Here is an 83,036-nt window from a genome sequence, read left to right on the forward strand (position 1 = left end):
CAGTCACCTGAGAAGAGGGATCAACCGCAATCACACCAACGCTTTTATCCGCGCTGCGGTATTCCGAAATCATTGCATTTGTCAGGGTGGATTTCCCAACGCCGGGAGGTCCGGTCAGCGCGATCACATGCGCGATTGGGTTTTGCAACGCCTCATCTAGCAAAGAGATCAACTGAGGATGCCCCTCATAACTCTCGATAGCACTGAGCAAACGTGCAAGAGCTGGCTTCCCGCCAGCTCTCAGGTCTTCCAGATTGACAGGAGCCGACCGAGGCCAGCTCCTCCCCTTTTTCACAAAGCCACTCACCCCTTGTTCCGCTGTGCCAGCACTGCCTGAGCAGCAGCAAGACGCGCAACAGGAACACGGAACGGAGAACAGGACACGTAGTTCAAACCAACAGTTTCGCAGAAGGCGATGGAGGCTGGATCACCCCCATGTTCTCCGCAAATACCAAGTTTGATATCAGCTTTCGTCTTACGGCCATTCGTGGCTGCAAGCTTCACCAACTGGCCAACGCCGTCCACATCCAATGAGACGAACGGATCTTTCTCCATCACCTTCCGTTCCTGGTACTTGCCCAGGAAGGACGCGGCATCATCACGAGAGATACCAAAGGTGGTTTGCGTCAGATCGTTGGTGCCAAAAGAGAAGAACTCGGCAGACGCAGCAATCTCTTCAGAAAGCAGCGCGGCCCGTGGCAACTCAATCATGGTGCCAACAGAGTACTCAGGCTTTTCGCCCAGCTCCTTGGCCACAACTGCCGCTGTACCGTCAATGCTCTCGCGAACAATATCCAGCTCGCTCTTCAAGCCAACCAGCGGCACCATAATTTCAGGTGCCACCTTGCGGCCATGACGCTTGGAAACATCCAGCGCAGCTTCAAAGATAGCCCGTGCCTGCATCTCTGCAATTTCCGGATAGGAAATCAGCAAACGGCAACCACGATTGCCGAGCATCGGATTGAACTCTTCCAGCTCTTCCGCACGCTCACGCAGCTCTTCCGGATCAATGTCCATCTGCTTGGCAACCTCAGCAATGTCCTCTTCCGTCTTAGGAAGGAATTCATGCAGTGGCGGATCAAGCAAACGAATGGTGACCGGACGATCAACCATCAGCTCAAAGATATCGATAAAGTCCTGACGCTGGATCGGAAGCAACTTCGCAAGCGCAGCTTTGCGTTCTTTCACCGTGTCAGACAAGATCATTTCACGCACCGCAAGGATACGTTCGCCTTCAAAGAACATGTGCTCGGTACGGCACAGGCCAATACCTTCAGCCCCAAAAGAAAGCGCAACTTTCACATCAGCAGGTGTTTCTGCATTGGTGCGAATGTTCATGCGGCGAATGTTATCAGCCCATTCCATCAGCTTTTTGAAATCACCGGAAAGCTCAGGCTCCTGCATTTGGACCTTGCCAGCAAGCACCTGGCCATTGCCGCCATCAATGGTGATTGTATCACCCTTGCCAAAGCTGCGACCGTCGACCGTCATGACCTCATTACGGGCGTCAACACGAATGGTTCCAGCGCCAGCAACACAAGGTTTACCCATACCGCGCGCAACAACAGCCGCGTGACTGGTCATTCCGCCACGTGTTGTCAAAATGCCTTCCGCAGCATGCATGCCGTGAATGTCTTCAGGGCTGGTCTCTGTACGAACCAGAATAACAGAGCGGCCATTGGCCTTTTCTGTTTCAGCATCGTCAGAGTTGAACACGATCGCACCGCAGGCAGCACCCGGAGAAGCTGGCAGACCAACAGTCAGCTCATCCCGTTCGCTGGCAGGATCAATGGTCGGGTGCAGCAGCTGGTCCAGAGAAGACGGTGCAATGCTCGCAACGGCTTCTTCTTTGGTAATCAGACCGCTCTCAGCCATATCAACCGCAATCTTCAGCGCAGCTTTCAGCGTCCGCTTGCCGTTACGGGTCTGAAGCATCCAAAGCTTGCCGTGCTCAACGGTAAACTCCAGATCCTGCATATCGCGGTAATGGGTCTCCAACCTGTCACAAACAGCCTGGAACTCCGCAAACACCTCAGGCATGGTCGCTTCAAGAGATGGTTTTTCGGAATGCGCCTCAATGCGGGCTTTCTCGGTGATATCCTGCGGCGTACGAATACCTGCAACAACATCTTCACCCTGCGCGTTGATGAGGAACTCACCATAAAGCGCGTTTTCACCAGTGGACGGGTTACGGGTAAAGGCAACACCAGTCGCAGAGTTTTCGCCTGTGTTACCAAACACCATCGCCTGCACGTTCACTGCAGTGCCCCAGTCCTCTGGGATTTCATGCAGGGCTCGGTAAGTTTTGGCCCGTGGGATCATCCAGCTCTTGAACACGGCGCCAACGGCACCCCAGAGCTGCTCTTCAGGATCCTCAGGGAAAGGACGACCAAGCTCTTCTTCAACCTTGTCCTTATAAGCCGCGACGATCTGTTTCCAGTCGTCGCCGGTCAGGTCAGTATCAAGGGAGTAGTCGTGCTCGTCCTTGAAATCTTCCAGAATTTCTTCGAAGTGATCGTGGTCTACGTCCAACACCACATCAGAGTACATCTGGATGAAACGACGATAGCTGTCATAAGCAAACCGGTCATCGTTTGCATCTTTGGCCAGCGCTTCAACAGTCCGGTCATTGAGACCCAGATTCAGAACCGTATCCATCATACCCGGCATGGAAACACGGGCACCGGAACGCACAGACAACAGCAGCGGTTTGGTCGTGCTGTTGAACTTACGCTCTGTCAGCTCTTCAACAGCCGCAATGGCAGCATGAACCTGCTCTTTGAGCTCGGAAGGATACTGCTGACCTTCATCATAATAGTGCGTGCAAACTTGCGTTGTAATGGTAAAGCCGGGAGGGACAGGCAATCCTAGTCTGCTCATCTCGGCAAGGTTTGCACCCTTACCGCCCAGCAGCTCCTTCATAGAAGCATCGCCCTCGGTTTTGTTTTCTCCAAAGATGTAGACCCACTTGGTCATAACACCCCCCTTTATTGAGTGAGACGACAACCAATCTCACTTGGAATTGCACCACTGCCCACTATCTGCAATGAACAGGGTCATTATAGCAAGAGACTCAGACCTCGACCTTAGTGTTATTGCGTAAATACTTCTGAATTCTTGAGAAATATCAATATACTTACTTATCCGCAGATACTTGAAAAAATGTAGGTTCAATTGAAAGAATGTTCGGATACACTTAACAACATGCGGTGAGTTATCCGGCTGCTATAAAAACGCCATTCTTCGCTACTAACAGATTGATGTAATATTGAGTCGCAATCGGCTCTCAATGAGAGACATATATGACCCTGACAAGCTATTTTGCGCTGTTCCGCTCCAATTCTGCTTCTGCTCAGAACAATGGCCGTATGACCTATCATTCTGTTAATAAAAACAGATTCTCAAAAAGGGCTTTAATGGCCTCAGCGCTGGCGCTTGTTATGGTGAGCTCGCCATTAGTTCCCGCTCAAAGCGCGAAGGCAAATTCCCAGTCCTTACCGGCTGCAAGCTCCCTGTCAGGAAGTTACCTGTCAGGCAGAAGCGCCCTTCTTGCTCAGGATCTGGCCGCCGCGTCCAACTATTTCACCTCAGCTCTGCAGGGTGATCCGGATAATTTTTATATTCTCGACCGCGCATTTGTCACATCACTGGCAAACGGTAACGTCGAAAAAGCGCTCCCTCTGGCAAACCGCATTCTGGAAGAAGACAACGAGCACTTCCTTGCACAGCTGGCCGTTGCCGCACAGCGCATTCATGAAGGTGACTTCACCACCGAACTGCCAGATGCCGTCACACAAAACGTCAACCCGCTGTCCCGTCTGAGCTTTGCTCTTGTTTCAGCCTGGGTCAAAGCAGGTCAGGGCAAAACAGATGAGGCCATCGCAGATCTGACAAGCACCACCGGCGCCAAGTGGTTTGACCTCTTCATCAATTTCAACGCGGGCCTGCTGGCTGAATACAACAACAACCCGCATCAGGCCGCCGAGTTTTATAAGGCAGCCTACGAGATTGACCGCGGCGCCCTGCGCAACGCCATTTCCTACACCCATATGCTCGCCGCCTCCGGCAGACAGCAAGAAGCGCTGGACATCGTTGCCGAATATGAGCAACTCATTCCAGAACATCCGCTTCTTGTCACACTGAGAGAGAAGATTGAGAGCGGCGAGGTTATTGAATCCGTTGCTAAATCACCAGCTGAAGGGCTGGCGGAAGCCCTGCACGGTCTCGGTATCGCAGTCAGCAAAGAGGGCGAAGAGCTCTCCGCAAATTACCTGCAGCTCGCCACCTACCTCAATCCGAAGAACGATTCAGCCCTGATTGGTCTGGCCTCTTTATTTGAGCAGCTTGGCGACAATGAACGCGCCATCGAATATCTGTCAGCGGTATCTGACGGTTCTCCAATGAAACGCGAAGCTGAAATCCAGATCGCGCTCCATTACAACATTCTGGACAATCTGGAAGAAGCCCGCGCACATCTGGAAAAGCTGGTGAAAGCAGACCCGAGTGATCTGGAAGCCATCACGTCTTTGGGCAACGTGTTGCGCGGTCATTCCCTCTTTGAAGAGGCTGAAACCTCTTACAATCAGGGCCTGGATACCCTCAGCGAAATTCAGGCAAATCACTGGACGATTCTGTATTTCCGCGGCATCACCCGCGAACGTCAGGACAAGTGGGACGCTGCTGAAGAAGACTTCCGCGAAGCTCTGACCCTCAAGCCTGAACAGCCAATGATCCTGAACTACCTCGGCTACTCCCTGGTAGATCGCGGTCTGAAGCTGGATGAAGCGCAGAAGATGATTGAGCGCGCTGTTCGCCTGCGTCCAACCGATGGATACATCGTCGACAGCCTCGGCTGGGTTTACTATCGCCTGGGCCGTTATGAAGAAGCCGCTGAAAAACTGGAACGCGCTGTCGCTCTGCGTCCGCATGATCCAATCATCAACGATCATTTGGGCGATGCGTACTGGCAAGTTGGTCGCAAACTGGAAGCCCGCTACAAGTGGAACCACGCCCGCGACCTTGAGCCGGAACCAGAAGACCTGAAACGCATTCTCGATAAGATCGAAAATGGCATGGAAGATGCCGTTCCGGTCGTCGCAAGCTCTGCAGACAACAAATAGCTCATAACACGATCATATTATGATGACTTTGGAAGATACAAAGGCAGCACGGGTTGAGGAATTAGCCCGTGCCAAGGTGAACCTTGCCCTCCACATCACGGGTCAACGGGAAGACGGCTACCACATGCTCGACAGCCTTGTGGTGTTCCCTGAAATCGGTGACCAGATCTCGGTTGAACCAGCCCCCGACCTTTCACTCCAGATCACTGGAGAGTTCTCTGCGAAGATACAGGGCGATCCTGCTGACAATCTGGTCATCAAAGCCGCAAACATGCTGGCAGAACATCTACCCTCCGCATCAGGAGTTCAGATAGAGCTCGAAAAATCGCTCCCCGTTGCAGCAGGCATCGGCGGCGGATCCGCAGATGCAGCCGCAATTCTGCGCGCGCTCACGAGGATCTGGGGCGTGTCTCCGTCTTCAACAGACCTTGCCGAACTTGCCCTGAGTCTCGGCGCTGATGTGCCTATGTGTCTGGAAGAAAAGCCTGCCCGCATTCGTGGCATAGGGGAGATCATAGAACCGCTGACAGATCTCCCATCCGGCGCGATCGTTCTGGTCAACCCATTGATTGAGGTTTCCACTCCAGCCATTTTCCACGCGCTGGAAAAGAAAAACAACGCCCCGCTGCCGGAAATGCCGGAAGAGTTCGAGAGTATGAAAGCCCTCGCCAACTGGCTCAAAACCTGCCGCAATGACCTACAAAAACCAGCTATCTCACAAGCACCAGAAATCTCTGAGGTCCTCGACCTGCTGGCCTCCCAGCCAGATACCCTCCTCGCCCGCATGTCCGGCTCCGGCGCCACCTGCTTTGCCCTTGTTGAAACCTTAGAAGCCGCCCAAGCCATAGCCTCTCACTTGCAGGAGGCACACATTGATTGGTGGGTTAAGGCGGCAAAGGTCTAAAACGCAGGTAACATCCGATGATTTTAACAACTTATGAGAGAGTTGACCTGTCTGCACAATTGCTAATGACGAAAGCCACAACTAGTCTCTCCGAAATTGTATCATGCATATTTCGGAGAATACCGTGCCACATATTGGAATTGACCTAGGCACCACTAACTCACTTATTTCCGTCTTTGAAAATGGTGAGCCACACCTCATTAAAAACAGCGTTGGTACCTACCTGACACCATCCATTGTTAGCTTAGAAAAAGACACACTCCTGACTGGTGATTTGGCCAAGGCTCGCATGGTCACACATCCTCTGGAAACAGCAGCTGTTTTCAAACGCACTATGGGAGCTGACAAAGCCTATAAACTAGGAAAAAAACAGTTTACTGCTGTTGAACTCTCAGCTGCTGTTCTGCGCAGCCTTAAGGAAGATGCACAGAACGAATTGAAGGCGGAAATCTCTGATGTTGTCATTTCCGTACCAGCCTATTTCAACGAACTTCAGAGAAAAGCTGTCCGATCTGCTGCAAAAATGGCCGGACTGAATCCAGAACGTTTGATCAATGAACCGACCGCTGCAGCCCTCGCCTACGGTTTCCAGTCCCTTGAGGAGGAAAGCTCTTTTTTGGTCTTTGACCTTGGTGGAGGGACCTTCGACGTTTCCATTATGGAAGTCTTTGAAGGGGTGATGGAAGTAAAAGCCACGTCTGGTGATGCTTACCTCGGCGGAGAGGATTTCACAGCAGCGCTTATCAGCGACCTCACCACTAAGCTCTCACCAAAACAGCAGAAGAAACCCAACCTGGAAGCACTAACCAAGCTTGCCGAGCAGGTTAAGCACGGGCTGAGCGAAAAAGACAGCGTTCACATTAATCTGGACACGCCGAACCTCACACTGGATCACCACATATCTCGGAAAGATTTCGAAGAGCTTGCAACCAAACTCACAACACGTTTGCGCAGACCTATTGATCGCGCCATGTATGACTCAGGGCTGAGCGCAGACGAGCTGGAAAAAGTCATTCTGGTGGGCGGTGCCACCAGAATGCCACTGATCCGCAGCTTAGTCGCAAAACACCTACGCCAGTTCCCTGAAAGTCACATAGATCCAGACCACGCTGTTGCATTGGGCGCTGCTGTCCAAGCAGGCCTAATCGGGAAAAATGAAGCACTCAAAGATGTCGTCATGACCGACGTCAGCGCCTTTACTCTTGGAATTGAGACCAGCAGAGAATTTGGCAACAACCATCGAGCCGGCTACTATCTACCTTTAATCGAGCGTAACAGCGTCGTTCCAGTTTCCAGAGAAGAGACAATTTACCCTGTACACCCACAGCAAACCAAGCTGGAAATCCGTGTTTTTCAGGGAGAAGCCCCGGACGTTGCCTCTAATATTTTCCTAGGCAAACTGGAAGTTGAATTGCCAAGACAAGTAGATCAGGACCTGAACCCGGCAACTGTGCGCTTCACCTATGATGTCTCCGGTTTACTAGAAGTGGATGTCACCACTCATGCAGATGATAAGAGCCATAGCCTCCTCATAAAAAACCTTGCTGGAGAAATGTCAGATAAAGAGATATCAGATCGGCTCACGCAGCTGGAAAAACTTAAAGTGCATCCGAGAGAAGATGCACACAATGTACTGCTTCGCGCCCGTATTGAGCAATGCTACGCCATGGCGCGATTGGGGGATCGTGAGCAAATTGGTGAAATGCTCCATGCTTTTGATACGATTTTGACAACGCAAAACATCTCCGAAATCTCAAAACTCTCAGAGCAAATCAGTGAGCATCTCAATATGTTTGAGGCATCCTATGTACAGTGAGGACGAGAACTGGCCCTATTCCGTCCTTGGCTTGGATCAGGCTCCTGATGACTTGAAGTCGATCAAACGTGCTTACGCGCACAAACTAAAGACCATAGACCAGTCCACTCAAGCGGAGGATTTTCAAAACCTCCGAACTGCTTTTGATGCGGCAAAACAGTTTCTGACCTACAACCTTGCCGCCAAGGCCGATGAAGCAAATGAAACAAACGGTCAACGAACTGATGCAGGAAATGTAGCCCCCTTCCTGCCACTCGACCACAAATCAGATCAACCAAGCACAACTGCTCTTGTTGAGCAGTTGCAGGATGCGCCCTCTCCATCTGCACCAACGCCTCCTCTTGAACTGAACACCCTTGAAGAACTCCCTGTTGCTGGCAACAAGTTTCTTTTAGACGATGCGAAATGCATTGCCCCCAAAACTCTTTTGGACCTTGAGGAGAAAATACTCAAACTCCCCAGAGACAAAAACGGCGTTGCCTTCCTTCTGGACCTGCTTAACTCTGCGATTATGGAAGATCCGCAAGCACGGCCAAGAGTAGAGGCTGCAATCTACGCCTACATGCAAAAGTGTTTGACCGTTGATGCAGAGGATCACCCCAAATTTCGCCTGTTCATCAATGACGAAATTCTGGAAGCCATCGAATTACAGTTCAACTGGCAGAGCGACATCCTCTCCTTGCAAAGGAAGTTCTGGGATGCCGGAGACCTCGTCGCCGCATTGGTCTACAAGTCAACACTTTATCAGGAGGAGGCAGAGGACGAGAATGAAACACAGTTTGAACTGGACCCTGTCGGCAAAGCAGTAACAAAACTCGCCCTCATTCCATTTCTGGTTATGGTCCTCAGTAAATTCACACCAACCGGCTCTGCCATAACAGATGCACTAGACAGCTTATTTGCATACAGCTCGAAAATAGTCGCAGCTATCGCAGTCCTATACCTCACTTATCGGGTGACTCTGCTGGGTTGGAATGTCGTCAAAAACATTCTCAAATACGTCATGCCATCCATGTTTCCCCAAAAGAGCTGGAGCGACATTTTCTCCTATCAAACCTTAGGCTTATTTCAGATTTATTTACTTTCAATCTACCTAGCTTTGCCCGAAGGAATGGATGCAAAAAAACATGCCTTCAGCGGCATGATTCTTCTCCTCATTTTCATGGTCGGGTTTTCCATCTTTTGGCTGATACTCAGCCTAGTCTTGAACAAAGGGAAAGCTCTTTATCACTTCGCCAGAAGTTTCTTCAAATCATGACAGTATTTAGAACCCTGCTATCCGAACTTGATCTGCATGAGTTTCCAGAAAACAAGAAGGCGCTCAAGCGGGCCTATGCTCGAAAGTTAAAGAGCATAGATCAGGCAGAGGACCCCGCTGCCTTCCAACGTATGAGAGAAGCCTACGAGAAGCTCGGATCGCATCTTCAATCTGCGAATGGGTATCAACCTGCCCCTCTACCGAATGCTCTGCCACAAGAGGAAAGAGCTTCACCGCCTCCAGCAAGTACCCTAAACGACAGCGAACTTGGATATACAACTGAGCAAATTCTAACTCTTCCTGAATCCAATAGCCTTGAGCAAGAAAGCGTAGGCTTTGACAAGCCAAACAGAGAATTTGTCGACGAGCAGCTTCAACTCATACGCAACCTTGAAGGTGAGCCGGCTGATTTAGATGAGATACAGGAAATACTAGGGCTGGAAGAAATGACGGCGCCTGTCATATGGAGGGAACTGGAACAAACCGTCTTTGACTATTTGGCACGTTCACTGATACATGGCGAAACTGGTCGGCATTATTTCAAGCCCTACATCACGGATGCATTTCTGGATCAGCTTGATCTCCTCTTCGGCTGGCAATCAGATTTCAAAACCTTGGCATTGTTGCGGGGGGATCAGGGCGCAGTCGCTCAGGCTCTTCACACCAACTCATACATTAGGCAGCTTAAACAGAAATTTTGGTGGAGGCGACCAGAGAACATACTCTCCATAACTCTTTTTGCCTTCTGCTACTCAATTCTCATACTCACATTGCCAGATCTTTGGTGGAAGAACAACGCAACACAAAGCCTGTCAAAAGCAGGTTTGTTACTGTTGGTCCCCTATACGATCTTCGTCTATATACAGACCCTTTGGCCATTGTGCCGGTGGCTTCTCAATCAGATTAAAGAGCAAACGCTCCACCACTTCAAACTGCAAGATCTGGGGCGTTTTAAGAATAGAAAAACCATCATTCGGCTTGTTCTTTTGTGCGGAATGACCATAGCAACTGTGCCCGATAACTGGCAAAGAGACCATACAATATTATGGCTCGGCACTACAGCTCTCTTGCTGCCGTTTAAATCAGCCAGGTACAAAGCGTCGCTCAAAACATTTTACGAACAGAACTGAAAGCCTGCAGTCTTTCAGCCAACAAAAAAGCGCCGGGCATTTCTGCTGCGGCGCTTTTCAATTTCTTCGAACTGCTCTCTGATCAGCTCACACGGGCAATACAGAAGTCGACGGCTTCTTTCAGCGCCTGCTTGGCAGGGCCGTCTGGCAGGCTGGCCAGAGCTTCAATTGCAGAGGCGCCGTAGTCGCGTGCACGCTGTACTGTGTCAGCCAGAGCGCCAGTGTCGTTCAGCAGCTTGATGGCATGATCCAGATCGCCGTCTTTGATGTCTCCATCTTCCAGACAACGTTTCCAGAACGCCTTGTCCTCATCGCTGCCACGCTCCATCGCGTAGATGACAGGCAGTGTGATCTTGCCTTCGTGGAAGTCGTCACCAACGTCCTTGCCAAGATCAACAGTCGCTCCGCCATAATCCAGCGCATCATCAACAAGCTGGAAGGCATAACCAAGCTCAAGGCCGAACTTGCGCGCCGCAGCACGCATCTCGTCACCTTTATCGGCAATCTCCGGGCTCACTTCGCACGCAGCTGCAAACAGAGCAGCTGTTTTAGCCTCAATCACCCGCAGGTACATCTCAAAGGTCGTGGTGGTATCCTGAGCGGCGCCCAGCTGAAGCACTTCACCTTCAGCAATGATCGCGGAGGCCTCAGACAGAATGCGCAGCGCTTCCAAAGAGTGCACATCAACCATCATCTTGAAAGCCTGACCAAGCAGATAGTCACCCACCAGCACGCTGGCCTGGTTGCCCCAAAGCTTGCGAGCAGCCAACTTACCGCGGCGCATATCGCTTTCATCGACAACATCATCATGCAGCAGAGTTGCCGTATGCATAAACTCTACAGATGCTGCAAGGATGACATGTCCCTCGCCTTCGTAGCCAAACATCTGTGCAAACGCCAGTGTCAGCATCGGGCGCAAACGCTTCCCACCTGAATCGATCAGATGGCGCGCAATTTCCGGGATCAGCTCAACATTAGAACCGGCTTTGGAGAGGATCAGCTCGTTCACCTTCTCCATGTCACCTGAAACGAGCTCTACGAGCCCCTGAATTCCAGCTGGTTTGGCTGTCTGAGATTGAAGACCAACAACGCCCACGGGATACCTCTATTTTGATTCCAACGGGACAATAGGTTGGTAGATAGTCTCGGGCAAGCTTTAGTAAGAATTTGCTGCCAATAAAGTAGTGTCGAAGGGATAATTTACCAATCACAATTAGTTTTTTTCACAATACCAACCCTAACCTGCATACTTTCTGGCAAAATAGGCAACTCTCTTCAAGAGGACATCATCGTGGAAGAACTCATCAGAACAACAGATCCCGTCCTCATCTCGCATCTTGAAGCCCTGCTGGGAGATGCCGAGATCATCTACTTTGTCGCTGACACCAACATGAGCATACTGGACGGCTCCCTTGGCTTTTTGCCGCGCCGGATCATGGTGGAAGCGGACCGTATGGATGAAGCTTGTCAACTTATGCGCGATGCCGACCTGGGGCACTACCTAAAAGACGCATGAAAACTTCTCTTTAGATAAACAATAGGGATTGCATGAAAACCGGCAGCCTGTATTAGTGCGTTATTGCGACTTTTCTTGATCCGGCGCCGCCATGACCAACCCTGAAACACCTCAATCTCAGCAGCAAACCACCAGGGACAAGTTCCTCGGCGGCAAAGTCATGGTTGAGCAACCTGCAAAAGGCCGTCATAGAGCCGGGCTTGATGCCGTCTATCTGGCCGCATCCCTTCCGCAAAGCACCACAGGCACGCTTTACGATCTGGGCACCGGCGTCGGCACTGCAGCTTTTTGCGCCGCCCACCGCCTGCCAAACATCAAAGCCGTCGGCGTGGAGGTTGACCCCGTCACCGCAGCACTGGCCCGCAAAGGCCTGTCCCTGCCGGAAAACGGAAGTTTTGCTGAACGCGTCTCCATTCTGGAATCCAACCTCACCGCAAAGGGCAGCATTCGCCACCAAAGCGGCCTTGGGTCTTCCATCGCGGATCATGTAATCATGAACCCGCCTTACTACGACAGCGCCCGCTTTCGCGTCACCCCAAAGTCAGACCGTGCGCCAGCCCACGCGCTGGATGAACGCGGCATTGAGCCTTGGATCAAAACCGCGAAAGATTTACTTAAGGACGGCGGAACGCTCTCCATCATCTTCAGAGCAGATGGTCTGCAGGACCTGCTTGACCCCATGCAACGCCGTTTCGGTGCCATCGATATCATCCCGATCCGCCCAACAGCCGACGCACCAGCCACCCGCATCATTGTCCGCGCAGTGGCCGCCAGCAAAGCCCCGCTCCAGATCCTGCCGGGCTTCACCCTGCATGAAGAAGCAGGCGGCACCTTCACCCGGCAAGCCACCACCGTCATGCGCGACGGCATGGGCCTTGGCCTCACAAACCGTTGAGCAACACGGCTAACCTGCCGATAACAATCCGCTTTCAATATACGTTTTTCTCCCTATTATGATCGCAAGGCGCAAATCAAAGCGCAGCAGATGATAGGGCGGGAGCGGACTATTTATGAGCAGCAAGGTTGATCTACCAAACTCCATTGAAGAAACCCTCACGCTCTTAAGTTCTGGCGGGTATCTGGCAGATCGCGCACTCGCAACCGTGCTGCACCTGTCCCTGCGCATGAAACGCCCCCTCTTCCTCGAAGGCGAGGCAGGCGTCGGCAAAACCGAGATCGCCAAAGTCCTCTCAACCACGCTCAACCGCCCGCTGGTCCGCTTGCAGTGTTATGAAGGGCTGGACGTGTCCTCCGCTGTCTACGAATGGAACTATGCCGCCCAGATGGTCGAAATCCGCATGGCGGAAGCCTCCGGCAGCGTGAACCGTGAGAACCTCAACACAGCGCTCTACAGCCCTCGCTTCCTGATCAAACGTCCTGTCCTACAGGCATTGGAGACCACAGAGTTTGGTGCGCCTATCTTCCTGATCGATGAACTGGACCGCACCGACGAAGCCTTTGAGGCCTTCCTGCTGGAAGTGCTGGCAGACAGTCAGGTGACGATCCCGGAGCTGGGCACCATCACCTCTGATGAACCACCGATCACCATCATCACCACCAACCGCACCCGCGAGATTCATGATGCTCTGAAGCGCCGCTGTCTCTACCACTGGGTGGATTACCCGACAGCCGAGCGCGAGCTGCAGATCGTGCAGACCAAACTGCCAACAGCTGCCGCAGCTCTCTCTGCTCAGGTCGTCGCTTTCGTGCAAAAGCTGCGAGAGGATGACGCCCTCTTCAAAAAGCCAGGCGTTGCCGAAACGCTGGACTGGGCCACCGCCCTCACAGAACTGCAAGAGGTCGCGCTTGATCCGGAAATGGTGTCAGACACACTCGGCGTCCTGCTTAAGTATCAGGAGGACATCGACCGCATCAAAGGCTCCAGAACCCGTGCGATCCTCGATGAAATCCGCATGGAAGCCAACTCACAGGCCACCATTGCTGGCAGCATGCCTGCCCCAACAGCATAGCCTTGCCTGATGCAGGACACCCTCGCCCCCGCACCATCTCCGCGCCCACCACACGGGCGCATCACCGAAAACATTGTCCACTTTGCCAGAACCCTGCGCAAAGCGGGCCTGCCTGCTGGTCCGTCTTCTGTGGTGGATGCAGTGAGCGCAGTCACCATCAACGGCATTGAGAACAAGCAGGACCTCTATTGGACCCTCCATTCCGTCTTCGTCCACAAACGCGACCAGCAACCGGTCTTCGACGAAGCCTTCCGCCTTTACTGGCAAAGCAAAGGCCTCGTAGAAAAGATGCTGGCGCTGTTGTCTCCGGTCGCGCCTGCCGGACAACGCGAGCCTGAAAAGCCACGCGCTGCACAATCCCGCGTCGCCAATGCCTTTGAGGCCAACAAGCAGCGCGAGGCCAAAGAAACCAAACCACTGGTGGAGGTAGACGCCCGCTTTACCATCTCGGAGAAGGAAGTCCTGCAAAAGAAAGACTTCGCCCAGATGACAGCTGAGGAGATCGCGGAAGCACGCAGATCCCTCGCCCGCCTCACCATGCCAGCAGATCAGGTCCGTTCCCGTCGCTTCAAACCCGTCCATTCGCACACTCTGGGCAAACAGGTGGATGCCAGAAGAACCATGCGCGCCACGCTCAAGGCGGGTGGCTCCATCATCGATCTCAAGCACAAAGCGCCCGCGCAGGTTCATCCACCAGTGGTCGCCCTCTGCGATATCTCGGGCAGTATGAGCCAGTATTCACGCATCATGCTGCACTTCCTGCATGCCCTGTCAGAAAAGCGCAAAACCCACACCTTCCTGTTTGGCACACGGCTAACCAACATCACCCGCGCCCTGCGTATGAAAGACCCTGATGAGGCCCTCGCCGCCTGTACGGATGAAGTGGAAGACTGGTCCGGCGGCACCCGCATTGCCAGCTCGCTGCAAACCTTCAACCGCACCTGGCTGAGACGTGTCTGCCACGGCGGACCAATCGTCCTACTCATCACGGATGGGCTGGAACGGGAAACTTACGATGAATTGTCCGTTGAGATGGACCGTCTCCACAGATCTTGCAGACGGCTCATCTGGCTCAATCCGCTACTGCGCTACGACAAGTTTGAGGCCAAAGCACGCGGAATTCAGGCAATACTGCCGCATACCGATGAGTTTCGGGCAATCCATTCCATGGATGCAGTCAAAGATCTTTGCCTCGCCTTGAATGACAAGCGCATAAATAGTTCATATGATGCCACCAAGAGATTCCTCTAGCGCACATTCCCGGCAAACCTTCGGCTCGCCTGCGTGAGACCACGCAGAAAGCCCAACCTTTCTGTCAGATCCGATGACATTCAAAGTACTTCTGCACATTGTAAAAACAGTATCAGCAATCTACGCCAAACGGTTCAACATCAACCGTGATGAGATCTGGTATCTTGCGAAACTTCAGGAAGAGCTCGGAGAGCTGACGGCAGCCCATTTGAAGGCCACCCGCCGCGGACGTTCCGGTTCAGCAACTCCAAAAGAACTGCATATGCAAAAGGAAGATGAAGCCGCAGACCTGCTGGCCCACCTTCTGCTTTATGCAGACCGCAATGATCTCGATCTGGAAAAAGCAATCCGCCGCAAATGGATGGCCCACCTTCCAGCCGAAATCATGGACAAGCACGTCTGATGCACCCACCTATCAGACGTCACAGAACGATGTTATCTCCTTCAATGCCTTTCAAACTCACCATGAAAGGCAATGGCTTCACGCATATTGAGCAATGCCGTTACCAACATGCCTGAGCCATTCAGGTCATGGCTGGGTTGGGCGTCGCAGCTCTTGCCTGTGAATGTTGCCAATTGGTGCTGTTGACGTTGGAGAGAAGTTCAGTCTGCCCGATTTTCCTGCATTACCAATCATGTTGCATACAAGAGTTCGAAGCGGTAAATCCGAAGAAGCGATCGCTGTACTCTCCGCAGCTTTCAGAAGCGCGGTGCCGAACTAATGCAGGATGAAAATAAGTATCATCCAGAAGCTTTAGCGAGGAAATCCAGCAAGCTCAGCGCAGAACCTGCATTCACGGCGCCTAGGTCAGCAGTTTATCTTCCAGGTTGACGTGTTCAAAATCCGTCTGGGAAAGCCGCTTTTCCCTTAAAAGGTGTTGTATGACATAGGCAACCGAGAGAGCATCATCCAAAGCGTCGTGCCCTCTTAATGGAAGATGCTCCACCTCAAAGTAATCTGCCAAGTCGTTGCTGCGCGTCCATTCAATATCCTCATAAGGCATTCCTGCAGCGAGCATGAGCTTACAGGCGTTATCGAACTGATCTGCAGGTATGGACGGATTGATACCTGCGATATAACAACTAATCGCCATCATATTCAGTTCGTCTTTCCCCCATGACCAAAGTTTAGCACCTGCAGCAAACACGCGGAGCTGTTCGTTGGCCTCCTGCAGTGAGACACCCACGCTATCAATTGTTTGCTGCTCAATACCCGTCAGCTTTGTGAAGAATGGATCGAGGGTATATCTGTTGCCAAACCGATCAACTGGATTGACGTAGACTTTGAATGTATCGACAATTTCAAAACTATCACTGAGCGAAATTTTGGCGGCACCAATCTGAGCGATAAACGGATCAGGGTCATATGGACCGCACCAAAATCTCCTCGGAGCATTTTTAACGACAAGGAACTCACAGTCAAAGACGATCGCCATTTTCATAAACGCCTCCACTACAGTAATTCTGACAGGTTTGCTGCAACAGGATAGTAACTACTTCTGATCCTAGAGACGACCTGAAAGAAGAAGAACCTAAAGCCGAAACCTCAACACCACAGCGTGCCAGCACCATAGCCGACACTCGCTCATCTACCGCGCAATAGTGATTGGTTTGCTGTTGCTTGCCAGTTGGCCTTCCCAGCGGTTCCATTCTGTCATGCGCATACTCCCTTTGGCACGGGAGAAGTTGTCAAACAAAACAAACTCCTGCCCTTTCATGCGCCAGTTAGAGACAAAACAGATCCCCATCCATGCAGTGATTGAACTTGGCAGAGTAGCCATCATCCTTAGGTTCTGTGCCGAGTGTCAGCTCACAGACACGCTCATCAGAGTTGAGATAAACAGTCCAGCCGCCAACCATGTCCTTCACCTGCACCACCGGCTTTGAACTGCGTTGCTCTTGTTTTCCAAGAACAGCTGCTGCAGCCACACCAGCCAAAAAGGCAGTCGCAGTACCCGGATCAACCGTTGCCTGAGCTGAGCTGCTTGTTGTCTTTGTAACAACAGTGCCATCTACCTTGCTGTAGGTTTTGCTCTGCGAAGCCTGATCCTGCGCAACAACACTCTGGTTGGAGGCAGCATTGGCGGGCGGTTGCGCAGCAGGCACAGGCGCGCTGTAAGGTTCAGCACCTCCACCAGCACTTTGACAGCCAGCAAGCGCCAGCAAACTTGCGATAACGACAAACCTCTTCATTTCATTCCCCCCAAAGAATACGTCCAACCTTTCCGTGTTCTGCTGTCTTGTCAGTCTCCCAAACGAACAAGATCAAGCGCAGGGTCCCCACCTTCTCGCGCTTCACGCCAATTGCCACCTTCGCTTTCATGAAAAGACGCAATCACTTTACTTCTGTGATCAAACAGAAGCAGGGCATCTTGTCTCATGTTCCACGACCATACATTTGGCTCACCAGAACACACGGAACTTGCTGCATAATTTCCACCAAACTGCGTTGTCTTCAGCTGCAGTGCGCACGGTGTTTGCCCCTCACCGCGCATGACAGACCATTTGCCCGCAAGCGCCGTAATAGCTGCCAGTTTTTCAGTTGTCTTCTGAGTGCTCGCAACAGTCAGGTTTGCATTAGATTTTTTAACCGCCAGCTCAGCCAGATCAGCAGGGTCGCCCACATAAGTCGGCACGCAGCCAGCCACTGCAAAACCTATTGAAATGATGAAGGTTTTGAACTGCATGAATACCCCTGATCATGCACAGACAAGCACTCAAACGCCCCACACCTGCTGCCTGCACCTGTTCCGTCAACTCTCCTATTATAGAAAAATTGAATTAAATTTATAATTTAACCTAGTAAATCCGAGGGTGATTTGAACAGGGTAAACTCTGAAGTATTCACTATTAAAGTGAGTTCCTCATACGCATCACAGCAGACAACACTATGAATACATAATGCATTTCAGATAATTACAAAGAGAACGAGCCACTATACTGCAAACGCGGGATCACCCTTCTTGGACAGGACGACAAAAGGAACCAGATTTCTGGATTGCCTCAAGAGGGACCAGATTCAGCATGTACTGGTCAGCTTCTACACCTGAATGACCAAGTGCAACAAATTGGTAGACACCATCCAGCCAGCAGCCATCCTCCACAAACTCAGGCAGCTCATAAAAATCCAGGGAGCGCACATCATCCTGCGGGCCATTGTCATCAACCAACCATTCAATAACCAGTGGTGTAGGCTGCCCGGTACTGTTCTTGATCTGGGTAAGCTCTTCACGCAAAGCTGAACAATACTGTTCATCCAGATTGCCCAGCTTCACTCTGAGATGCCCCATCAGACCATGATAGGCAGGCGGCGGAGCAGTAACGGTGTAAGCAAACGGCCTCGCCTCCTCGCCTGCTGGCACATCAACAGGCATTGCAGTCACCTCCCAACGCGGAACAGGTGTTTTGCCATCCCCTGCCTTGCAAAGCGGTAGATCAACCTGTTGGGCCGCCTCTACGGAGCCAACCCCAAAAACTGAAAAGACAATCACACATACCCATGATCTCATATGGTCCTAGTTCCCTAATGGTGTCGCAAATTCAGAAAGCTGTAGCGCCCAAAGCGCCGTTAAACGGTTGTAGCATTCCATGCCCAGAACCGGAGCAAGTGTTCCCTTCGGGTTCATGGCATACGGAATGTTGCAGGTGTTGTTGCGAAAGGCCTTCCAGTTCCGACCAGCTTCAACAAGCATGGTCTTCGTGGGCTTGTTCTCATTCCGCCTCAACTCCTTCTCAGAATTCAAAATCATCTTTTCCCAAAGGGCTGTTTCGCGCGAGTAGCATTCTCGCATACCCATGCTGGTCTGGTCTTGCAACTTCATGGCGCAAGTTTCAAAGACCTTTCCAATGCACTGAACTCTGTCGTTGAACACAAGCCCCCCTTTTCGCAGGCACTCATGAAACGCCTTTATTTCTTCAGGTCGCGGCGTGTTAGACCCCTGCGCGGCAGCTGCGCCGGAAGAACAAAGAAATGCAATCAACACCAAACATCGAATGATCATCGGGCACCTACAATAAAGAAGGCGCAAGTGTACGTGTGGAACCTTAAGCCCGACGTAGCCAAAACGGTATTTTGAGGATGGAACACATTCAACCTTAATAGGGCTCTTCCAACCTCCCTAAACTCCAACAAAAAAGGGTCCCGGAGCATCGCCCCGGAACCCTCACAAAACCTGAATGAACTCAGGCTTTAAATCTTAGCGGTAACCGTAGGAACCGTCTTTCCACTCGTACCAAACGTAACCTGGCAGAGACACATCGCCCTTCTCGTTGAAGGACAGCTCACCAAGAACGGTGTCGAACTTGCCAGCGTTCAGCTTCTCTACAACTGCGTCGTAGTCGGTAGAACCAGCTTCAGCCGCAGCTTTCGCCCATGTCTGGATCGCAGCATAGGTGTAAAGTGCGTAACCTTCAGTGGTTTTACCAGCAGCTTCAAGAGCAGCCACAACAGCAGCAGCTTCAGCGTTGTTACGTGGGTCCGGTGGGAAGGTCATCAAAGTGCCTGCACCAGCAGGGCCAGTGATGGACCAATACTCATCAGTCACAAGAGCATCACCGGAAACCAGAATGGTGTCCATGCCCTGATCAACCATCTGACGCTTCATCAGACCAGCTTCAGTGTGGTAACCACCAACGTAAAGAACGTCGACTTTTTCAGACTTCAGCTTTGAAACCAGCGCGGTGTAATCTTTTTCACCAGCGGTATAAGCTTCATAAAGCGCTTCCTGCTTACCAGCAGCGTTCATCACAGCCTTAGTCGCGTCAGCAAGACCTTTACCGTAAGCAGTCTTGTCGTGGATCACAGCAATGTTCTGATCGCCGAACTCAGTCGCAAGCGTAGTACCGGCAACCCTGCCCTGCTGGTCATCACGACCACACACACGGTAAGTACCAGGTCCTGGACGCTCGTCAGTGTACTTCGGGTTGGTGGATGCCGGAGTGATCTGGATGATACCCTCTTCAGCATAAACCTGAGAAGCTGGGATGGAAGAACCGGAGCAGAAGTGACCAGCCATGAAGGCTACGTTTTTACCAACCATCTGGTTAGCAACAGCAACAGCCTGCTTAGGGTCACATGCATCATCGCCAACTTCCAAAACAAGCATCTCGCCGTTCACACCGCCAGCAGCGTTGATGTCAGCAACAGCCTGTTCAGCACCAGCTTTCATCTGCGCACCAAACGATGCGTACTGACCAGTCATTGGGCCTGCAGTAGCAATAGTGATGTCAGCCATAGCCGCGCCAGACATTGCCATAGCAGCAACACCGGCAACGCTTGCCAAAAGATACTTTTTCATAAAAAACTCCCCGAGTCAGGTGCATTTTCTCAATTAAAATTGAGCGGGAAACATCACTATCTCCCACCAGAGCAGGCAAACCCCTCGCCTGCTCAATGCTTCCGACAATGAGACCTCTCCGTACTCATCATCTGGATGCCTAGCCAGTCACCAGTGTGACCCAGAACTGACCGAATGCGCAACAATTATCTAAGTAATTTTGCGAATTAGTAATTATCTTGCTGGCCCGGTTTCAGCTTCCAGCCAAATGGGCCTGTTTTGTCGTAAAGCCAGCTGTACTGCGTCACCATCTGTTTGGTGCGTGTCATGCGATAACTCGCCAGCGCAATGCCGAGGAGAATGGCGTAATCCACGAGCCAGTACTGAATGGAAAGCAAAGGCTCTTCAAACAGCGCAAACGACAAGAATCGCATAGCCAATGACAACAGGAAGATGAACCAGAACAGGATCGGCAACGGCCGCCACGTGGTCGCAATAGAGCGCCCCGTCGCAGCAGCTGCCAGACCGCCAAGAACAACAACCAGCATGATAAAGGCAGGCATCGAGCTGCCATAAAAAATACCCATCTCTTCGCCTCCTTAGTGCGCGCCGCCTTCAAGATAAGCTGCCTTCACCTCTTCACGAGACAAAAGCTCCTTACCAGTGCCGGTCATGGTGATTGTGCCGTTGACCATCACGTATCCCCGGTGAGCCAGCTTGAGTGCGTGATACGCATTCTGCTCAACAAGGAACACGGTCAGACCGTCAGCCCGGTTCAGCTCACGGATCGCATCAAAAATCTGCGACACGATGATCGGAGCCAGCCCCAGAGACGGTTCATCCAGCAGCAGAAGACGCGGACGGCTCATCAAGGCACGGGCAATCGCCAGCATCTGCTGTTCACCGCCCGACAAAGTCCCACCGCGCTGCTGCTGACGTTCTTTCAAACGCGGAAACAGCTCAAACGCACGGCGCAGGTCTTCCTCAAAATGCTCATTCCCGGCAACCATACCGCCCATCATCAGGTTCTCTAAAACCGTCATGCGTGGGAAGATACGGCGACCTTCTGGTGACTGAGCAATACCGGTGCGCATAATCTCGTAGGTTGGCTTGTAGGTGATGTCCTCACCGCAATACGTCACAGACCCGTTACGAGCCTGCGGCGTGCCGCAAACGGTCATCATCAGGGTAGACTTCCCTGCACCGTTCGCACCAATCAGCGTCACGATCTCACCTTCATACACATCAAGATCAACACCATGCAGTGCCTGAATCTTGCCGTAGAAGGTTTTAACTCCGCGAATGCTCAGGAGTGGTTGTTGAGCGTTCATGCTATGCCCACCTCCTCTTCAACCTGATCGACTTCATCATCCTCAACCCCCAGATACGCCGCGATCACATGCGGATCGTTTTTGACGAACTCAGGAGAGCCATCAGAAATCTTCACGCCGTAATCCAGCACCACAACGTGGTCGGAGATTTCCATAACAACAGACATGTCGTGCTCGATCAGAACAACCGAAGTGTCATGCTCTTTGCGGATGTATTGAAGCAGATTGTTCAGCTCCAGACTTTCTTTCGGGTTCAAACCAGCAGCTGGTTCGTCCAGACAAAGAAGTTCAGGGCCGGTACACATGGCACGGGCAATCTCCAACCGGCGCTGATCGCCGTAGGAAAGATCAGCCGCAGGTGCATCCGCACGATCAATCAGATCAATGCGTTCCAGCCAGTACTTGGCAGTTTCAATCGCGTCCACATTGGACTTTTTGTAACCACCAAGCCCCAGCAGACCACCAATGGTCCAGTTGGAAGCAACCATCAGCGGATTGTGCTGTGCCACCATCAGGTTTTCCAGAATAGTCATACCGCCAAACAGACGGATGTTCTGGAACGTACGGGCAACTTTCGCGTCCGCCGTAATTTTGAAGTCTGCCATCCGTTCCAAAAGATGCTTTTCACCATTGGAGCGGTTCATGACAAGACGGCCTTCAGTCGGCTTATAAAAACCGGTGATGCAGTTAAACACTGTGGTTTTACCCGCACCGTTCGGCCCGATCAGCGCAGTGATGTCACCACGCCCAATGTTGAAGCTCAGGTCGTTGATCGCCGTCAATCCGCCGAAGCGCATGGTCAGGTGCTCAACCTTCAGAACAGGGTTGTTGTCCCAGGTGCTCATCCGTGGCCCTCCTGAACGAGATCGGCAGAGATGCCCTTAGCGTTTCTGGAAAGCGCCACACTTGGCGTTCTGCTTGAGATCAATCCACGCGGTTTCCAAACCATGATAACCACCATGATCATACCGAAGACAAGCATGCGGTATTCTTCAAACTCGCGGAAGAATTCAAAGCCACCGATCATCACAATCGCTGCAATCACCACGCCAATCTGTGAGCCAAGACCACCCAAAACCACAATCGCAAGAATGATCGCGGATTCAAGGAAGGTGAAACTCTCAGGAGAGATGAAGCCCTGACGCGTTGCAAAGAAAGACCCTGCAAAGCCAGCGAACATCGCACCAAGAGCAAAGGCTGTCAGTTTGGTATTCGTTGTGTTGATACCCAGTGCCCGACAAGCAATCTCATCTTCACGCAAAGCTTCCCATGCACGACCAATCGGCATCCGGCGCAAGCGCATGGTCACGAAGTTCGTGAACAAGGCCATTGCGAAGATGAGGTAGTACAGGAAGATGATGCGGTGAATACTGCTGTAATCCAGACCAAAGAAGCTTGCAAAACCATCTTCACCACGGGTAAATTCCAACCCGAAAAAGCTTGGTCGCGGAATACCGGAAAGACCATCTGGCCCGCCTGTAAACTGATACCAGTTCAGCAGCACAACACGAATAATCTCACCAAACGCAAGCGTCACAATGGCAAGATAGTCCCCTCGAAGCCTCAGAACCGGGAAACCGAGAATGACACCCCAGAACGCTGCCAGAATACCGGCGAGCGGCAGACAGAGCCAGAAGGAGAAACCGAAGTAATGCGCGAGCAATGCATAGGAGTAAGCTCCAACCGCATAAAACGCCACATAGCCCAGATCCAGCAATCCAGCCAGACCAACCACAATGTTCAGGCCCCAGCCCAACATCACATAGGTCATCACCAGAATGGCCAGGTCAATATACTGACGCGACCCACGGGCACCAAGCCAGAACATCAACGCAAATGGAAGCGCAACAGCCAAAACGACCAGGCCATATTTAAGCACATTAGAGGACCCCCCCCCCATTCCACCCTTTGGCAATAGGCCAGAAAGGTTGAGAGACGGCGGGTCTTCCCGTTTCCAGAAGAAGATGTTCATGGCGAGACGGCCAGCGAACACAACGAGCACTGCAACTGCAACCGCTAACCAGCGGTGTTCCAGAAACAGCTCCGCACCGCGGCCAGACGCCACATCAACGCGCAAACCAACCATGACACAGGCAAGGGCGAACGTAATAACCGCAGCACCCAAACTGTCTTTTACACTTGCAACAAGCAAGCTGTCTTTTTTTCTTGCTTGCATCAGACCTTCTCCACCTCAGGTTGGCCGAGAAGTCCTTCCGGCATAAAGATCAGAACAATCGCCAGGATCGAAAACGCGGCAACATCTTTGTACTCAACGGAGAAGTAGCCAGACCAGAACGTCTCGATAAGCCCGATCAGCAATCCACCCAGCATTGCACCCGGCAGCGATCCGATTCCTCCCAGAACCGCAGCGGTAAAGGCCTTCACACCAGCCAGGAAGCCGATGTAAAAATCTACCACACCGTAATACAGCAGGAACATCAGACCTGCGACCGAAGCCAGAGACGCACCCATCACAAAGGTAAGAGAGATTGTGCGGTCAACATTCACACCCAGCAAGGACGCCATCTTCCGGTCCTGCTCACAAGCACGCTGAGAGCGGCCCAGATTGGTGTTGTTGATGAGATAAGTGAAGCCACCCATCAAAATGACCGTCGTCACAACAATCAGAATCTGGATGTAAGACAGGTTTACGATAAAGCCAGAACCATCTGCACCACCATCAGTCAGCTGAAAGCTGCCGGAAAAGAGAGGTTGCAATGGCTTGTTCTTAGCGCCTTGAGAAACCTGCACGAAGTTCTGAAGAGCAATTGATGCACCAATTGCAGTAATCAGCGGTGCAAGACGGAATGATCCGCGCAAAGGCCGATAGGCAATGCGCTCTACTGTCCACCCCCAAACAGCAGTCAAAGCCATGGCCACAACAAGAACGAGGGCCAGAGCCAAAATCAAAAGAAGCACCGGTGTAGCGGCTGTAATGCCAAGTGCAACAATTAGAATAAGGGCTACGAAAGATCCGACCATGAAGATATCGCCATGGGCGAAGTTAATCATGCCGATAATGCCATAGACCATTGTATAGCCAATGGCGATGAGACCATAAATGGACCCAAGCGTCACACCATTGATAAGTTGTTGGAGAAAGTAATCCATGTTTTATTTTGTTCCCCGCATGAGATCAGCTTTTAGTTGCTGTCCAGTCTGAATGCCTCCGAATTCAGACCCCGAATATTTTATGGTAAGCTGACCTGTAAGTATATTACCCATACTTATTAAGTCCGTATTTTGGAATTTTCCTATTCTTTATACGCGTCAGGCGCATTTTTATTTCATACAATCCAAAATCTAGACTTATTCCTACTCCCGACAATCCACTAGGACAGACTCTGAGACCAGAGCACCACAACCCATACGTGAATTTTCCTCATCCGCAGAAAGCCTCTTTATTGTTCTGTAATATATCACAGCCAATATATACTGACCATATCCAGACAAAAACTGCAAGATGGTACCCAGGATTTTTTGAAGATTTCCCATTCGCCCGCACGTGGAGACTCTGCTGAGCCTTCTATTTTTAATGAAAATTCCAGAACAGCAAAACGCACCCTTAAAACCAGAACATAGCCTCTGGTATATTAATCAGTTTTTCGCAGTAGAACTAGCTTTTCTCAGCAAATGGCTATAACTACTCTATTTCAAATACCTGTCGTTATTGTGCGACTGAAAAGTACTAATGAATATTGTACAGTGTGAAACACAGATCATACCTGTGGGAATATCTTGGAACGAACTGGATGACGACAGCTTTAACCATGGCGCCAACTGAAAATACGAATAAAAGTCTCGACTCGCATGAATTTAGAGAGGCAATGAGTCGTTTAGGCGCTTCCGTTCATTTGCTGGCCAGTGCTGGCCCTGCTGGGCGCATTGGCGCAACCGTTTCATCTGTGTGTTCCGTCTCTGACGATCCCGCCACCTTGCTTGTCTGCCTCAACCGCAGCGCAAAGGTGAATCAGGTAGTCAAAGACAACGGCGTTTTCTGTATCAACACACTCATTCATGATCATACAGACTTGTCGAACGTCTTCGCTGGCCAGGGCGACTTGCCAATGGAAGAGCGCTTCGCAAAAGGAAGCTGGGGCACCCTGGCAACAGGAAGTCCAGTTCTGGAAAGTGCACGTGTCAGTTTCGATTGTCATATCAAAGAAGTAACAGAAGTCGGCACCCATTCAGTTCTATTTGGTGAAGTGGTCGCTGCACGTCTGGGTGAATTTGCACCCGCTCTGATCTACCTCGACCGAAATTACCACTCAGTCTAAGGGTGTTCCCTATTCCAGTTTTCGCAATAGATTTATCTTGAAACAGGGACTTCGGACATATCTTTGCCCGAAAGGGCCTACAGATTTTCAAATCAAGATATGCATAAAGACAATTAGTTAGAGTGTCCCTGCGATTTTTTCATCGCTAAGGCACTTCCTGTACGTTTTGATAATAAATTAGGGAAACACCATGTCCCCAACACCGCGCAACCTGATCACCGATGTTCCGGGATTGAAGGTCGGCAATGCTCATTGCGAAAAGACCAAATCAGGTGTCACCGTTCTCATTCCCGACGAGCAAGCCGTTGCCTCCGTCGCCATCATGGGCGGCGCCCCCGGCACACGCGACGTTGCCTTGCTGGAGCCGGAGCAAACCGTCAATGCCATTGATGCGCTCGTCTTGTCAGGCGGCTCTGCATTCGGGCTGGATGCAGGCAGCGGTGCGCAGGTTCGACTGGCAGAACTCGGCAAAGGTTTCAGTGTTGGCAGTGCTGTCATTCCAATAACCCCCACAGCCATTCTATTCGACCTTCTCAATGGAGGGGATAAATCGTGGGGCAGAAATCCAGTCTATCGTGAAATGGGCATTGAGGCCGTCGACAATGCAGCCGACGAATTCGAACTCGGCACCGCAGGCGCAGGCTTCGGAGCAACCACCGCTGATCTGAAAGGCGGACTGGGCTCAGCCTCCCTCGCCCTCCCTCGCAGCGGCACCGTCGGCGCGCTGATCGCCGTCAACGCACTGGGCCGCACCACAATTGGCGACACGCCCTACTTCTGGGCAGCTCCAAGCGAACAGAACGAAGAATTCGGCGGACTGGGCTGGCCAACCGAAATGTCAGGTATGGACCGCACCGTGCAAACCAAGTTCACGCTCGGCACAATCGACTTATCCCCGAACACAAACACCACCATCGGCGTTGTCGCAACTGACCTTATATTAACCAAGTCAGAAGCCAAACGGATTGCCACAGCCGCCCACGACGGCTACGCCCGCGCCCTATGGCCAGCACACACACCAATGGACGGCGATCTGCTCTTCGTGATTTCTACCGGCAAACGAAAAATGCAGGAACCGATGGTCGAATTGCTGGAACTGGGCGCATACGCAGCTCAGACAGTCTCCCGTGCCATCGCCCGCGGAGTCTACTCAGCCTCAAAGTACCCGGGTGACACTGTACCAACTTGGAAGTGTCAACACGGATCACGATAGATTTGAATTCCCTAATCCGCGATTTCCGTTAAGGTAATGATCCACATAGCAACGCGAACCAACGCACAAAAACGCTAAATTGCGCAAAACAACGCAAATTCGCACAAAGTGCCTGATCAAGTTGTTGTGGGGAGTGCTGTAAAGGCAAAAAAGATGCGCCGCCTCTGGTGTTGGGGGCAGAGGCGACGCGGGGGAGCAAAGGACGGAGTGTGCGGTAAATATACGCCGCCCCTTGCTTTTCTCATGGGCCTTCCCGGTTTTAGGTAACCGGGAAGGCCTTTTTCTTAAGCCGGTTCCGGCTCAGCCTTCTGATCAACGGAAGGTTTTTCTTCCAGCTCTTTCAAAGACTTCTCTGCCTTACCTTTCCCTGCACCCTCACCTGGATGGATGCGGTAAAAGATGATGAACAGCAGCGGAACAGCCAGCAATGTCAGCAGCGTCGCAAACGTCAGACCACCCATAATGGTCACAGACATACTCGCAAACATCGGATCAACAATCAGCGGAGCCATACCAAGGATCGTTGTGATCGCTGCCATAGACACCGGACGCAAACGAGAAACACTGGCATTAACAACAGCTTCAAACCGGTCTCCACCATGCTCCAACTGCAGGTCGATCTCTTCCAGAAGCACGATCGCATTCTTGATCAACATACCTGACAGCGACAACACACCAAGGATCGCCATGAAGTCGAGCGGCATACCTGTCCCAAGCAAACCAATCACAACACCGTTGATAGACATCGGTACGATCAGCCAGATGATGAGTGGTTCCCGCACCTTAGAGAACAGCAGGATGGAGATAACAATCATCACGAGGAAGGTAACAGGCACCTTACTGCCCAGCGACGCATTCGCATCCTGAGAGTTCTCGTACTCACCACCCCATTCCATGGAATACCCATCAGGAAGTGGAACACTTTCAATCGCACCCCGAATTCGAGCATGAGCAACCGACGCCAACTCATCCGGAGCACTCGCCCCAAGCACACTCAACGTCTTCACACGATCCCGACGACGGATCAAAGTATCTTCAGCTTCAGTAGAGATACCGGAAGTCACCTGATCAATCGGCACATACTTGCGCTGCTGAGAGCTCCAAACCAGTGTGTTTATAAGGGCTTCAGACGCAGTCTCACCTTCGCCGCGCTTACGTTTCACGATGATCGGAATGTCTTCATCCAGATCACGATAGTCGCCAGCACGGATACCATCAGAGGTAAACTGAACCGCGGTTGAAAGGTCCTGTCTCGTGATGCCAGCAATACGCGCACGCTGCTCATCAAACTTCGGATGCATCACCAGCTCACGTTCACGCCAATCGGTACGAACATCACTCAAGCGATACTGAGGATCCTTGAAGATCTGGATCATCTCTTCAGAGATAGCACGCAGAACGTCAGCATCTGGACCAGTAATACGAGCTTGAACATCAGCACCAGACGGCGGACCGAACACCAGACGCTCGGTGTACACTTGTCCCTGAGGTAACTCAGCAACACCGAACGCACGGATCTTCAATGCGAGATCATTAATGACATCAATGTTTTCAGTCCGGACAATAACCTGACCATAGTTGGAGCTACCGTCCTGAGCTGAGTAAGTGAGCATAAAGCGGGTTGCACCCTGACCAATGAAGGAGTTGGTTGAAACGACACCTGGCAAAGACAGGATCTCGTTTTCCAATTTCTCCATATCACGCGCAGTCGCATGAATGTCGGTACCATGCGGCAACCAGTAGTTCACGTAGAACAGCGGAGTAGAAGAGTTGGGGAAGAAGGAGTTTGCAACAAACTGGAAAGACCAGAAGCAAACCACAGTCACACCGATCAGAGCTGCCAGAGACAACCAACGCAGTTTCAGCGTCAGCACCAGGATCTTACGGAACATGGTGTACATGAAGCCGCGGTAAGGATCATGCTCATCACCGGAGATGGCAGCCATCTTGAAGAAGTACTTACCAAACAGCGGCGTAACGAGGATCGCAAACAACCAGGACATCAACAGGGAGATGCCAACCACAGCAAACAGCGAGAACATGAACTCACCGGTACTGTCACTGGAAAGACCAATACCAGAGAATGCCATGATGCCGATGACAGTCGCCCCCAGAAGTGGCCACTTCGTCTGCTCAACAACGGTCGACGCAGCTTTGATAGGCCGCATACCGCGTTGCATGTTGATCATCATACCTTCGGCAACAACAATGGCGTTGTCCACCAACATACCCATGGCAATAACAAGCGCACCAAGCGAAATACGCTCAAGCTCAATACTGCCCAGCTTCATGATCAGGATCGTTGACAAAACAGTCAGCAACAGAACCGAGCCAACCACCACAGCAGCACGCCAGCCCATGAAGATGCCGAGCACTACAATCACGATGGAAACAGACATTACAAGGTTCCAAACAAAGGAACCAACGGCCTGATCAACCACTTTGTGCTGTTCGTAGATAGGGATGACTTCCATGCCAATAGGCAGGTTCGCACGCAAGTCATTCAGATGCGCTTCAACGTCTTGCCCAACGGCCACAACGTTTGTGTCTTCAACAGCAGCAACACCAAGGGTAACCGCACGCTGGCCATTATGACGAACCAGAACCTTCGGATTTTCAGGCTCTTGCACAGAAAGCGTTGCCACATCAGACAAACGAACCATCGCTGTAGAACCCGGATTACCGATCACGAGATCCTGGATACTACGGTAGCTGTCAAAGGCAGAAACTGTCGAGATACGAATGCGCAGATCACCGGATACGGTCGTACCGTTCGCCTGGATAGCGTTTTCCGCATTCAGCACATTCTGTACGTCTGCAATGGTAATTCCCAGCTGCGCCAACCGGTCCTGATCCATCGCAATGATGATCTCGTCCTCAGGCTCACCAAGAATAGAAACCTTAGCAACGTTATCGACAGTCAGCAGCTCACGGCGCAGCTCTTTCACGGTTTTACGGATATCCCGGTTGGAGTATCCATCAGCCGTCAGAGCATAGTACATGCCGAACACATCACCGAAGCTGTCATAAACAATCGGAGTGCGGACACCATTTGGCAGATTTGGCACTTCGTCGTTCACTTTACGACGCAGCTCATCCCACACCTGAGGCAGCTCAGTGCCATCATAGATGTCTTTCATTTCCACCTGAATACGGGAGAGACCCGGTTCAGAGGTACTACGAACTTCTTTCAGCTGAGGCATCTGCTGAATAGCACTTTCAAGCCGTTCAGTAACTTCTTCCTCAACTTCCGCAGCGCTGGCACCCGGATAAGAGGTGATCACCTGCGCTTCTTTAATGGTGAATGCCGGATCTTCCAGTCGTCCAATGCCGCTCAGGGCCCAAATGCCTCCAAGAAGAGCAATCAGAACAACCATCCAGACATTGACCGGCTTCTCGATCGAGTAGCGTGCAATATCCATATCAATAACTCCTAGACGCTACTCTTAAAGCTTAGGCACGATCAGCTGATTTTCGCTCAGGTGGCTCACACCAGCCGTCACGATCATCTCGCCGTCTTTCAAGCCAGAAAGCACTGGAATGAAGCTGCCAAGCACAGTTCCAAGCAGAACCTTACGACGACCAACCCGCTTTTCGCTTTCATCAACAACCCACACATAAGGGCTCTTATCTGGAGAAGACCCAACTGCAGATGTCGGCACGAAGAAGGCGGTGCTCTGAGCTTTATCAAGACCGTTGAGCTTAACTTTTACGCTCGCAGTCATGCCTGGAATGATGTTGTAACCATCGTCATTGTTCATAGCCAAAGTCACACGATAGGTCTGAGCAACCTTGTCTGCTTCCGTGCTGTGCTCACGGTATTCCAATGGAAAGACCTTACCCGGATGGGAAGGGAACTCAGCAGTCATCTTTAGAACAGAAGATTCTGTCGCCTGAGCAAACAGCGTTTCAGGCACGTTGATATCGATGCGAACTTCACTCACATCCTGCAACCGGGCAATGCTGGTACCAGCGTTGATGATTGCATAATTATCAAGCGAACGAGAGGTTACGATTGCATCGTAAGGCGCAACGATCTTTGTATAGCCAAGGTTTTGCTTGGCTTTATCAAGGGTCACTTCAGCAAGATCAAATGCAGTCTTTGCATTGTCGTACTGTCCTTCAGAGATAACCTGCTTGTCTTTCAGCGTTTCAAAGCGCTTCAGATCTTTATTCTTTTGTTCAAAGTTGACCTGAGCTTCACGAACAGTGTTTTCATAGTCAGTTGGATCAAGCGCTGCAATCAGGTCACCCTTTGCAATTCGCTGCCCTTCAATGATTGGCATTTCAACAAGCTGACCAGACACACGAAACGCCAGATCGACCGTCTGAACTGCATCGACACGACCAGTGAAGTTACGCGTAAAGAGATCATCAATCTCAGAAACGACCATGACACGAGCAGGACGAGGAGCAACCGTTTTCGGCGCTTCAACAACTTCCTGCTCCTGACAACTTGCAAGCAGCAGAGCAAGTGCCCCAACAAAAACAGGAGCACTCAGGCGTCCTATTCTACTTTTTCCGCTTATTTTCTGCATTTTACCTTAGTTTCCAGCTTCAGCGTTCAGTTCGGCGTACCGGTCATTCTGGGAGGTGATATCCAACACGCGATCAATAAGTTCATCAATTTCACCAGTGCTGTTATGTTCGATATCCAGCGCCTGGCGATAATAAAGTCCGTCTATTATGAGCAAACACATATGCCCCGTAACCGGATCACTAACCTCACCGTTGATTGCTCTTCCAAATTCAGCACTCATCTCCTGAAATTCAGCAATCAACTCAGGTTCTTGAGCAGCAAGAGCAAACAAGGCTTTCGGAGCGGTCTTCTCTCTGTATTCTTTGTAGATCTGGAAGCTTGCCCGCAAAATGGGACAGGCCACTCCCTGCTCTGTCAACTTGTCGCTCAGCGTGTAAGTTCGTTCGCGAACCTCAGAAACAACTCTGCGGATCACTCCCAGCAACAGCTCATGCTTGCTTCGGAAATTGTAAAGCACCCCGCCTTTGGACATGCCGGCCTCAGCCGCCACAGCATCAATGGTCAGCTTACGAGTTCCTTCAATGCAAACCAGACGCTCGACTGCATCCAGAATATGTTCAGCTGTTGTTTCCACGCTGGTATCCCTCTCCTCTAACCGGAGCCTGTACCGTCCAGTCGGTTTCTGTACCGTCTGGACGGTTTTAGAGGAAGACCTAAAAAAAGACAAGTTCGAATTTTGAGAAAATTGAGATAGCTGCCCTTAGGAAAACGCATATCAAGAATGAAATCACATAACTGTGATTTGAAACACAAAATGCCGACCCTTGTCAGGGTCGGCATCCTTTGTTTTCCGCCAATAACGAAAGACTATTCAGCTGCTTCTTTAAAGGTGACCGTTGTCGGGTCTTCCTCAAGTCTACCAAGCAGCTCTTCACGCCTGAGTTGTGCAAGCTTCAGATTCTCGTCCTTGATAGGACCATACCCGCGAATAGAATCGGGCAAGTTGAGAAACTCGCGAAGCAATCCATAGTTCGCCGTACCGAGTTTTCCGCCAACCAATGAGAGATCATCCCGGTACTGCTTCACCAAGTCCCGCTCCTCTTTACGCTCCCGCGCATATCCAAACGGATCGAGTGCAGTGCCACGCAAACCACGAAGAGATACAAGCATCTCAAAAGCCTTGAAAATCCAAGGACCGAAGGCCCGCTTTTGCGGACGACCCGTCTTTGGATCCGGCTTACCGGGCAGGAATGGAGGAGCCAGCATCAACTGCAACTCACCCGGGTCTGCAAATTGAGCCTCAAGATTCTTACGGAACTCTGGCTCACTATAAAGACGCGCAACTTCGTACTCGTCTTTATAAGCCATCACCTTGTAAAGCATCTCAACCGCGGTATGCGTCACCTCAAGAGAGCCCGGACCAAACTCCTCATCCCGCGCTCTGATCTCGGAAATCTTGTCGAGATACTTATTGGCGTAGGACTTATTCTGGTAAGTGGTAAGCTCTTTCGCGAAGAAAGCGATCTTCTCATCCAGCGTCATCACTTTCACAGCTTCCTGACGTGGAAGAGCTGCGAAAATCGCATCAGGGTTGGAGTAAAGAACACGCCCTGCATGGAATGCATTGATGTTCTTCTCAACCGCAGCACCATTCAATGAGATCGCATTCTCAATGGCTTGTGCTGAGATCGGCAGAGTACCAGCCTGATAAGACAATCCGATGAGCATCATGTTGGTGTAAATCGCATCACCCAACAGCTTCTCAGCAATGTTCGCCAGATCATGTGCTCTCAGATCAAGCGTCCCTTGCTCCAGCGTCTGCTTCATCTTGTGCTCGTCAAAGGAAAGCTGCTGCTTCATCACAAACTCAGAGGTCGGCGTGACGTTTGTATTCACAAAGCCATGCGTTCTGCTCTTGTGATAAAGAGAAAGCTGTTCAGCCTTACTTGCAACCAGCATATCACTTGCAATCAGCACATCCAGCTGTGCAGGCGGTACACGTGGCCCTTCAATTGTGTCACTCGCCGCAGCAAAGCGCACATGGGAGGTCACAGGTCCACCCTTTTGAGCAAGGCCAGTCATGTCAAGCGTAGAGGCTTTGATCCCGTCAATATGAGCCGCCATCGCGATAATCGCAGAAATGGTCGTAACGCCCATACCACCAATACCAGCCACCAGCAGGTTGTGAGTGTTCTCCAGTGATGGCAATTGAACGTCTGGCAGCTGCTTCACAAACTCATCAAGCGCGAAATCAGCAGGCTTTGCCTGACGCAGCTTCGAACCCTTCACATAAACAAAGGATGGGCAGAACCCCTTTACACAAGAGAAGTCCTTGTTACAGGAAGACTGATTGATACGGCGCTTTTCACCAAACACCGTCTCAACTGGCTCAACAGAAAGACAGTTGGACTGCACAGAACAATCACCACACCCTTCACAGACACGGTCATTGATGAACAAACGCAGATCCGGATCAGGGTACAACCCTCTCTTCCGGCGGCGGCGCTTCTCAGCAGCACAGGTCTGATCAAACACGATTGCAGAAACACCTTTGAACTCTTTGAGTTCGTTCTGCACCTTCATCAGATCATCACGGTGATGCACGGGCTCGGTAACAGCAAGATCCTGACGGCCAGAGTAGTCCTCTGGGTTCTCGCTAAGCAGAACAACCTTCTCAACTCCCTCAGCATGCAACTGATTGAGAAGCTGCGGCACGGTAAGAGACCCATCGATCTCCTGACCACCCGTCATCGCGACAGCGTCGTTGTAAAGGATCTTGAAAGTGATTGGCACACGTGCAGCAACGGCCTGACGGATCGACAAAATACCGGAGTGGAAATAAGTTCCATCCCCCATATTGGCAAACACATGCTCATCACGCGCAAAGTTCGCTTGTCCCACCCAGAGAGAACCTTCACCGCCCATGGCAATCTGACCATCAGTGGTTCGGCCATTAATCTCGGTCATCGCATGACAGCCGATGCCCGGCATCGAGCGTGACCCTTCAGGCACCACAGTCGATGTGTTGTGCGGGCAACCAGAGCAAAAGTAAGGGGAACGCGCTGCAAGTTCGCCATTTCCCTGAGCCCACATCTGCTGACGCATCATGGAATCAGCAACAGAACGCATCTCGTCATTGACGTATTCCTGAGGCAGGAAATTCATGATCACGCGGATCATCTCATCAATGGATAGCTCCAGAACATCAGAGAGCAAAGGCTCCCCTTGTGCGTCTTTCTTGCCAAGGATCTTCGGCTGTTGGTCACTCGGCCAGTTGTAAGCAATCTCTTTGATTTGTGGCTCGATAAACGCACGCTTGTGCTCCACCACCAAAATCTTTTCAACGCCACGCGCAAAACTTGAGAACGCTGTTGGCTCCAGCGGATAAGGCATACCAACCTTATAAACTGCCAGCCCGATCTCCTTGGCCCGCTGATCTGTAATTCCCATAAGGCGAAGCGCCTGACACAAATCACGGAATGCTTTACCCGTTGCAACCATGCCAATACGCGGCTTCTGCGCACCATAGGCAACATGGTCGAGACGATTCGCCTTTGCATACGCCAAAACCGCAGGCATGCGGATGTCACGCAATAGTCGTTCTGTCTCCAGCCTGTTGCCAAGCAACAGCACTCGGTTCAGCTCAGCATTCTTGCGAGGATCAAACGCAGCAGGGCGAGAGAATGCCATACGCCTTGGATCAACAGAAACAACACCAGATGCGTCCATCGTATCTGCAAGGCAAATCAATGCACTCCACAGACCGGTGTAACGGGACATCTCAAACCCGTGTAAGCCAAAATCCAGAACTTCCTGAATGTCAGCCGGGTTGAGAACCGGAATTTCTGCGTGCTGGAAAAAAAACTCGCTTTGAGCAGGCAAAATGGAAGATTTTGCCAGATGGTCATCGCCCGCAAGTGCTACAACTCCGCCATTTGGGTCGGTTCCAGAAGCACTTGCCTGATGCAGCACATCACCTGCTCTATCTACACCTGGTGCCTTCCCGTACCATATGCCGTAGACGCCATCAAAGGCTGAACCCTTGCCGTGCTGTCTGACTTTTTGAGATCCCCACACTGCTGTGGCGCCCAGTTCCTCATTCACTCCCGGTTGAAACTGAATATCCAGCGGATCGAGATATTGACGTGATCTTTGAAGCTCCGTGTCGTAACCAGCAATTGGAGAACCGCGGTATCCTGAAATAAAACCGCCTGTTTTCAATCCCTTAGCACGATCTAATCGACCGCGATCCAACGCCAGTCGTACCAGTGCCTGAATACCATTTAGGTAAACATTGCCTGTTTCAGCTGTGTATTTGTCATGTAAGCTGATCGGTGGCACACTTACGTTCATTCAATGAGCTCCTCTCCCATCATGGCTGTGGACGGTCCCCCCCGCCAAAACCAATTCTTTCGTCCTAGCCCATAGTGATCCTTTTTTTGCGTGCTTTCTGTGCTATCCTACCGACAAATACGTACTCAGTCGAAAAATTATTCCTAAGAGGGCACATGAGCGAAAATTCCTTATTGGACCCATCCGACATCCGAGTTCTGCGGATTCTGCAAAAAGATGCATCCCAATCCATCGCAGATATCGCCAAAGAAGCCGGTATGAGCCAAACTCCTTGCTGGAGGCGAATTAAGAAACTCAAGGAGTCTGGCGTTATCAAACAGACCGCAGCGCTGGTTGATCGCGAAGCCGTCGGTCTTGGCTTTCTCGCATATGCATTTGTTAAGCTCACTGTACCCAGCCGCGAGAACATGGAAACATTCGACAGGCTAATTGGGGTATGGCCCGAAGTTGTTACATGCGAACGCATCACCGGCGCAGTGGATTACCTCATCAAAGTGGTCGCCACAGATATAAAGTCTTATGACGATTTCCTTCGTTTGAAGCTTCTGGACAATGCTCTTGTTTCAGATGTTCAGTCACGCATTGTAGTTTCGACAATTAAGGAAACAGTTGCGTTACCTCTTAAAGAGTTTGTCAGTTAACGTTTATGTACCAGCCTAATCGCAGTTAGTTTACGCGTGGTCGCTGAAACACTGAAATGTTTGCTCAAACTCGACTGATATGGTTTAGTCGCGCGATCTCTTGCACTTAAGTTTTCGCGTGGACTAAACATTGCCTTCCCCCACATTCGTTATAAGCGGCCTCAAGCTGATCAACTCACTCCTGCGTTTTTTGGGGCGAAACGGCACCAATGCAGTCGCTATCTCAATCTTCCTTGGCCTTTTCCTACCCGGAATTGCTGAAGCCCTGCGTATCCTTCTGACGCCCGCAATCTTTATTCTGCTAACCCTGAGCTTTATTCGGGTAGACAACGCCGCCATTACCAATCAACTCAGACGCCCACTGCCAGCGTTTGCGGCAATGCTCTGGCAAATGCTCATTCTTCCTCTGCTGGCGACACTCACCTGTTTGATGATCGGGCTGGATCAGATCGACCTTGGAGTGCTCACAGCGCTATTTATGGTGTCCGCAGCACCACCCGTTATGTCCACGCCGATCTTTATCTGGATGTTTGGCCTCAATGGAGCCCTTGCCCTCACCATATCAACCCTGTCACTGATCATCGCTCCACTCAGCACCGCTTTGTTTGCGTATCTATTGCTGCCGGATACACTTCAGGTCTCCCCATTATCGCTGGCAACCAACCTGACGATGTTCCTAATCGGCTCTGCGGGGCTTGGGCGTCTCCTCTATTATCTTCTTGGTGCCAAGCGGATCACCGAGGCGACAGATCACATCAACGGACTAAACTGCATCGTTCTTTTTATCTTTGCGGTTGCAGCGATGGATGGTGTCACCGGCTTTGCACTCACTGCGCCTTTCAAAGCCGCTGCTCTGTTTGTCGGCGTCTTTGCCATTGCCGCCCTGCAGTTGCTTGTGACCTTCCTGATCTTCTCACCAGCCGGACGGCAAACAGCATTCATCGCAGCTTATGGCACTGGAAGCCGTAATCTCGGTTTAATGGTTGCGGCACTCGGGGGGACAATTCCAGAATTGGCTTGGCTCTTCTTCGCCTTTGCTCAGTTCCCGATTTATCTGCTTCCATGGATCCTTAAACCCGTTGCGATACTCATTGGTAAGGCAGAGACGGCAACAACCTAGGCATAACGGGGGAAGCTGCCCTGTTCACACCACTTGCTTCTCATGTGTGTCCATGTTAGCCGCACAGCAAATTGGGCACATCTAGGAGAATCCCTGCTATGGCACAGCCGCTCGTTATCGCCCCTTCCGTCCTTGCATCCGACTTTTCTAAGCTGGGGCAAGAAGTTCGTGATGTTGTTGAAGCTGGAGCCGACTGGATCCATCTGGATGTCATGGATGGCCACTTCGTTCCAAACATCACTTTTGGCCCGGACGTCATTGCAAAACTCCGCCCTCACACCGATAAAGTCTTCGACGCGCACCTTATGATCGAACCATGTGATCCGTACCTTGAAGCCTTCGCAAAAGCTGGCTCGGACTACATCACAGTTCACGCAGAAGCGACCACCCACCTGCACCGCTCTTTGCAGGCAATCCGCAATCTAGGCAAAAAAGCAGGCGTTTCTCTAAATCCTGGCACACACGAAAGCTGCCTTGAATACGTTCTGGACAGCGTTGACCTGATCCTGGTCATGACCGTGAACCCTGGCTTCGGTGGGCAGAAATTTATCCACTCTCAAATCGAAAAGGTTGCCCGCATCAAAAGCATGATCGGCGATCGCCCAATCCGCATCCAGATTGATGGCGGGGTCACCCCTGAGACAGCCCCATTGGTCACCAAGGCTGGCGCTGACACACTGGTCGCAGGCTCAGCAGTCTTCAAAGGCGGCACAGTTGAGAGCTATCGCGAAAACATCGCAGCAATCCGCGCTGCTACTCAGGTCTGATTTTTTGATCCTGAAATGCAAAAGGCCGCCCCTAAGGCGGCCTTTTTTTTGCAGACGTAGTGGCTTTAATCCAATGAACTTGCAGCTTCCGCAGCAGCATTGATAAACAAAGTCGAATCCGTCCCAAACGTCATAAACTGATAACCAGCAGCCTTTGAGTGCTGAAGATGCCCCTTGGAAACACAATAGATCCCTGCAATCTTCCCAGCCGCATGGGTTTTCTCCGCAATGTCTTTCTGCATCTCCAGAGAAGCGTCAGAAACAGGTTCCACGCGTTTCCCGCCAGAAACAGTCAATGACAGGTCAGCAGGCCCGACAAAAATGCCATCCAAACCATCAACAGCCAAAATGTCTTCAAGCGCTTCATAGGCCTCTGGCGTCTCAATCATGGCAATTGCGAGCGTCTTTTCATCAGCCGAAGCGAAGTAATCATCCATGGAAACACCAGTTGCCATGGTTGCGCCAACAGCACCATAGCTACGCGCGCCCAACGGCGGATACTTGCAGAACTCCACCAGCTTCTTTGCGTCGTCCACTGAGTTGATCATCGGTGCGATTATCACTTCAGCGCCCACATCCAACAACCAGCTGGCATTTTTAAAGTCGTCGACACAGATTCGTGCAACAGCATGCCCGCCACCATTAATGATCTCTTTGATAGAATCACGCGCTTCAGCGGTGGTCAGCAAACCATGTTGCAAATCCAGCGTGATTGCTTTGTAGCCGCCTCTTAAAAACAGATCAGAAAATATTGGAGAAGGCAGGCTTGCCCACGCGCTTACAATGGTTTGCCCAGCTCTCAACTTCTCTGCCAGACACTTATTCTCAGTCATTCAATGCCTCATCTGATTAAGCACAGGCACCATCAACCACGCAGCACCAGCTCTAAAACAAAACTATCATTCAAACAAAAAAGCCGTCTCCCTGAAAATAATCAAGGGAAGACGGCAAATTCTCTAGTTTAAGGGCTCTCTTGGTGAGCCTGCTTAAGGAGTGCAGCTTATGCTTCCTCAGCAACTTCCTTTTTCGCAACAGCCATCAGCTCTTCCATAGTGCGGCGAATCTGGTGTTCAGACTGCTCAACACTTGCATCTGCAAAATCTTTGGAAATACGAGCAAAAATGTCTTCGTCGCCTGGCTCTTTAAGATCCGTTTGGACGATCTTTTTGGCGTAATCTTCTGCGATGTCTCCGGCCAAACCAAGCTTCTCAGCAGCCCACTGGCCCAGCAGCTTATCGCGCCGTGCAGTAGCCTTGAAAGCAAGCTCAGAACCCATTGCGAAACTGCCTTCAAACGCATCAGCTCGTTTGTCAAACGTGCTCATCTATTCCCTCCTAGCTCAGACAATGTAAAAAGGTCCCTCCCCTCTTACAAGCCACGCTATAACTTACGTAAATCATTGTACGCAACTTCTATTTGCAGGTCAAAAGCCATTAGTTGTAGTCAGCAGTATTTCAGAGAGCGTTGACGCCATTCGAATTACCCATTTGTGCTTTATCAAAAAGTCGGTTAAGTTCCGCGCCGCATAGCGGGATCGCGATTTTCGCAATGACGAAAGATGCGAAAACCAGTGCTGGAGGGTCATTCGCAGCATTTTTGCTCGAATGTTTTGCAAGGCAAGTGGTTTAAGCCTCGACGTCACCCGTACGACTTGTTCTACAAACGCAATGGTAAGTGCCTATGAACCGCCGTCGGCGAATTTACGAAGGCAAGGCCAAGATTCTCTATGAGGGTCCTGAGCCGGGAACGCTGATTCAGCACTTCAAAGATGATGCTACAGCCTTCAACAACGAAAAGCATGAAGTCGTTGATGGAAAGGGTGTCCTGAACAATCGGATTTCTGAGTACATTTTCAACAATCTGAATAACATGGGCATTCCAACCCATTTTATTCGCCGGTTGAACATGCGCGAGCAGCTGATCCGTCAGGTCGAAATCATTCCGATCGAAGTCGTTATCCGCAACGTTGCTGCAGGTTCTCTGTGCAAACGCCTGGGATTGGAAGAAGGCACTCAGCTTCCACGCTCCATTATCGAGTTCTACTACAAGAACGACGAACTTGGAGATCCGCTGGTTTCTGAAGAACACATCACCGCTTTTGGTTGGGCCGCTCCTCAGGAGCTTGATGACATCATGGCACTCGCCATCCGCATCAACGACTTCCTGTCCGGTCTGTTCATGAGCGTCGGTATTCGCCTCGTTGACTTCAAGATCGAACTTGGACGTCAGATCGAAGGCGACATGATGCGTATCGTCCTTGCGGACGAGATCTCTCCAGACAGCTGTCGCTTGTGGGACACTTCCACAAACGACAAGATGGATAAGGACCGGTTCCGCCAGAACATGGGCGGCATGGTTGAAGCCTATCAGGAAGTAGCCCGCAGGCTTGGTATCCTGATCGACAACGACCGCCCGGGACATTCTGGACCAGTGCTAGTCAAATAATCAACGAACGGGCCCCTGCGGCCCGTTTTGCATTTTTGGGGCAAGCAAACTACCGCACGGGTATTGAACTATCTCACTACCTGCGCTCATTTTCACTTCCCCAGTATAGATTCCCGCGTTATGAACGCGCGCAAAGAACGGATTTTCGCGGCAGGCGCAATGCAAACCGCTTGAATCTCTCATTTTGGTAAGGAAGGACCAGTTAGAACCATGAAGGCACGTGTGACCGTCACTCTTAAGAACGGTGTTCTCGATCCCCAGGGCAAAGCAATCGAAGGCTCCCTTGGTTCTCTTGGTTTTGAAGGCGTTGAAGGCATCCGCCAAGGTAAAGTGTTTGACCTTGAACTGGCAGATCGCACCGATGCTCAGGCAAAAGCTGACATTGAAGCCATGTGCGAACAGCTACTGGCAAACACCGTCATCGAAAATTACTCGATCGAGCTTCTCTGAAGTAACCGATAGCAGAATCTGCGAGGGCATAAACGTGCAAGACGATACAGGCCGGATCATCCGGTTCATGGTTATCAAAGCAATCATCTTTATTGGCTTGCCCGCTGCCCTCTCTGTTCTTGCGGTGTTTTTACTTCTGTAAAATCTCGTCTGTAACAAGCGGCCCTCCATCCAAGAGGAAACATTCATGAAATCCGCAGTGATCCTATTCCCCGGTTCCAACCGGGATCGCGATATGATCAAAGCGCTGGAGCAGATCTCCGGCCAGTCTGTTGCCACGGTATGGCATACTGAAACTGAACTGCCAGAAGCAGAGCTTTATGTCCTGCCAGGCGGCTTCTCTTACGGCGATTACCTGCGCTCAGGTGCGATTGCAGCACGCTCCCACATCATGCCAGCTCTCAAAGCTGCAGCAGATCAGGGACGTCACGTTCTCGGCGTATGTAACGGTTTCCAGATGCTAACTGAGGCAGGCCTGTTGCCAGGTGCGTTGATGCGCAATGCGTCCCTCCATTTCGTGTGTAAGGAAGTTATGCTGGAAACCACCAGCACCAACAGCGCTTTCACATCGCATATGGAAAAAGGCAAAGTCTGGCGCTGTCCGGTGGCACACCATGACGGTAACTACTTTGCTGATGCAGAAACCCTGAAAGAACTCGAAGGCGAAGGCCGCGTCGCATTCCGCTATGCTGACGGGACTAACCCAAACGGTTCTCTCAACGACATTGCAGGCATCACCAGTGCCAAAGGCAACGTTCTCGGCATGATGCCTCACCCTGAAAATCTCATCGAAGATCTTCAGGGCGGTCTCGAAGGTCGTGCTTTGTTTGAAAGCGTGATGCAAAGCCTCGCTGCTTAATCAGCAAAGACAACAAGTTCTAAAACCCGGGATGCGCAGCACTCCGGGTTTTTTATTGTCTGAAGGTCTTAAATGAACGCAAAGCCGATCCCGGTCAGGCCGAGCAGCACCACAACCACCCATGGCGGCGACTTAAAGGAAACCAGCAGAACAAATCCGCAAAGCGCAGCTGCAAAGTCTTTCGCCTCTAAGATCGCGCTAGTCCAGACAGGCGCATATAAAGCCGCACCGAGAACACCAACCACAGCCGCATTCGCACCAGCCATAATACCACGCGCAGATGGCGTCTGACGCAGCACGGCCCAGTAAGGCAGACCAGCGATCAGAAGCAACGCCCCCGGCAAGAAGATGCCCAGCAACCCGATGCTCGCCCCAATCCACGCTGCATAACCTGTCTGCATTTCAGCGCCCAGATATCCGGCAAATGTAAACAAAGGCCCCGGCACGGCTTGCGTCGCGCCGTACCCGGCAAGGAAAGAGCTCTCACTCACCAGTCCTTTACCAACCACCTCAGCTTCCAGCAGTGGCAACACCACATGCCCTCCACCAAACACGAGCGAACCGGAATGGTAAAAGCTGGCAAACACACCCAGCAACGGATCAACAATAACATCACTCAGAACGGGCAGACCAAAAAGCAGCACAGCAAATAAAATGACAGAAAACAGCCCAACCCGACGTCTAGGAGCAAATAGAACCTCATGCACCACGGCTTTGGGTTCTGAGCGACAAAACAAAAAACCTCCCAGACCACCAGCCACAATCGCCGCAATTTGCCCTCCGGCACCACCGAAGGCAAAAACAAGAACTACGGCCAATACGGCAAGCCCAGCTCTGAGTTGATCCGCACAAAAGTTGCGTGCCATTCCCCAGACAGCCTGAGCAACAACAGCAACCGCCACCAATTTGAGGCCATGGATCAGCCCCATGCCGACAGGTCCTTCAAAAGCGCTCGCCCAATAGGCAAATCCAAAGAGCAGCAAGGCTGACGGAACTGTAAAGGCGAAGAAGGCAGCCAAAGCTCCCAGCGGCCCCGCCCGCATAAGTCCAAGCCCAAACCCAACCTGACTGCTGGCTGGTCCCGGTAGGAACTGACACAACGCAACCAAATCACCATAGGCTTCTTCGGAAAGCCACTTCCGGCGCTTCACGATCTCCTCGCGAAAATAACCCAGATGAGCAATCGGCCCACCAAATGAGGTTAAGCCCAGCTTCAGGAAGGCAAAAAAGACTTCCGATACATGACCTTTGACAGGTTCATCCGTCAGATTAATTGGGCGTTCTGTAAAACTCATGGACAGCTCATTTGTATTCTCAAAAGAAAGCAGAGGTGTGACATTAGGACAAACACGCAGAGTGCATGTACACTAAGCAGCCACAACTGTTTTCGTTGCAACATTGCGAGGAAGCTCATTGTAGCGCCGCTGATAGGCCCGTGACAACGCCGTCGGTGAAGCAAATCCAACCCGTGCAGCAACGCTTTTCAAAGGGCGTCCAGCTTCCAGGTCCAATTTAGCCAATGCCAGTCGCCAGTTGCTCAAATACGACCCTGGCGTCTCCCCCATGACCTCCTTGAAGTGCACAGCAAACTGCGTGCGCGACATGCCAGCAACTTCTGCAAGACTTTCCAGTCGCCACTGCTTGGAAGCGTCTTCATGGATGGCAACAAGTGCTTGCGCCAGATTAGGATGAGCCAAACCGGCAATCAAACCACTGCAAGCAACACCGGACCGCACCGCATGACGCAGCAGCCGGATCACGACCACTTCACACAAGCGATTGATCACTGCAGCACTTCCGCATCGAGGTGAAAGCACTTCTTCCACGACCAATGCAGCAAGACTCTCCAGCTCCGGTGCATCCTTGAGGTAAATCTCCACGTAATCAGGCAAAGCAGTGCTCAGCTGTGATCCCGGCCCACCAAACTCAACCCGAGCTCCGGCAAGAACAACAGTATCCTCGCAGATACGCTTAACTTCAGTAGGATTATTGGGGCTGACAGGAAGAAACACAAGCTTCCGGAAACCTTGCATACACCGAAGAATGAAAAAGTTGCCTTGAAGCACCTCATCCTCAGTATTTTTAAGAATATATGCCTCCACTTTAAAGCGTTCAATAAGCGAAGAAAGGCGATCATATCGCAGCTCTCTCGGTTTCACCTCAGCAAGTGCAGTGGCCATATCCGAACTCTCGGTCAGTTATTTCGAACAAAAAGCAATTAAACGTTCAATATCATATCAAATACAAATCGGCCACTGCTAATTGCCCTTTCAAAAAATCGAATTGAGCAAAGCTACAAAAAGAAAATTTAGCTCAGGAGAATAATAATGCTTATCCCTCGCAATCCAGTCCCAAGCTTATCTGCGAACCTCGTTGGTGGTGGTGCATTCGATCTGTCAGCCGATGCTTCTGACTTTGCCACTCTGGTCGTTTTTTATCGTGGTTTACACTGTCCCATTTGTGCGACCTACCTGAAAGAACTGGAACGCCTGACACCAGAGTTTGAGGAACGTGGTGTAAAAACCATTGCCCTCTCAACCGATACAGAGGACCGTGCCCAAACATTTTCCAATGCGATTAAAGCAGACAAACTGCGCGTTGGTTATAGCGTTACTCTGACAAAAGCACGTGAATGGGGTCTGTTCATTTCAGCAGGCCGCGGAAAAACGTCTATCGGTATCGAAGAACCAGGTCTCTTTGCTGAACCCGGCCTGTTCTTCGTAAGGCCTGACGGCACTCTTTACTTCGGGAATGTGCAGACTATGCCATTTGCACGCCCTGACTTTAAACCAATGCTCGGTGCTCTCGACTTCTGCATCAAGAATGATTATCCCGCTCGCGGTGAATACACCGAGGCTCTTTAATCAATTGTACCACAAACACTATTCTTGATGCACAGAGAGGTTGCGATTTCGCAGCCTCTCTTTTTTATTAGTCCTTCGTCTTCTGCGATGGATGCTCCCGGGCGATATGTTCGATGTTCCTAGGTTCGGCACCTTGCCACACTCTGACTGCATACAGGACTGCAATGCCTAAGACTGCGCCCAAAACAACACCGACCAAACGGTCAAGCACACCCTCAATATCATTTACTGGTCCGGACGAAGTAAGGACAGCAATAACAAAGGCATAGCCACCTTGTGTACCTGCATAGGCCCAATAGCTTTTGCTGTGATGAAGTGCACACAAAAAGAACAGTCCGCAAAAAACACCTATCACCCACCAGAAGAATGACTGCAGCCCCAGCATCACCAAAAACAATCCCAGCAGCCCACCCATCAGACAGCCAACCAACCTATTTAGAGCAACTTTTTTGACTTCCTGAACCGGACCGTAAAGAACCACAAGAGAAGTAATGGTAATCTGCACCATGGCAATCAGATCATGCTTCACATAAATGATTGGCGCAGCTATCGCGACTATGGCCCCTGTTATGCAAAGAGCCATAACCCAGCTATAGTCAACTTCTTCAAGCCTGCTAATACCAATGGGGCCGAAGCCGACCTTGATAGAACTGCCCTTGGTCAGCCAATACATAACAACGGTCGCAACTCCTACCCCAATCAAGACGGTAACACTCCGATCCACCATCTTAGAAAAAAGTGCATTTATCTCGACCACTGAGATGTATATTGCAAGCATCGCAGTGATGGTGCCAAGCAACCAGGCATAGCTGTAATCTGGGCTTGCCATCCGTTTGTAAATTGCGAGCGCAGCAAGCCCTCCAATCGCAATCACTTGGAAAATAGGAATGTTTCTGAACATGATAGCAAGCGTGTAGCCAAACACAGCACCAGCAATCGTACCGAATAATCGTTGAACTCCTTTGCGCCATACGTTAGTCCAGTCTGCATTTGCTACAGTCATCGCAGACATTGCCGCCCACCAAGGGTCATCCGCATCCGCAGCAAGCGCAACAACAGAAGCCAGCGTTACCATCAAAGCCGTACGAAAACCATTGTGATAATCCAGCTTCATCTGCCTCTCCCTAATGCACAAGAAAGATGCGAGCGTCGCCGCCATGCATCGGCTGATGATGTTCAAGATATTCGCCCATATCGATCTCAACAGGAAACCGTTGAGAAAGCCGGATCCAGGCAGTCGTCAAGGGAATGTATGGCAATACCCTCAAATCTATATCCATTCTGGACACACCGCGCCCAATAGATCTCACCGTACCTTTATGAATGCGGTAAGGATCACTAGAAACTTGAAACCACACCGTCTGTCCAGGAATGAGACGAGCCGCGTGACGTTCCACCAAATTGGCTATAATTCTCCAGTTCGTGTTCGTGATCAAAGCCAGTTGAGGAATGCCTTGCAGCACATAATTACCCGGGTTAACCGTGTATTCGCTGACCACACCATCGACAGGCGATAAAAGAGACGACTTACGAAGATTATATTGCGTGAGAGCTGTAGCTGATTGAGCCGCCTCATAAGTGGAGCGCATCACCTCAACCAGATGCGTAGCCGCTCTCAAGGCATCACGCGCAGAATCCGTTTCCGCGTTTGCCTCCTCCAACGAGAGCGTAATGTTATCGAGGCGCTGCTGTGTCACAAATCCATTATCGGTCAATTCTTCAAAGCGTTGCTGCTGCGCAGACAGATTAGCAACCTTGGCAACGGCAGCAGTCACAGAAGCTTCCGCAACCTGCACTTCCGCTTCAGACCGGCGGAGACTGGCCAGTGCCTTTGCTTCTTCTGCTCGTGCTTCCTGAACAGCTAAGGCAAAGGGTTCAGGATCAATTTGCAGGAGGAGTTCTCCAGCCCCAATTTTCGTGTTCCGGGCAACTGGCACTTCGGTAACAAACCCAGAGATTTCTGGAGCAACGCGCACAACATCTGCGGAGACATAAGCATCAGCGGTGTAGGTGAAGAAGTAATCTATGATCATATAAGCGCCGATCAAGACGCATGCGCCTATGATCACCTTGATCGGACCACTTATTTGATAAATGCCTCCAGGCACCCTTTATCTCCGCTCACCTGATACTACGCAAAACATAAGTATCGGCGAATTCTTGTTAGACAAACCGGCGTTAAGCACCGGCAAAAGGCGCCCATTTGGAGGCACGAGAAAGCATCGCAAATGAGGGTTTTAAATTCGTGAAAACCATCCCTCTAAATTCAAAGTAGGTAGTAAATACAGTAATTTAACGAAGATTTCCAAAGTGTAAATTTTAAACACACGCTCATTGCAAGCTACGAAACAGAAAGCTAACCAGCTCTCAAAGCTTCCATTGAAAACTGTTCAGTGGATGTGATTGCATCTGTCAATGAGTATGCAGTTTGCGGAAATCAACCCAACACCGAAGAAAGAAAACCAATGGCCCACTTTCGGAAGTCAGTCTCTGCATCATCAACGTTTGCAGCAGTGTTTTTCTTCTTGATAGCCTCATTGGTCTCCGCTCAAGCTGAGCAGATAGATGTTCGAGCAGCAAGTTTCGCACAGACAGGACAACTGGCGACTTTTGGACTTTATAACAACGCAATTATTACCGACCAACTCAACCTTAAACGCATCAACGCAGACTACGTTTTCATGGGGGCAAATCCTAAAGATCCGTTCGAGCTGGTTTCAGGTAGCTGCTTTGGTGGCGCACTCGTGCAGAATTCAAAAATTCAGGGCGGTGGCGTGTGCAGCCTTAAAGACAAAAATGGGGCCCCTTTTGCCATCAGCTTTGAAGTCTCCACGATTGAAGGTGGCAAATATTCCGGGACGTGGGCAATTCTGGGTGGCAGTGAAAAATGGGCCTCCGCTAAGGGCAGCGGTACCTGGAGCCGTTTCCAACTTCCCAACATGCACCTTTCCGTTACTGACTTAAAAGGCGAAGTCACTTTTTAAGGGTTACGCAACAGCACCTCTATCGTGAATAATTTTGCAGGTAGGTCAAAAATTTGGCACTTGCATACTAAAGTACCTGAAGTGTACTTCCAGACATCATTTTATCGCGGTTCTGGCGCAAAAATCGCAAAAATTCGGTGTCCTGATGTTTCCTTTTCACTATGAATCCTGTTAAGCAGCCCGTGACATTTGGCCCCGGCGCACTGCGCCCAAATTTTCTGAGTGTGATGATCCAAAATAGCGTCAAGATCACCCCCGAACTCATTGAGGCCCACGGTCTTAAGGAAGATGAATATGCTCGCATCCTGGAGCTGATTGGCAGAGAGCCAACCTTCACCGAGCTTGGAATTTTCTCCGCAATGTGGAACGAGCATTGCTCCTACAAATCCTCCAAGAAATGGTTGAAGACACTCCCGACCACCGGACCTCGTGTTATTCAGGGACCGGGCGAGAATGCAGGCGTTGTCGACATCGATGACGGGCAAGCAGTCGTCTTTAAGATGGAAAGCCACAACCACCCATCTTACATTGAGCCATATCAAGGCGCAGCAACTGGCGTTGGTGGCATTCTGCGCGACGTGTTCACCATGGGTGCACGTCCGGTCGCAGCCATGAATGCCCTTCGCTTCGGTGAACCAGATCATCCACGTACCCGTCACCTCGTGTCAGGCGTTGTGTCTGGTGTAGGTGGATACGGCAACTCCTTCGGTGTCCCGACAGTGGGCGGTGAAGTTGAGTTCCACAAATCCTACAACGGAAACTGTCTGGTCAACGCATTCGCAGCTGGCCTTGCCGATTCTGACAAGATCTTCCTGTCTGAAGCAAAAGGTGTTGGCCTCCCGGTCGTGTACCTTGGCGCAAAAACAGGACGCGACGGCGTAGGCGGCGCCACAATGGCATCCGCTGAGTTTGACGATTCCATCGACGAGAAGCGTCCAACCGTTCAGGTCGGTGACCCATTCACTGAAAAGTGCCTGATGGAAGCCTGCCTTGAACTGATGAAGACCGGCGCAGTCATCGCCATTCAGGACATGGGCGCGGCTGGCCTAACTTGCTCTGCTGTTGAAATGGGCGCAAAGGGTAACCTCGGCATCGATCTGGATCTCGACAAAGTCCCAGCCCGCGAAGAAAACATGACTGCCTATGAGATGATGCTCTCTGAAAGCCAAGAGCGCATGCTCATGGTTCTTGAGCCATCCAAGGAAAAAGAAGCCGAAGCCATCTTCACCAAGTGGGGACTGGACTTCGCAATCTGCGGTGTAACCACAGATACCCTGCGCTTTGTTGTGAAGCAGCACGGTGAAGTCATGGCTAATCTGCCAATCAAGGAACTTGGCGACGAAGCTCCTGAATATGATCGTCCTTGGACGCAGTGGCCTGAACCAGAAGAAATTGCAGCAGCTAACGTTGAAGAGCCAGCAGACTACAAAGAAGCTCTGCTGAAGCTTATCGGTGGTGCTAACGGATCCTCCCGTCGCTGGGTCTATGAGCAATATGACACCCTTATTCAGGGCAATTCTGCAGCAACTCCGGGCGGTGACGCTGGCGTAATCCGCGTGGACGGAACAGACAAGGGTCTGGCATTCTCCGTAGACGTGAACCCACGCTATTGCTACGCAAACCCATATGAAGGCGGCAAGCAGGCAGTTGCAGAAACCTACCGCAACCTGTCTGCAGTTGGGTCCCTTCCGCTGGCGATCACCGACAACCTGAACTTCGGCAATCCCGAAAAGCCTGAGATCATGGGCCAGTTCGTTGGCTGCTTGAAAGGCATCGGTGAAGCATGCGAAGTGCTGGAAACTCCGATCGTCTCCGGTAACGTGTCTTTGTACAACGAAACCTACGGCGAAGGCATTCTGCCAACACCTGCAATCGGCGGCGTTGGCCTGCTCAAAGACGTGACCAAGCGCGTTGGCAGTGCATTCGTTAGCACTGGTGAAACCATCATCGTGCTCGGTGGCAAAGGCAAACACCTCGGTTCATCTCAGTACCTGCAGGAAGTTCTGGGCAGCGATGAAGGTGCCCCTCCTTCAGTGGATCTGGAAGTTGAGAAGCTCACCGGAACGTTCGTACGTGAAGCCATCACCACGGACCGCATCACAGCAGCTCACGACATTTCATCTGGCGGCCTAGCTGTTGCTCTTGCGGAAATGGCCATCAAAGGCAAGCTCGGCGCTGCTGTAAAAATTACCGGCGAACATCCTCATGCCATTCTGTTTGGCGAAGATCAAAGTCGCTATATTGTGACTGTGGCAGAGGAAAAGCTCGCTGCCTTCTTGGAAGATGCGATCGACGCTGGTATCAGCACGGAAGAAATCGGTAAGACTGGAGGTGATACTCTTGTTCTTGGTGATAAAATCAGTGCGTCAGTTGAAGAGCTGAACAATGCTTTCGAGGGATGGTTCCCGTATTTTATGCAGGCGAGCTGATACTCGTCCACCGAACTGCTAAACTGAGTTCTAAATAAGATTCGCTTCCCTCCTCATTTGGATGAGGGAAGCAGCCAAACAGAAGTAACCCAGTCGGGCAAGGAGGCATACCCATGGCCATGGACGCAGGCGAACTACAAAACCTTATCAAAGAGGCTTTGCCAGACGCACACGTGGAAATCAGAGATCTGGCAGGTGACGGCGATCATTACGCCGCTGTCGTTATCTCAGAGAGTTTCCGCGGCAAATCCCGCGTACAGCAGCACCAGTTGGTGTATCAGGCTCTTAAGGGTAAAATGGGCGACGATTTGCACGCATTGGCGTTGCAGACCACTGCTCCGGAATAACAAAACTAAGGCAGTGCGACCTTTCTCTTGCATTATCCCTGCAAGTTCCCATATGAGTGCCGCACTACGAACAATATACAATCACGGTCACCGGGCTTTGACCCCGGTCGAGCGAAAGGAACTCGACGACATGAGCGATATCCAAAGCTGGATCAAAAACGAAGTAGAAAACAACGATGTAGTGCTCTTTATGAAAGGCACTCCAAACTTCCCACAGTGTGGCTTCTCCGGCCAGTCTGTGCAGATTTTGGATTACATCGGCGTAAAATACGTCGGTCATAACGTTCTGGAAGACGATAGCCTCCGTCAGGGCATCAAAGATTATAGCCAGTGGCCAACAATCCCACAGCTCTACGTCAAAGGCGAGTTCGTTGGTGGCTGTGATATTATCCGTGAAATGTTCCAGTCTCAGGAACTTCAGGCTTTGTTCTCAGAAAAAGGCATCGAGATCGCACCAGCTGCGTAAGTCTCTGCTGAACATAAAATTCATAAAACGGGCCTTCGCATGGAGGCCCGTTTTTTGTTGTCAGGCATTTGAAAACCATTAGGTTATTCTGCAAGCATTCCTCCAAAGCAGGCAGCATATGTTTAAGACCATTGTTTTCGATTTGGATGGCACTATTTGCCACCACAAAGCATCCTACTCCAAAATGTTCTTTGAAATTTTTGGTGAGCAGTTCAACAAGCACAGCGACACTTGGCTACGCCACATGCTGCACAATGGCGAGCACACCGGGTTGGAGGCTGTGCAGTCGTGTTTCCCAGACATGCAGGCTGACGAACAGGGGCACGCGCTGGCAACGTTCACCCAGAGGTGGGCGGAGGCACAAGCTCCTTTCTCTGGCATTTTTGAAGCAATCGCACTTTTGAAGGCAAACTTTGACTGTCAGATTGGTGTCATGACCAATGGCCCTTCAGGTTTCCAATGGGCTGTCATGAGCAAGCTTGGAGTTCGGGATCACGTCGACTTTGCGTACGCCAGTGGTGATACATTCCCGGCGGAATGCAAACCAAGCGTGTCCCTTCTTCGCAAGCTTGAGAACAAACACGACTTTATCGCGGAAACAGCTCTGTTCATTGGCGATAATCTGGAAAAAGACATCAAGCCTGCCCGCGAAGCAGGTTGGAGTGCCCTCCATGTTGCTCCCCACGATCGAAAAGCAGATGCCCTGCCCCTCAACAGCTTCACAGAAGCAATAGCGCAGGCAGAGTGCTTAGAGGTTAACTGGAGCAGTCTGACCGCTTAACCTTCCTGAACGCTGAATGAACACGCCTCTCAGAGCTCTCTCACATTCCCCTTGCTAAAACAGTCTCATCAACAGTTCATCGGGGGATGAGAGATGCAAGTTTATCTGAGAGTTTTGCTCCTAGGCGTAATCACAGGCACCACGATGGGTGCAGTCGCCGCAGCTATTACGCCAACCACGAAGGAAGAGTTGGCTCGCTACGAGTGCAACCACATAACCGTTTTCCAAAAGCCGTCTCTACTGAACGGCCCTGACGCCTGTAAGTACTATGGGGGGGTGAAGTGAGAACTCAGCTGCACTCATACTGCTGCTTCACCACGGTGATAACACCGTCTCGTAAGTTAAAGCGCTCAGTCAGCTTGCTACAGCGATCACACAGTGGAACAATCTGGGCCCGACTACCGCTCAGCCATCTCAGGTGTGATCCTTGGGTGGGTTTTTTATGACAATCTGCATTGCTGCATGTAGATGGCCAGTCACGTTTTGAATGCCTGATCCAGTGCAACTTCCAGGAACCGCACTGACAGGATTGATCAGCAGTATCTCTCTGCTTTTTCCATCCAATACCGTTCAAGCCATCAATGACCATATTCATAGTTACCTCCAATGCCTTTCGTGGAAAATTCACATCGAGAAACCAAAAAAATATCGCCACGTTAAACCGCGGCTTGATCGCTGAAATTCTGTCTTAACTCAACTTTAGTTACAGGGTCTGGATACAATCTTTATTGAATAGGTAAAATCGCGCAGTTTCTGCAATTATTTCTTGCAGTTTACGTATTTTTATTACCTAACAAGAATTTAAAATACCACAGGGAATCTCCGGCAACACTGAAAATCAAACACCATTGATACGGCGAAACTGGTTGATTTGCTCAGACATTTCTTCTGGAGATTGCTTGTAGGTGCCTGGCAGCACCCCATCAACACCCAATCCACGCACGGCTTGAGCATAGGGAAATTTTCGTTTCCCCTTCAAATCCAACACAACGCGTTTGGCTAGTTTAAACCCCATAAAGCTGAGTTGCTTTACATCCACACTCTCAATCTCATTCCAGGCCAGTCTACGCTTGATGAGAGCACGGTGATAAACAATTCCGCCTTTTCCAATCTCGGTATAATTGAGCGAAGGAAGATGAAAGATGCAAGCAGTGCCAAGTGCAATGGTAATGCCAATCAGAAAGAACGTGGTGATGCTTATGCCAAACACCTCTTCAAGCAACGGAGAGAGATCTGCAAATCCTCGCAACTGTGAGAACAACACAAACATCAGCGCAGTAAAGACGTTCTGCAAAACCAAAGCCGTGTTACGTGCCCAAAATCGAAGTGGTGTCATGTCTCTATCCAATCCAACCGATCAATCTATCGGAAAAAAGCAAAAACCGCTCCATCAAAGGATGCAGCGGTTTAGAATTACAGCAGTTAAGCCAAATGACTAAAACTCATTGCCAAACAGTTTCTCAGTCATCGCAGCAGCAGCGGAGCAAGGTTCCTGATCACTCTCTCCCTGCTCACCCGTATTAGGACGCAGGCCAACAAAATCAAACGCCTGTGCATCATGTAAATGAGATGGACGCACATGCGCCAGAGCCCGAGCCATAATGCCCAGCCGACCCGGCGTCTCCTTCTCCCACTGTTGCAACATCTTCTTCACCTGAACACGCTGCAAGCCATCCTGTGAGCCACACAGGTTACAAGGAATGATTGGGAAATCCATTGCCTTGGAGAACTTCTCGATATCCGCTTCAGAGGAGTTCATCAGCGGACGCAGCACCATCAGGTCACCTTCATCATTCACCAGCTTTGGCGGCATCGACGCCATGCGGCCACCAAAGAACATGTTCATCATAAAGGTTTCCAAAGCATCGTCCCGGTGATGCCCCAACACAATTGCCTCACAGCCCAGCTCACGCGCAGTACGATATAAAATACCGCGGCGCAGGCGAGAGCACAGGGAACAATAAGTAGACGTTTCAGGCAGCTTGTCGGTCACAATGCCGTAGGTGTTCTCGCGCACAATCTTGTTCGGGATCTGGTAGCGCTCAAAGAACTCGGGCAGGATGTGTTGCGGGAAATCCGGCTGGGACTGGTCAAGATTGCAGGCGATCAGGTCAACAGGAAGAAGACCGCGCCACTTCAGATCCATCAGAACAGCAAGCAGAGTGTAGCTGTCTTTACCGCCAGAAAGGCAGATCAGCCATTTGGTTTTCTCCGGGCTCGCCCCATCCAGAACCATCTTATAGTCAGAAATTGCCTGACGAGTTTCACGCAGCAACCGTTTACGCAGTTTTTTGAACTCAACCGAACTTGGCACCTCACGGAAAAGTGGATGACACTTTGAATCGAAACTCTTGTCCTCAGCAGCTGTATCAGTGGCGTGTTCTGCGCTTAACTGGCTCATGGCGTTATCTTATCTTCACTCGTTCTCAATCAAACAATGGCGAATGCAATATGCTGCGGGAGGAATAACACCACCAAAAGAAAAGGGCCACCCAAAGGGCAGCCCAAATCAAATTCTTCAGGATCAAACCTATTAGCGGGAATAGAATTCCACAACCAGGTTTGGTTCCATCTGAACTGGGTAAGGCACGTCGCCAAAAGCAGGAACACGAGCAAATGTCGCGGTCAGCTTGTTGGTGTCAACGTCAAGGTAGTCAGGAACGTCGCGCTCAGCGGACTGTACTGCTTCCAGTACGATTGCCAGCTGCTTGGACTTTTCACGAACTTCAATAACGTCACCAGGCTTACACATGTAAGAACCGATGTTTACGCGGCGACCATTTACGTTCACATGACCGTGGTTGATGAACTGACGAGCAGCAAACACAGTGAGAACGAATTTTGCGCGGTAAACAACTGCGTCAAGACGGCACTCGAGAAGACCGATAAGGTTTTCAGAAGTATCACCGCGCTGACGGGAAGCTTCATCATAAGTCTTACGGAACTGTTTCTCAGAGATGTTGCCGTAGTAGCCTTTCAGCTTCTGCTTAGCGCGCAGCTGCACACCAAAGTCAGAAAGCTTACCCTTACGACGCTGACCGTGCTGGCCTGGGCCATATTCACGACGGTTCGCAGGGCTTTTAGGACGACCCCAGATGTTTTCACCCATCCGACGGTCTAGTTTATACTTGGCGCTCTGGCGCTTAGACATCGCAGTTTCCTTAGCGTTTATCTGTAATTTTAAAGGAAACGCGCCCTCCTTTTCCTTCACAAACCCAAAGGCTCATAAAGATTGACAGCGGTCCTGGCAAATAGCGCATGCCGAACCACACGGGTGCGTAAAATCAAGCCGGCTCCATAGGAACCGCCATGAACAGCGCATTCCTATTGAAATTGCACGCAAGAGTCAACGGAATATGACAGCAAACAGCTGAGAAATAAGAGCACTATCAATAGCGCCTTTGCGCTTCTTCGCCGCGCTCTTTGCTCCAGATCGTAGCATCAACACCATCTGCAAGTTCAGGATGTTCGGCAATATCAAACATAGGTTCCTTCCCTTCCTTAAGCTGTTTAATGTAATCCTTGGTAATCAAGGACACTTTTGGCGCTAGAAGCACAATCGCAATCAGGTTGATTGTGGCCATCACAGCCATAGCGGCATCCGCTGCGTTGAATACAGTATCGACTGTCTGCAAAGTACCCCAAAACACCATTGCCAGCGAAAGAACACGAAGGATTGTGAGCCCCGGCTTCCAGCCATGCTCCAGATAAATCATGGCATTTTCCGCATAAGAATAGTTCGCCACAATCGAGGTGAATGCAAAGAACAAGATCGCAACAGCGATGAAGTAGACACCAAAGTCACCCACATGCGCCTCTGCCGCAGATTGTGTCAGCGATATTCCCGTCACACCAGTTGTCGGATCATAGATACCGGAGAGCAGGATAATCAATGCGGTCGCAGTACAGATCACGATCGTATCAATGAAAACACCCAGCGCCTGCACAAAGCCCTGTGAGGCAGGATGATGCGGATCAGGAACAGCTGACGCGGCAATGTTTGGCGCAGACCCCATGCCAGCTTCGTTGGAGTATAGACCACGGCGGACACCGTTCAGCAGCGCTGCCATCACACCACCAGATATCCCGCCAACCGCTTCTTCAAGGCCGAAGGCATGCGCGACGATACTCCACAGAACACCGGGCACTTCTTCGTAATTCGCAGCCAGAATACCAAACGCGATCACCACATAAGCAATCGCCATAAACGGAACGACGACCTCAGCAAAGTGAGCGATCTTCCGCAGGCCACCAAAGATGACCAGCCCAGCGGCTAAAACGAGCACAACACCAGTGACGATTTCCGGCATATCAAATGCACTGTTCATAGCATCTGCAATGGAGTTGGACTGCACGGCGGAGAACACAATGCCAAAAGCAAAAATCAAAGCAATTGCAAAGATATGGCCAAGCAATTTGCTTTTAAGACCAGCTGCCATGTAAACCGCCGGACCACCGCGAAACTGACCGTCGTCATCTTCAACCTTATAAAGCTGGGCCAACGCGCTTTCTGCATAAGCCGTCGCCATGCCAACCAAAGCAACCATCCACATCCAGAAGATTGCCCCCGGTCCGCCCAGCGTCAGCGCCACAGCAACCCCTGCGATGTTGCCAGTACCAACACGGGACGCCAGACTGGTACACAAGGCCTGAAACGGGCTAATCCCGTTGCGATCTTCATGCCTCGATTTGAGAAGAACACTGAAACACTGCCCAAAATAACGAAACTGGATAAAGCCCAATCGGAACGTGAAAAACACACCAACGGCAAGCAAGCCATAAAGCAGAACGTAATTCCAGAGGATGGTATTGGTGTAATCGACGACAGTATTGATGATATCCAAGGCTTCGACTCCAGCAAATGCGCAGGTGCCGACTGGGTATCAAAACAAATTCAAGATCCGCCTAGAACAACCAATTAAATAAGAGAGGATTTAAGCCAAGGCGGGCAACACTCCAGCAACCTATACGCTACGAGAGAGAACCTCAGCTGGTCAGGAAAAACAGATCCTCAAACCCAGTCGCTACAGATTCCGGCTCCACGACCTGAACCAGCCGTTTGGCAATCGCAGGCGCTGGATCAATCCACGTCACCGGCCAGGGAGCCACCTGCTCCATTTCTTCCTGCAAAAAAGGATAGTGCGTGCATCCAAGCACGATGCAGTCGGTACGCTGACCGATTTTCTCGACAAAGCAAGGAGCAATTTCCTGCTGCAAGCGATCAAGGTCAACAGTGCGGCCTACCAGCTTGTCTTCTGCAAGTGCAGCAAGACCCGTCGCCCCAACAAGAGCGATATGGTGCTCAGGCGCAAACTCTATGATCAAGCCCTGCGTGTAGTCACGCTTCACAGTCCCTGGCGTGGCAAGCACTGCAAAAACGCCGCTTTGTGTTTGTTCTGCAGCAGGCTTAATTGCAGGAACCGTCCCAACCACAGGAACGCTCATAATCTCTCGCAAGCTCTTGAGTACAAGCGTCGAGGCCGTATTGCAAGCCACCACTACCGCACTTGGCTGCCAAGCCTCACTGACTGATGCAACCAATGCGCAGATGTGCTCACGCAGTGCCGCCGCATCCCAGTCGCCATAGGGGAAAGCAGCACGATCCGCCAGATACAGCAATGCAGCGTCAGGAAGCATTCGCTTGATCTCACGCTGCACAGACAGCCCCCCGACACCACTATCCAACACCAACACACGACCAAACGTATCCGCCCGCATATGCATTTGCTGAAATGGAACGACAGGGGAGCCGGTCAGCATCAATCTTTGTCCTTCACGCCATATTTCTCAAAGCAGGAAATCACACCACGCATGATACGCACTTCATTTTCGGTGAGATCTGCTTTCTGAAAGATGTTGCGCAGCCTACGAATTGTTACTGGCTTCTTTTCAATAGGTCGGAAGAACCCGCGAGAATCTAGCCCTGCTTCTAGATGCTCAAACATTCGTTGAATGGACTCTTGTGTTGCCAGCTCTCCATCATAATCGTCCAAGGAGAAAGGCAGTGCACCTGCTGTAGCCACACGGCGCCATTCATAGGCACATACCAGAACAGCCTGGGCAATATTCAAGGACGCATAGGTTGGATCAACCGGAAGGGTCACAATCTTATTTGCAAGCGCCACCTCGTCATTGTTCAGGCCCCAGCGTTCTCGGCCAAACATATAACCGGACGGGATCCCGCGCACGCCCTGAGCAACACTCTCAGTCGCAGCCTCATCAGGTCCCACAACAGATTTTGGAATATCACGGCTACGTGCGGTCGTTGCAAAAACGAGTTTCAGATCGGCAACAGCTTCTTCAACGCTATCGAAAACTCGTGCTGCATCAATAACATGATGTGCCCGGCTGGAAGCTGAGCGTGCTTTTTCACTCGGCCAACCGTCGCGTGGATTGATCAGGCGCAGGTCGTGCAGACCAAAATTGGCCATAGCACGAGCAACCATACCGATGTTTTCGCCAAGTTGAGGTTCACAGAGAACGACAACAGGAGGAATGGCATTGTTTGTTTCAGGAGTGCTTTCAGACATGCGGATCCTCTAGCCGATCACACTGGAAATTACCAGAGCCGTTTTACCTTGATGCAGTCTCAGAAAACGCAAACTCCTATCAGAATAAGCCTGTCGTTTTCCCTCGGCGATAAGTCACCACCCGCACCTCAGTCACATGATATGGCGTAGGAACTCTGACCAATCACCTAAAGAGGGTAAAATTCGGCGAATTCAATCAAGAGTAAAGCTGTGTTTTGCTGTTACCTAGAGTGTTAGCCGTTTCAATGCAGCCTCTGAATGGCATGACCCTCTACGAAGGAGACCCCGATGACAATGTCTGGACAAGAACCCAACGCAGGTGGCACCCCGCCTACAAATGTCCCGGACCTCACGCAGTTAGTGCGTGACAACTGGTTGAAGTTTCTGGTGCTCGGAGTATTGATGGTGATTGGTGGTACGATTGTGTTGGTCATACCATACGCGTCCTCCATCGCAGTAGCACTGGTAATTGGATTGGTTCTGATAGTCGTCGGGGTTCTTCAACTCTGGCACGCCATGCAGGTAAAAGAATGGGGAGGCTTCCTCGGACAATCACTGATTGGAATCATAGCACTGGTTGGTGGAGTAGCAATCTATTATAACCCTGTCGCCGGAACAGGAGCACTGACACTCGTGCTCTCTGCTGTCTTCATAGCGCAAGGCATCGCGCAGGTGTTGTTCTCATTCCGTTTGCGACCTCACGCCAGTTGGGGCTGGATTCTGGCCTCTGGTATCATAGCAATGGCAGCCGGCTTGATGATCCTGCTCGACTTCCCTGCTTCAACCGCTTGGGCTCTGGGCCTTGTGGCCGGCATTTCCATCATGTTCAATGGCTGGAGTTATGTGGCCATCGCACTGGCCGCGCACAAGAAAGCATAGAGCGCTTCGGTTGAGAACTTCATTGCGAAAGTGAACTCAGAAAGACAGCGTGCCGCGCAATCTAAAAATGAGCGCGGCACAGTTTTGTAATCAGTAGGCCTGCATCTGCCATTCTTTGATGGCATCCAACGGATAAACCAGCATGATCACATTGAGTGTGAGGTTATCCCTGATGATCGCCCCAACAATCAACTCCATGGCAAGAATGAGCACAACAGACAGCCAAACTGGTAACCGTGAAGCAAGCCAAAACCCGAAAATCATCCAGATGATATCAAACACGGAGTTCAGAACACTGTCGCCAAAGTAATCAAGGGCGATAGTCGCTTCGCGGTAACGATTGATGATGTAGCTGGAGTTCTCGACAAGCTCCCAGGTCGCCTCAACAATAACCGATAGAACCAACCGAAAGCCCATAGGCCAACCTGCCCCATCCGTAAAGAGACGGCCCATCCACCAGAACAAAGCATAAAACAGCATGCCGTGGATGATGTGAGACGGTGTGTACCAATCAGAGATGTGCTGGCTACTATCAGCACTGTTGGCAGTGCCCGCCCAAAGTTTGATCACCCCACATTTGCAGATTGGTTCCCGCCCCATAGCAAGAAGGATAGCGGCAGTCGCAATTAGCAACAGAACGGTGATCAAAGCATAGTGCTTGTTGTTCAAACGGTTGAGCATCAATCAAACTTTCAAAATGAGCAGGACCTTCAAACAAGCCTGCCTATATAAGCAACGCCTAAATCAACCAACGAAAACTGCAAGAAACGTGAGTTGAATTAAGTCAGTAAAGTGCAGCTAAAAGAACAATGTGGCAAAAAGAAAAGGCTCAGAGAACCCCTGAGCCTTTTCCAAAACTATGTTGCCGCCAGCTGTCAGCACGGCTTTCCAAAGATCACGGAAGCGTTCACCCCGCCAAAACCAAAGCCATTGGACATGACGTATTTCAGGTCTTTCTCTTTGGACGCATTCGCCACCAGATCAAACTGAGAAGCCTCATCATCAGGCTCTTCCAGATTCAGTGTCGGAGGAAGCACACCTTCCCGCAGTGCCATAATAGAAGCGATTGCCTCAAGAGCACCGGCAGCTCCCAAAAGGTGCCCCGTCGCAGACTTGGTTGAAGAAACAGCCAGATCTTTCCCACGATCTCCAAACACAGCCTGAATGCCTGCAATTTCTGCAGCGTCCCCAACTGGTGTGGATGTACTGTGGGCATTGATATAATCAATATCGTCAGGATTAATCCCTGCCTGCTTCAAGGCCTTGCGCATCGCAGCTTGCCCACCTGCGCCATCCGGAGGAGAAGCTGTCACATGGTGGGCATCAGCTGACGTGCCATACCCCAGGATCTCAGCAAGCGGTGTCGCACCGCGAGCAAGGGCATGCTCAAGCGTCTCAATCACCAACATCGCAGCCCCCTCACCCATGACAAATCCATCACGGTTTTTGTCAAAGGGACGAGAAGCTTTGCTAGGCTCATCATTAAACCCGCTCGACAGAGCACGGGCTGCAGAAAAGCCAGCGAATGAGACAGCATCAATACAAGCCTCAGCACCACCAGCAAGGGCGACACTTGCCTCACCACTCCTGATCATGCGCACCGCATCACCAATGGCCTGCACACTGGCAGCACATGCGGTCACCGGCGTTCCCAACGGCCCTTTAAACCCATTAGCAATCGAAACCTGACCCGCTGCAAGGTTCGCCAGAAAGCTCGGCACAATGAACGGCGACAATCGCCGCGGACCTTTGGTCTCCACAGTGCGTGTAGCTCCGGTCATAGCTGGAAAACCACCAACCCCGGATGCAATGATCGTCGCAGTACTTTCCTTCTCTTCGTCCGTTTCAGGACGCCAGCCAGCCTGTTCAACGGCTTCCTTGGCTGCAACCAGAGCATAATGGATAAATAAGTCCATCTTCTTCTGGTCTTTAAAAGGAATAGCAACACTGGCATCAAAGCCAAATTCATCTTCGTCGATGGTTGGAACCTGTCCTGCCACCTGACAAGCATGCTCGCTTCCATCAAATCTGGTAAGAGCGCGAATACCACTTTCAGAAGCTACCAGTCTCTTCCAAAACGGGTTGATCCCAACACCTAGGGGCGAAACAACCCCCATACCGGTTACAACAATCCGCATCTTCCCTTACTCCTAAGTCAAAGAACGCAGGAACCGACTCCTGCGCGCTCTACAAAATGCTCGCGTCCCAATTATGACGCCATCAGGTTGCCAGAGTAATTGGATATGTTTTGAGAGTTAAGAACAAACTGCACAATTGCAACTCATAGTGGATAACATCTTGGGATTGCGGAGTAATCAGTTTTTGCGCCCTAAGCAGAATGATCGACAATCCACTCGAAAAGGAGAAAGGTCTGACAAGATTATGGGCAGCAACTCACACCACGCATGAGAGCAAATATAGTTGAAATTGCAGTTTGTTAGCAAACACCACTTCTGTGCAGCATACGAATTTGGTATTACAAGCCAACCGAGCTAGCATTTCCACTGGCATTAAATTGCGCACATGTGTATACACATGGCAATTCGAGCCGCTTCAGGCTCCATTTTCATGTACCTAAAAACACGAGGTCTACTAATATGGCGAAGATCAAGGTAGCAAATCCAGTCGTCGAGCTCGACGGCGATGAGATGACTCGCATCATTTGGCAGTTCATCAAGGACAAGCTGATCCATCCTTACCTGGACATCGATCTGAAGTACTACGACCTCGGCATTGAGTCCCGCGACGCAACAGACGATCAGATCACTGTTGATGCTGCAAACGCAATCAAAGAACACGGCGTTGGCGTTAAGTGTGCAACCATCACTCCAGATGAAGCACGCGTTGAAGAATTCGACCTGAAGCGCATGTACCGCTCTCCAAACGGCACCATCCGTAACATCCTGGGTGGCGTTATCTTCCGCGAGCCAATCATCATGTCCAACGTTCCACGTCTGGTTCCAGGCTGGACACAGCCAATCATCGTTGGCCGTCACGCATATGGTGATCAGTACCGCGCGACTGACTTCAAATTCCCTGGCAAAGGCAAGCTGTCTATCAAATTCGTTGGTGACGACGGCGCTGAGATTGAACACGAAGTATTCGATGCTCCTTCAGCCGGTATCGCAATGGCGATGTACAACCTGGATGATTCCATCCGCGACTTCGCCCGTGCTTCCATGAACTATGCTCTTGGCCGTAAGGTACCTTGCTACCTGTCCACCAAGAACACCATCCTCAAAGTATACGATGGTCGCTTCAAAGACATCTTCCAGGAAATCTATGACGCTGAGTTCAAAGAGAAGTACGAAGCAGAAAAAATCTGGTACGAGCACCGTCTCATCGATGACATGGTTGCTGCATCCATGAAGTGGTCCGGTGGTTACGTTTGGGCTTGTAAGAACTACGACGGCGACGTTCAGTCCGACACCGTTGCACAGGGCTTCGGTTCCCTTGGCCTGATGACTTCCGTTCTCATGTCACCAGACGGCAAAACCGTTGAAGCAGAAGCTGCACACGGCACAGTGACCCGTCACTTCCGTCAGCATGAAAAAGGTGAAGACACTTCCACAAACTCCATCGCATCTATCTTTGCATGGACCCGTGGCCTGGCTCACCGCGCAAAACTCGACAACAACGCTGAGCTGAAGAAGTTTGCTGAAACTCTTGAGCAGGTATGTATCGATACAGTTGAAAGCGGTCACATGACCAAAGATCTGGCTCTTCTCGTAGGTCCAGAACAGAAGTGGCTCACCACAACTGGCTTCCTCGACAAAGTCGACGAAAACCTTCAGAAAGCTATGGCTGCTGCATAAGTACTGCCAAAGCGCTGATTTATGAAAAGGGTGCCTCCGGGCACCCTTTTTTGTGGGCGAAACAATTGCGCAGGCCAGTCAGCCAAACCGATTGAAATTCCAGTACTCCCTTTAAATCAAGGGAGCCCCGAACAATGCATCCTTCACGAATACGGCCCTACCGTAATCAAAAAGGATCCAGACGATGAAACCACAACTCTTACTGTTCCTGCTCGGCGCGGGATTGGCAAACTTTGCACAAGCTCAGGATAATGACGCCATAACCGCCAAGAAAATTGGCCCATACTTCCAGCTGGAAATACAAACTACAGTCTCGTCTGGTGAAAAAAAGAGCTCGATCTTTGTGATGGATACAGGATCAACCGGCATCGTTGGCTCTGCAGGCTTTTTTATTCCCACAGCTGAAGAGCAGGTAAGTTCCACCTGCACCACCCTGTCCTACTCCAGCTCAGGGAACACCTATGCTGGATACATAATCAATCGCGATCTCTCGTTTGGAACGCCCGGCAAGGTCCCTACAAAACACCTCAAAAACTTTCCGGTCTTTGCCGCCGTACAGCACTGCCCAAATAGTAAGAACAAGCCCACCTGCTCAAAGTCCCCCGCACCCACTTGCAATCTCAACCCTAAGGTTTTCATGATGGGTGTTGGTTTTGACAGTCCTCATAGCATTTCCCAGGTGGATGCAGATCAAGCCACTCCCGCAAATCCATTTCTTAACCTGGTCGACGACAATGGCGTCTCTTTTGAGAACCAGAATTACGCCCTCACAAGCACGCACTCAAACAGCAGCAGTCTTGATGTCTATCTGGCATCCCCTCAAAACCCACTCCCCAATCTGGGCAAAACACTCACGCTTCCACTATCTACGTCACCAACAAATCCAACGGCTTTGGTGGCACCTGTCCTCCCCTTTGCAATCACAAGCAAGTCCAACGGCGAGGTCGTTTATCCGCCAACCGGTCCCCAACCAGCCCGCGTTCTCCCGGATACAGGTATTTCATATGGCATAGTCTCAGTAGCTGAAAACACGCCCCCGTGTTGTACTGCCAGCCCTAACAGCGGACCGATTGAAACGTCAGACTATGAGATGCAGCTTTACGTAAATGAGCAAAGCAAAGAGCCTCTGGTGACACTAAGCTACGGGAGCAATCAAGCTCTCGGCCACTCAGCCAGATGGTCCTTAGGGTACAAGGATGTTAGTGCGATGCTATTTAACAGCGGCCAGCTGTTTTTTGAGCACTGCAATTACTTCTACTGCCCCGCGGATAAGCAAGTGACCCTAAGCTGCGCTTCAGGAAAATAAGGCTAACAGGGAGCGGAACAGCAGCTCTGACGCTCCCTGACGAACAGACCAACCAGATCTCAACATGCCTCTGCCTGATTACCGCAAAGTTCCTAGGGACTTCACCGGCACCTTGATGCCGAAATCTTGAGTACGCCAAAACAACGCCTAAGTGAGAACACATTAGGCTTTCAACCTATGCGGACGGTCTCTGTTTCCAACCCGGCGCCTCTTATGTTTAAAAAGATTGTCCTGCTGCTCCTCCTCGTCTTTGCCGGGGTCTACCTCTTCAACGCCTCATGGCTTTCAAGCCAACCCTTATCCGGCAAAACTAGGTTCATTGCTCATCGCGGTGTCCACCAAACCTATCATCGCAACGAGCTGACCAGTCAGACTTGCACCGCAGAACGCATTGACACGCCTTCTCATTCCTATCTGGAAAACACAATTGCCTCTATGAAAGCTGCGTTTGAAGCTGGCGCAGATATTGTGGAGCTGGATGTACACCCGACAGCAGACAGCAAACTCGCCGTCTTTCATGATTGGACACTGGACTGCCGCACCAATGGCCTAGGCATCACCAGATCTCATTCACTTGCAAAGCTCAAAGCTCTGGACATCGGCTATGGCTACACTGCAGACGGCGGAAAAACCTATCCATTGAGAGGAACCGGCATAGGTGCCTTACCAGAACTCGAGGAGGTGTTCCGCGCCCTCCCCGGCAAGAAGTTCCTGATCAACTTCAAGGAGAAAGAACTACGCTCGGCAGAACTCCTTCAAGAGAAACTCAGCAGGCATCCGGAATGGAAGAAGCAAATCTGGGGTGTCTATGGAGCTGCCGCCCCCACCTGGAGCATTGCAGATAGCACCGAGGAAATCGTAGGCTTCGACAAACGCCAAACCAAAGCCTGCCTAAAAACATACGTCGCTCTCGGCTGGAGTGGATATGTTCCACATGATTGCAGAGGCACCGTCATTGGTGTTCCCTCAAATTACACATGGGCTGTGTGGGGCTGGCCACATAAATTCCAACAAAGGCTCAAGGAATATGGCAGCGAGGTCATCGCATCCGGCCCATTCACATTACAGGGTATCGGTGGCGGCATAGACACACCGGAACAACTTGCTGCGGTGCCTGATAATTTCTATGGATACATCTGGACCGACAAGATCGAAGTTCTTGCGCCATACATCCAAGGCCAGATTACGAAGTAAACTCCACATCCGTATGATGACTCTTCCGTTCATCAATAGCTTCATCAATGATCTTCTTCGCTATAGCCGGTTTACGGTCCATGAAGCGGCGCAGGTCTTCCATTTTGAGGACCATGAGCTGAACGGGTGTTCGCGCAACAGCGCTGGCCGTTCGCTTGCGGTGAGCAAACAACGATGCCTCGCCAAAATGCTCACCCTCACCATGTAAAATACGGTGGTCAGCAAACACTTCTTCCACTTCACCAGATGCAATTAGGTAAAGGCTGTCTCCATCCTCGCCCTTCTCACATATGGTCTGTCCAGCAGGTACACTGTGCGAATGTAAAAGCTCCGTCACTGCAGCGATCTCAATCGCAGACAGACGCTCCAACAGCGGTATGGTGGCCACCATACCCCAGGTGATCACAAAGTCTCTGCTATGGATCTCACGCGCAAACGCAGTGCCAACAATTCCAACTGGCAGCGCAAACAGGCAGTACCCCATCAACATCACCAGACTGGCGATGGTTTTACCCATCGCTGTGACAGGCACAACATCACCATAACCAACCGTAGTGAGAGTTGAAAACGCCCACCACAATGCGCTTGGAATGGTACCAAAATGCTCCGGCTGCGCGGCATGTTCAACGCTGTAAAGCAGCGTTGCAGACACGAGAGCAACGCCGAAAATCAGCACCAGACTGCCAACAATCGCCCTCTGCTCAGCAACCACTGCAGAAATAAGAGAGCGAACAGCAGGCGAGTATCGCGCGATCTTCAAGAACCGCAACAGACGCAAAATAACAAGCGATTTCCAACTGATACTGGTGAAGAACAGCGAAAGCCAGAAGGGCAGCACAGCCACAAAATCAACCAGCGAGAGCGGCTGCATCGCATAAACAGCACGTGCTTTGAGCGGACCATATTTCCTCAAAGGAGGATGCAGGTCTGAAACCCAAAGCCCCAATAAATATTCAACGGCAAAGATTGAGCCAGCAATGAAATCCAGCAAAAAGATCTGCCAGACATACACCTCTCCGATGCTCGGCTCCGTCTCAAGGACAGCAAGTCCCACATTCACAACAATAAAAATTATGAGAATCGCATCAATCTGCTTGGCAAGCCGGTTACCGGCACTGCTGCGCTCCAGCAAATTATAAACTTTCAACTTGATGGAGTGTACCACCAACGCCCCCAATAAAGTTCTCGGGCACTTGAAGAAACAGATAAAGCAATCCCAACAGCAATGAACCTCCCTTCACCATTTTACAGGCCCACGCAAACCGCAAAAAGAGGCACCCAGCGAAAGTAACTGGCAAAAAATAAAGGGGAGATTAAATCCCCCCTTTGCAACTCTTAGATCTTTGGTTCGGTATTAAAGCGTTTCAAGGTGAGCCTTAATCGCAGCAATCGCCTCATCAGCCTTGCTTGCATCCGGGCCACCAGCCTGCGCCATGTCCGGACGGCCACCGCCACCACGACCACCAAGAGCAGCAGAACCAATGCGAACAAGCTCAACCGCACTGGCTGTCTCACTCACATCCTTAGTCGAGCCAACAACGATCGCAGCTTTTCCATCTTCCGCTTTGCTGATCAGCACAACAACACCGGAACCAATCGCAGTCTTGCCTTCATCGGCAACAGACTTGAGATCCTTCGGATTGATGCCTTCAAGAACACGAGCCATAAGCTTGAACTTACCCGCTTCAGTAACACCGGCATCCCCATCGGAGCTGCCACCGCCCATCGCAAGTTTCTTCTTCGCATCCGTCAGTTCACGCTCAAGCTTCTTGCGCTCATCCAGCAAGCTTGCAATACGAGCAGGAACGTCAGCTGCAGCAACCTTAAGCAAACCAGCACTCTCACGCATCAGCGCATCCTGCTCAGCCAGATACTTACGTGCTTCATCACCAGTAAGTGCTTCAATACGGCGAACACCAGCAGCAACAGCACCTTCAGAAACAACAGTCACAAGACCGATGTCACCAGTGCGCTTCACATGCGTACCACCGCAAAGTTCCACAGAGTAAGACTTTCCGGCTTTCTCGCCAGTAGTCGCCGTACCCATGGAAACCACACGGACTTCATCGCCATACTTCTCACCGAACAGAGCCATCGCGCCAGCTTCGATCGCCTCATCAACTTCCATCAAAGAAGTCTCAACTGCACCGTTTTGCAGCACGATCTCGTTGGCCAGAGCCTCAACCCGTACCGTTTCTTCAGCGCTGACAGGCTTTGGATGCGAAAAGTCAAAACGCAGACGTTCTGGCGTAACCAAAGAGCCCTTCTGAGCAACGTGAGTACCAAGCACTTCACGCAATGCTTCGTGAACCAGGTGCGTTGCGGAGTGGTTGGAACGAATAGCACTGCGGCGAGAATGGTCAACAACCAACTCAAGCGCATCGTCCACCTTAACTTCACCGCTCTCAACACGAACAAAATGGACGAACAGACCGTCAGCTTTCTTCTGCGTGTTGGTGACAGCAAGGGAAACACCATCTGCAACCATGGTACCACAGTCGCCAACCTGACCACCGGATTCGCCATAAAACGGCGTCTGGTTAAGGATCAAAGACCCTTCTTCACCCTGCTTCAGAGAAGTAACTTCTTCACCATCCTTCACAAGGTTCAAAACAACGCCTTCTGCCTTCTCAGTCTCATAACCGAGGAACTCAGTCGCGCCTGCTTTCTCCTTAATGGAGAACCAGATCGCATCGGTTGCAGCATCGCCGGAGCCTGACCACGCCGCACGCGCTTCAGCACGCTGGCGCTCCATAGCAGTATTGAACCCATCGGTATCAACCGCAATCTCACGGCTACGCAATGCATCCTGTGTCAGATCGAGCGGGAAGCCGAAGGTGTCATAAAGCTTAAACGCTGTTTCACCATCAAGCTGATCACCAGAACCCAGAGAACTGGTTGCATCTTCCAGCAGGCCAAGACCGCGCTCAAGAGTTTTGATGAAACGCTTTTCTTCCAGCTGAACAGTCTCTTCAATAAGCTTTTCAGCACGTGGAAGCTCAGGGAACGCCTGCCCCATTTCACGCACAAGTGTCGGCAGCATCTTGAAGATAACCGGCTCTTGCGCACCCAAAAGGTTTGCATGGCGCATCGCACGGCGCATGATGCGGCGCAGAACGTAACCACGACCTTCATTGGAAGGCAGAACACCGTCAGCAATCAGGAAGGCCATGGACCGCAAGTGATCTGCAATCACTCGGTGGCTCGCCTGTGCTTTGCCAACAGCTTCAACACCGGTGAGATGCTCAGAGCTCGCAATCAGAGCCTTGAAGAGATCGATCTCGTAGTTGTTATGTACGCCCTGCATAATCGCAGCAAAACGCTCAAGACCCATGCCAGTATCGATGGATGGACGCGGCAGATCGATACGCTTTTCTGGCAGCTGCTCGTACTGCATGAACACGAGATTCCAAATCTCGATAAAGCGATCACCATCTTCCTCAGGAGATCCTGGAGGGCCACCCCAGATATGTTCGCCGTGATCGTAGAAGATCTCGGAGCATGGGCCACAAGGACCGGTATCACCCATGGCCCAGAAGTTGTCTGAAGTTGGGATGCGGATGATTTTCTCATCAGCAAAGCCAGTCAACTTCTTCCAGATCTTGAATGCTTCTTCATCCTCGGAATAAACGGTGATCAACAGCTTGTCAGCCGGCAGCCCGTATTCTTTGGTGATCAGATTCCATGCCAGCTCAATAGCGTTTTCCTTGAAGTAATCTCCAAAGGAAAAGTTGCCCAGCATTTCAAAGAAGGTGTGATGGCGCGCAGTGTAGCCAACATTGTCCAGATCGTTGTGCTTACCGCCAGCGCGGACACATTTTTGCGAAGATGTTGCACGCACGTAATCCCGTTTTTCCAAACCGGTGAATACGTTCTTGAATGGCACCATACCCGCATTTGTAAACATCAATGTCGGATCATTGCGTGGCACCAGTGGACTGGAAGGAACAACTTCGTGTCCGTTCTTTGCAAAGTAGTCGAGAAAAGCCGACCGAATTTCGTTGACGCCACTCATAGGTATTGATGTCCGTCTCGTTTTCTAGTGGGCAGCTACTTCAACAATCACAGCCGCCAAATTGCAGGGTATGCGCATCAAAAACGATGCAACAAAAAATTAGTATCTGCCGCGTTTTAGCCATATGCAGCAAATCTGTCCATAAAACCCTACAAAAAAAGAGGCTGGATAAATCCAGCCCCTCTAAACTCTATTGGTTTTCCGCAGCTTTTTCCGGATCATCAATCTTTTCAGCAATCAAACCTGCATTCTGTCGGATAGCAAGTTCAATCTCATCCGCCAGTTCAGGATTCTCTTTCAGGAAGGTTTTCGAGTTCTCTCGCCCCTGCCCCAGCCGCTGGCTGTTGTAGGAGAACCACGCACCTGACTTCTCAACAATGCCGCCTTTCACACCAAGATCCAGCAATTCCCCCATTTTGGAGATGCCTTCGCCGTAGATGATGTCAAACTCAACCTGCTTGAATGGAGGCGCCAGCTTATTCTTCACCACTTTCACGCGGGTCTGGTTACCAACAATCTCGTCACGATCTTTAATCGCACCGATACGGCGGATATCCAAACGCACAGAAGCATAGAACTTGAGCGCGTTACCACCAGTTGTCGTCTCAGGCGAACCAAACATCACACCGATCTTCATGCGAATCTGGTTGATGAAGATCACCATGGTATTGGATTTGGAAATGGAAGCGGTCAGCTTGCGCAGCGCTTGGCTCATCAAACGAGCCTGCAGGCCAGGGAGCGAATCGCCCATCTCACCTTCAAGTTCTGCTTTTGGCGTCAGCGCAGCAACGGAATCGATCACCAGCACATCAATCGCACCCGAGCGAACCAGCGTATCGGCGATCTCAAGCGCCTGTTCACCAGCATCCGGCTGAGAGATGAGCAGGTCATCAATATTCACACCAAGCTTGCGTGCATAAATCGGATCCAGCGCATGTTCAGCATCAATAAAGGCGCAAATCCCGCCTCCTTGCTGCGCACAGGCAACTGTGTGCAAAGCCAGCGTGGTTTTACCGGAGCTTTCAGGTCCATAGATCTCAACGATACGCCCTTTTGGGAGCCCGCCGATTCCAAGGCCGATATCAAGACTGAGAGAACCAGTCGAAACGCTCTGGATTTCTACGGCCTGCCCCTGGCCCATGCGCATAATGGAGCCTTTACCAAAGGCTCGTTCAATTTGGGAAAGCGCTGCATCCAGTGCTTTATTCTTGTCCATCTGATTGCCCTCAACAAGGCGAAGTGAAGTTTGTGCCATACGTTCTCATCCCTTATTCCACGATGGACGCGTAGTTTCAAAGTCAGTTATTTGTACTCATTTTGTTCCAACTCCGCAATACCTGATAACTAACTAATAAAAATGGATTAATTTCAATATGTTCTCCTATTGTTCAACATGTAGATAACTTTTCCCGACACCCGTTTGGAGGAACGCATCTGGAATCAAACAGCAAAATGCACTTTTGATACATCACCCACAGTCTGTATTTGCTCGTAGCTTGCTTTGGCCAACCACATTGCATATCAACTGTCTTTCGATGTCGGGAGGAGAATTGGTTATGTCCACTAAAAAGGTCGGAGTAATCGGAGCAATCCATCTGGACAGGATTGCGCATGCAGATCGACCATTCAAGCCGGACACCTCAACACCCGGGAAAATTATGTCCCGTGCTGGAGGTGTTGGAGCAAACATTGCACGTGCAATGGCCCGGCTAGGCATGCAACCAACAATGCATGGATGTCTGGGGGACGATGCAGATGGAGCATTCCTCGCAAAAAGTCTGACAGAATGCGGGATTGATACTTCCAGTATCACCACTGTCGCAGAAGGGAGAACCGGATCCTATCTGGCACTTCACAATCCGGACGGTACGTTATTCTCCGCTATTTCGGATAGTGAAATCACAGCGATGGTGAGTTTCTCACAAGCCTATCCAATCCCACAGGCTCTGCTGGACTGCGACATCTGGCTCTGTGAAACCAATCTGGAAGAAGCAACGCTTCTCTCACTTGCCAATGCCAAGGAGCATCGCCTTCTCGCAGCAGACACCGTCTCAATTGCGAAGGCGCCCAAACTGCGTCCCCTCCTCTCAAAAATCGACATTCTTTTTACCAACACAGATGAAGCCACAGCTCTTTTGGAGTGCGAACCAGGAGAATTCTCAGCAGAAGAACTAGCTCAAAAGCTGGCAACTGCGGGCATTCCAATTGTTCTGGTCAGCAATTCCAACAAGCCACTGGCTCTTCACTGTGCAGGCAGCACAAGCTCGCACACTCCATTTTCTGTTGTTCCCGTGGATGTCACCGGCGCAGGTGATGCCTTCATTGCAGGCTTTCTTTATGCAAGCTGCCTCAATGAAGCCCCGGTTTCAGCAGTAAAAAGCGGCCTTGCTTCTGCATCAATTACAGTGGAAGCGACTGGCGCCGCGCCAGAAACGCTTTCACCCCAATCGCTTAACGCTCGTTTATTAGAACATGCCTAAGCACCAACAACATACGAAAGACTGGGAAAACCATGGGAAGTTCAATTAAAATCCATCATTCAAAAGAAGTTGCAGATGCTCTGAGCAATGGCGCCCCTATTGTTGCGCTGGAGTCCACCATCATTACCCATGGCATGCCGTACCCACAAAACGTTGAGACTGCCCGCGAAGTAGAACAGATCATCCGTGACGGTGGCGCAGTCCCTGCGACAATCGCTGTGTTGAACGGCGAGCTGCATGTAGGTCTGGAAGACAGCACTCTGGAAGAACTGGCAAACGCTAAAGACGTCATGAAGTGCTCCCGCGCAGATCTTTCCTTCGCTATGGCGCTGGGTAAAAACGGCTCCACAACCGTAGCCGCAACCATGATGGCAGCACACGCAGCTGGCATCCGCGTGTTCGCAACCGGCGGCATCGGCGGTGTCCATAAAGGCGCAGAAACCAGCTTCGATATCTCAGCTGACCTGGATGAGTTGTCCCGCACTCCAGTCTGTGTTGTTTCCGCAGGTGCAAAAGCGCTGCTCGACATTCCAAAGACACTGGAAGTTCTGGAAACACGCGGCGTTCCGGTCATTGGGTTCAATTGTGAAAACGTACCAGCCTTCTGGTCCCGCGATTCAAAGATCAAAGCGCCTTACAGCTTGGACGACCCTTCCGACATCTCCAAACTGATCAAGTTCCGCGAAACATTTGGCGATCACGGCGGCATGCTGGTCACCAACCCGGTACCTGTAGAAGACGAAATTCCATCTGACGAAATGCAGGTGTTCATTGATGCATCCATTCAGGCCGCTGAAGAACAGAACGTCACCGGCAAGGAAGTAACACCGTTCGTACTGCAAGACATTTTCGAGCGCACCAAGGGCCGCAGCCTTGCAACCAACATTGCGCTGGTTAAAAACAACGCAAAGCTTGCAACAAAAATTGCCTGTGGTTTGACTGCATAAGCAGCTTTTAAACCAAACAGAAATACAAATCCGGACCGGTCAATCCAGCCCGGATTTTTTTATGCGCAACCTGCGTTGTTTCTTCTGCTCACCCCCGACACTTTCAATCAACTCAAATCATGCAGAGACGTTCACATCTCTTTGATCGAAAGATTCCGTTGTTTTTCGGTCCCGATTATTTTAGGTGTTCTAAAGCTATAGAACTTTACATCGCTGTGTTTCTATTGGCGCATTTGCATCTTGTGGTCATATAGTGCTCATCAAAACGCCATCAGGCGGGCATATGCGAGAAAGGCCGATCCCATTTAGTGGGTGGCTCCATTGAAATCACGCCAAACAGAATTTCGCGGTTGGCGGCAGCTGCTTCTGTTTTTGTCACCCGCAGGATTTACGCTATGAAGAAACTCATTTTTATCGGATTAACTGCAGCTCTCGCAGCTTGCCAAAGCGGCCCCTCCATTCGCAGTGGTCAGCCAACCATTCGCGCAGACTCAGATTCTCAGACCATCCAGATCAACGCGTCTCCTGAAACTGTTCGCAAAACACTGGTCGATAGCGCAAGCGCACGCGGCACCATCGTGCAGCAGAATGAACCAAACATGGTAGTGATGGAAAGCTATGTGCGCGGCGAAAACGCTGTTTTGGATAACGAGTTCGGCGCCTCTGACTCCGGTGAGCGCGCCTATCGCATTCGTGTGCGCTTCTCTGGCGCGCAGTGCCGTACAAATGTTGTTCAGGACCTTGCACTGGTCAACAACATCTACACCCCGCAAGAACAGTCTTTCCAACTTCCAGGAAATCCAGGTTCCATGCAGAGCCTTCAGCGTTTGAAGTCCAATGCGGAATCATCTGCGGGCTGCTAAGCATCCAGAATTCAAAAAAGGCCGGAAAGCTTCACAGCTCTCCGGCCTTTTGCATTAAAGAGTAAGAAATTAGGCGCGTTCTTGTGTCTTGGCTTCCAGAGTTTCTTTCACGGTTGTTGCAAGCTGCTTGAGTGTGAACGGCTTCGGCAAGAAGGTGAAACTCTCTTCAGCTGGCAAGTTCTTCTCAAACGCATCCTCAGCATAGCCAGAGATAAAGATGATCTTCAGGTCAGGACGTGTCTTGCGCAGCTCAATAAGCAGGCTTGGCCCATCCATTTCCGGCATCACCACGTCAGAAACCACAAGGTCAATCGCCCCGCCTGTTTCTTCCATCACTTCCAATGCTTCAGTGCCGGAACCTGCTTCATAAACCTCATAGCCGCGGCCACCTAATGCACGTGCGGCGAAGGCCCGTACAGCCTCTTCATCCTCAACAAGAAGAATGGTTGCAGAACCTGTCAGATCGGCTTCGGTCACTTCCTGTTCCGGCTTAACCTCAACCACCTCTTCCTTCTCAGTGGAGATGTGACGCGGCAGGAAGATGCGAAACGTGGTACCCACACCAACTTCACTGGTGCAGAACACATAACCACCAGTCTGCTTCACAATGCCATAAACAGTGGAAAGCCCAAGACCCGTTCCTTTGCCCACATCTTTGGTTGAGAAGAACGGTTCGAAGATCTTGTCCATCACATCCTGAGACATGCCGTGGCCATTATCGGCAACCTCGATCAGCACATATTCACCCAGTGGCATACCGCGCGTGTTCTCATAGGTTTTGGAAACAGCCTCTTCCACATTAAGCGTGCGGATGGAGACCTCGCCTCCACCTTCCATCGCGTCACGAGCATTCACGGCAAGGTTGACAATCACCTGCTCAAGCTGGTTCACATCCGCCATCACAGGCCACAGCTCCCGGCCATGTACCAACTTCAGTTCGATCTTCTCGCCAAGCAGACGGTCCAGAAGAATAGAAACATCAGCAAGCACATCCGCCAATGCCAACTCCTGCGGACGCAAGGTCTGACGACGCGAGAACGCAAGCAGCTGACGCACAAGACCAGCTGCCCTGTTCGCATTCTGCTTGATGTTCATGATGTCCTGGAACGCCGGATCCGTTGGACGGTGACTTGCCAGCAGCAGATCGGAAAACCCGATAATAGCAGTCAGAACGTTGTTGAAGTCATGTGCAACCCCGCCAGCCAGCTGACCAATCGCCTGCATCTTCTGGCTCTGGGCAAACTGCGCTTCAAGTGCACGCTGCTGCGTGGTTTCTAGAACATAAATCACCGCAGCATCTTCACCGGCCTGGCTGTCCTGCACTGCAGAAACGTAGAAAGTCGCGGAGCGCGGATCTCCATTGCCTTTGAGCGAGACATCAAGCGGCGCAATCTCACTCTTGCCCAGCGCAGCTTCCTCCAACGCGCTTTGCAGAGCAACGCGGTCAGTTTCAACGACGAACTCGGTAAGCTTCACATCCTTGCCAAGGCCTTCGCCTTGCTCGAACAAACGCATGAACGGGCCATTGGTACGTTCAACAAGACCGTTCTTGTCAATGGAGGCAATCGCAACAGGTGTGTTGTTGAAGAAGCGTGAGAAGCGCACTTCTGCAGCCCGCAGCGCTTCTTCATCATCATTGCCCGCAGACCGATTGATCACAAGCGTACGGCTGTCACCAGCAAGCCCATCAGCTCCAAACGGAACGCGGTGCACAAGGCGCACAGGCAGCCCGGTGCCACTGCGGGTCACCAGATCAATATCGAAGCTCTCGGTTTTAACTTCCCCCTCAGAGCCCAGCAGAGCCTCAACAAGAGCCGCCCCTTCTCCGCGCACGATGTCTTTCAAAGACAGTTCGCCGGAGATGAATTGGGTCAGATCATAGTCAAGCCAGTCAGCAAGTGTCGCATTCAGGTAAACCAGCTTACCAGTGCTGTCCGAGGAGAAGAACCCACAGGGTGCATGATCGAGGAAATTGATAACTCGCTGCAGCTCTTGGAAGGAGTTTTCCTGTTCGGTTCGGTCTCGGGTGATATCGGAGACCTGCCAGATGGTTATGCCGCTTTCAACGCCAACCGCAGCATCCTGGTCCAGTGGCCTTACACTGATGCGATACCAGCGCGCACCGCTGGCAACCTCACCAACCGCATTCGGCAGGCGCACTTCTTCTGTCGCGTAACGCCCGCTCCGCACCGCTTGCGACAGCCGGAAAATGGCATCAGCAGCATCCGGGTCTGACGAAAACACCCGCTCCACCGTGCGCACATCCGCAGGCCCACGGGCCCCCGTCAACTCAGCATAGGACTGGTTGGCGTAAATGATACGGCCATTGTGATCAGCCAGCAAAACACCATCATCAAGCGAGTTCATGAAGGATTCAGCAAGTGGATTGCGATGGGTCTTGGAGATAAACCGCAAAAGCCCGATAGCCATAGCAAAGAGAGAAAACACCCCGACAACCGCCAGAACACCCAGAAGCCCCAAAATATAGGGCTCCGCCTGTTCTTTGCGCATCAACGCAAAGGCGGCTGTCGCTGCGACAAGGCCTAATGCAAGCAGCATCAAGGCCCCAAGGCTGCCGCCCTTGTCTGTCCTGTCTATCACCGGCTCAGGTCGCCGCGCTTCGGTCTTCGTCATCTTACCCTCTCTACGGCTGCCCCGCAGACGATTTGACTCCATCGCGCCATGAGAATAGTCCGCTACAAAGCCGACACTCCGACACGCATGTGCCGTTAAGACCGCCAGCTCTTCTTTTTACGCAGCTGCATGACATAACCAATCACCTTCGCAACCGCGGCGTAGTGCTCCTCAGGCACATAATCATTCAATTCTATCGTTGCATACAACGCACGTGCCAGCGGTGGGTTCTCCACGATCGGCACATCGGATTCCTTCGCAACCTCTCGTATGCGGAGCGCCAGTTCATCCACCCCAAGCGCAACACATTGCGGTGCTCCCATGCCCTCTTCGTAACTCAGGGCAACCGCGTAGTGGGTCGGGTTTGTAATAACAACCGTCGCATCCGGCACACTTGCCATCATTCTGTTGCGTGAACGCTGAAGGCGCAACTCTCGAATTTTGGCTTTAATCTTGGGATCACCCTCAGATTGCTTGTATTCCTCTTTCACTTCCTGCTGGGTCATCTTTTGCTTTTCGAACCATTTTTTCCGTTGCCACACCAAATCGGCTCCGGCAACAACAGTCATAAGCGCAAGAATTGCTCCAATCACCATAATAGCAAGTTCGCGGACCTCCTCCAGCACAAGGCCCGTTTCTCTGAACACCACTGTATCCAGACGGTCTCTTTCCGGCCACAGCACCAGAAAGACAACCACAGCAACCGCAATGATCTTCACGAGCCCTTTCAGAAAGTTCGCAAGACTGTCTTTAGAGAACAACCTCTTCATTCCTGAAAGCGGCGAGATCTTGTTCAACTTCGGCTTCAACCGTTCAGCTGTCCAAAGTGGTTTGTGTTGAACCACATTGCCAACAACGGCGAGCACCAAAAGTGTGAGCAACGGCAGTGCCACCACACCAAGTATTTCAGGCCCAGTTATTTCTAAAAGGAAAACAAGAGCACCCGGATCAACAGCAATCGTGTCTGCATGGGCAAAAAAGCCCTTTAAGATGGTAGAAATGCCCCCAACCATCGCAGGAGCAAGGAAAGAAATCACCAAAGCGGTCCCCAACAACGAGAACCAGGCACTCACTTCCTGCGATTTCGGTATGTCCCCTTTCTCGAATGCATCATCGAGCCGTTTTTGGGTGGGGTCCTCGGTTTTCTCCGAATCGTCGGTATCGTCAGCCATTACATCCCTCGTTAATTCAGCAGGAACGGCTGAAGCGCATTTCGGAACTCCGTCAGGTAGAAACCCATCAGCGTTGAAAGCAGCAACAGGAAGATACCAAACCCGATCAGAATATTAACCGGCATGGCGATGAAGAAGATCTGCATCTGCGGCATCAGCTTGTTCAGCAGGCCCAGACTGAAGTAAAACACGATCCCGACTACGATGAACGGGGCACCCATGCGAAGGGCGACAGAAAACATGTGCGACACCGTCGCAATCGCCTGTGCTGAGAGGTCGCCAACCGGCAGCGGATTACCTGGAGGGAACAGCGTGAAACTATCTTGCATGGCAGCAATCATCACGTAATGCAGGTTGGTCACAAACACCATGCAGATGCCAAGCACATTCAGGAAGTTGCCCATCAACGCGCCCTGCTGACCAGAGTTCGTTGCATCACCGCCCATCGCAAAAGCAAGGCCGGATTGGTTGGCCATGATCGTACCAGCAGTAGAAAGGGCGTAGGAAATCAGCTTCATCGACAGACCGATAAAGAACCCCACCAAAAGCTCCCCACCCAGCAAACCCAGCAGGCGCGGCAGACTGCTCATGGCATCTGGCGGATAAAGATCAGCATTGATGGGGGCCAGCACGTAAGTCATCAAAAGCGCGATGGTCAAACGGACACGGACTGGAATGAAGGATTCGCCAAAGGCAGGCACGAGCATAAACATTGTGCCGATACGCGCAAACATCAGCAGGAAACCCATAACGATCACCGGTAGAAAATCCAGATTGACCGTCACAAATTTGCCCCCAGAATGCGCGCCGCCCTGCGCTGTATCTCGCTCAATATCCGGAGATAATCAACCCGGCAATGCGGTTTGTAAAAGAATTCATCAACTCCCCCATGAAAGGAAGTGTCACGAGCAACGCAATAAAAATACTCAGAATTTTAGGAACAAACACCAGCGTCTGCTCCTGAATTTGTGTCAGCGCCTGAAACAGCGCCACAATCACACCAACCAGAAGCCCGATAAGCATCACAGGAGACGACACCAGAATAAGCGTCCATATGCCCTCGCTGGCAATATCCAGCACTTCTGCTCCGCTCATCCTGCTTTAACCACCCTCTCGCTCATCATCTTGGCACCGACACATATAGCCGAGCTGTTAGATTGGCATCCGCATAATTTCTTCATACGCAGAAATAACGCGATCACGAACCGAAACGACGGTCTCCAGAGCAAGCTCAGTCTCGGCAACCGCTGTCACCACATCCACCACATTGGCTTTGCCCTGCAACAGGTTAAGGGACTGCACGTCAGCAACCTGACCACCCTCATTGATCTCGCTGATCGCAGACTGCACCATATTGCCAAAAGCACCGCTTTTGTCACCGCTCTCACTGGCAGCTTCAAGTGGATTGCTCAGTTTTGCTGTGTTTGCATAAGCACTTGCAGCAATAGAAGCATTAGACATGATTGTATCTCCTTCCGGTGTCAGCCAACCGGTCATCAACCTCTAAGAATATCGAGTGTTTTCTGCATCATGGAACGTGAAGACTTCACCACATTCAGGTTCGCTTCATAAGAGCGGGTCGCTTCCTGCATATCCGCCATCTCAACCAGCGTACTCACATTCGGCATCTTCACGTAGCCTTTGTCATTGGCCGCCGGATGGTCCGGCTCATATCGAAGCTTGAACTCGCTCTGGTCTTCACGCACCTTGCCAAGCTTCACCAGCTCAGCTTCCACCTTGCTGTCAAAGCTGTTTGTGAACGTGGGAACCTTGCGACGATATGGATCTTCACCCGGTGTCTGGCCGGTGGAATCAGCGTTGGCAATGTTTTCTGCGATCACCCGCATGCGACCTGTCTGAGCCTTCAGCCCGGACGCTGCGATAAACATCGACTTAATAAAATCCATGGGTTCCTCCCACATTAACCTCAGCGTTCATCACACCAAGGCAACTGCTCTCACTCATCGTCTCAGCGCGGTCTTGAACATGCCAAGGCTGCGCGTATAAAGGCTTGTTGCTGTCTGATAGTCGATCTGGTTCTCGGCGATCTTCATCATCTGCTCTTCAAGAACCACACTGTTACCGTCTGGAGTTCTTTCAAAGCTGGAAGCCTTGCTTACTTTCGTCCCGACACCAGCGCTGATCCCACCACTTGTGATGTGCCCGGCATTGGTTGCCATAGGGCGCAACGCTCCAGATCCAGCCTCGGCCTGGACCATGTCACCAAAGCTCAGATCCTTCAGGTCCTTGCTGCGGTAACCAGGCGTATCTGCATTGGCAACATTTTCAGCCAGTACACCCTGACGTTGTTGGTGCCACTGCATCTTTTGGCGCAATGCCTGAAACATCGGAAGATCAGTTAAGGCCATCTGACAGCACAACCTATGAGAACAGATTTGGTGAATTAAACTAGGTAGAAAGTGCCTAGGCAATGGTTAACAAAAAGTTAATATTAAGGTTCTATTAATATTTACACACCGAAGAATCCTTAAAAAGCAGAGCACTACCACAATTCCAAGCACATCAGAGCACTGAAAAGAATCATAGGCTTTAGCACCTATTAAGAATTGTGGCCTGAGAAGTGGAAAATTTTGCCGAGCCAGCAAAATTCACCCGTCCAAAAGCGGAATTTCGTGATTTTCGCGTAAAAACTCGGGTAACGCCACCAACTTCATCCCTGTGAACTGTTCATTCTACATAAACTATAGGTTACAAATGCGCGCATGAGTTAATGCGGGGATTCGTACCCCAATTCCGGGCTGTTTTATCAAAAGAGCAGTCCGCTGAATGTTGAATACGAGTTGAGGAACATTCATGCCTGACTGGCTGGCCCAAACCACTGGTATGTCGCAGGGAAGCGCCCAGCTTCTTGCTGTCGTACTGGCGATGTTGATTATCGCGGTTCTCATCGCGGTCTGCATCCCGCTTTTGAAGCGCTTAGCAAGAACCAGTTACAAGGGGTCGCGAAGTCGCCAACCTCGTCTTGCAATCATGGATGCGACCGATATTGATGCGCGGCGCAGATTACTGCTTGTCCGCCGAGACAATGTTGAGCACCTCATCATGATTGGGGGCGCTAACGACGTTGTTGTTGAACAAGGCATCATCCGCGGCATGCCGGTCTCATCCCCGCCTCGCGGACAGATGTTTACTGGCAATGGGCAAGTCGGCACCACACCGGCAACACCAGAACAAACACCCTCTTCAGAAGAACCAACAGCACGCTTGAACTGGGGTGAAGACACCGCGCCTGCGACAGCAGAAGTAAGGCCTGCACCTGCAAGTCGGCCTGCTCCAAAGCAGCAGCCGGAAGTAAAGGCACCTGCACAACCTCTCGCTACAGCGCCAGCAGCAATCAAAGAAAAAGTTGCTGCAGTGCCTCAGGCAGCACCAATCCCACAAGCTGCAGCAACAGGGCACATGACATCTGCGCGACCAGTAAGACCAACTGCCCCAGCACCGGCAGCTGCGCCAGCAGGCAGACCAGCTGCTTTGCAGACGCCAACCATTGGCGGCGCACGAGGTGTTCAAAAAGTAGCAGCACGGCCAATCACAGCACGGCCGTCTCCAGCGCGTCCGGCCTCACCACGCTCACTCAGCCCGTCACAGCCAAGCCCAGCCCCGAAGCAAGCAGAGCCGATTGCGCCAGTACCAGAGAAAACTGCAGAAAAGCCTGCACCTAAACCGGAAGCACCACAGCCAGAAGCACCGGCAGCATCCAAGCCTATCCCAAAAGCGGCAATGAAACCGCCGTTGAACGGTCCGGCAGCGAACGCAGCAAGTGCTTTCATGCGCCCTCGGGTAACTGAGACGCCAGCCAAAGTGCAGGACGAAAAGAAAGACGCGCCAAAACCTGAGGCTACTGCCGAAAAGCCTGTCGCAAAAGCTGAAGCTGCTGCTGAAAAGCCTGCGCTGAAGCCAGAAGAGACAAAAGCTGACGTAGCACCGGCAGCTATTCCAGCTGAAAAAGCAGAGGCAACGCCAACACCTGCTGCAGAGCAGAAGCCCGAGCCAGCCAAGGCAAAGGAAAAAGCCGCCAGCAAAGCAAAAGCCAAGAAGCCAGCTAAGCAGGAAAAGGCACCTGAAGCTGAGAAACCAGTAAAGCAGGAAGAGAAGGCAGAAAAGCCTGTAGCTTCCGAAGCTGCTCCTAAAAAAGCAGAGAAAACATCACCTAAAGATGATCCCAGCGAAGCTGTAGATGGCATCGCAAAGGAAATGGCAGACCTGCTAGATGACATTGAGGCCAACACAAAATAATTTAGCAGGAATGGTGAAAGCAAAACTGAGCGAAAACAAAGGCCGATTGGGGCTTTTGGGTTTCGCTCTCTTGCTTTTCTGGTTCGGTCCTGCTGCTGCTCAAAGCATTTCAATTGATTTTGGAGGCGGAGAAGGCAACTCGGTAACAGAGCGTGCTGTTCAGCTGGTCATGCTGCTCACAGTGCTCTCACTGGCGCCGAGCATCCTGATTATGGTGACAAGCTTCACACGTATCGTTGTGGTTCTTTCACTACTCCGCTCTGCAATCGGGCTTCAGACTGCACCACCAAACGCAGTCATGCTATCCCTTGCCATGTTCCTGACAGCCTTTGTCATGGCACCGGCCTTTGAAACGGCATGGGATCTGGGCGCAAAGCCCATGATTGAAGGCACCATCGACCCGCAAGAAGCATTCAACCGGGCATCCGAACCCTTTCACGAGTTCATGCGTCAACAAGTACGCGAAACTGATCTCCTGCTCTTTCAGGAACTCGCAAAAGCCCCTGCCCCCGAAACTCCTGAAGAGCTGAGCCTGCGCGTTCTGGTGCCAGCCTTCATGATCAGCGAGTTGCGCCGCGCCTTTGAAATCGGCTTCCTGCTCTACCTGCCGTTCCTCATCATCGATCTCGTGATTGCATCAGTCCTGATGTCCATGGGTATGATGATGCTGCCACCAATCGTGATCTCCCTGCCATTCAAGCTCATCTTCTTTGTGCTCGTAGACGGCTGGCAATTAATCGCAGGCAGTCTGGTCCGAAGTTTCGGCGGTTAGAGCGTGCTGCGCCAGATCTGATTCAGGTTTCTCATTTTAACTTTTTGTGATTCAATGTTGCCATCCTTGTTTTTGGAGGGCACATGGGCAAGCCATATCCGATAGAATTACGTGAACGGGTTGT

General features: G+C 51.2%; 77 protein-coding genes (1 of these 77 only partly in view). 35 read left to right on the plus strand and 42 right to left on the minus strand.

Annotated elements, in window-relative coordinates:
* Positions 1-244: the 5' portion of an ArgK protein gene (locus PsAD37_RS22505; RefSeq protein WP_063298050.1), read on the minus strand. Its footprint begins 686 nt before the window's first position; the window shows 244 of its 930 coding nt (coding positions 1-244); it begins with the start codon at positions 242-244; its stop codon lies off the left edge, out of view.
* Between the two features lie 59 nt (positions 245-303).
* The gene (ppdK, locus tag PsAD37_RS22510; protein WP_063298001.1) at positions 304-2,976 is read right to left on the minus strand and encodes a pyruvate, phosphate dikinase; all 2,673 of its coding nucleotides are present in this window, start codon (positions 2,974-2,976) and stop codon (positions 304-306) included.
* Between the two features lie 326 nt (positions 2,977-3,302).
* On the opposite strand from ppdK, the gene PsAD37_RS22515 reads away from it, so the two are divergent.
* The 5 genes from PsAD37_RS22515 (at position 3,303) to PsAD37_RS22535 (ending at position 10,228) form a co-directional block, all read left to right on the plus strand.
* Positions 3,303-5,120: a tetratricopeptide repeat protein gene (locus PsAD37_RS22515; RefSeq protein WP_063298002.1), complete on the plus strand. Its 1,818-nt coding sequence runs from the start codon at positions 3,303-3,305 to the stop codon at positions 5,118-5,120.
* A gap of 22 nt (positions 5,121-5,142) precedes the next feature.
* Positions 5,143-6,024: a 4-(cytidine 5'-diphospho)-2-C-methyl-D-erythritol kinase gene (locus tag PsAD37_RS22520; RefSeq protein ID WP_063298051.1), complete on the plus strand. Its 882-nt coding sequence runs from the start codon at positions 5,143-5,145 to the stop codon at positions 6,022-6,024.
* Between the two features lie 124 nt (positions 6,025-6,148).
* Entirely contained in the window at positions 6,149-7,840 is a 1,692-nt protein-coding gene (locus PsAD37_RS22525; RefSeq protein ID WP_193778324.1) for an Hsp70 family protein, read from the plus strand.
* Entirely contained in the window at positions 7,830-9,098 is a 1,269-nt protein-coding gene (locus tag PsAD37_RS22530; protein WP_063298004.1) for a hypothetical protein, read from the plus strand. The genes PsAD37_RS22525 and PsAD37_RS22530 overlap by 11 nt, the downstream gene beginning before the upstream one ends.
* Positions 9,023-10,228 (plus strand): hypothetical protein, encoded by a 1,206-nt coding sequence (locus tag PsAD37_RS22535; RefSeq protein WP_153039848.1) that lies wholly within the window; start codon positions 9,023-9,025, stop codon positions 10,226-10,228. The genes PsAD37_RS22530 and PsAD37_RS22535 overlap by 76 nt, the downstream gene beginning before the upstream one ends.
* An 82-nt stretch (positions 10,229-10,310) precedes the next feature.
* Here PsAD37_RS22535 and PsAD37_RS22540 read toward each other — a convergent pair whose 3' ends face one another.
* Positions 10,311-11,324 carry a polyprenyl synthetase family protein gene (locus PsAD37_RS22540; protein ID WP_057462548.1) on the minus strand — a complete coding sequence of 338 codons (1,014 nt, stop codon included), beginning with the start codon at positions 11,322-11,324 and terminating at the stop codon, positions 10,311-10,313.
* Between the two features lie 195 nt (positions 11,325-11,519).
* On the opposite strand from PsAD37_RS22540, the gene PsAD37_RS22545 reads away from it, so the two are divergent.
* From PsAD37_RS22545 to PsAD37_RS22565, 5 genes are all read left to right on the plus strand, one after another.
* Complete coding sequence (locus tag PsAD37_RS22545) at positions 11,520-11,744, plus strand: DUF2007 domain-containing protein (RefSeq protein WP_057462549.1); 225 nt, start codon at positions 11,520-11,522, stop codon at positions 11,742-11,744.
* A gap of 91 nt (positions 11,745-11,835) precedes the next feature.
* Positions 11,836-12,639 carry a tRNA1(Val) (adenine(37)-N6)-methyltransferase gene (locus PsAD37_RS22550; protein WP_063298006.1) on the plus strand — a complete coding sequence of 268 codons (804 nt, stop codon included), beginning with the start codon at positions 11,836-11,838 and terminating at the stop codon, positions 12,637-12,639.
* 115 nt (positions 12,640-12,754) lie between these two features.
* Entirely contained in the window at positions 12,755-13,714 is a 960-nt protein-coding gene (locus PsAD37_RS22555) for a MoxR family ATPase (protein ID WP_063298007.1), read from the plus strand.
* Positions 13,715-13,723: 9 nt separating this feature from the next.
* Positions 13,724-14,965: a VWA domain-containing protein gene (locus PsAD37_RS22560; RefSeq protein WP_063298008.1), complete on the plus strand. Its 1,242-nt coding sequence runs from the start codon at positions 13,724-13,726 to the stop codon at positions 14,963-14,965.
* Positions 14,966-15,038: 73 nt separating this feature from the next.
* Complete coding sequence (locus PsAD37_RS22565; RefSeq protein WP_063298009.1) at positions 15,039-15,368, plus strand: hypothetical protein; 330 nt, start codon at positions 15,039-15,041, stop codon at positions 15,366-15,368.
* Positions 15,369-15,768: 400 nt separating this feature from the next.
* Here PsAD37_RS22565 and PsAD37_RS22570 read toward each other — a convergent pair whose 3' ends face one another.
* The 11 genes from PsAD37_RS22570 to PsAD37_RS22620 form a co-directional block, all read right to left on the minus strand.
* Positions 15,769-16,407: a 3'-5' exonuclease gene (locus tag PsAD37_RS22570; RefSeq protein WP_063298010.1), complete on the minus strand. Its 639-nt coding sequence runs from the start codon at positions 16,405-16,407 to the stop codon at positions 15,769-15,771.
* 283 nt (positions 16,408-16,690) lie between these two features.
* Positions 16,691-17,158, minus strand: a complete 468-nt coding sequence (locus PsAD37_RS22575; protein WP_208992028.1) for an AprI/Inh family metalloprotease inhibitor — start codon at positions 17,156-17,158, stop codon at positions 16,691-16,693.
* A 50-nt stretch (positions 17,159-17,208) separates the two neighbouring features.
* On the minus strand, positions 17,209-17,652 hold the full coding sequence (locus tag PsAD37_RS22580) for an AprI/Inh family metalloprotease inhibitor (RefSeq protein WP_063298011.1): 444 nt from the start codon (positions 17,650-17,652) through the stop codon (positions 17,209-17,211).
* A 267-nt stretch (positions 17,653-17,919) separates the two neighbouring features.
* A complete protein-coding gene (locus PsAD37_RS22585; protein ID WP_063298012.1) occupies positions 17,920-18,474 on the minus strand; it encodes a hypothetical protein in 555 nt (184 codons plus the stop codon).
* Positions 18,475-18,480: 6 nt separating this feature from the next.
* A complete protein-coding gene (locus PsAD37_RS28960; RefSeq protein WP_208981980.1) occupies positions 18,481-18,786 on the minus strand; it encodes a lysozyme inhibitor LprI family protein in 306 nt (101 codons plus the stop codon).
* A gap of 375 nt (positions 18,787-19,161) precedes the next feature.
* Entirely contained in the window at positions 19,162-20,262 is a 1,101-nt protein-coding gene (locus PsAD37_RS22595) for a branched-chain amino acid ABC transporter substrate-binding protein (RefSeq protein WP_063298013.1), read from the minus strand.
* A 206-nt stretch (positions 20,263-20,468) separates the two neighbouring features.
* Positions 20,469-20,828, minus strand: a complete 360-nt coding sequence (locus PsAD37_RS22600; RefSeq protein WP_063298014.1) for a DUF6867 family protein — start codon at positions 20,826-20,828, stop codon at positions 20,469-20,471.
* Positions 20,829-20,840: 12 nt separating this feature from the next.
* Positions 20,841-21,572 carry an ABC transporter ATP-binding protein gene (locus PsAD37_RS22605; protein ID WP_057462560.1) on the minus strand — a complete coding sequence of 244 codons (732 nt, stop codon included), beginning with the start codon at positions 21,570-21,572 and terminating at the stop codon, positions 20,841-20,843.
* Entirely contained in the window at positions 21,569-22,417 is an 849-nt protein-coding gene (locus tag PsAD37_RS22610; RefSeq protein WP_057462561.1) for an ABC transporter ATP-binding protein, read from the minus strand. Before PsAD37_RS22610 ends, PsAD37_RS22605 begins: the two co-directional genes overlap by 4 nt.
* On the minus strand, positions 22,414-23,748 hold the full coding sequence (livM, locus tag PsAD37_RS22615) for a high-affinity branched-chain amino acid ABC transporter permease LivM (protein ID WP_063298015.1): 1,335 nt from the start codon (positions 23,746-23,748) through the stop codon (positions 22,414-22,416). Before livM ends, PsAD37_RS22610 begins: the two co-directional genes overlap by 4 nt.
* The gene (locus tag PsAD37_RS22620) at positions 23,748-24,683 is read right to left on the minus strand and encodes a branched-chain amino acid ABC transporter permease (RefSeq protein ID WP_057462563.1); all 936 of its coding nucleotides are present in this window, start codon (positions 24,681-24,683) and stop codon (positions 23,748-23,750) included. Before PsAD37_RS22620 ends, livM begins: the two co-directional genes overlap by 1 nt.
* 716 nt (positions 24,684-25,399) lie before the next feature.
* Here PsAD37_RS22620 and PsAD37_RS22625 point away from each other — a divergent pair.
* Together PsAD37_RS22625 and PsAD37_RS22630 are read left to right on the plus strand one after the other, a co-directional pair.
* Entirely contained in the window at positions 25,400-25,849 is a 450-nt protein-coding gene (locus PsAD37_RS22625; protein ID WP_244272559.1) for a flavin reductase, read from the plus strand.
* Positions 25,850-26,039: 190 nt separating this feature from the next.
* Complete coding sequence (locus PsAD37_RS22630; RefSeq protein WP_063298016.1) at positions 26,040-27,062, plus strand: P1 family peptidase; 1,023 nt, start codon at positions 26,040-26,042, stop codon at positions 27,060-27,062.
* A 284-nt stretch (positions 27,063-27,346) separates the two neighbouring features.
* Here PsAD37_RS22630 and PsAD37_RS22635 read toward each other — a convergent pair whose 3' ends face one another.
* The 4 genes from PsAD37_RS22635 to PsAD37_RS22650 all read right to left on the minus strand — a co-directional run bounded on the left by PsAD37_RS22635 (position 27,347) and on the right by PsAD37_RS22650 (position 35,895).
* Positions 27,347-30,484 (minus strand): efflux RND transporter permease subunit, encoded by a 3,138-nt coding sequence (locus PsAD37_RS22635; RefSeq protein WP_063298017.1) that lies wholly within the window; start codon positions 30,482-30,484, stop codon positions 27,347-27,349.
* A gap of 24 nt (positions 30,485-30,508) precedes the next feature.
* Entirely contained in the window at positions 30,509-31,600 is a 1,092-nt protein-coding gene (locus PsAD37_RS22640; RefSeq protein WP_063298018.1) for an efflux RND transporter periplasmic adaptor subunit, read from the minus strand.
* A 6-nt stretch (positions 31,601-31,606) separates the two neighbouring features.
* Positions 31,607-32,176 carry a TetR/AcrR family transcriptional regulator gene (locus PsAD37_RS22645; RefSeq protein WP_063298019.1) on the minus strand — a complete coding sequence of 190 codons (570 nt, stop codon included), beginning with the start codon at positions 32,174-32,176 and terminating at the stop codon, positions 31,607-31,609.
* Between the two features lie 233 nt (positions 32,177-32,409).
* Positions 32,410-35,895: an indolepyruvate ferredoxin oxidoreductase family protein gene (locus tag PsAD37_RS22650; protein ID WP_063298020.1), complete on the minus strand. Its 3,486-nt coding sequence runs from the start codon at positions 35,893-35,895 to the stop codon at positions 32,410-32,412.
* A 155-nt stretch (positions 35,896-36,050) separates the two neighbouring features.
* Here PsAD37_RS22650 and PsAD37_RS22655 point away from each other — a divergent pair, with 155 nt between their 5' ends.
* The 3 genes from PsAD37_RS22655 to rpe all read left to right on the plus strand — a co-directional run bounded on the left by PsAD37_RS22655 (position 36,051) and on the right by rpe (position 38,423).
* Entirely contained in the window at positions 36,051-36,536 is a 486-nt protein-coding gene (locus PsAD37_RS22655; protein WP_063298021.1) for an Lrp/AsnC family transcriptional regulator, read from the plus strand.
* A 130-nt stretch (positions 36,537-36,666) separates the two neighbouring features.
* A complete protein-coding gene (locus PsAD37_RS22660; protein ID WP_063298022.1) occupies positions 36,667-37,656 on the plus strand; it encodes a hypothetical protein in 990 nt (329 codons plus the stop codon).
* 98 nt (positions 37,657-37,754) lie between these two features.
* Positions 37,755-38,423, plus strand: coding sequence for a ribulose-phosphate 3-epimerase (gene rpe / locus PsAD37_RS22665; protein ID WP_057462570.1), 669 nt, complete (start codon positions 37,755-37,757; stop codon positions 38,421-38,423).
* Between the two features lie 65 nt (positions 38,424-38,488).
* Here rpe and PsAD37_RS22670 read toward each other — a convergent pair whose 3' ends face one another.
* Complete coding sequence (locus PsAD37_RS22670; RefSeq protein ID WP_063298023.1) at positions 38,489-39,256, minus strand: HpcH/HpaI aldolase/citrate lyase family protein; 768 nt, start codon at positions 39,254-39,256, stop codon at positions 38,489-38,491.
* Positions 39,257-39,423: 167 nt separating this feature from the next.
* Positions 39,424-39,747, minus strand: a complete 324-nt coding sequence (locus PsAD37_RS22675) for a DUF1476 domain-containing protein (RefSeq protein WP_063292757.1) — start codon at positions 39,745-39,747, stop codon at positions 39,424-39,426.
* Between the two features lie 356 nt (positions 39,748-40,103).
* Between PsAD37_RS22675 and purC the strand changes: the two genes are divergently transcribed.
* The 4 genes from purC (at position 40,104) to purQ (ending at position 42,177) form a co-directional block, all read left to right on the plus strand.
* On the plus strand, positions 40,104-40,868 hold the full coding sequence (purC, locus tag PsAD37_RS22680) for a phosphoribosylaminoimidazolesuccinocarboxamide synthase (protein WP_008548091.1): 765 nt from the start codon (positions 40,104-40,106) through the stop codon (positions 40,866-40,868).
* Positions 40,869-41,078: 210 nt separating this feature from the next.
* The gene (gene purS, locus PsAD37_RS22685) at positions 41,079-41,318 is read left to right on the plus strand and encodes a phosphoribosylformylglycinamidine synthase subunit PurS (protein ID WP_057462573.1); all 240 of its coding nucleotides are present in this window, start codon (positions 41,079-41,081) and stop codon (positions 41,316-41,318) included.
* 34 nt (positions 41,319-41,352) lie between these two features.
* Positions 41,353-41,460 (plus strand): phosphoribosylformylglycinamidine synthase-associated small membrane protein, encoded by a 108-nt coding sequence (locus PsAD37_RS29295; protein ID WP_193757775.1) that lies wholly within the window; start codon positions 41,353-41,355, stop codon positions 41,458-41,460.
* 45 nt (positions 41,461-41,505) lie between these two features.
* Positions 41,506-42,177 carry a phosphoribosylformylglycinamidine synthase subunit PurQ gene (purQ, locus tag PsAD37_RS22690; RefSeq protein ID WP_063298024.1) on the plus strand — a complete coding sequence of 224 codons (672 nt, stop codon included), beginning with the start codon at positions 41,506-41,508 and terminating at the stop codon, positions 42,175-42,177.
* Between the two features lie 68 nt (positions 42,178-42,245).
* On the opposite strand, the gene chrA is transcribed toward purQ, so the two are convergent.
* Together chrA and PsAD37_RS22700 are read right to left on the minus strand one after the other, a co-directional pair.
* Positions 42,246-43,472, minus strand: a complete 1,227-nt coding sequence (gene chrA / locus PsAD37_RS22695) for a chromate efflux transporter (protein WP_063298025.1) — start codon at positions 43,470-43,472, stop codon at positions 42,246-42,248.
* 72 nt (positions 43,473-43,544) lie between these two features.
* Positions 43,545-44,357, minus strand: coding sequence for an AraC family transcriptional regulator (locus PsAD37_RS22700; RefSeq protein WP_063298026.1), 813 nt, complete (start codon positions 44,355-44,357; stop codon positions 43,545-43,547).
* A gap of 147 nt (positions 44,358-44,504) precedes the next feature.
* Here PsAD37_RS22700 and PsAD37_RS22705 point away from each other — a divergent pair, with 147 nt between their 5' ends.
* A complete protein-coding gene (locus tag PsAD37_RS22705) occupies positions 44,505-45,041 on the plus strand; it encodes a peroxiredoxin-like family protein (RefSeq protein ID WP_063298027.1) in 537 nt (178 codons plus the stop codon).
* A 67-nt stretch (positions 45,042-45,108) separates the two neighbouring features.
* On the opposite strand, the gene PsAD37_RS22710 is transcribed toward PsAD37_RS22705, so the two are convergent.
* Positions 45,109-46,155: an FUSC family protein gene (locus tag PsAD37_RS22710; protein WP_063298028.1), complete on the minus strand. Its 1,047-nt coding sequence runs from the start codon at positions 46,153-46,155 to the stop codon at positions 45,109-45,111.
* 10 nt (positions 46,156-46,165) lie between these two features.
* A complete protein-coding gene (locus PsAD37_RS22715; protein ID WP_208992030.1) occupies positions 46,166-47,149 on the minus strand; it encodes an HlyD family secretion protein in 984 nt (327 codons plus the stop codon).
* A 285-nt stretch (positions 47,150-47,434) separates the two neighbouring features.
* Between PsAD37_RS22715 and PsAD37_RS22720 the strand changes: the two genes are divergently transcribed.
* The 6 genes from PsAD37_RS22720 to PsAD37_RS22745 all read left to right on the plus strand — a co-directional run bounded on the left by PsAD37_RS22720 (position 47,435) and on the right by PsAD37_RS22745 (position 52,333).
* Complete coding sequence (locus PsAD37_RS22720; RefSeq protein ID WP_208992031.1) at positions 47,435-48,025, plus strand: hypothetical protein; 591 nt, start codon at positions 47,435-47,437, stop codon at positions 48,023-48,025.
* Positions 48,026-48,249: 224 nt separating this feature from the next.
* On the plus strand, positions 48,250-50,454 hold the full coding sequence (gene purL, locus PsAD37_RS22725; protein WP_063298055.1) for a phosphoribosylformylglycinamidine synthase subunit PurL: 2,205 nt from the start codon (positions 48,250-48,252) through the stop codon (positions 50,452-50,454).
* 113 nt (positions 50,455-50,567) lie between these two features.
* Positions 50,568-50,801 carry a BolA family protein gene (locus PsAD37_RS22730; protein WP_063298029.1) on the plus strand — a complete coding sequence of 78 codons (234 nt, stop codon included), beginning with the start codon at positions 50,568-50,570 and terminating at the stop codon, positions 50,799-50,801.
* 130 nt (positions 50,802-50,931) lie between these two features.
* Positions 50,932-51,267, plus strand: coding sequence for a Grx4 family monothiol glutaredoxin (gene grxD / locus PsAD37_RS22735; protein ID WP_063292763.1), 336 nt, complete (start codon positions 50,932-50,934; stop codon positions 51,265-51,267).
* A gap of 118 nt (positions 51,268-51,385) precedes the next feature.
* On the plus strand, positions 51,386-52,048 hold the full coding sequence (locus PsAD37_RS22740; RefSeq protein ID WP_063298030.1) for an HAD family hydrolase: 663 nt from the start codon (positions 51,386-51,388) through the stop codon (positions 52,046-52,048).
* 93 nt (positions 52,049-52,141) lie between these two features.
* Positions 52,142-52,333 carry a hypothetical protein gene (locus PsAD37_RS22745; protein WP_063298031.1) on the plus strand — a complete coding sequence of 64 codons (192 nt, stop codon included), beginning with the start codon at positions 52,142-52,144 and terminating at the stop codon, positions 52,331-52,333.
* 553 nt (positions 52,334-52,886) lie between these two features.
* Here PsAD37_RS22745 and PsAD37_RS22750 read toward each other — a convergent pair.
* The 6 genes from PsAD37_RS22750 to PsAD37_RS22775 form a co-directional block, all read right to left on the minus strand.
* On the minus strand, positions 52,887-53,384 hold the full coding sequence (locus PsAD37_RS22750; protein WP_063298032.1) for a hypothetical protein: 498 nt from the start codon (positions 53,382-53,384) through the stop codon (positions 52,887-52,889).
* Between the two features lie 99 nt (positions 53,385-53,483).
* Positions 53,484-54,449: a tRNA 2-thiocytidine(32) synthetase TtcA gene (gene ttcA, locus PsAD37_RS22755; protein WP_063298033.1), complete on the minus strand. Its 966-nt coding sequence runs from the start codon at positions 54,447-54,449 to the stop codon at positions 53,484-53,486.
* Positions 54,450-54,581: 132 nt separating this feature from the next.
* On the minus strand, positions 54,582-55,199 hold the full coding sequence (gene rpsD, locus PsAD37_RS22760) for a 30S ribosomal protein S4 (protein ID WP_057462588.1): 618 nt from the start codon (positions 55,197-55,199) through the stop codon (positions 54,582-54,584).
* A 238-nt stretch (positions 55,200-55,437) separates the two neighbouring features.
* Complete coding sequence (locus PsAD37_RS22765) at positions 55,438-56,883, minus strand: sodium:alanine symporter family protein (protein ID WP_193757778.1); 1,446 nt, start codon at positions 56,881-56,883, stop codon at positions 55,438-55,440.
* 151 nt (positions 56,884-57,034) lie between these two features.
* Positions 57,035-57,772 (minus strand): glutamate racemase, encoded by a 738-nt coding sequence (gene murI / locus PsAD37_RS22770; protein ID WP_370446628.1) that lies wholly within the window; start codon positions 57,770-57,772, stop codon positions 57,035-57,037.
* Between the two features lie 35 nt (positions 57,773-57,807).
* Positions 57,808-58,578, minus strand: a complete 771-nt coding sequence (locus tag PsAD37_RS22775; protein ID WP_063298035.1) for an RNA methyltransferase — start codon at positions 58,576-58,578, stop codon at positions 57,808-57,810.
* 288 nt (positions 58,579-58,866) lie between these two features.
* Between PsAD37_RS22775 and PsAD37_RS22780 the strand changes: the two genes are divergently transcribed.
* Positions 58,867-59,457 (plus strand): HdeD family acid-resistance protein, encoded by a 591-nt coding sequence (locus PsAD37_RS22780; protein WP_208992032.1) that lies wholly within the window; start codon positions 58,867-58,869, stop codon positions 59,455-59,457.
* A gap of 90 nt (positions 59,458-59,547) precedes the next feature.
* Here PsAD37_RS22780 and PsAD37_RS22785 read toward each other — a convergent pair whose 3' ends face one another.
* Together PsAD37_RS22785 and fabF are read right to left on the minus strand one after the other, a co-directional pair.
* The gene (locus PsAD37_RS22785; RefSeq protein ID WP_063298036.1) at positions 59,548-60,138 is read right to left on the minus strand and encodes a DUF2585 family protein; all 591 of its coding nucleotides are present in this window, start codon (positions 60,136-60,138) and stop codon (positions 59,548-59,550) included.
* A gap of 194 nt (positions 60,139-60,332) precedes the next feature.
* Positions 60,333-61,595, minus strand: coding sequence for a beta-ketoacyl-ACP synthase II (gene fabF, locus PsAD37_RS22790; protein ID WP_063298037.1), 1,263 nt, complete (start codon positions 61,593-61,595; stop codon positions 60,333-60,335).
* Positions 61,596-62,054: 459 nt separating this feature from the next.
* On the opposite strand from fabF, the gene PsAD37_RS22795 reads away from it, so the two are divergent.
* The 3 genes from PsAD37_RS22795 to PsAD37_RS22805 all read left to right on the plus strand — a co-directional run bounded on the left by PsAD37_RS22795 (position 62,055) and on the right by PsAD37_RS22805 (position 65,772).
* The gene (locus PsAD37_RS22795; RefSeq protein WP_063298038.1) at positions 62,055-63,272 is read left to right on the plus strand and encodes an NADP-dependent isocitrate dehydrogenase; all 1,218 of its coding nucleotides are present in this window, start codon (positions 62,055-62,057) and stop codon (positions 63,270-63,272) included.
* 184 nt (positions 63,273-63,456) lie between these two features.
* Positions 63,457-64,578 (plus strand): hypothetical protein, encoded by a 1,122-nt coding sequence (locus tag PsAD37_RS22800; protein ID WP_063298039.1) that lies wholly within the window; start codon positions 63,457-63,459, stop codon positions 64,576-64,578.
* 213 nt (positions 64,579-64,791) lie between these two features.
* The gene (locus PsAD37_RS22805) at positions 64,792-65,772 is read left to right on the plus strand and encodes a glycerophosphodiester phosphodiesterase family protein (protein WP_063298057.1); all 981 of its coding nucleotides are present in this window, start codon (positions 64,792-64,794) and stop codon (positions 65,770-65,772) included.
* Here PsAD37_RS22805 and PsAD37_RS22810 read toward each other — a convergent pair.
* From PsAD37_RS22810 to recA, 3 genes are all read right to left on the minus strand, one after another.
* Entirely contained in the window at positions 65,762-66,937 is a 1,176-nt protein-coding gene (locus PsAD37_RS22810; protein ID WP_063298040.1) for a cyclic nucleotide-gated ion channel, read from the minus strand. The genes PsAD37_RS22805 and PsAD37_RS22810 overlap by 11 nt on opposite strands.
* A 189-nt stretch (positions 66,938-67,126) precedes the next feature.
* Positions 67,127-69,787: an alanine--tRNA ligase gene (gene alaS / locus PsAD37_RS22815; RefSeq protein WP_063289591.1), complete on the minus strand. Its 2,661-nt coding sequence runs from the start codon at positions 69,785-69,787 to the stop codon at positions 67,127-67,129.
* 190 nt (positions 69,788-69,977) lie between these two features.
* Positions 69,978-71,042: a recombinase RecA gene (gene recA / locus PsAD37_RS22820; protein ID WP_063298041.1), complete on the minus strand. Its 1,065-nt coding sequence runs from the start codon at positions 71,040-71,042 to the stop codon at positions 69,978-69,980.
* A 301-nt stretch (positions 71,043-71,343) separates the two neighbouring features.
* Here recA and PsAD37_RS22825 point away from each other — a divergent pair, with 301 nt between their 5' ends.
* From PsAD37_RS22825 to PsAD37_RS22835, 3 genes are all read left to right on the plus strand, one after another.
* Positions 71,344-72,267, plus strand: coding sequence for a carbohydrate kinase family protein (locus PsAD37_RS22825; RefSeq protein ID WP_063298042.1), 924 nt, complete (start codon positions 71,344-71,346; stop codon positions 72,265-72,267).
* A 32-nt stretch (positions 72,268-72,299) separates the two neighbouring features.
* Entirely contained in the window at positions 72,300-73,214 is a 915-nt protein-coding gene (locus PsAD37_RS22830; RefSeq protein ID WP_063298043.1) for a pseudouridine-5'-phosphate glycosidase, read from the plus strand.
* Positions 73,215-73,609: 395 nt separating this feature from the next.
* Positions 73,610-74,077 carry a hypothetical protein gene (locus PsAD37_RS22835; protein ID WP_063298058.1) on the plus strand — a complete coding sequence of 156 codons (468 nt, stop codon included), beginning with the start codon at positions 73,610-73,612 and terminating at the stop codon, positions 74,075-74,077.
* A 69-nt stretch (positions 74,078-74,146) separates the two neighbouring features.
* On the opposite strand, the gene cckA is transcribed toward PsAD37_RS22835, so the two are convergent.
* From cckA to flgB, 7 genes are all read right to left on the minus strand, one after another.
* The gene (cckA, locus tag PsAD37_RS22840; RefSeq protein ID WP_063298044.1) at positions 74,147-76,711 is read right to left on the minus strand and encodes a cell cycle histidine kinase CckA; all 2,565 of its coding nucleotides are present in this window, start codon (positions 76,709-76,711) and stop codon (positions 74,147-74,149) included.
* 95 nt (positions 76,712-76,806) lie between these two features.
* Positions 76,807-77,883, minus strand: coding sequence for a flagellar biosynthesis protein FlhB (gene flhB, locus PsAD37_RS22845; protein ID WP_063298045.1), 1,077 nt, complete (start codon positions 77,881-77,883; stop codon positions 76,807-76,809).
* 11 nt (positions 77,884-77,894) lie between these two features.
* Complete coding sequence (gene fliR / locus PsAD37_RS22850; protein ID WP_063289596.1) at positions 77,895-78,668, minus strand: flagellar biosynthetic protein FliR; 774 nt, start codon at positions 78,666-78,668, stop codon at positions 77,895-77,897.
* Between the two features lie 43 nt (positions 78,669-78,711).
* On the minus strand, positions 78,712-78,978 hold the full coding sequence (gene fliQ / locus PsAD37_RS22855) for a flagellar biosynthesis protein FliQ (RefSeq protein WP_057462613.1): 267 nt from the start codon (positions 78,976-78,978) through the stop codon (positions 78,712-78,714).
* A gap of 57 nt (positions 78,979-79,035) precedes the next feature.
* A complete protein-coding gene (locus PsAD37_RS22860; RefSeq protein ID WP_208860463.1) occupies positions 79,036-79,344 on the minus strand; it encodes a flagellar hook-basal body complex protein FliE in 309 nt (102 codons plus the stop codon).
* A gap of 35 nt (positions 79,345-79,379) precedes the next feature.
* Positions 79,380-79,805, minus strand: coding sequence for a flagellar basal body rod protein FlgC (flgC, locus tag PsAD37_RS22865; protein ID WP_057462615.1), 426 nt, complete (start codon positions 79,803-79,805; stop codon positions 79,380-79,382).
* Between the two features lie 39 nt (positions 79,806-79,844).
* The gene (gene flgB / locus PsAD37_RS22870) at positions 79,845-80,252 is read right to left on the minus strand and encodes a flagellar basal body rod protein FlgB (protein ID WP_084408061.1); all 408 of its coding nucleotides are present in this window, start codon (positions 80,250-80,252) and stop codon (positions 79,845-79,847) included.
* 445 nt (positions 80,253-80,697) lie between these two features.
* Here flgB and PsAD37_RS22875 point away from each other — a divergent pair, with 445 nt between their 5' ends.
* A complete protein-coding gene (locus tag PsAD37_RS22875) occupies positions 80,698-82,140 on the plus strand; it encodes a flagellar biosynthetic protein FliO (protein WP_063298047.1) in 1,443 nt (480 codons plus the stop codon).
* A gap of 10 nt (positions 82,141-82,150) precedes the next feature.
* Positions 82,151-82,912: a flagellar type III secretion system pore protein FliP gene (fliP, locus tag PsAD37_RS22880; RefSeq protein WP_082830714.1), complete on the plus strand. Its 762-nt coding sequence runs from the start codon at positions 82,151-82,153 to the stop codon at positions 82,910-82,912.
* Positions 82,913-83,036: the final 124 nt, after the last annotated feature.

Source organism: Pseudovibrio sp. Ad37, from assembly GCF_001623075.1.
Classification (GTDB): domain Bacteria; phylum Pseudomonadota; class Alphaproteobacteria; order Rhizobiales; family Stappiaceae; genus Pseudovibrio.

Excerpts from the sequence above, each read along its gene's own strand:
- grxD (WP_063292763.1), top strand. The coding sequence starts at position 50,932 with ATGAGCGATATCCAAAGCTGGATCAAAAACGAAGTAGAAAACAACGAT.
- PsAD37_RS22520 (WP_063298051.1), top strand. The coding sequence starts at position 5,143 with ATGACTTTGGAAGATACAAAGGCAGCACGGGTTGAGGAATTAGCCCGT.
- PsAD37_RS22650 (WP_063298020.1), bottom strand. The coding sequence starts at position 35,895 with ATGAACGTAAGTGTGCCACCGATCAGCTTACATGACAAATACACAGCT.
- fabF (WP_063298037.1), bottom strand. The coding sequence starts at position 61,595 with ATGCGGATTGTTGTAACCGGTATGGGGGTTGTTTCGCCCCTAGGTGTT.
- PsAD37_RS22780 (WP_208992032.1), top strand. The coding sequence starts at position 58,867 with ATGACAATGTCTGGACAAGAACCCAACGCAGGTGGCACCCCGCCTACA.
- flgB (WP_084408061.1), bottom strand. The coding sequence starts at position 80,252 with ATGGCCTTAACTGATCTTCCGATGTTTCAGGCATTGCGCCAAAAGATG.
- PsAD37_RS22835 (WP_063298058.1), top strand. The coding sequence starts at position 73,610 with ATGAAGAAACTCATTTTTATCGGATTAACTGCAGCTCTCGCAGCTTGC.
- PsAD37_RS22555 (WP_063298007.1), top strand. The coding sequence starts at position 12,755 with ATGAGCAGCAAGGTTGATCTACCAAACTCCATTGAAGAAACCCTCACG.
- PsAD37_RS22575 (WP_208992028.1), bottom strand. The coding sequence starts at position 17,158 with ATGAAGAGGTTTGTCGTTATCGCAAGTTTGCTGGCGCTTGCTGGCTGT.
- PsAD37_RS22785 (WP_063298036.1), bottom strand. The coding sequence starts at position 60,138 with ATGCTCAACCGTTTGAACAACAAGCACTATGCTTTGATCACCGTTCTG.
- PsAD37_RS22640 (WP_063298018.1), bottom strand. The coding sequence starts at position 31,600 with ATGCAGAAAATAAGCGGAAAAAGTAGAATAGGACGCCTGAGTGCTCCT.
- PsAD37_RS22705 (WP_063298027.1), top strand. The coding sequence starts at position 44,505 with ATGCTTATCCCTCGCAATCCAGTCCCAAGCTTATCTGCGAACCTCGTT.
- PsAD37_RS22710 (WP_063298028.1), bottom strand. The coding sequence starts at position 46,155 with ATGAAGCTGGATTATCACAATGGTTTTCGTACGGCTTTGATGGTAACG.
- flhB (WP_063298045.1), bottom strand. The coding sequence starts at position 77,883 with ATGGCTGACGATACCGACGATTCGGAGAAAACCGAGGACCCCACCCAA.
- PsAD37_RS22550 (WP_063298006.1), top strand. The coding sequence starts at position 11,836 with ATGACCAACCCTGAAACACCTCAATCTCAGCAGCAAACCACCAGGGAC.
- rpe (WP_057462570.1), top strand. The coding sequence starts at position 37,755 with ATGGCACAGCCGCTCGTTATCGCCCCTTCCGTCCTTGCATCCGACTTT.
- fliQ (WP_057462613.1), bottom strand. The coding sequence starts at position 78,978 with ATGAGCGGAGCAGAAGTGCTGGATATTGCCAGCGAGGGCATATGGACG.
- recA (WP_063298041.1), bottom strand. The coding sequence starts at position 71,042 with ATGGCACAAACTTCACTTCGCCTTGTTGAGGGCAATCAGATGGACAAG.
- PsAD37_RS22775 (WP_063298035.1), bottom strand. The coding sequence starts at position 58,578 with ATGTCTGAAAGCACTCCTGAAACAAACAATGCCATTCCTCCTGTTGTC.
- PsAD37_RS28960 (WP_208981980.1), bottom strand. The coding sequence starts at position 18,786 with ATGAAGTTGCAAGACCAGACCAGCATGGGTATGCGAGAATGCTACTCG.
- PsAD37_RS22635 (WP_063298017.1), bottom strand. The coding sequence starts at position 30,484 with ATGGATATTGCACGCTACTCGATCGAGAAGCCGGTCAATGTCTGGATG.
- PsAD37_RS22620 (WP_057462563.1), bottom strand. The coding sequence starts at position 24,683 with ATGGATTACTTTCTCCAACAACTTATCAATGGTGTGACGCTTGGGTCC.
- purS (WP_057462573.1), top strand. The coding sequence starts at position 41,079 with ATGAAGGCACGTGTGACCGTCACTCTTAAGAACGGTGTTCTCGATCCC.
- PsAD37_RS22610 (WP_057462561.1), bottom strand. The coding sequence starts at position 22,417 with ATGAGCACCTGGGACAACAACCCTGTTCTGAAGGTTGAGCACCTGACC.
- PsAD37_RS22740 (WP_063298030.1), top strand. The coding sequence starts at position 51,386 with ATGTTTAAGACCATTGTTTTCGATTTGGATGGCACTATTTGCCACCAC.
- PsAD37_RS22875 (WP_063298047.1), top strand. The coding sequence starts at position 80,698 with ATGCCTGACTGGCTGGCCCAAACCACTGGTATGTCGCAGGGAAGCGCC.
- PsAD37_RS22805 (WP_063298057.1), top strand. The coding sequence starts at position 64,792 with ATGTTTAAAAAGATTGTCCTGCTGCTCCTCCTCGTCTTTGCCGGGGTC.
- rpsD (WP_057462588.1), bottom strand. The coding sequence starts at position 55,199 with ATGTCTAAGCGCCAGAGCGCCAAGTATAAACTAGACCGTCGGATGGGT.
- livM (WP_063298015.1), bottom strand. The coding sequence starts at position 23,748 with ATGCAAGCAAGAAAAAAAGACAGCTTGCTTGTTGCAAGTGTAAAAGAC.
- PsAD37_RS22795 (WP_063298038.1), top strand. The coding sequence starts at position 62,055 with ATGGCGAAGATCAAGGTAGCAAATCCAGTCGTCGAGCTCGACGGCGAT.
- chrA (WP_063298025.1), bottom strand. The coding sequence starts at position 43,472 with ATGAGTTTTACAGAACGCCCAATTAATCTGACGGATGAACCTGTCAAA.
- purC (WP_008548091.1), top strand. The coding sequence starts at position 40,104 with ATGAACCGCCGTCGGCGAATTTACGAAGGCAAGGCCAAGATTCTCTAT.
- PsAD37_RS22800 (WP_063298039.1), top strand. The coding sequence starts at position 63,457 with ATGAAACCACAACTCTTACTGTTCCTGCTCGGCGCGGGATTGGCAAAC.
- purQ (WP_063298024.1), top strand. The coding sequence starts at position 41,506 with ATGAAATCCGCAGTGATCCTATTCCCCGGTTCCAACCGGGATCGCGAT.
- PsAD37_RS22655 (WP_063298021.1), top strand. The coding sequence starts at position 36,051 with ATGAGCGAAAATTCCTTATTGGACCCATCCGACATCCGAGTTCTGCGG.
- ttcA (WP_063298033.1), bottom strand. The coding sequence starts at position 54,449 with ATGAGCCAGTTAAGCGCAGAACACGCCACTGATACAGCTGCTGAGGAC.
- PsAD37_RS22700 (WP_063298026.1), bottom strand. The coding sequence starts at position 44,357 with ATGGCCACTGCACTTGCTGAGGTGAAACCGAGAGAGCTGCGATATGAT.
- PsAD37_RS22825 (WP_063298042.1), top strand. The coding sequence starts at position 71,344 with ATGTCCACTAAAAAGGTCGGAGTAATCGGAGCAATCCATCTGGACAGG.
- PsAD37_RS22530 (WP_063298004.1), top strand. The coding sequence starts at position 7,830 with ATGTACAGTGAGGACGAGAACTGGCCCTATTCCGTCCTTGGCTTGGAT.
- PsAD37_RS22675 (WP_063292757.1), bottom strand. The coding sequence starts at position 39,747 with ATGAGCACGTTTGACAAACGAGCTGATGCGTTTGAAGGCAGTTTCGCA.
- PsAD37_RS22830 (WP_063298043.1), top strand. The coding sequence starts at position 72,300 with ATGGGAAGTTCAATTAAAATCCATCATTCAAAAGAAGTTGCAGATGCT.
- PsAD37_RS22560 (WP_063298008.1), top strand. The coding sequence starts at position 13,724 with ATGCAGGACACCCTCGCCCCCGCACCATCTCCGCGCCCACCACACGGG.
- fliP (WP_082830714.1), top strand. The coding sequence starts at position 82,151 with ATGGTGAAAGCAAAACTGAGCGAAAACAAAGGCCGATTGGGGCTTTTG.
- PsAD37_RS22595 (WP_063298013.1), bottom strand. The coding sequence starts at position 20,262 with ATGAAAAAGTATCTTTTGGCAAGCGTTGCCGGTGTTGCTGCTATGGCA.
- PsAD37_RS22605 (WP_057462560.1), bottom strand. The coding sequence starts at position 21,572 with ATGAACGCTCAACAACCACTCCTGAGCATTCGCGGAGTTAAAACCTTC.
- murI (WP_370446628.1), bottom strand. The coding sequence starts at position 57,772 with ATGCATATGCGGGCGGATACGTTTGGTCGTGTGTTGGTGTTGGATAGT.
- cckA (WP_063298044.1), bottom strand. The coding sequence starts at position 76,711 with ATGACGAAGACCGAAGCGCGGCGACCTGAGCCGGTGATAGACAGGACA.
- alaS (WP_063289591.1), bottom strand. The coding sequence starts at position 69,787 with ATGAGTGGCGTCAACGAAATTCGGTCGGCTTTTCTCGACTACTTTGCA.
- PsAD37_RS22625 (WP_244272559.1), top strand. The coding sequence starts at position 25,400 with ATGAGTCGTTTAGGCGCTTCCGTTCATTTGCTGGCCAGTGCTGGCCCT.
- PsAD37_RS22585 (WP_063298012.1), bottom strand. The coding sequence starts at position 18,474 with ATGAGATCATGGGTATGTGTGATTGTCTTTTCAGTTTTTGGGGTTGGC.
- PsAD37_RS22515 (WP_063298002.1), top strand. The coding sequence starts at position 3,303 with ATGACCCTGACAAGCTATTTTGCGCTGTTCCGCTCCAATTCTGCTTCT.
- PsAD37_RS22745 (WP_063298031.1), top strand. The coding sequence starts at position 52,142 with ATGCAAGTTTATCTGAGAGTTTTGCTCCTAGGCGTAATCACAGGCACC.
- PsAD37_RS22670 (WP_063298023.1), bottom strand. The coding sequence starts at position 39,256 with ATGACTGAGAATAAGTGTCTGGCAGAGAAGTTGAGAGCTGGGCAAACC.
- flgC (WP_057462615.1), bottom strand. The coding sequence starts at position 79,805 with ATGTGGGAGGAACCCATGGATTTTATTAAGTCGATGTTTATCGCAGCG.
- ppdK (WP_063298001.1), bottom strand. The coding sequence starts at position 2,976 with ATGACCAAGTGGGTCTACATCTTTGGAGAAAACAAAACCGAGGGCGAT.
- PsAD37_RS22570 (WP_063298010.1), bottom strand. The coding sequence starts at position 16,407 with ATGAAAATGGCGATCGTCTTTGACTGTGAGTTCCTTGTCGTTAAAAAT.
- PsAD37_RS22730 (WP_063298029.1), top strand. The coding sequence starts at position 50,568 with ATGGCCATGGACGCAGGCGAACTACAAAACCTTATCAAAGAGGCTTTG.
- PsAD37_RS22580 (WP_063298011.1), bottom strand. The coding sequence starts at position 17,652 with ATGCAGTTCAAAACCTTCATCATTTCAATAGGTTTTGCAGTGGCTGGC.
- PsAD37_RS22565 (WP_063298009.1), top strand. The coding sequence starts at position 15,039 with ATGACATTCAAAGTACTTCTGCACATTGTAAAAACAGTATCAGCAATC.
- PsAD37_RS22750 (WP_063298032.1), bottom strand. The coding sequence starts at position 53,384 with ATGACACCACTTCGATTTTGGGCACGTAACACGGCTTTGGTTTTGCAG.
- PsAD37_RS22860 (WP_208860463.1), bottom strand. The coding sequence starts at position 79,344 with ATGTCTAATGCTTCTATTGCTGCAAGTGCTTATGCAAACACAGCAAAA.
- PsAD37_RS22630 (WP_063298016.1), top strand. The coding sequence starts at position 26,040 with ATGTCCCCAACACCGCGCAACCTGATCACCGATGTTCCGGGATTGAAG.
- PsAD37_RS22600 (WP_063298014.1), bottom strand. The coding sequence starts at position 20,828 with ATGGGTATTTTTTATGGCAGCTCGATGCCTGCCTTTATCATGCTGGTT.